Below are 113,698 nucleotides of genomic sequence, written 5' to 3'. Positions count from 1 at the left end.
TAGCGGCCCGCCACCGCGTCGAACAGGCCGACGATGTCCGCCTCGAGCGAGACATCGGCGCAAAACGCCTCGGCGTCCGCGCCCGCATGCCGCAACTCGGCCGCCACGGCCTCCGCTCCGGCCCGATCGCGGCGGTAATTGACGGCGACGCGCCAGCCCTCCGCCGCCGCCAGCCGCGCCGTCGCCGCGCCTATGCCGCGCGAAGCGCCGGTGATCAGCACCACCTTGCCCTCATTCATGGATCAAGCCTTGCGCATGAATTGCTGATGCCAGCGCGTGCGCGCGCCGCGCGCCGCGCCGAAACGCTCCGCCAGCCGCTCGCCGTCGCCGGCGTCCAGCATCTGGCGCAGTTGGTCCAGCCCGGCGCGGTAACGGTCCAGCTCCTGCAGCAACGCGTCGCGGTTGGCCAGGCTGATGTCGGTCCACATTTCCGGATGGCTGCCGGCGATGCGGGTGAAATCGCGAAAACCGGTGGCGGCGAAATCGAAGCAACGCTCGGCGTCGGCCTTGCCCGCCACCATGTCCACATAGGCGAAAGCCAGCAAGTGCGGCAGGTGGCTGACGGTGGCGAACACCGCGTCGTGCTCCTCCGCCGTCATGCTGTGGATGTCCGCGCCGCAGGCGCGCCATAGCGCCGCCACCCGCTCCGCGACGGAAGGCAGGGTCTCCGGCAGCGGCGTCAACACCACCTTGCGGTTTTCGTACAGCCCGTACTGCGCGGCGGCGGCGCCGGACAGATCGGAACCGGCGATGGGATGCGCCGGCACGCAATGCGCCAGTTGGCTCGGCAAATGCCGTCGGTACAACTCCACCACGTCGCCCTTGGTGCTGCCGGCATCGGTGACGATGGTCTCCGGCCGCAGCTTCGGCGCCATCGCCGCCATCAGCGCGCCCATCTGCCCCACCGGCGAGGCCAACAGCACCAGATCGGCGCGTTCGGCCACGGCGGCCAAGTCCTGGCTGATCTCGTCCACCACACCCAGTTCCAAGGCCCGCTCCAGGTTTTCCCGGGTGCGGCCGACGCCGATCACATGCCGCGCCATCCCGGCGCGCTTCAGCGACAAGGCGAAAGAGCCGCCGATCAAACCGACGCCCACCACCACCAGGGTATCCATCCCTTGCTGCACCGCTTCTCCTCTATCCATGGCGGAACCTAGAACGGCTATCATACCTGCCTAATGTCGGCTGACAACCACTCCGTTGCGACGCGATCCCGCGCGCCCTGCTTAGGACATACGATGCGCTACAGTTTTTATTGCTATTTCAAGGCCGATGCGGACAACGCGCCCCTGCTTGCGCAGCTGCGAACGCTGCAAGCCGGCGTCCTGGCCCGCGCCGGCGTCGCCGGCCGCCTGCTGCGCCGCCGCGACGACGCCGGCACCTGGATGGAAGTGTATGAAGGGATTCCCGACGCCGACGCTTTCCGCCGTCTCTGGCTGGATGTCAGCGCCGAATGCGGTCTGGCGGCGCTGAGCCGCCATGAGGAGTGGTTTCAGCCGCTGGATTAAGAACCGGCTTATGATCTGCCGCGCGTCGTGAGACCTTACACGGCGAGCAGCGCTTCGAAATGCTCATGCACCGCATGTACACTCCGCTTTCTCTGCCGTTTTCGCCTTAGCTCGCGAGCTCGTACACAGGTTCTAAGAAATTGGCCAGCTGAGGCTGTCCGTCGGCCGCGCCAAGTGAAAGCCCTGGACGAAATCGCAGCCGGCGGCGCGAGCGATGTCCAGCTGCATTTCGCTTTCAATGCCCTCGCCCACCACCTTGGCGCCGTGCAGCTTCAGGATGGCCACCAGCTCGGCCAGCTTGTCGCGCAGCGCCGGCCGCATCAGCGCGCGCCGCATCAGCACCTTGTCCAGCTTGACGTAATCCGGCTCCAGCAGCCACACCCGCTCCAGATTGGACGCGCCCTGGCCAAAGTCGTCCAGAGAGATCAAAAAACCCAGATCGCGGTAGCGCTGCACCGCGCCGTGCAGCCGCACCGGATCGCTGACCGCGTCCTCCACGATTTCCAGGCAGACATGGCGCGGTTCCACCCCCAGCAGTTGCAAGGCCTCGGCGAAGAATTGTCCGTGCGCCTCGCTGACGTTCACCAGATGCTGGGCATTGACGTTGAGCGACAGCACCAGGCCCGGCGGCGGCGATTGCAGCAGAAAATTGAGCAGGTGCAGGCAGCGCAGCTGCCGGTCCACGTACACGGTGCGGCGCGGCGTGGTTTCCGCGGCGAACAGCACGGTGGGAATCAGCTGGCCGCCAAAGCGGTCCGACACCCGCGCCAGCGCCTCCACCGACCACAGCTTGGGCTCCCCGTCCTGCAAGCGGTACACCGGCTGGAAGACGCTGCGGAAGCGCCAGTCCTCATGCCGGCCGCGCACGCGCTCTTCGCGCCAGGCCAGCGGCTCCGCCTCGAAGCCATGCCGCGCCAGCATCTGATTCAGACGCGGCAACGCCGCCCGCGCCTGCCGCGCGCCCAGGTCCAGAACCGCTACCTCACACTCCGCCATCGCCGACATTGCGCCTCCCGGCATGCGCCAAGAAAACAAACAAGAAAAAAGGCCGAACATCGTTCGGCCCAAACAGGATACGAGAGAAACCTGCATGCGGTTCTGTTGAACCGACAAACAGTAAGAGGCTGCCTTTGACGACAAAACCGCCAAAAGCCGCCAGCGCTCTACTGCGCCAGAAAGACCCGCTCAATATACATGGCTCTCTTTATCTCTAAAAATAATTAAATGCTCGTTGTATAGTTCACATAAATCTATGACTTGGATTTAGGCCTGCTGAGAAGCCGGCTTGCCTTCCGCTTCCGCCGGCCGGCCCATAATGCGATCCAGCCACAGCGCGATCACGCCGTCGCCGGTAACATTGCAGGCGGTGCCGAAGCTGTCCTGCGCCAGGTAGAGCGCGATCATCAAGGCCAGGCTGGCCTCGGGGAAGTGCAGCATGCTGGCCAGAATGCCCAGCGCCGACATCACCGCGCCGCCCGGCGCGCCCGGCGCCGCCACCATGGTCACGCCCAAGAGCAGGATGAAGGGGAACATCACGTCCCAGCTCGGCACGTCCAGGCCGGCCGTCATCAGCATCACCGCGGTGGCGCAGGTGACCAGGGTGATGGTGGAGCCGCACAGATGGATGGTGGCGCACAAGGGCATCACGAAATCCGCCACCGGGCCGGACACCTTCATCTGCTTGGCCGAGCGCAGCGCCACCGGAATCGTCGCCGCCGACGACATGGTGCCCAGCGCGGTCAGGTAGGCCGGCAACATATTGCGGATCAAGGACCAGGGATTGCGGCCGCTGGCGAGGCCAGTCACCGTGTACAGCAGGGTCAGCCAGATCCAGTGCATGGCGATGGCCAGCACCAGCACCACGCCGAAAGTCTTCAACGTGGAAAACACCGAACCGTCGGCCGCCATCTCGGCGAAGACGCAGGCGATATAGGCCGGCAGCAGCGGAATCAGCACCTTGGCCAAGACCAGCTCGACGATGTCCTTGCCCTGATCCACCACCTCCTTGAGGCGCAGCGCGCGAGTGACGGCGATGCCGAGGCCGAACACGAAGGCCAGCATCAGCGCGGTCATCACGTCGAACAGCGGCTTGATCTCCAGCGTGAACAAGGCCTTGATCGCCGCCGGCTTGTCGGTGGCGTGCACGCCCTGAGCGATCAAGGACGGCAAAACGCCGGAGGCGACGGCGAAAGCCGCCAGCCCGGACAGAATGGTGGAGCAGTAAGCCAGCCCCACGGTCCAGCCCAGCATCTTGCCGGAGTTGGACTCCAGCGCGGCGATGCCGCTCATGATGTAGAACACGATGATCAGCGGAATCATGAAGCCGATGAACTGCCCGAACAGGGCTTTGAAAGTCATCAGCAGGGCCAACGGGCCGTCCGGGGCCCATAGCCCCAGCGCCAGGCCAACCGCCATGCCGGCCAGTAGTTTAAGAATCAATTTCACGGCAACCTCTCTGAGCTTGGTCTTTGGTCTAATGTTGTTCGCGATCCGCGCGTGCGCTTGCCGCCATGCCCGGTCCGGACACGGCGCGCCAGTCGGAAGAATGGAGATCCGCCCGTCGAGGGCGGCATGAACAAGAGAACGGACGCGGTCCGGGCAGGCCTGTCTGCGGGCCGGGAACTGCCCTCCCGGCGCCTGGCCTCAGGCTTGAAGCGACAAGCTGTGTCGCAGGGCGCTCAATAGCGGATGAGGCGTCCAGCTACGCTCGCCCAGGCGGGTAATCTGCCAGATACCCATCAGGCTATTGGAGAGAAACACCGCATCGGCGTCAATCAAGCGCGGGGCGGAAAGTCGCGTTTCAGTAAAAAAGAGTCCGATATCCAAACAATGCGCGGTCAACCAATCCCGCACCGCGCCGTTCACGCCGCAACGGTCCAGCCTTGGCGTGACGATGGCCTCGCCTTCCAGCAGATAGACATTGCTCATCGTGCCCTCCGCCACCCAGCCTTCCATATCCAGCATCAGGCCTTCGGCGATGGCGGGGTCTCGCCATTCCGAGCGCGCCAGCACGTTCTCCAGCCGGTTCAGATGCTTGATGCCGGCCAGCGCCGGCTGCAAGGCCAAGCGGGTTTCGCACCAGCGCGCCGTCACGCCCTGTTCGGCGCGCTCCGGCGGATAGCCGTTCCAGGCCGCGGCGCTGACGATGCGGGTGCAAGACGGCGCCTCCGGCGTCGCGTAGCCGCGCGCGCCTTCGCCGCGGGTCAGCACGATCTTGGCCGCCGCGCGCGGCAGGCCGTCCGCCGCCGCGGCCAGTTCGGCCAGCAACAGCGCTTCTTCGGGCGGAGGCAGGCGCAGCCGGCGCGCGTCCTCGCACAGGCGCGCGTACTGCCAGGCCCACAAGCGCGGCCGGCCGTTCAGCAGCTCCAGCGTGCGGAACACGCCGTCGCCGTAGGCCAGGCCGCGGTCCGCCGCGGCGATCCGCTCGCCGGGCCCGCCGTTGATCAGCATCGCCATCAGGCCTGCTCCACGCCCAGCGCCCGCAGCAGGCCGCGCGCCTTGTGGCGGGTTTCCTGCAGTTCGCGTTCCGGATCGGAGTCGGCGACGATGCCGCCGCCGGCGCGGAAGCGCAGCGCGCTCCCCTCCTGCATAAAGGTGCGGATCAGGATGTTCAGGTCCATGCTGCCGTCGCGGTTGAGATAGCCCAGGCTGCCGGTATAGGCGCGGCGCGCGCTGTTTTCCAGTTCGCGGATGATTTGCATGGTGCGCACCTTGGGACAGCCGGTGATGGTGCCGCCGGGAAACAAGGCGCGCAGCGTTTCCGCCGGACCGACGCAGGGACGCAGGCGGCCGCGGACATTGGATTCGATATGGTGGACATAGGCGTAACTGGCCACCGCCATCAGTTCGTTGACCTCCACGCTGCCGGGCTGGCAGATGCGGCCCAGATCGTTGCGCTCCAGATCGATCAGCATCACATGCTCGGCCCGCTCCTTGACGCTGGAAATCAGCCGCTGCTTCAAGGCGGCGTCTTCCGCCGGGTCCGGCGAGCGCGGATGGGTGCCGGCGATGGGCCGCGTTTCCGCCCAGCCGTCGCGCACCCGCACCAGCCGCTCCGGCGAGGAGCTGACGATCTGCGCGCCGCCGAAATCCGCCAAGGCCGAGAACGGCGCCGGGTTGGTGCGGCGCAGCGCGGCGAAGAGATCGGCCGCGGCGACGCCGGCTTCCAGTTCGGCGCGCCAGCCGCGCGAAATATTCACCTGGAACACATCGCCTTCGTAGATGTAGCGCTTGAGGCGGACGACCGCGTCGGTGTACCACTGCGGCGGGTCTTCCTCCAAGCCCCGCAACGCCACCGGACAGGGCTCGAAGACCGGCGCCGCCTGGGCCAGGCTCAGCGCACGCTGCCACAGCTCCGCGCTTTCCGCCACGATCCAGCCGCAAGCTTCGCGGCGATCCACCAGCACCGCGGCCGGGGTGCGCGCCAGCGCCGCCAGCGGAAAGCTGTCCGGCAGCGCATCGGCCACGCTGGGCTCGAATTCGGACAGCAGATCGTAGCCCAGGTAAAGGAAATGCCCGCCGACGAAAGGCAGTTGATGACGGTTATCGACCGGCTGCGGCTTGAACTCGGCCAGGCGGCGCAGAAAATCGCCGCCCTCGCCGGCGTGAAACAGCTCACGGCCGTCTTCCAGCAGCAACAGATCCCAGCCGGCGTCGCCGGAGGACATCATCAAATACGGAAAGGTTTGCGGATCCGCCGCATGCATCGCCAGCAGGTCCGGCGCAAAATCCAGTTTCTGAGTGAACATCGAGAAGTCCCGGGCCGGCAGCCCGGCGCAGCTTGCCGCCCGCTTTGACCCGGACGGCGTGAAAACAAAGAAAAACCGCTGCGAGTGTAGCGCAGCGGTTCGGACTGTCAATCGACAAGACGACGATCAGACGCGCTTGAACACCAGCGTGCCGTTGGTGCCGCCAAAACCGAAGGAGTTGGAGATGCCGATGTCTATCTTCATCTCGCGCGCGGTATTGGCCACGTAATCCAGATCGCAGCCGGCCTCCACATCCTGATCGTTCAGGTTGATGGTGGGCGGCGAAACCTGGTTGTGCACCGCCAGAATGGTGTAGATCGCCTCCACGCCGCCCGCGCCGCCCAGCAAGTGGCCGGTCATCGACTTGGTGGAGTTGACCACCAGCTTCTTGGCGTGGTCGCCAAACGCCAGCTTGATCGCCGTGGTTTCATTGGCGTCGCCCAGGGGCGTGGACGTGCCGTGAGCGTTCACGTACTGCACCTGGTCGGCGTTGATGCCGGCGTCGCGCAGCGCGTTGCTCACGCCGCGCGCCGGGCCTTCCGCGCTCGGCGCCGTGATGTGGTGAGCGTCCGAGCTCATGCCGAAGCCGATCAGCTCGGCGTAGATCTTGGCGCCGCGTTTGACCGCGTGCTCATAGTCTTCCAGCACCAGCACGCCGGCGCCCTCGCCCATCACGAAGCCGTCGCGGCCCTTGTCCCAGGGACGGGAAGCCGTGGCCGGATCGTCGTTGCGCGTGGACAAGGCCTTCATCGCGGCGAAACCGCCGATGCCCAAGCGCGAAACCGCGCCTTCGGCGCCGCCGGCCACCATCACGTCGGCGTCGCCGTACTGGATCAGCCTAGCCGCGTCGCCGATGCAGTGCGCGCCGGTGGTGCAGGCGGACACGATGCCGTAGGACGGACCCTGATAGCCTTTCAGGATGGACACCTGGCCGGCGATCAGATTGATCAGCGAGCCCGGGATGAAGAAGGGGCCGATCTTGCGCGGACCGCCCTCCATCAAGGCCACGCCGGTTTCCTCGATCAGCGGCAGGCCGCCGATGCCGGAACCGATGTTGACGCCGACCCGGGTCTTGTCCAGGCCCGGCACGTCGTCCAGGCCCGCGTCCGCCACAGCTTGCAACGCCGCGGCGATGCCGTAGTGGATGAACAGGTCGTTGCGGCGGGCTTCCTTCGGCGAGATATAGTCGCTGATCTCAAAGCCCTTCACTTCGCCTGCGATCTGGCAAGCCATGTCGCTGGCGTCGAAACGGGTAATCTTGGCGATGCCGCTGTTGCCGGCCAGCAAATTGGCCCAGCCGGTGGCGACATCATTGCCGACCGGGGACACATGGCCCAGGCCGGTTACTACAACTCTGCGTTTTGACACGAAGAATCTCCGTGAGAGATGGGAGGGCAGTCTCCCCACGAGACCGTCCACGCATTGCGATGCCCTACGGTTTGGCAGGGATCAAACGCGCGTTTGGCATCCTCTTGGCAAAAGACCTCTGCGAAGAGACCAGAAGGCTCCGGGCAGAGGTCCTAATACCCCTCGAAAGGGAAGGAATTACTTGTTCAGGTGGGCAGTGACGTAGTCGACGGCTTGCTGAACGGTGGTGATCTTCTCGGCCTCTTCATCCGGAATTTCGCACTCGAACTCTTCTTCCAGAGCCATTACCAGCTCAACGGTGTCGAGGGAGTCGGCGCCCAGATCGTCCACGAACGAAGATTCGATTTTCACTTCGGCTTCGTTCACGCCCAGTTGTTCGGCAACGATCTTCTTAACGCGCGCTTCGATGTTTTCCATTTGTTTAAACCCTTGACCTTTCTGATTCGGGATAACAAAACCCCGGTATTCTACAAAAAAAAATTAGAGCAGCCTACCTAAATCTCCAGGCGGGCCGCAAGCTCGTTCACGGCATCAACATGCCGCCGTTGACATGCAGCGTCTGGCCGGTGATATAGCCAGCGCGATCCGACGCCAAAAAAGCGGTGGCGTCGGCGATATCCTTGGCGTCGCCCAGGCGGCCCAGGGCGATCTGCTCGACCAGCGCCGCGCGTTGCGCTTCCGGCAGCGCGCGGGTCATATCGGTGTCGATGAAGCCGGGGGCCACGCAGTTGACGGTGATGTTGCGGCTGCCCACCTCGCGCGCCATCGACTTGGTGAAGCCGATGATGCCGGCCTTGGCCGCCGAATAATTGGTCTGGCCCGGGTTGCCGGACACGCCCACCACCGAAGCGATATTGACGATGCGGCCGAAGCGCGCCTTCATCATGCCGCGCAACACGGCCTTGGACGCCTTGAACACCGATTTCAGATTGGTGTCCATGATGTCGTCCCAGTCCTCGTCCTTCATCCGCATCAGCAAGCCGTCGCGGGTGATGCCGGCATTATTGACCAGGATGGCGATCGCGCCGAATTCTTTTTCGATGGATTCGACCAGCGCGTCGATCGCGCCGGCCTCGGTCACATTCAACACCCGGCCGGCGCCGCCCTGTGCGGACAGGCGCTCGTGGATGCTCGCTGCGCCGGCCTCGCTGGTCGCGGTGCCGATCACTACGGCGCCTTCGGCCGCCAGCGCCGCGGCGATCGCCGCGCCGATGCCGCGCGATGCGCCGGTGACCAATGCCACTTTGCCTTGCAGGCTCATTGCAGTCTCCTTATCGTTATTCCGGCCCCGCCTTGACGCGGCCGCATTGCATTCAGTTCAGTTCGCCGCGAGCGGCTTCCAGCGCCGCCACATCGGTCAGCGCCAGGCATTTGATGTTGCCGTCGATGCGCTTGGCCAGGCCGGCCAGCACTCTGCCCGGCCCGCATTCCGCCATCTGCGTCACGCCGTCGGCGGCCAGCTTCTGGATGGTTTCGGTCCAGCGCACCGGCATGTAGAGCTGACGGGTCAGCGCGTCGCGGATCTGCGCCGGCTCGTTGTAGCTGGCGACGTCGGCGTTGTGCAGCACCGGAATGGCCGGCGCGCCGATATCCGCTTGCGCCAGCGCCGCGGCCAGTTGCTCCGCCGCGGGCCGCATCAACGCGCAATGCGAGGGCACCGATACCGGCAAAGGCAGCGCGCGCTTGGCGCCGCGGGCCTTGCACTGTTCCATGGCCCGCTCCACCGCGCCCTTATGGCCGGCGATCACCACCTGGCCCGGCGAATTGAAATTGACCGCTTCCACCACTTCGCCCTGAGCCGCTTCCGCGCAGGCGGCGCGGATGTCCTCATCGGACAGGTTCAGGATGGCGGCCATCGCGCCGACGCCCACCGGCACCGCGGACTGCATCGCCTCGGCGCGCAGGCGCACCAGTTTCACCGCTTCGGCGAAGGGCAAGGCCGCCGCCGCCACCAGGGCGGTGTATTCGCCCAGGCTGTGGCCTGCCACCAGCGTCGGCTGACGGCCGTTCAACTCCTGCCAGGCCAGATAAGTGGCGTAGCCGGCGGCCAGCATGATGGGCTGGGTATTGACGGTGGCGTTGATCTCGTCGGCCGAGTCCGCCTGCAGCATCGCCCACAGGTCGACGCTCAAGGCGTCCGATGCTTCGTCAAAAGTGTGTTTCACCACGGGGAGGTCGGCAAAGCCGTCCATCATTTTCAAGCTTTGCGAGCCTTGGCCCGGGAACAGAAAAGCAAACGCCATAGTCGACTCCAGAGAATTCGACGCAAGAATGACGCAAACCGGCGACGTCTGCCAAGCCTAACGATCAAATATCGCAGAGGCTAGTGACCTCACGGTCAGCCGTCGGCGGCTTGCGCGCCAATGTTTCGGGTCAGATCTTCAACAATACAGCGCCCCAGGCGAAACCGCCGCCTATGCCTTCCAGCAATACGGTCTGGCCTGGACGAATGCGGCCGTCGCGCACCGCGCAGTCCAAGGCCAGAGGAATCGATGCGGCGGAGGTATTGCCCTGTTGCGGCAATGTGACGATCACGCGTTCCATCGGCAAGCCCAGATGCTTGGCGGTGGATTCTATGATGCGCAGATTGGCCTGATGCGGCACCAGCCAGTCCACTTCGCTCTTGTCGACGCCGGCTTCCGCCAGCGTCTTGGCGGCGATGTCGGACAGGGCTTTGACCGCGAATTTGAACACCGCCGGGCCGTCCATGTGCAGATAGGGCATGCCCTGAATCTTGCCGCCGGAAATCTGGGCCGGAGTGTTGAGAATGTCCTTGTAGCGGCCGTCCGCCGCCAGCTTGGCGTGCAGGATGCCCGGCTCCTCGGAGTCGCCGAGAATCACCGCGCCGGCGCCGTCGCCGAACAGCACGCAGGTGCGGCGGTCGTCCCAGTCCAGCACCCGCGACATGATTTCCGCGCCCACCACCAGAGCGCGGCGGGCCATGCCGCTCTTGATGTAGTTGTTGGCGGTCACCAGCGCGAACATGAAGCCGGCGCACACCGCCTGCACGTCGAATGCCGCGCAGCCGGGAATGCCCAGCTTTTCCTGCAACAGACAGGCGGTGCTGGGGAAGACCATATCGGGAGTGGTGGTGGCCACGATGATCAGATCGATCTCGTGCTTGTCGATGCCCGCGCTCTGAATCGCGGCTTCCGCCGCCTTGAGCGCGAGATCGCTGGTTTTGTGTTCCTCTGCGGCAATATGGCGCGCGTGGATGCCGGTGCGAGAGACTATCCACTCGTCGCTGGTATCCACGCGTTCGGCCAACTGCGCATTGGTGAGCACCTGCTCGGGCAGAAAGCTGCCGGTGCCTAGAATGCGGGAATAGCCCATGGTTGTCAGTTCGCTTCCGCCTCGGACTGCTTGAGATTGTTTAATTGGTGCGCAATCCGGTCGGCGATGTGACCAATCACGTCGGAACCGGCTTCCTCGCAAGCCTGCTCCAGCGCGTAACGGAATCCTGTGACATCGGTCCCGCCGTGGCTTTTCACCACGATGCCGCGCAGCCCCAGCAAGCTGGCGCCGTTGTAGCGGCGGGGATCGATGCGCCTCTTGAACAGTTTGAGCACCGGCAGCGCGGCCAGAGCGCACAAACGCGTCCACCAGCTGCGGCCAAACTCTTCGCGCAGGAACACGGCAAACATGTGAGCCAGCCCCTCAGCTGTCTTCAAAGCCACATTGCCGGTAAAACCGTCGCAGACTACCACATCCACCGTGCCTTTACAGATGTCGTCGCCCTCCACGTTGCCGTGGAAATTGAGCTCGGACTGGCGCAGCAGTTCGGCGGTCTTCTTGATATTGTCGTTGCCCTTGATGTCTTCCGAACCGATGTTCAGCAGGCCGACGCTGGGGCTGGCGTTGCCGCTGAGGCACACCACCAGTTCGGATCCCATGATGCCGAACTGCAACAGTTGTTCTGGGGTGCAATCGACGTTGGCGCCCAAATCCAACACGCAAGACGAGCCCTTGACGGTGGGCAGCATTTTGGCGATGGCGGGACGGTCGATGCCGGGAATGGTCTTGAGTACGAAACGCGCGGTCGCCATCAGCGCGCCGGTGTTGCCGGCGGACACGGCGGCCTGAGCCTCGCCTTCTTTGACCAGATTAATGGCCACCCGCATCGACGAATCTTTCTTGTTCTTCAAGGCGAGCTGAGGCGCCTCATCCATGCCCACCACTTGGGTGGCGTGCTGGATGCGGATGCGTTCACGCGCGACGCCTTGATGCGCGGCCAGTTCAGCCTCTAGGGCTGCTTGGTCGCCAACAAGAATCAAACGGGTGTCGGGATGGTTCTGCAGGAATTGGATCGATGCAGGGACGGTAACCTTGAGGCCAACGTCACCGCCCATTGCATCAACCGCGACGGTGATAGTCATCAACGAGTGCGGTAATAGTGCTGCCTAATCAGTGGGGAAAGTAGGAAAACGGGGAGATTACTCGCCCTTGGTCTTCACAACTTTGCGGCCGCGGTAGAAACCGTTCGGGCTGATGTGGTGGCGCAGGTGCGCTTCGCCGGTGCTGGCTTCAACTGCCAGAGCCGGAGCGGTCAGAAAATCGTGTGCACGATGCATGCCGCGCTTGGACGGGGACTTTTTGTTCTGTTGAACAGCCATGGTCGACTCCTAAGAAATTCAAGTAGATTCGGTTCGAATCCGGGTTTTACTCGGACTTGGGTCTCTTAAGCGCCGCCAGCACCGCAAACGGATTGGGCTTGTCAGCCTTGGCGAGCGAGAGAGTTTCCCTGCCGCAGTCGTCGTGTTTCGGCGACAGCGGCAAGCCCATAATGATTTCGTCTTCGATCAACGCCGTCAGGTTCAGTTCCGGCTCGGCGATGATAGCGTCCAGCTCCTCGTCCTGCTCGCAAGCCTCTTCCAGCTTGTCCGGATCGGTAAACAAGGTGACCACCGAATCGGTGTCCAGGCTGTACGGCATGCTTTCCATGCAGCGCTGGCAGGTCACTTTGAGTTCCCCGGACAAATGAAGACGCAGCGACAAACGGTTCAAGCTGTCGCGAAAACCGTCCAGGGCGTATTCCACGTTCCCGGAGGTGTCGGACAGGTCGCTGTGCACGCGCTCATCCAGCTCGCCAACCGGCAGTTTGCCGGCCTGCGAACGCCCTTCCCGGGCGAACTTGAGCGGATCGATCAAAATCGGTTTAGACATAAACCTCGCATGGTACAATCCATTCCCCTGATTTGTCAAAAGAAACAAGGAGCCCTCCGCGCGCGCCGCCAGGCCGCCCCGGCTCCGCAACAAGCGACGTCCACATCATGCAGATCGTACTGGCCTCCACCTCCCGCTACCGCCAAGAAATCATCGCCCGCCTGGGCCTGCCCTTCCACGCCGAACCGCCGGTGTGCGACGAAACCCCGCTGCCGGGCGAAACCGCGCTGGAAACCGCGGTCCGGCTGGCCCGCACCAAGGCGCAATCGCTGGCGGACAAGCATCCGCAAGCGCTGATCATAGGCTCCGATCAAGTGGCTTTGCTTGACGGACAGCAGATCGGCAAGCCAGGATCGTTCGAAAACGGCGTCAAGATGCTGCAATGGATGAGCGGCCGGACCGTGGTGTTTCATTCGGCGCTGGCCTTGTACAACAGCGCCGAGCGCCGGCTGCAAGAAGCGGTGGGCATCACCCGCGTCACCCTGCGCGCGCTGAGCGAAGCGCAAATCCGCAACTATCTGGAACGCGAGCCGGACGCGCTGCACTGCGCCGGCAGCGCCAAGAGCGAGGGCCTCGGCGGCGCGCTGCTGGAGCGCGTGGAGTCCGACGATCCCAATGCGCTGATCGGCGTGCCTCTGTTCAAACTGATTACGATGCTGGCCGATGAAGGCGTGGAGATTTTGCGATGAGCGGCACCCTGTTCCTGATCCCCGCCCCCTTGGGCGACGAATCCATCGCCTGGCTGCCCGAAGCCGAGCGCGCCAAAGTGCTACACCTGACCCGTTTCGTGGTGGAAGCCGAAAAAACCGCGCGCAAACACCTGAAGGCGCTGGGCGTCAGCGCGCCCATCCGCGAACTCGCCATGAGCACGCTGAACGAACACACCCCGGCCGCCGACGTCGCCGCCTTGCTGCAACCGCTGCTGGATGGCCACGATCTGGGCCTGATCTCCGAAGCCGGCTGCCCGGCGGTGGCGGACCCCGGCGCGCAACTGGTGGCGCTGGCGCATGAGCGCGGCTTGCGGGTGGAGCCCTTGATCGGCCCGTCCTCCATCCTGCTGGCTCTGATGGCCAGCGGCGCCAACGGCCAGTGCTTCGCCTTCCACGGCTACCTGCCGGTGGACGCCACCGACAAGGCAAAAATCGTCAAGGAGCTGGAGCAGCGTTCGCGCCAGCGCAACGAGACCCAGGTCTTCATCGAAACGCCGTACCGCAACAACGCGCTGCTGCAGCAATTGCGCGACACGCTGTCCCCGGCCACCCGGCTGGCGGTGGCCTGCGATCTGACCTTGCCGAGCCAGACCATCGTCAGCCGACGGGTCAAGGACTGGCCCAAGGACGCGCCGGACCTGCACAAGCGCCCGGCCATTTTCATCATTCACGCCGCCTGAGCCCGCCATGGCCAAGATTCCGCCGCTGATCCATTCTCTGCTGGACACCGACCTTTACAAGTTCACCATGCTGCAAGTGGTGCTGCACCAGTTCCCGGCCTCGCACGGCGAGTACGAGTTCAAGTGCCGCAACCGCCCGGACATGCCCTTGACCCAGCTGAAGAAAGAGCTGGAAGCGCAATTGGACTGGCTGTGCCAGCTGCACTTCACCCAGGAAGAGCTGGCCTATCTGCGCACCCTGCGCTTCATCAAAAGCGATTTCGTCGATTACCTGGAATTGTTCCACCTGCAGCGGCGCTTCATCACCGTATCCTGCGAGGACGGGGAACTGGCGATCCGCATCAAGGGACCGCTGGTGCAGGCGATGTTTTTTGAAATCTTCGTGCTCGCCATCGTCAACGAATTGTATTTCCGCCGCCTGGACTCGGCTGAGGTCCGCTCCGAGGGCCTGCGCCGGCTGGAAGCGAAAATCGCCGTGCTGGAACGCTTCCGCGACAGCGAGGCCGCGCAGCAGCGCTTTCCCTTGCTGATCGCCGATTTCGGCACCCGCCGCCGTTTCAGCCGGGACTGGCAGCAGCATGTGGTGGAGCGCCTGAACACCGCCTTGCCGGACATTTTCCGCGGCACCAGCAATGTTTACCTGGCCTGGAAGCTGGGCATCACTCCGATAGGCACCATGGCCCACGAGTTCTTCCAGGCCTTCCAGGCGCTGGGCGTGCGGCTGCGCGACTTCCAGAAAGCGGCGCTGGAATCCTGGGTGCAGGAATACCGCGGCGACCTCGGCATCGCGCTGACCGACGTGGTGGGCATGGACGCCTTCCTGGCGGACTTCGACCTCTACTTCGCCAAGCTGTTCGACGGTCTGCGCCACGACAGCGGCGATCCCTATCAATGGGGCGAAAAGGCGATCGCGCATTACCGCAAGCTGCGCATCGATCCCGCCACCAAGATGCTGACCTTCAGCGACGGTCTGAGCGTGGACAGCGCGCTGGACCTGCACCGCCATTTCAGCCCGCAGATCCAGGTCAGCTTCGGCATCGGCACTCATTTCACCAACGACATGGGACTGGAACCGCTGCAAATCGTGCTCAAGCTGGTCAGCTGCAACGGCCAGCCGGTGGCCAAGCTGTCCGACAGCCCCGGCAAGACCATGTGCAGCGACGAAACCTTCCTCGCCTATCTGCGCCAGGTGTTCAAGGTGGCGCTAGCTGCCTGAGCCCTCCGCGGGCGCCAGCGCGCTCAGCACTTGCCGGCGCGCCTGCTCGGACAGGCGCTCGCCGGCCAGCGCCACCGTCTGCCGGCCCAAGGCCTGGTAGGCGGCGCGCAAATCGGCATCGTCCATCGCCTGCAAATGCAGGGCCACCGTCGAGGCGTCGCCGCGCGCGATGGGCCCGGTCAAAGCCGCCTGCGGCCCCAGCGCCAAGGCATTGTCCAGCGTTTGCCGCATCAGACCGCCCAGCAAGGGCGTCAGCAGCGCCTCGGGCACCCCGCCCTGGCCGGCCAGCCGCCGCGCGATGGCAGTCAGCGTCACCAGATAATTGGACGCCACCGACAAGGCCGCGTGATAGGCCGGCTTGCCGCCCTCGGCCAATTGAAACGGCCGCCCGCCTATGGCCTGCGCCAATTCCCTTAAGACAAGGCACGCTTCGGCGTCGCCCTCCAGCGCGCACAGCACGTCGGAAAACCCCTCAAGCGCGATGGCCGGATCGGCGAAGGAAAAGGCCGGATGCAGGCTGCCGACGTGCGCGCCGCGCGCCGCCGCCGGCCGCAACAGCTCGGCTCCGCTGACGCCGCTGGCGTGAAACACCACCGCGCCGGCCGGCACCTCCGTCTCCGCCAGCCGCAAAGCGCAGTCGGCGATCGCCGCGTCCGGCACCGCCAGCAGGTACAGGTCGGCGGCGGCCAACTCCGCCCATGCGGTCACCGGACGCCCCGCGCCGATGAAGGCGCAGGCGGCGACGGCGGAATCCGCGCCGCGCGTCATCACGTCCTGCACCCGGTAGCGGCCGGAACGCCGCGCCAGCGCCGCCAAGGTCTTGCCCAGACGCCCCGCGCCTATGATGTTGATCCGAATCACGCTTCCTCCCGAAAACCTCAAGCCGCCCGCGCGTGCGCGAATCCGGGCGCAGACAAAAAAACAGCCTTGCACGATAATGCCGACATGGACGCCGCGCATCGGCGACGCCTGTCCCGGAGAGACCCCATCATGAAGCTCGCCGTTTTCCTCGGCCTCATCACCGTCGTCCTCGTCTACTTGATCACGCTATACAACGCGCTGATCAATTTGAAGCACCAGCTAACGCAAAGCTGGGCCAATATCGACGTCATCCTCAAACAACGCCACGACGAATTGCCCAAGCTGGTCGAAGTATGCCGGCAATACGCCCAGTTCGAACAAGAAACCCTGACGCAAGTGATGGCCGCCCGCGGCGCGGTGGCCGACTCCGCCCGAGCGCGGGATCCGGAGGCCCTCGGCGCGGCCGAAGGACGCTTGCACGGCCTGATCGGCCAGCTATACGCGGTGGCCGAGGCGTATCCTGCGCTGCAGGCCGACCAGCAGTTCGCGCAATTGAGCGCGCGCATCACCCAGTTGGAGGAGGCGCTGGCCGATCGCCGCGAACTGTACAACGAGGCGGTCAAACTCCACAACGCCCGCATCGAGCAGTTCCCCGACGTGCTGCTGGCCCGCCTGTTTCATTTCCCGCCGGCCCGGCCGCTGCGCTTCGCCGCCGCGGAAACCCGCGACGTGGACATGAAAGCGCTGTTCGCGCGCAACTGACATGCCGGCGCTCGCCTCCCTGCTGCCGGGCCTGGGCTTGGCCCTGTACCTGCTTGCCGCCGCCTCATGGCTGCTTGGCGGCGAGGCCCGCCATGGCCTGCTGATCGCGGCGGTAGTCGGGCTGATAGGCTGGCGTCTGAATTACCGCCATTACCGCCAGGTGGCGGACACTCCGACATCTAAACTGGCCAGCGCGGCCTTGGGCCAAGTCGAATTATGCGGCCAGGCCCGCTGCCATCCGAACGCGCCCAATTACAGCCCCTTGAGCGGCCGACGCTGCGCCTGGTACCGCTGCTGGCGCATAGACGAGCGCGGCAAACTGGACTGGGAGGACTGGCTGACCTGGGCCATGCAACGCTCCAACCGGCTGGCGACCCGCGCCAACCCGCCGGAAGTCAGCAGCGACGACAGCTTTCTCCTGGTGGACGGCGACGCGGAAGCCACCATTCTCCCCGGCGGCGCCCAAGTGGTCGCTCGCCGCCGGCGTCGCTGGCATGAGGACGGCATGTTGCTGATAGAGGAATGGATAGACGAAGGCGAGGCCATCTATGTGCGCGGCCGGCTGCGACGGTTGGACGCGCGCGCCAGCGCGCTGGACCTTCGCCTGGATATCGGCGCCAAACTGGCCGAATGGAAAAACGACAGACAAGCCCTGCTGCGCCGCTTCGATCTGGACGGAGACGGGCAGCTCAGCGAGCAAGAATGGTCGCTAGCGCGCGCGGCGGCGCAGCGCGAAGTCGTCGCCCTGCAGCAGGAGTTGGCGCGGCAGCCGGCGTCCTTATTGCTGCAGGGAGACGATCAAGACGCGCCCTTGATCCTCACCACCCTGTCTCCGCGGCAAAGCGCCCGGCTGTTCCGCCGCCGCGCCTGGCTTCACGCCGCCGTGGCGCTGGCCTGCCTATTGGGCTGGCTCAAGCTGGCTCGATTCTAAAGCGCTATACTGAAGCGAAAGCACTCGCCACACGGCAGGAGCGCAGATGATCCGCCTGATCTACAGCAGCGCAGCCCATCACCCGGTTTCCGCCGAAGCCATGCAGAACCGCATTCGCCGTTTCCGCGACTACAACCGGAGCCAGGACATCGTCAGCGTGCTGCTGATGCTGAACGACGACTTCCTGCAAATCCTGGAAGGCCCGGAAGACGCCATCGACGCGCTCTATCAACGCATCGCGCACGACCCGCAGCACCATCAGCTGACCCTGTTATCTCGCGAGGAGATCGACCACCCCATGCTGGCCAATCACCCGCTGGAATACCTTGCCCCGGCGCCGCAGGCCGACGGCAAGCCTCTGTCCGCCTCAGCCATCGCCCGAGACGCCGGCTGGACCTTACACGGCAAGGTCCAGCATGTGATCCAAAGCTTTCTCGACGGCAAATGGCATCATCACCTGCCCAACGGCATGAATCCGCAAGTGCTGCGCCGCGGCTGAGCTTATCTATATATGAGTGCGCTTCCTCGTCGGCGAGCCTGACCCGCTCAAGGTTCCGCCGCGGCCAGCGCCTGGTCGATATCGGCCAGGATGTCGTCGATATGCTCGATGCCTATCGACAAACGCACCATTTCCGGGCGCACGCCGGCGCGCAGTTGCTCATCGGCCGACAGTTGGCGGTGGGTGGTGGTGGCCGGGTGGCAGGCCAGCGATTTGGCGTCACCGATATTCACCAGCCGGGTCACCAGTTGCAAAGCGTCGATGAAGCGCCCGCCGGCCGCCGCGCCGCCGCGGATACCAAAGGACAGCACGCCGGAAGCCCGGCCGCCGAAGTATCGTCGCGCCAGAGCATGGTCCGGGTGATCCTCCAGGCCGGCGTACTCGACCCACTCCACCGCCGGGTGCGCACGCAGATGCTGGGCCACGCGCAGCGCGTTGGCGCAGATGCGGTCCATGCGCAGCGCCAACGTCTCGATGCCCTGCAAAATAAGAAAGGCGTTGAACGGCGCCAGCGCCGCGCCCATATTGCGCAAGGGCACCACTCGCGCCCGCGCGATATAAGCCGCCGCGCCCAATGCTTCCACATAGTTGACGCCGTGGTAGCTGACGTCGGGCGTGTTCAAGCGCGCGAAGCGCTCGGCGTGCTCGGCCCAGGGAAAGCGCCCGCTGTCGACAATGGCGCCGCCTATGCTGTTGCCGTGGCCGCCCAGATACTTGGTCAGACTATGCACCACGATATCGGCGCCGTGCTCGAAGGGCCGGCATAGATAAGGAGACGGCACCGTGTTGTCGACGATCAGCGGCAAACCGTGACGATGAGCGTGATCGGCGAAGGCGGCGAAGTCGACCACATTGCCCAACGGATTGCCGATGGATTCGCAAAACACCGCCTTGGTGCGCGCGTCCGCCATGTCGCCGATCCGCTCCGGATGGCGATGGCTGACGAAACGCACCTCGATGCCCAGCTGCGGCAGCGTGTGGGCGAACAGATTGTACGTGCCGCCATACAAGGTGCTGGTGGCGATGATGTTGTCGCCGGCCTCGGCGATGGTTTGTATCGCGTACGTGATCGCCGCCATGCCGGAAGCCACCGCCAGCGCGCCTATCCCGCCTTCCAAAGCCGCCACCCGCTTCTCCAGCACATCGGTGGTCGGGTTCATGATGCGGGTGTAGATATTGCCCTGCACCTTGAGGTCGAACAGATCCGCTCCATGCTGGGTGCTGTCGAAAGCGTAGCTGGTGGTTTGGTACAAGGGCACCGCCACCGCCTTGGTCGTCGGATCCGGCGCATAGCCGGCATGCACCGCCAGGGTTTCCAGTTTCATCTCGTCAGTCCTTCCTTCTATATAAGGCGAGTCGCGCAGCGCTCCTCTATGCCACTCGCCTACCTTAACCGGGAAGCGAAGCCAGCGAAAGAAGCTAAATCTAAAACCGGAAAACCAAACAATCTATGCGGACGCACGCCCAGACCGTAAACCTTGCATAGGTTCAAAACAGACAAAACAAAACAAAATATATTTTACAAACAACAAGTTAACACTCACACCCATTAGCGCAACCTCAAGCGAATAGCCTCGCTTCAGCCTATTTACATAGACATCGCTTTCTATTATGATTCGATTGTGAATTCATTCTGGTGTGCGTCTTGCGGCATCATGAATTCTCTTCAAGTCACGTTGATTTTTGAGCCCGCCCTCCGCGGGCTTATTTTTTTTGCATCGCCCTGAATCACCCTCCCCCTTCCCCTTCCCGCTCTTATCCTTATGGCATCAGGCTTTCGGCCAACAAGTGCATTTTTACAACACCCGCACGCAATGAGTCGATTTCATGATTTACCCCTTTATTTCATTGGCTTAGCCAGACATTCCCATGTAAAACCACACACACAAAGCAACAATTGGTTGTTGATTTGCAACACCGCATTTACCGAAAAGTTGCATTTACACAACTTAGCCAATAGCATTTGCTCACATTCCTAAACCCATATAAAAGGATGACTTGACCATGAAAAAGAGTCTGATCGCCCTGCTGGTAGCTACTCTGCCGGCTGCAGCTTTCGCTGACGTGACCATCTACGGCAAAATCAAAGGCGGCGTTGAATACGTTGACAATGGTTCCACCAAGCAAACCAACATCGACGACCTGGGTTCCCGTATCGGCTTCAAAGGCAAGGAAGACCTGGGCAATGGTCTGAAGGCTATCTGGCAAGTTGAAACTGGTTTTGGCATCGACGGCCAAACCCGTAGCGGCTCCGGTAGCGGTACTTTTGCTAACCGTAACTCCTTCATCGGCCTGCAAAGCGACCTGGGCACTCTGCGCCTGGGCAACGTGTCCAACTTCATGGACAGCGACATGGGCATCGTCGACAGCTGGGAATACCGCAACGACGCGCTGGGTCTGGGCATCTTCACCCGCGACGGCAACCGTCTGAAGAACTCCGTGCGTTACGATCTGCCTAGCATCGCTGGCTTCAGCGCCGCTCTGCAATACGGCACCAAAGAGAACAAAGCCGGTACTGCTGACGCAATCACTGGCAAAGTTCAATCCGACCGCGAAGTTTACAATCTGGGTCTGGGCTACGAAAACAGCGGCTTCTTCGGTAAGTACAGCTTCCAACGCGAAGGCACCGCTATTATCGACAGCGTCAGCTCCCGTCGTAACGACAAGCATCGCCTGGAAGTTGGCTACAACGCCAACAACCTGCTGGTTGCTTTCGGTTACCAACAAGAAAAAGGCGGCCTGGACGTAGTTAAAGGCTCCACTTGGTACGATCTGGTTAGCAAAGGCCTGAATCTGACCAACGTTGACCTGACTCAAAACGTTAAGACCCGCGAATACGCTCTGACCGCGGCCTACACTCTGGGTGCCTTTACCCCGAAATTCACCTACGCCCGTGGCGACAAGGTTGAAATCGGCGGTGCTAAGCTGAATGACAGCGGCTACAACCAGTACGTTCTGGGTGTTGACTACGCGATCTCCAAGCGCACCACCTTCGGCGCGCAATACGGTCAGATCGACGTTAAAGGCGGCGTGAACAACGCCAACAAGGATCTGAAGGCCTTCGGCCTGAACATGATCCACGCATTCTAATTTGTCGGTTCGACGCAAGAACCTACGAACATGAATGAGAAAAAGGCCCGCGCAAGCGGGCCTTTTTCATTGCTTAGACGTTCTATTCACCATCAGATTAAACAATAGCGGCCAAAGGCACACAGTCTAGAAACGCCACACCAAACCGAACCGGGACCACATACTCCGTCCCCTAATCTCGGCTCTGCTCAACAATAGGTGAAGCTCCCTTAGCCCAGGTTTCAACCGTTCTCCCGCCTCCCAAACAAGCGGCCATGAAAAAGGGCAAGCCAAGCTTGCCCCCGACCGAACAAGCACACAGAACCTCTCAGGCCGAAGCGGCCTCGAACGCCCAGGTGTCCTCCAGCCCGAACTCCGCCCAGCACTCGCCGTTAGACCTAGCCTGCTGCCCAAAGGCGCGCAAGCGCAGGTCGCCGTGCTGCAACAGGTATTCCCAGCGATCCCCCAGATACATCGATGCGATCAGCCGCGCCGGCAAGCTGTTGCCGCCGGGCTCGTCTTGCACCCTCAGCCGCTCCAAGCGGATCACCGCCTCGGCCTGCTGCCCCACCTCCAGTGCCTGCCTCGCGGTGGCGCGCAGCTGCCAGCCCTCGCCCTGCAAGGTCACGCTGTCGCCGTTTCTGGCCGCCACCTTGGCCCGCAAGGTATTGTTGGCGCCCATGAATTGCGCGGTATAAAGGGAAGCCGGCGCGGAATACAAGTCGGTAGGACTGCCGGCCTGTTCGATACGGCCGTTCTTCAGCAACAAAATCTGATCCGACATCGCCATCGCCTCGCCCTGGTCATGGGTGACGCACAAGGCGGACAGGTTCATCGACACGATCAGTTCGCGCAACCAGGCGCGCGCCTCTTCGCGCAGCTTGGCGTCCAGATTGGACAAGGGCTCGTCCAGCAGGATTACCGGCGGGTTGTAGACCAGCGCGCGGGCGATGGCCACACGCTGCTGCTGACCGCCGGACAATTGATGCGGATAGCGCTCGGCCAAATGCCCCAGCCCCAGCTTGTCCAGAATCTGCCTCACCCTCGCGGCGATCTCCGCCGTCGGGGTCTGGCGCAGCTTCAAGCCATAGCCGACGTTCTGCGCCACGGTGCGGTGCGGCCACAGGGCGTAAGACTGGAACACCAGGCCCAGAGAACGCTGCTCCACCGCCAGATTGCAGCCGGCGGACGCATCGTACAAGGGACGGCCGTCCAGCAGGATTTGACCGGCCGACGGCTGTTCCAGCCCGGCGATGGCGCGCAGCAAAGTGGTTTTGCCGCTGCCGGAAGCGCCAAGCAAGGACACCACCTGACCGGCGGCCAGATCAAAGGAAACACCCTTCAAAATAGGATTCTGCTCATAATTCAGATGCAGATCGCGCACGCTCAGCTTAGTCATGCAGTTTCACTCCCAGACGCAAGGCCAGCGCCAAGCCGGCGCCCACCATCAGAATATTGATCACCGACAAGGCCGCCACCTGGTCCACCGCGCCGGTGGCCCACAAGGACACCAGCAAGGAACCGATCACCTCGGTGCCCGGCGACAGCAAATACACCGCGGTCGAATACTCCCGCTCGAAAATCATGAAGATCAGCAACCAGCTGGACAGCAGGCCGAAACGGATCAAGGGCAAGGTCACGTCCAGACTGGTCCGCCGCTGGCTGGCCCCGGCGGTGCGGGCGGCCTCTTCCAGCTCCGGCCCCACTTGCAACAGGGCGCTCTGCACCAGACGCATGCCATAGGCCAGCCAGACCACGGTGTAAGCCAGCCAGATCGACAGCATGCTGTTCTTGGCGCCCTGCAGGCCGGGCACGAACAGGAACACCCACAGGAAGGCCAGGCCTGCCAGGATACCCGGCACCGCGCGCGGCAACAGCACCAGATAGTCCAACAGACGAGCGCCCCAATCATTGCGGCGATGTCCGGCGAAACCGACCAGGGTATAAAAGCCCACCGCCAGCGCGCCGCCGATGATGCCGACGCCCAGGGTGTTGACGATGGCGCGGACGATGTTGTCCTCCTCGAACACCAAGGCGTAATGATCCAGCGTCAAAGTCTCCAGCAAGGACACGCCCTCGCCCCAATGGCTGACCACCGAGCGCAGCGCGATGCCGGAAATCGGCACCACCACGGTGAGGAACAGCCATAACAGCACGATGGCCAGCGCCAGATAGCGCCACGGCCCCAGCGACAGCGGATGCTGACGGCCGGCCTTGCCCTTGAGCGCGACGAAACGCTGAGCGCTGCGCAATAAGCGGCGCTGCAACAGGACCAGCGGGAAGGTGATGGCGATCAGGCACACCGCCACCGCCGCCATCAGGTGATAGGACGGCACGCCGAGTTTATTGGTCAGCTTGTACAGATAAGTGGCCAACACCAGATGGCCCTCCGGGTCGCCCAACACCAGTGGCAAGCCGAAGACTTCAAACCCCAGAAAGACCACCAGCACGCCGGCGAACAGCATGGAGGGCATCACCATCGGCAGGCTGACGTCGCGCGCCACGCGAAAAGGACCGGCCCCGGCCACCCGCGCGGCCTCTTCCACGTCCGAGCCCAGATTGCGCAGCGCCGCCGACGCGTACAGATACACATGCGGCACATGGGTCAGCCCCGCCACCACCGCAATGCTGAGCAGGGAATAAATATTCCACGGCACCTCTTCCACACCGAACCACTGCTTGAACCACAGGGAGTAAAACCCCACCGGTCCGGCCGCCACCACGTAGCCGAAGGCCAATACCATCGGCGACACGAACACCGGCGTCAGCAATAAGGGCTCCAGCCAGCGCCGGCCGGGCAAATCGGTGCGCGCCATCAAGAAGGCCAGCACCCCGCCCAGCGGAATGGCGATCAGCGCCATGCCGGCGGCGATCACCAGCGAGTTGCCCAGCGCGGACCAGAAATCGGGATCGGCGAACACAAAGCGGTAGGCGGCCAGCCCCACATTCTTGTCCGCCATGAAGAAGGGTTGATCCAGCAGGCTTTGATAGACCACCAGCGATAGCGGGGCCAGCACCAGCAAGGCCAGCGTGCCCAAGACCAGCCAGCGGCTGGCGGCGCTCCAGCGCGGCCAGCCGCCGCGCGCGCGGGGCTGGGCGGCCGCGCCGGGGGCGGTCGGATTAATCGAGGAATTCATGCTTGCTCCCAGGCCTGCGCGCAGGCCTCTGCGCCGTCCGCGCGCGGCGGACGGCTGATTGAGTCATTGGAAACGTCGGCCGCGACGGCCGGAAGGGGACGCTATTTCTTCAGCGCCTGCTGCCACTGACGCATGAAATCCAGCCGCTTGGCCTGGTCCAGATAGACCAGCAGGCCAGTGCCCACCTGGATGGGCTTGGCGCTGCCGCCCAATTGCTGGTTCAAGGCGGCGATGGAAGCCGCGCCGCTCACGTCGCTGCGCAGCGAGAACAGCTCGGACTGGTTGGCCAGCACGCTCTGGCCGCGCTTGGACAGCAAATAGTCCAGCCACAGCCGCGCCGCGCCGGGATTGCGCGCCTTCTTGGAGATGATGGCCAGCCGGCTGACCACCTGGGTGTAATCCTTGGGATAGACATAGCCGATGGCCGGGTCCTTCTTCGCCTTGGCGTAAGCGTAGGAACCGAGGATGTTGTAGCCGATCAGGTTTTCGCCCGAGGAAATCCGCTCCATCATCGCGCCGGTGGAGGTTTGCAGTTTGACGCCGCTGGCGCCGAGCGCACGCGCCAGTTCCCAGGCGCCGTTGGCGTTATGGCGGACGTCCTGGGTCAGGAAGTTGAAGCCGACGCCGGACTTCTCCACATCGTACGTGGTGACCTTGCCCTTGAAGCGAGCCGGATTCGCCTTGAGGATGCGCACCAGATCGGCGCGGGTCTGCGGGATGTCCTCCGGCTTCAGCAAGCGCTTGTTGTAGACGATGGCCACCGGCTCGTAAGTGGTGCCGTAGGCCTGCTGCTGATAATGCGCCCAGGACGGCAGATTGGCCGCCTCCGGCGAAGCGTAGCTGGCGGCGTAGCCGTCATTGACGAACTTCACCTGCAGATCCATCGCCGAGCTCCACACCACGTCGGCGCTGGCGCTGCTGGCGGCGTTCTCGCTGATGAAGCGATTGTAGATCTCGGTGCTGTTCATATCGTGGTATTCCACCTTGACGCCGGGGTACAAGGCCTGGAAATCCTTGATCAGGGGCCGCGCCGCGGCGCTGTCGGTGGCCGAATACACCACCACCTTGCCCTCCTTGACGGCGGCGTCCACCAGATTCTGATAACTGGCGGGATAGCCGGCGGGCACGGCCGCCCAGGCGGCGGCGGAACCCAGCGCGCAGCACAGCGCGGACAAGCTTCTGACTCTATTCATGGTGTTGCTCCTAGGTAGATGAAGATGTTCGCGACATCTTTCGAATCGCGCAGCTCTATTGGCTTCGCTTCCCCAGCCATGATATTAGAGTAAAGCTTTCAATCCGCTTTCAGTGACCCAACCATGCGCCTGCTCTTGGTGGAAGACAATCCGGCCCTGTCCGAATCACTGGCCCAGGCCTTGCGCCAGGCCGGTTTCGCCGTGGACTGCATGCTCAACGGCAGCGACGCCGATCATGTGCTGCGCACCCAGGATTACGCGCTGGCCATCCTGGACTTGGACCTGCCCAAGCTCAACGGCTGGGAGGTGCTGCGCCGGCTGCGCGCCCGCAAGCAAACGCTGCCGGTGCTGATCCTGACCGCGCACGGCTCGGTGGAAGAACGAGTGCGCGGGCTGGACCTGGGCGCCGACGACTATCTGGCCAAGCCCTTCGACCTCAACGAACTGGAAGCGCGGGTGCGCGCGCTGATCCGCCGCAGCCACGGCCGCGAAAGCCCGCTGCTGGAATTAGGCCCCCTCAGCTACGACAGCGTCGGCCGCCAGTTTCAGCTGAGCGGCGACGCGCTGCACCTGACGCCGCGCGAGCACGCGGTGCTGGAAGTGCTGATGCTGCAAGGCGGCAAGGCCATAGGCAAAAGCCAGCTGTCGGAAAAGATTTTCGGCCTGGACGAAAGCGGCAGCGCCGAAGCCATCGAAATCTATGTGCACCGCTTGCGCAAGAAGCTGGCCGGCCAGCCGGTTTCCATCGTCACCTTGCGCGGGCTGGGCTATCTATTGACCACACCGTAAATGCGACTCGCCCTCTCCCGTCTCAAACCCGCCAGCTTGCGCAAGCAATTGCTGCTCGGCCTGTCCGTTCCGCTGCTGCTGATGTTGGCGCTGGACGGCTGGATGACTTACGACCGCGCCTTGCAGGCGGCCAACACCGCCTTCGACCGCATGCTGCTCAGCTCCGGCCGCGCCATCGCCGACGGCGTCGCCGCCCACGACGGCGCCGTCAGCGTGGACATACCCTATTTCGCCTTGCAAATGTTCGAGTCCAACGCCTCCGGCAAGGTGTTCTACCGCGTCAGCCGCTCGGACGGCGCGCTGCTCACCGGTTACGACGACCTGCCGCTGCCGCCTCCGCGCCGGCGCGAGAGCATCCGCTACCAGCCCGATTACATGGACATTTCCTACCACGGCGAAACGCTGCGCTTGCTGACCTTGAGGCTGTCGGTGCGCGACATGAGCACGCTGCGCAGCCAGGACGTGTGGATACAGGTGGCGGAAACCCCGGAGTCCAGGGAGCAGCTGGCGCGCACCCTGCTCATCGGCTCCCTGGCGCAGGAGGCGCTGCTCGGCGTCATCATGCTCGCCATCGTGCTGCTGGCGGTCGGCCATAGCCTGCGGCCCTTGCGCCGCTTGTCGCGCAATGTGGTGGCGCGCAAGGAAACCGATCTCAGCCCCCTGCCCAGCCGCGAGCTGCCCACCGAGTTGACGCCCTTGGTGGACGCGCTGAATCAGCAGGGCGTGCGCTGGCATAAATTGCAGGCGGCGCGCCGCCGCTTCATCGACGACGCCGCCCATCAGTTGAAGACGCCGCTGGCGGTGATGCGGACGCAGGCGGAGCTGGTGCGACGCCAGACGCTGGAAGCCTCATTGCGCCAGCAGCTGGACAAATTGCTCGCCTCGCTGGACAGCGCCAGCCACGGCGTGCACCAGCTATTGCAACTGGCGCGGGTGGAGCCGGACAACGGCCAGGCCATCGAACTGGACGATATGGACCTGGCCGCCTGGATCAGGGAATGGGCGCTGGAACAAGCGCCCTGGGCTCATGGCCAGGGCGCGGATCTGGGTTACGAGGGGGAGGAAACGGTATGGGTGCGCGGCAACGCCGGTCTGCTGCGGGAATTGCTGGGCAATCTGCTGGACAACGCCATCCGCTATCATCCCGGCAACGGCGATGCGCGGATCACGATCGCGGCCGGGGCGCTGCCGGCGCCGTGGCTGCGCGTCGACGATAACGGCCTCGGCATCGCCGAGGCGGAACAAGACAAGGTATGGCTGCGTTTTTACCGCATCGCCGGCGCCGCCAGCAGCGGCAGCGGCCTGGGCCTGGCCATCGTCAGGGAGATCGCCCACCGGCATGGGGCGACCGTGGAGTTGAGCCGCAACGCCGGCGGCGGCCTCAGCGTCAAGCTTCAGTTTCCGCCGGCCGGCAGGGGATAGGCTTGAAGCCCGTTCACGGGCTCGCGAGCGGAGACGAAAACCGCCGAGCAAGCGCTATGCGCATACCGCGCATCTGCGTTTCGAAACGGCGCTCGCCGCGTCGCGTCTCGCAGCCTGCGGCGGACTTTGAACAGGCTCTTAGAACGGTAGTTGGTATAAAGGATTGCGGCTGTCCGCGCCTTCGGCGCGAATGCGTTCCAGCTCGCTGCGCAGAGCGGTCTGCAACCACTGTTCCCGCATTTTGTCGCCTTCGGGATGCTCGTTCAGCATCCGGTACAAGGCCATGCCATGGAAGGTGGTCATCATGGTCAGCAAGGTGGCGAAGAAGCCGGTGGAAATGGCGTAACGCGGAAACAGCGAGGCCATCATGGCGACGAAGCGATCGCGGAAGTAGTTGCTGGAACTGGCCAGGAAGATTTCCCGCAGATCGGCGGTGGTGCGAGCCGCCATCAGCAGTTCCATCAGCACGATGTGACGCGGCGACAGCACCAGCGCCTTCATCAGCGCGACGATCCGTTCCTCCTCCGGCATCGTGCTGGACATTTCCGCCGCCAGCTTGAGGCCGGCCTCGAAAATATCGTCGACTACCTTGCGCCCTACCGGCAACATCAGTTCGTTCTTGGTGGCGAAATGGCGGAATAGGGCCCCCTGGGAGACGCCGGCCCGGCTGCAGATCAGCTGCACGCTGGTACCGTGATAGCCAAACTCCAGCAGACACTCGATGGCCGCTTCCACCAGTTTCCCAATGGTGGACTCCCTACGACTTTGTTGTGTTCGTCTAGTTTGCATTATATTCTTATGTCATGTTTATCCCAACCAAGGTCTGATGATACGCGAAACTTTTGCCATAAGCGAGGGCGAGCGCACGCTAAATAGGCCAGTGAGTAGTTTCAACTAGGGATAGCCGGAAAAATGCTGTTCTTTTTAAAGTTATTTCCCAATAACTCTTAAAAAGAGGTCGCAAATATTAAAATTACTATTATTAAATTGCGTAGTTTTGATGATTTGGAACATTTTGCGCGGCTTACTGTCTTGCCAGGCGCCCCCAGCATGGACTCGCCGCCGGCGTGGCGTCCGCGCAACGCGCGAAATTAGCGGCAAGATCGCCGCGGATGTGAACAAAAACGCGCCATAGCAATGACGATGCTCGGCGACCGTCATCGACATCCTCACGCCCTCCCCGCCGGTCTTCTCTGCTTGACGATCCGCCTCAAGATAACAAGCAGACACTCAAGCAATGTCGCCCTTAGAAAGCAGCTAGTTTCTAATCGAAAAAATAAATACGCTAAAACAACATTTCAACAAAAATACGATGTTGAATTACTTAAAGCGGGGAAATATGCACAGGCAAGTTCGCATTCGAACATTAACCGGCATTTCCTCGCTTATGCTGACAAAGCCTGACGGGCCGGCCGTCGACAACCGGCCCGCCGGGCTCAATTCAACTGCGCTCGTCCAAAGTCCACCCGCCCGAACGGACTGACGGCGTAAGCGCTCAAATCCTTGCTCGCCAAGGCGTACGCCGTGGGGTGGGCCAAGGGCAGCCACAAGGCCTGCTCCTGGATCAACTTCTGCGCCGCCAGATACAACTTGGCGCGCTGGGCGAAATCGCTGCTCTTCTTGCCGTCGCTGATCAGCTTGTCCAGCTTGGCGTCGCAGAAGCGCGCGAAATTGGTGCCGGACTGCACCGCCGAGCAGGAAAACTGCGGGGTCAGGAAGTTGTCGGGGTCGCCGTTGTCGCCGGCCCAGCCCATGAACAATAGCTCATGTTCGCCGGCCTTGGCGCGCTTGATCAGCTCTCCCCACTCAATCACCTTGATCTGCACCTTGACGCCGATCTTGGCCAGGTCGGACTGCAGCAGCTCCGCGCCCGCCTTGGGATTGGGGTTTAGCGTGCTGCCGCTGGGCCGCACCCACACCGTGGTTTCGAAACCGTCGGGATAGCCGGCTTGGGCCAGCAGTTTCTTGGCGCGCGCCGGATCGTAAGGATAGGACTTGGCCCCCTTGTTATAGCTCCAGGTATTCGGCGGATAAGGCAGGTCCGCCGCGGTGGCGGTATTGTCGAACACCGTTTTCAGATAAGAGCTCTTGTCGAAAGCCAGGTTGAGCGCTTGCCGCACCAAGGGGTTGTTCAACGGTTTTTTCTGGCTGTTGAAGGCGACGAAGGCGGTCATGAAGGCCGGCGTTTGCAGAACCCGCAGCTTGGGATCCGCCTTGGCCGCCAGCACGTCCTGCGGCTTGGGCGACAGGGCCAGCTGGCATTCGCCGGCTCTCAGCTTCTGCGCGCGCACAGCCGAATCCGGCGTGATCGCGTAAATCAGCGCGCCGACCTTGGGCTTGGCTCCCCAATAAGCCGGATTAGGCGCGTAGCGCACCACGGCGTCCTTCTGGAAGCTGCGGAAGACGAAGGGCCCGGTGCCGATTGGCTTGGCGTTCAAGTCCGCCTGCCGGCCGGCAGCCTGCAACTGCCCGGCGTACTCGGCCGAATAGATGGACGCGAAGCCCATGGTCAGGCTGGACAGGAAAGTAGCTTCCGGATAGTTGAGCTCGAAACGCACAGTATTGGCGTCCACCTTCTGCACCGCCTTGATGAGCTTGGGAAACTGCATGGATTGCGCGTGCGGATAGCCGTTCGGCGCGCTCTTGTACCAAGGATGGGCCGGATTGAGCATGCGTTCGAAAGTGAACACCACGTCGTCGGCCGTCAGCTTGCGACCAGGCTTGAAGTAATCGGTGGAGTGAAAGGCCACATTGGGCCGCAGCTTGAAGGTGTAGCCGAGGCCGTCGTCGCTGACCTGCCAAGACGCGGCCAGGCCCGGCACCACTTTGCGGGCGGCCGGATCGTATTCGACCAGGCGGTTCATCAGCACGTCCGCCGACGCGTTGGTGGTGACCAGGGAGTTGTACTGCACCACGTCGAAACCTTCCGGATTGGCGTCGGTGCACACCGTCAACGGGCGCGCGGCCAGCGCCAGGGTAGGCGCCAGGGCCAGGGCCAACAGCGTCAATTGCTTGTTCATCGGCATTTCCTCATCAAACTGCATGGCATCTTCGGTATCAGAAACGAAGGTTAAGCGAATAAGCGAAAAAAACAAACCATCGATTATGCATATTCATATTCGCGACGCGGCCAAGGATGGAGTTTGAGCCCGGCGCAAATTGCCGCTACAGTCAAAGCGGACAGCCAGAATACAAAGCGCCATCGACATGAACCGCCGCCACTGCCTGCTTGCCCTGTTTTTGACCAGCTTTGCCGCCGCGCCGCTGCGCGCGGCGCCGGGCCCTGCGCTGGACATCCTGACCGAGGATGACCCACCGCTGACTTTCGAGCAAGACGGCAAGGCCGCCGGCCTGGTGGTGGAAGTGGTGCAAGGGATACAACGCCGCGTCGGCAACCACGACCCCATTGCCGTGGTGCCTTGGGCGCGCGGCTATCGCCAAGCGCAACAGCAGCCGAACACCGTGCTGTTCAACACCAACCGCACCCCGGAACGGGAGCGCATGTTCAAGTGGGTGGGCCCGGTCACCGAAACCCTGGGCTGCCTGTTTGTGCGGCGCGACAGCCCGATCAAACTGCAAACGCTGGACGACGCCCGCAAACTGCCGCAAATCATGGTGGTGAGAGACTGGTATCTGCAACAGTTGCTGAGCGCGCAGAACTTTTCCAACCTAGCCACCGTGGCCACGCCGGACCAGTTGCTGACCATGTTGATGCGCAAGCGCGCCGACGTCATCGTCAGCGAAAACACCACCTTGCCGCATCAATTGCGCCAGCAGGGCTTCGACCCGGCCCAAGTGCGCAAGGCGCTGACCTTTTCCCACACCTACGGCTACATCGCCTTTTCCCGTCAGACCCCGGACGCGGTGATCAAGGCCTGGCAACAGGCGCTGGACGAGATGAAGCGCGACGGCAGTTTCGCCGCGCTGTACCGGCGCTGGCTGCCCGGCGAAACCGCGCCGGGCATCAATCCGCCCGCCCCGTGAAACACTCGAAACGGCCGCGCCACCAGGACACCAGCTCCTCGGGCGGCAAGGAGCGCGAATATAGATAGCCCTGGCCGCTATGGCAGCCGCGCGCCAGCAGCAAGGCGTGCTGGGATTCGGTTTCCACGCCCTCGGCCAGCACTTGCAGGCTCAGGCTTTCCGCCATGGACACGATGGCCGCCACCATGGCCAGATCGCGCTCGTCGCTGTCCAGCCGCATGATGAAGCTGCGATCTATCTTCAGTTCATCGATGGGCAGCCGCTTGAGATAGGACAGCGAGGAAAAACCGGTGCCGAAGTCGTCCACGCTGATGTGAAAGCCCATCCGCTTGAGCGTCGGCAAGGCCTTCATCGCGCTGTCCGCGTCCATCAGCGTGCCCTCGGTGATTTCCAGGCACAGTTGCTCCGGCGGCGCGCCGCTTTCCTCGGCGATCGCGCGCAAACGCGCGACGGCGTCCGGCAAGCCGAAGAAGCGCGCCGACAGATTGACGCTGACGCGCCAGGGCGGCAGACCCTGCCCTCTCCAGGCCATCACCTGGCTGCAGACATTGCGAAACACATACTCGTCGATATCGATGATCAGGCCGGTTTTTTCGGCGATGGCGATAAACTCCGCCGGCGACTGCTTGCGCCCGTCCAGCTCCCAGCGCAACAGCGCCTCCATCCCCAGCATGTCCTGGCTGCGCAGCGTCATCTGCGGCTGGTACTCCAGCCGCAGTTCCCGTCGCTGCAAGGCCTGGCGCAAGCCGGTCTCCACTTGCAGGCGCTGGCGCACGCCGTCCGCCATATCCTCGGAGAAGAAGCAATAACCGTTCTTGCCCGCGTACTTGGCGCGGTACATCGCCATATCCGCATCGCGCATCAGCCCTTCCGGCGTGTCCGCGTCGCAGGGATAGCAGCTGATGCCGATGCTGGCGGACAGGAAATAGCGGTGGTCTCCGTCCTGGTACGGAGCCGCCAGCGCCGCCAGCACCTGCTCGGCCAGGCTGTCGGCCGCGCCATCGGCGGCGTTCTCGGCCAAGGCGACGAATTCGTCGCCGCCGATGCGGAACAAAAGATCGTGGCCGCTCACGCAGGCGCGCAAGCGTTCAGCCACGATGCGCAACAGGCGGTCCCCCACCTCATGCCCAAGGTTGTCGTTGATGAAGCGGAAATCGTCCAGGTCCACCAAAAGCAGATACAGGCTCCGCCCTGAGCGACGATGATTCCTCAAGCTCCATTGCAGCCGCTCGTTCAACTGCACGCGGTTGGGCAGTTGAGTCAGGCTGTCGTGCTTGGCGAGAAACTCGATATTGAGCTGCGAACGCTTCAGCGTGGACACGTCGCGGGCAAAGCCCATCGCGCGCCGCGGCCGCCCCTGTTCGTCCCGCCACAAGCTGGCGCTCACCTGCATCCAGACCTGCCCCGCCTCCGGCAGGGCGACGCGAAACTGACACTCGTGCAGGCTTTCTCCGGCCTCGGCCGGCAAGGCCTGCCAACGCCGGCGCAACTCGTCCAGGTCCTCCGGATGGATTTGCGCCAGCAAGGCGTCCAGACTGTCGTGACGATAATCCTCTGCCCGCCCGAAAATCCGCCCCACCGGCCCCTCTTCGTGCAAGACCCCGTCGCCCAGGTCCAGCTCCCAGGCGATTTGTTCCGCCGCGTACAGCGCCTGCTTCAAGCGCATCGCCGAGCGTCGGCGCTCGCCGATCAAGCGCCCCACCCGCGCCAGCAGCTCCGCCACCGAAAACGGCTTGAACAAGAACTCCTGCACGCTGTTCTGCAGCATACGCAGCCGCAGCGAATCGTCGGCGCGCGCCGACAGCATCACCACCGGGATGTCCTCGGTCTGGCGGTTGCCGCGCAAAGCCGACACAAACTCTTCTCCGCCCATTCCCGGCATCATCAGATCGCTGATGATCAGGTCCGGCTGCTCGCTCTGCGCCAAACGCAGGCCGCGGCCGCCCTCCGGCGCCGTCATCACCCGATAATGCTTGCCCAGCGCGCCGGCGATGAAGGCGCTCATATCGATGTTGTCCTCCACCAGCAGCACCAACGCCTGGGCGCCCTTGTCCGGCGCGGCTCCCCCCTCGGCCTGCGGCGACGCGGGCGCGGGCACCGCGCCGCCGGCCAGCAAATCGTCCAGACGCAAGTCTTCCGACTCTATCGGCGCACCCGCCGGCGCCAACAGAGGCAGGCTGAGACGGAACAAGGCGCCGCCGCCCTCTGCGGCGAACAAGCTCACATTGCCATGGTGCAGCTCGATGAATTCTTTGACGATGGCGAGGCCAAGCCCGGTGCCGCCGTGCCGGCCGTAATCGCCGTCCTCCACTTGCACGAAGCGCTCGAACACCTTGTCGCGCATCTCGGCCGGCACGCCGGGCCCGTTATCCTGCACCCGGATGCCGGCCTGGCTTCCTCTCAGCTCCAGCGCAATCTGAATGCGGCCGCCGTCCGGCGTGAACTTGAAGGCGTTGGACAGCAGGTTCAGCAATACGCGCTGCAATTTGATCGCGTCCACCTGCGCCGACGCCGTTTTCGGCGCCGCCACTTGATAGTCGATATGCCGGTCGCTGGCCAGCGAAGTAAAATATGAGGCCACGTGACGCACCAGCTCGGCCAGGTCCAGCTGCGCGTAGCGCAGCTTCAGTTCCCCCGCGTCCAGCTTGGCCACGTCCAGCAAATCGTTGACCTGCTGCAGCAACATGCGCGCCTGCCGCTGGATCATCAGCAGATTGGGGCTCTCCTCCGGCTCGGCCTGGCCTGTCAGGAAGCGTTCTACCTGACCCAGAATCAGGGTCAGCGGCGTGCGCAACTCATGGCTGACATTGGCGAAGAAGCGGGTCTTCATCTGATCCAGCTCGCGCATCTGCTGATTCAAGCGGGCCAGCTCGTTATTGGATTCCTTCAGATCGGTGTTGGCCCGGGCGATTTGCGCATGCTGGTTCACCATTTCCGCTTCTAGCGCCGCCGCGTCCATTGCCCGCCATTCCGCCGGCTGACTCTGCTGCGGCTGGATCCGTTTCAGGCGCACGAACTCGCTGACGTCCTGCGCGCTGTGAATGATGCAGGCCACGCTGCCGTCTGCGCGCTTCACCGGCCAGTTGGTCGGACTCCAATAGCGCTCTTCGAAACTGCCGTCCGGCCGCGGGATATCGTATTTCTGCATCGCCATGCTGTCCTCGACCCCGGTGGCCAGCACGCGCTGCAAAGAAATGCGCAGATTGCGCGAGCCCTCGCCTTCCGGCTCGGCGGGATTGACCGGAAAGATGTCGAACAGATTGCGCCCCAGGATGGACTCGCGCCGGGTCAAGGTCGTCTGCAGGTAAATATCGCTGGCGGCGATGACGTTGAAATCGGTATCCAGCACTAAATACAGGCCGGGGGCCCGTTCGAACAGCAGCTGGAAATCCGGTGCGGCAATCGCAACCTGCGCGTTCAACGCCAACGCAGCCTCCTATCGGTGGGGTTCGCGGATCAAGGGCGGCAAGACTGCCGTCATATTCCTCATTAAATATGATAGTCGTATATCCACTCAACTCCAGTGCCGTATCGACGCGTCGACGCGTAAAAAAACCCCGGCCAGGGCCGGGGTGGTTTGGCGTCCGCCTGCGCGGATCAGACGTAGCTGTCGGTGGACGGGCAGCTGCACACCAGATTGCGGTCGCCGTATACGTCGTCGATGCGGTTGACGCTGGGCCAGAACTTGTTTTCCAGCACATAGTCCAGCGGGAAAAGACCGGTTTCGCGGCTGTACGGACGCTGCCAGTCGCCGGCGATGTCGGCCTTGCTGTGCGGCGCGTTGCACAAGGGATTGTTGTCCGCCGGCCACACGCCGTTCTGCACCTGGTCGATTTCCCGACGGATAGCCGCCATCGCCGCGATGAAACGGTCCAGCTCGACCTTGGGCTCGGACTCGGTCGGCTCAATCATCAGCGTGCCCGGCACCGGGAAGCTCATGGTCGGCGCGTGGAAACCGTAATCCATCAGCCGCTTGGCCACGTCCACTTCGGTCACGCCGCTGGAGGCCTTGAGCGGACGCAGATCGATGATGCACTCATGAGCCACCCGGCCGTTGGCGCCGGTGTACAGCACCGGGAAATGCTCGGCCAGCCGCGTCGCCACGTAGTTGGCGGACAGCAAGGCGTTCTCCGTGGCCTGCTTCATGCCTTCCGCGCCCATCATCGCGATATACATATAGGAGATGGGCAGGATGGAGGCGGAGCCGAACGGCGCCGCCGACACCGCCGTCTGGCCCGGCTGGGCGGTGGGCACCGAGGCCACCACGTGGTTGGCGATGAAGGGCGCCAGATGCGCTTTCAGGCCAATGGGGCCCATGCCCGGGCCGCCGCCGCCGTGCGGGATGCAGAAGGTCTTGTGCAGGTTCATGTGCGACACGTCGGCGCCGATGTCGGCCGGACGGCACAAGCCCACCTGGGCGTTGAGGTTGGCGCCGTCCATATACACTTGGCCGCCGTGCTGATGGATGATCGCGCAGATTTCGCGGATAGGCTGCTCGAACACGCCGTGGGTGGACGGATAGGTGATCATCAGCGCCGCCAGCTGAGCCGAATGCTGCTCGGCCTTGGCTTTCAGATCCGCGACGTCGACGTTGCCGGCCTCGTCGCAATCCACCACCACCACCTGCATATTCATCATCTGCGCGGTGGCCGGATTGGTGCCGTGGGCGGAGCGCGGAATCAGGCAGATATTGCGTTGGCCGTCGCCGCGCGACTCATGGTAACGGCTGATCGCCAGCAGGCCGGCGTACTCGCCCTGGGCCCCGGAATTGGGCTGCATCGAAATGATGTCGAAACCGGTGATCGCGCGCAGCTGCGTTTCCAGGCCGGCGATCATTTCCAGATAGCCCACCGTCTGTTCGCGCGGGGCGAACGGATGCATATTGGCGAACTCCGGCCAGGTGATCGGGATCATTTCGCTGGTGGCGTTGAGCTTCATGGTGCAGCTGCCCAGCGAGATCATCGAATGATTCATCGCCAGATCGCGGCTTTCCAGCTTCTTCATATAGCGCAGCATCTCGTGCTCGCTATGATGGGTGTTGAACACCGGGTGGCTCATGAAGGCGGATTCGCGCTTCAGTCCGGCCGGAATCGCGTCGGCGGCCGCGGCGTCCAGCGCGGCGATGTCGGCGCTCTTGCCGGTGAAGATTTCGATCAGACGAGCCAGATCGGCCTCGCTGGCCGCCTCGTGGAAGGCGACGCCCAGCACATTGCCGCCGGCGCGGCGCAGATTGTAGCCGGCGGCCAGCGCCGCCTGATACACCGCCTCGGCCTTGGGCGCCTCAACCTGCACCGTGTCGAAGAAGCGGTCGAACACCAGCTTGCCGCCGGCGGCCTTGACCGCGTGGGCGAAAATGGCCGCCAAGCGGTGAATGCGGGCGGCTATGCGCTTGACGCCTTCCGGACCGTGATACACCGCGTACATGCCGGCGATATTGGCCAGCAGCACCTGGCTGGTGCAGATATTAGAGTTGGCCTTTTCGCGGCGAATATGCTGCTCGCGAGTCTGCAGCGCCATGCGCAGCGCGGTCTTGCCCTTGGCGTCCACCGACACGCCGATGATGCGGCCCGGCGCAGAGCGCTTCATCTCGTCCTTGAAGGCGAAGTAAGCGGCGTGCGGGCCGCCGAAGCCCATGGGCACGCCGAAGCGCTGGGTATTGCCGATGGCCACGTCCGCGCCCATCTCGCCCGGCGATTTCAACGCCACCAAGGCCATGATGTCGGCGGCCACCACCGCCACCGCGCCCTTGGCCTTGACCGCGGCGATGTGCGGGGTCAGGTCGATCAGGTCGCCGGCTTCGCCCGGATATTGGAACAGGGCGCCGAAGTATTCGCCCTTGCCCGCCTCTTCCGGATGGCCCTGCACCAGCTCGAAGCCGAAGTACTTGGCGCGGGTCCGCATCACATCCAGGGTTTGCGGCAGCACGCGGCTGTCTACGAAGAACTGGCCGGACTTGGCCTTGGACACGCGGCGCGCCATCGCCATCGCCTCGGCGGCGGCGGTGGCCTCGTCCAGCAAGGAGGCGTTGGCCAGTTCCAGACCGGTCAGGTCTATCACCATTTGCTGGAAGTTCAGCAAGGCTTCGAGACGGCCCTGGGCGATCTCGGCCTGATACGGAGTGTAAGCGGTGTACCAGCCCGGGTTTTCCAGCAGATTGCGCAGGATCACCGTCGGGGTCAGCACCGGGTAATAGCCCTGGCCGATGAAGGATTTATTGACCACGTTCTTGGCGGCGACGGCCTTCAGCGCGGCCAGCGCCTCGGCTTCCGGCATCGGATCCGGCAGCTCCAGCTTGCGGTTCAGGTGAATGTCGGCCGGCAGCGTCTGCGCCACCAGTTCATCGATGGAGGCCACGCCGATGGCGGCCAGCATTTGCTCGCGCTCGGCGTCGGACGGGCCGATGTGGCGGGAGATGAATTCTTTGCGGTTGAAAAGTTCGGAGAGAGACATGAGTACGGGACCTTCTGTGCTTGCCGTCCGCGCCGCGGCTTGCGCGGCCAATCGGGTGTTGCTGGATAACCGGGCGAAAAAAACGCCTCGCGGCCGATTAGGACTGCGAGGCGGTTTTCACCATCAGGCGCCAATTTCCTTGGCGTAGGCGGCGGCGTCCATCAGGGCGTCCAGGTCCGCCGGATCCGCCGGCTTGATCTTGAAGAACCAGCCGGCGCCGTAGGGCTCGCCGTTGGCCAGTTCCGGTTCGGCTTCCAGTTCCTCGTTGATGGCCAGCACTTCGCCGGCAATCGGACAGTAGATGTCGGAAGCGGCTTTCACCGACTCCACCACGCCGGCCTGCTCTTCCTTGGCGAGCTTGGCGCCCACTTTCGGCAATTCGACGAAAACGATGTCGCCCAGCAGTTCCTGTGCGTGCTCGGTAATGCCCACGGTCACGGAGCCGTCGGCTTCCAGGCGCAGCCATTCGTGGCTTTCAACGTATTTGAGTTCGGCGGGGATGTTGCTCATGAGTGTCTCCAGTCAAATCCAGGTCTTAAACGATATTCCCGGCCGCGTCGCGCGGCCTGCCCAAGCACGCCGCTCAGGCGAAAACTTTTTTGCCGTTGCGCACGAACGGCATTTTGACCACGCGCACCTCGGTCAAGGTTCCGCGCAGATCCACCAGCGCCGTATCGCCGGTGCCGGCCGGCACGCGCGCGATCGCGATGGAGTGTTTGAGGGTGGGCGAGAAGGTGCCGCTGGTGATCACGCCCTCGCCTACGCCTTCCACCACCACTTTCAGGCCTTCGCGCAGCACGCCGCGGCCTTCCAGCACCAGGCCCACTTGCCTGGTTTTCAGGCCGGCGGCTTTCTGCGCCTCCAGCGCCTTGCGGCCGATGAAATCGCGCTCCGCCGGTTCCCAGGCGATGGTCCAGCCCATGCCGGCCTCCAGCGGGGAAACGGTTTCATCCATATCGTGGCCGTAGAGATTCATGCCGGCTTCCAGGCGCAGGGTGTCGCGCGCGCCCAGACCGATCGGCGCCACGCCGGCGGCCTGCAGTTGCTGGAAAAAGGCCGCGGCCTCGACGCCGGGCAGCATCACTTCCAGGCCGTCTTCGCCGGTGTAGCCGGTGCGGGCGTAGAACCAATCGCCGGCGGGCTGGCCTTGGAAGGGCTTCAAGGCCTGGATGACGTCGGCGAGCTCGGGCTTGACCGCGCAGACCTTGGCGATGGCCTGCGGGCCCTGCACCGCCAGGATGGACAGATCGCGGCGCACCTTGATGTCCACGTCGAAATCCGCCTTGCGCCCTTCCATCCAGGCCAGGTCCTTGTCGGTGGTGCCGGCGTTGATCACCATGCGGTAGCCGTAGGAGGTCAGATAGACGATCAGATCGTCCACCACGGTGCCGTCGGGGGTGAGCATGCCGGAATACAGCGCCTTGCCTTCGAAGCCGAGCTTGGCCACGTCGTTGGCGATCAAGCGCTGCAGCCAGACTTTGGCGTCCGGGCCGCTGATGTCCAGCACCGTCATATGGGAAACGTCGAACATGCCGGCGTCGCTGCGCACGATCTCATGTTCCTTGAGTTGGGAGCCGTAATGGATGGGCATTTCCCAGCCGGCGAAATCGACCATCTTGGCGCCGGCGGCGATATGGGATTCAAACAGGGGGGTGCGTTTCGGGGCCGTCATCGGTGCGTCCTTAGCAAAAGCGTGTAGTGTTGCTCTATTCCCTACACCCCTCTGTCCCTGCACCTGAGATTTTCCGGCCTTGCGGCCGTTAGCCCCTTCGGTGGGCATCCGCGGATGCCGCTCTCCAGATTCGGCGAACTGGCTGCGGCCAGTCCGATGATGCAGTCCTTTTGCCTGAGCGATTGCGGGTGCGCTTGCGCCTTCGGCGGTGGCGCGGACGGCCACTCTCTCCTGCATGACGAGCCAGATTATGGTTGCTGGGCCGGGGCTTGGCAAGCCGTGTTTATCTTCAACTTAAACAATGACTTAAAATATTCGAAACCGCAAAACATTGAACCGGCATTGCTTCGTTTAAGATCGATTACGAACATATTTCATTTCCTTATCGATCAAAAAATAGATGACCACCCCATTGCGCCGGCGCTGATCGTAAGATGACATCCATCTTGACCAAGCACGATCTCTATCCGATCTGGAAAGGAAACCGCGATGCGAAAACTGATCAACGATCCGCGCCATGTGGCGCGGGAGATGCTGGAAGGCCTGGCCGACACCCTGCCCGGCCTGGCGCTGCTCGAGGAAGAAAACGTCTTGCTGCGGGCGGACCTTCCCGCCGGCGGCCTGCGCGACAAGGTGGCGCTGATTTCCGGCGGCGGCAGCGGCCACGAACCGGCCCACGCCGGCTACATCGGCCACGGCATGCTGGACGCCGCCGCGGTGGGCGACGTGTTCACCTCGCCCAGCGTAGACACCGTGCTGGCGGCGATCCGCGCCGTCGCCGGCCCCAAGGGCGTGCTGCTCATCGTCAAGAACTACACCGGCGACCGGCTCAACTTCGGCCTGGCGGCGGAACTGGCCCGCGCCGAGGGCATCGCCGTCGACAGCGTGGTGGTGGCCGACGACGTGGCGCTTCGCGACACCGTGGAGCCGGCGCGCAGGCGCGGCATCGCCGGCACGGTGCTGGTGCACAAGATCGCCGGCGCGGCGGCCGCCTCCGGCGCCGGCCTGGCCGAGGTCGCCGCCGCGGCGCGGCAGGCTGCGGAACAGGTGGCCACCATGGGCGTGGGCCTGGGCGCCTGCACGGTGCCGGCCACCGGCCGCCCGGGCTTTCAACTGGACAGCGGGGAGGCGGAACTGGGCCTGGGCATACACGGCGAAGCCGGCGTGCGCCGCGTGGCGACGCCATCGGCCGCCGATTTGTGCGCGACGCTGCTGGACGCCATCTTGCAAGACCGCGGCTGGCGTTCGGGACACAGGGTGGCGCTGCTGGTCAACGGCCTGGGCGGCACGCCGCCGATGGAGCTGGCCATCGTCGCCCGCGCCGCGCTGGCGCATCTGCGCCTGCGCGGCCTACAGGTGGAACGCGCCTGGAGCGGCAACTTCATGACCGCGCTGGAAATGCCCGGCTGCTCCTTGTCCCTGATGGCGCTGGACGATCAGCGCCTCAACTGGCTGGATCAAACCACCCTGGCGCCGGCCTGGCCCGGCTCAGGCCGTCTGCCGGCGCAACGCCAGCTGCGCGCCGCGCCGCCCCGCGACGCTTTCACGCCCTCGGCCGCCGCGGCCGATCCCCGTTTGCGCGCCGCGGCCTGGGCCGCGGCCGACGCGCTGGACGCCGCCGAGCCGCTGTTGACCGAACTGGACGGCGCGGCCGGGGACGGCGATCTGGGCGTCAGCATGCAGCGCGGCGCGGCCGCGATCCGGGCCTTGCCCGACAGCGCATGGAGCGACCCCGCCACGGCGCTGCGCGCGGTCGGCCAGGCCTTGCGCCAGGCCATCGCCGGCAGCTCCGGGCCTTTCTACTCCACCGCCCTGCTGCGCGCGGCGCGGCGGCTGGACACGACGACCCCGCCCACCCCGAAGGACTGGGCGGCCGCCTTTCTGGACGGCGTCGCCGCCGTCGCGGAACTGGGCGGTGCGCAAGTGGGCGACCGCACCATGCTGGACGCCTTGTCCCCCGCCGCCGACGCTTTCGCCTCCGCCCTGGACGCCGGACAGGCTCCGGAGACGGCCTGGCGTTCGGCGCTGACAGCGGCGGAGCGCGGCTGCGCGGCAACCGCCGCCATGCGGCCGCGCCTGGGCCGGGCCAGCTATCTGGGCGAACGGGCGCTGGGCGTGCCGGACGCGGGCGCCAGCGCCGCGCTGGTCTGGTTGAAGGCGCTGACCGGCTAGCGCCAGGCCATGGGCCGCCGCGCCCGCGCGGCGGCCCTGGCGATCAGGCCGGTCTCTCCGGCTCGGCCTCCATCGACGGATAGATCCAATCCACGCCCAGCGCCTGCCCCCACAGGCAGTCGCCCAGATCGTAATGCCACCATTCCTCGGCATAATTGCTGAAACCGGCCTGCTTCATCAGATTGAACAAGACGCGGCGATTGTGACGCACCGTCAGCCAGCGCTCAGAGGAAAAACCCAGGGCCGGATCATGCGGCGCTTCGAAGAAATCGGTGCGCGACGCCGGCTCCGCCGCATCGAAGGCCGTGCCGAAATCGCAGATCTCGCCCGTGTCCATCCGGCAGATCGCCAGGTCCACGGCACCGCCGGAATTGTGCGGCAACACCGCGAAACGGGCGGTGTCGTCCGGGTGGGCGGCGAACAATCGCGCCTGCCGCTCCACCGCCGCCGCGTCCCAGTCCGGGTGCGCGGCGCGCACATCGTCCAGCACCATCTGAAACAGATCCGCCTGGGTTTCGCGGCTGCGGTAGGCGTCGAACAGCAGCAAACCGTACTCCGGCGCCAGCCGCGCCGCCGTCTCGCGCAAGCGGCGCGAGACAAAGGAGCGCGCCGACATGCCTTCGGCGCAGCCTTTGCGGCCGGCGCGGTAATAGCTGTTTTCCGGAAACAGGCCGTCCGCGCGCTCAAGCGCGCAGGGCGCGTTCTCCGCCCGCATCCGCGCCAGCGTCTGCGCGTCCGGCAGCGGATAGGTGAAATCGATGGCGACGAGCGCGTGATCGGCGGCGCTTATCCTCATGGCAACTCCCGGTCTGAAAGCAAAGCGCCCTAGTAGGCCATCAGCCGGCGGCATAGGCAAGCCCGTTGACTCATGACGATAGGCTTGCGCAAAAAGAAAACGCGGCTTGAGCCGCGTTTGGGATCCGACATCGCCTCTCCTTCATGAAGGATCGGCGTAACGCTCCTTCACCTGCCAGACATAGACCGGCAAGCCCAGCAGCAGCAGAATCATGCCCCACATCACGATGTCGGCGCCGGAGCCGTACAAGGCCCAGACCGAATAGGCGAAACCCACGCCGGCGAAGCACAGCGGCGCCAGGAAGTCCTTGCGCTGGAACTGCTGAGGGCGCATCAGCATGATGGCGAGCAAGGCCATCGAGCAAAAAGCGTAGGGCAGCAAAGTGGTGGCGGTGGCCAGCAGAATGATGAACTCGAAAATCTTGACGCCGCCGTCGCCGCCGGCGTACTTCATCGCCATCAGCACCGTCACCAGCCCGCTGGACAGCAGCAGGCCGAAAATGGGCACGCCCTCGCGGTTCATCTGGGCGAAACGACGGGGAAACAGGCCGTCGTGCGCGGCCGCGGCCGGCACGTGCGCCTGCATCAGGCTCCAGCCGTTGAGCGCGCCGAAGCAGGACACGATGGCGCCGAAACCCACCAGGTAATAGCCCCAATCGCCCCACATCAGCCGGGCGGCGTCGGCAAAGGGCGCCTGGGAGGCGGCCAGCATCGCCGGCGGCATCAAGCCCATCAAGGCCACCGTGGACAGGATGTAGAGCACGGTGGCGATCAGAGTGCCCAGCACCGTGGCGCGCGGAATGTTTTTTTCCGGCTCGATCACGTCGCCTGCCGGCACCGACGCCGATTCCAGCCCCAGGAAGGCCCACAAGGTCAGCGCCATGGTGGCGGACACCGAACTGAGCAGCGGCTTGTCGTGAGGGTTGAACACGATATTGTCCGGCTGCATGTGGAAAAAGCCGATGAAGGTGACGGCGGCCAGCGGCAACAGCTTGAGCAAGGTGGTCGTCACCGCCACCAGGCCGGAACTGCGCGCGCCGCGGCTGTTGATCCAGGTGACGATCCAGATCAGGCTGATGGCGAACACGCCGGCCAACACATTATTGTGGCCCAGCGCCGGAACGAATACCTGCATATAGCTGGTGGCGGCCACCGCCAGGGCCGCATTGCCGGCCCACAGCGCAATCCAGTAGCCCCAGGCGATCCAGAAGCCGGCGAAACCGCCGAAGGCTTCGTGAATATAGGCGTACGGCCCGCCTTCCTTGGGCAGGATGGCCGCCAGCCGGGCGAACACCAAGGCCAGGCAGATCGCGCCGGCGGCGGTGAGCAGCCAGCCTATCATCGACACGCCGCCGAACGGCGCCAGCGACGCGGGCAGCAGGAACACGCCGGAGCCGATCATATTGCCCACCACCAAGGCGGTGCACATCCATACGCCCAGCGCCCGGGTCTTGGTCTTGCTGTCTAAATTGGTATTGCTCAAGGCTTGGTCTCCATCGGGCCTGCCGATTGACGGGCGCGCCGCGCGCGCATGTTTACGTTCATGCGATGGCGCCGGCGGAATTGGCCTGGCCAGTTCCGTTCGCATTCAGACTGATACGGCTGAAAAAGCGCCCATGATAGAGGGCCTCGCCCGCAAGCTGGGCATGCTTTCTTCAAACCGCTTGACCGGAGTCAACTGAAGCGGGACTTTGCGCCAGTGCGCGCGCATGAAAAAAAGGCGGCATTAGAACACAAATTCGACATAAAAACATGTCGCATTTTCCGCATATCAAGGAGAAGACGATGGCGACCCGCTTGCCGCGGCCGATGATGCGCAACAAGCGCGTGCGCAGATGCCAATATAGGCCAGCCGGGATGGAAAAAAAGACGTCAAACGCATAATTTTGGCATAAAACGGCGCAATTCAGCCGGCAAGCACCGGTCCGACCGGCACGCGCGCCAGCGACCAATGCGCTCGCGCCCACTGCCACAACTCGGCCAGGCCGCCGCACTCCTCCGGCGGAACATGCCCCAGGCGGCTTAAGGCCAGGCGCAAGGCCGCTGCGGCGTCCTCGGCCGCCACCGCCGGCGCCAGCGTCTGCTTGGACAGCTTCTCCCCCGCGGCGTTGACCAGCACCGGCAGATGACAATAACCCGGCGTCGCCACGCCCAGCGCCTGCTGCACCGCCACTTGACGCGGCGTGGACACCAGCAGGTCGGCGCCGCGCACCACATCGTTCACCCCTTGCTCCGCGTCGTCCACCACCACGGCCAATTGATAGGCCCAAAAGCCGTCCGCGCGCAGCAAGACGAAATCGCCGATGTCGGCCGTCAGATTCTGACGGTAGGGCCCTTGCAGGCGGTCCGCCACCACGGTGTCGCCGGGCGCCGCCCGCAAGCGCCAGGCGCGGCCGCCCTCTTCCGGACGCCGCCGCCGGCAATGGCCGGGATAGACGTAGCCGTCCAGGCCGCGCCGCGCGGTCTTGGCGATCTCCTTGCGCGTGCAATTGCACGGATAGGCGTGGCCGGAGGCGATCAACTGCTCCAGCGCCTGACGGTACAGCTCGTGGCGACGGCTTTGATACACCACTTCGCCGTCCCATTCGAAGCCATAGGCGTCCAGCGTGCGCAGGATGGCGTCGGCGGCCCCGGCCACCTCGCGCGGCGGGTCCAGATCCTCCATCCGCAGCAGCCACTCGCCGCCGCGCGCGCGCGCCTCCAGATAACTGCCGACGGCGGTGCACAAGGAGCCGGCGTGCAGCAAGCCGGTGGGACTGGGGGCAAAACGCCCGCGATAGCGAGAAGAGTTCATGACGGATAGGAAATTTACGGCGGCAATGCGTTGTGAAGGGAATTTCTGGCTAATAATGTTGACTGATACGCTCGAATCATCGCCCCGCCGCCGCGCCAAACGGCGCCGGCCGGCTTTCGACGACCAAGGAGCTGAACATGGCCTACGTTGTAACCGATGCCTGCATCAAATGCAAATACACCGATTGCGTCGATGTCTGCCCGGTGGACTGCTTTCACGAAGGCCCCAATTTTCTGGCGATCGACCCCGAGGAATGCATCGATTGCACGCTATGCGTGGCGGAATGCCCGGTGAACGCGATCTACGCGGAAGACGACGTTCCGCCGGGACAAGAGGGTTTCGTCGCGCTCAACGCCGAATTGTCCAGGCTCTGGCCCACCATCACGGAGAAGAAGGACCCGCTGCCGGACCATGAGGACTGGGCGGAGGTCGAAGGCAAGCTGCAACACCTGGAGCGCTGAGAAGCTCGCCCGGTCTCGCGAAACGCGAGACCGGGCGAAACGCTAGGAAACGAGGAAGGTAAGCGCATTGCGTCTCACGACGCGCGGCGGACGTTGAGCCGCATCAGATAAACAGCTCGATATCGCCGGACTTGCCGGCCACCTCCGGCTGCATCACCTGCTGACGATAGCGGGTCTCCTCGCTGATCAGGCTGCGGCTGCGCTTGAGCTTCTTGACCAGCACCTTGCCGCTGTCGGTGAAGAAATACACTTTGCGCGCGCAGTCGCCCAACAGGTCCTCGGCCAGAATGGGAATCCTTTCCGCATCCAGGTAGCCGTGGATGAAGCGGCGATTGCGCTCGCCCACGTTCATCACCGACATGCCCTCCAGCACATTGCCGCCGCCGAAGACCTTGGCTTCCATCCGATGGCGCATCGCGCCCAGTTTCTGCATTTCGGTAATCATCAACTCCATCGCGTGCACGCCGAAACGGGCGGCGGACGCGCCCTCGCCCACCTCGATGCTGCCCTCGGGCAACAGGAAATGGTTCATGCCGGCCACATTGGCTGTCCGGTCCAGCATGCATACGGCCACGCAGGAGCCCAGCAAGGTCACCAGCAGCTGCGGCTGGCCGGTGACGTAGAAGCCGCCGGGAAACACCTTCACCGCCTGGCTTTGAAAATGCTTGTCGAAATACGAATGGCTGCTGAAATGCACCGCGCCGTTCTTCATAACATCGCCTTTTCCGCCTTGCCGTACAGGCAGGCCATGATTTTGGAGGGCAGCGCGTCCAGCGGCCACTCCTGTTGCACGCCGCCGGCCTTCATCGCTTCCCGCGGCATGCCGTACACCACGCAACTGGCCTCGTTCTGACCGAAGGTGACCGCGCCGGCGTCGCGCATCCTGCGCAGGCCGTCCGCGCCGTCCCGCCCCATGCCGGTCAGGATCACGCCGATGGCGCGCTTGCCCAGGCAGCGCGCGGCGGAGTCGAACAGCGCGTCCACCGACGGCCGGTGCCGGTTCACCTTGTCGCTCTGATCCAATTCGATGCGAAAACCGTCCGCGGCGGCCTGCACCCGCATATGCCAATCGCCCGGCGCGATATAGGCCACGCCCTGCCGCACCGGCTCGCCCGCCTCCGCCTCCTTCACCCGCATCGGACAGCTGGCGTTCAAGCGCGCGGCGAAGCTGGCGGTGAAATGCTCGGGCATATGTTGAACTACCAAGATGGGCGGGCATGTCGCGGGCAGGCCGCTCAGCAGCGCGCGGATCGCCTCGGTGCCGCCGGTGGAGGCGCCGATGAACAACATCGCCTGCTGCGCGCCGGCGCCCAAGAGCGGCGCCGGCGGCGGAACATCAGCCGGGCGGTGAAAACGATGCGGCGCCCGGACCCTGGCCGCGGCCGCGGCCCGTATCTTGTCCCGGATCTCATCGGCGTAATCGCCCATGCGCCTGGCGATATCGTGCGCCGGCTTGGACAGAAAGTCGATGGCGCCCAGCTCCAGCGCCGTCAGCGTCGCCTCCGAACCCTGCTGCGTCAGCGAGGAGATCATCAGCACCGGCGTCGGCCGCAGCCGCATCAGCCGGCGCAGGAACTCCAGGCCGTCCATCCGCGGCATTTCAACGTCCAGCGTGATTACGTCCGGATCCAGCGCGCGGATGCGCTCGCGCGCGATCAGCGGATCGGAGGCGGTGGCCACCACTTCCATGTCCGGCGCTTCGTCGATGATGGAGGTCAGCAGATTGCGGATCAGGGCCGAGTCGTCCACCACGATTACCCGAATTTTTTTTTCCAGCGCCATCCACGCTCCCGGATCGATAAACAAGGCTCATAAACTCGCGCCGCAGCGCGACGGCCGGACGCACGGAACGCCTGATCAGGCCAGCCGGTAGCTGGTCTTGCCGCAGGGGACGAAGGCGTCGCTCAGGTGCAGGATGTTTTCCGAATGCCCCAGCAGCAGCAGCCCGTCCGGAGCCAGATGCCGCGCCATATGATTGAGTATGGCCGCCTGCGTCGGCTTATCAAAATAGATCAGCACATTGCGACAGAAAATGACGTCGAACTCCCCCAGCGGCGGCCATTCCTCCGCCACCAGATTCATCTGGAAAAACGTCATCGCCTCGCGCACGCGTTTCTTCAGGCGCACCTTGCCCTCATTGGCGCCTACGCCCTTGTCGAAAAAACGGCGCAACTGCGGCTCCGGCAACTGGCTGACGCGCTCGCGCAGATACACGCCGCGCATCGCCTGTTGCAGCACATGGGTATCGATGTCGGACGCCAGCAACTCGCAGGGGAAGGGCCGCAAGCTCTCCGTCAACTCCGCCATGGTGATGGCGATGGAGTAAGGCTCCTCGCCGGTCGAGGACGCCGCGCTCCAGACCCGGTACGGCCGGCCGCGCTTGCGCCAGCGCTCGGCGTGGGCGCGCAGCATGTCGAAATGATGCGGCTCCCGAAAAAACGAGGTCAGATTGGTGGTCAGCGCGTTGATGAAATTCTGCCATTCCTCCGACAAGGCGTCCTGATCCAAGCGGTCCAGATACTCGGCGAAGCTTTTCAGGCTCAAAGCCCGCACCCGCTTGGCCAAGCGCGCGTAGGCCATATGCGTCTTGCTGTCGTTGAGGGCGATGCCGACCCGCTGGTACACCATGTCGCGGATGCGGCGAAAATCCTCGGGCGTGAACGTGATGTCCAATTCCAAGCCCGCCAACACGGCCCCTCCGGACCTGTGCCTCAAAACTCCTCCCACTCGCCGTCGCTCAGGTCCACCTGCGGATGCAGCCGCGCCGGCACCACGATCTTGCCCGCCGGCTTAGCCGGCGCCGGATTGACGCCGCCGGCATGGGCGGCCGGCTCCGCCGCCGACGCGACGCGCGCTGGCGCTTGCCGCAGACGCGGGCCATGTTCTCCCAACTTGAACACCTGCACCGCGTCGTCCAGATAGCGCGCCTGCTCTTCCAGCGACTCCGCCGCCGCCGCGGCCTGTTCCACCAGCGCGGCGTTCTTCTGCGTGTTCTCGTCCATCTGCGTCACCGCCAGATTGACCTGTTCAATGCCCGAGCTCTGCTCGATCGACGCGGCGGAGATATCGCTCATGATGTCGGCGACGCGGCGGATGGAGATCACGATCTCGTCCATGGTGCTGCCGGCCTCGTCCACCAGCTTGGAGCCGGACTCGACCTTGGCCACCGAGTTGCCGATCAAGCCCTTGATCTCCTTGGCGGCGGCGGCGGAGCGCTGCGCCAGATTGCGCACCTCGCTGGCCACCACGGCGAAGCCGCGCCCTTGCTCGCCGGCCCGCGCCGCCTCCACCGCGGCGTTGAGCGCAAGGATATTGGTCTGAAAGGCGATGCCGTCTATCACGCTGATGATGTCGACGATCTTGCGCGCGCTGTCGTTGATCTCGTTCATGGTGGCCACCACGTCGCCCACCACCTTGCCGCCGCGCGCGGCGATGTCGGAGGCGCCGGTGGCCAGCGTATTGGCCTTCTTGGCGTTCTCCGCGTTCTGCCGTACCGTGCTGGTGATTTCCTCCATGCTGGAAGCGGTTTCCTCCAGGCTGGCGGCTTGCTGCTCAGTGCGGCTGGACAGATTGGCGTTGCCGGAGGCGATCTCGCGCGCGGCGGTGTTGATCGCGTCGGTGGACTCCTTGATGTTGGACACGATTTCCTTCAGCCGCATCACCGTGGTATTGGTATCGTTCTGCAACTGGCTGAACAAGCCCTGGTAATCGCCCTTGATCGCATGGGTGAGATCGCCCTTGGCCAGAGCCGCCAGCACGGTGGCGATATCGCCCAGGCCCTGGCTGGTCACCGCCAGCAATTGGTTGACGCTTTCGCCCAGCTGGCGGAAAAAGCCGTCCTTGCCTTCCAGATTGATGCGCCGGTCGAAATCGCCGGCCGCGGCGGCGGAGATGATGCTGGCCACCTCTTTCTCTATCTCCACCTCCCCGGTGCGGTCCTTCCATTCCACCACCGTGCCCAAACGGGAACCGTCGGTGCCGAACACCGGATTGGCCACCAGGCCGAAAATGCGCGTGCCTATATTGATCTGCGCGCGATAAGTGGCGCTCAGATTGGCCAACAGATCGCGCTGATGCGCCGGATTGCTGTGGAAAACATCCATATTGGCGCCCAGCATCGCGCGCGCGTCGAAATTGGGCAAGGCCTGGCGCAGATCGGCCTCGGCGCGACGCATCATCTCCAGCACGCTGTGATTGGTGTAGATGATGTTGCGCTCGTTGTCGGCGATCATCACATTGGTGGAGGCGTTGTCCAGCGCGTTGCGCACCCGGATGTTCTCGATCGCCTTCTCGGCCAGCAAACTCATCGACGCGAACAGGCTGTGCTGGTCGCCCGGTTTGACCTTGATTTCGGAGCGCACCTGGCCTTCGGTCAACTCCCGCATCACTTTGACCAGTTCCGCCGGCTCCCCGCCCAGTTGGCGCATCAGCGAGCGGATGATGAAGACGCCGAAGCCGACGCCGATGAGCAGGGCCAGCAGCGTAAAGGCGAACAGCAGTTTGTAGGCCTGCCGGGAGTTGTCGCTGGCATCCTGTCCCGCCTTGCGCATCAGGTTCTCTTCAAACGCGATGTAGCGGTCGATCGAAGCCATGTATTTGAGCTGGGTGTCGCGCAGGGTGACGAACAGATAATCGCGGGCCTGCACATCGCGCCCCTGCGCCTGCATGCGCCGGAACACGTTCAGCTCGGAGCGGAAACTGGCCTCGTCGGAGCGCATCGCCTCGAAAAGCGGCCGCCCGGCGCTGCCGACATTCGGCTCCAAAGCCGTCATCCGCTGCGTCAGATTGGCCAGGCTCTCGTCGATCTGCTGATTGAACTCCTTGATCAGTTGGGCATCCTTGCTCAGCAGCAGATTACGCACGTCCCGAGACGCCAGGTCGACATTGGCGGCGATCTTGTGCGCGGCGCTGACCTGCGGGATATGCACGCCGGAAATATTGACCAGATCATCGGCCAGTCCCTGCAGCTGTCTGACCGCCAGCGTCATCGCCACCGCCAGCAACAGGATCAGCAGACCGAAGCCCAGGATCAGTCTATGGATCACTTTCATATTGTTCATGCTTCGCCCCCTAATTCGCTTGCACTCGAGCCGCGGCGTCAGTCAACGCCATTTCCTCGCTGCCCATCAGCCTCTCGATATCGACCACGATGATCATGCGCTCGTCCAGCGTGCCCAGTCCTTCGATATAGGCGGTGTCCACCGCCGCGCCAAACTCCGGCGCGGCGCGCAGCGCATCGCTCTCCAGCTGAATCACGTCCGACACGCCGTCCACCACCGCGCCGATGACCCGCCCGCACACATTCAGCACGATCACCACGGTGAACGCGTTGTACACCGGTTCGCCTATGCCGAACTTCAGGCGCAAATCCACGATGGGCACGATATGGCCGCGTAGATTGACCACGCCCTTGATAAAGTCCGGCGCGTTGGCGATGCGGGTCACCGCGTCGTAACCGCGGATCTCCTGCACCTTCAAAATATCGATGCCGTATTCTTCCGTCCCCAGCGTGAACACCAGCAGCTCATTGCCCGAGCGTCTCTGCGCCAGGCCCGGACCATCCCGTTCCGCCACCATTTTTTTATCCTTGTTGTTTCATGCGTCCAGCGCCATACGCTGGTTGTGCCGCGCAATCGCGGCGATGTCCAAGATCATGGCCACCTGACCGTCGCCAAGGATCGTGGCGCCGGAAATGCCGTCCACCTTGCGGTAATTCGTTTCCAGATTCTTCACCACGAACTGCTGCTGGCCGATCAAGTCGTCCACCAGCAGCGCCAGCCGGCTATTGCCGGCCTCCACGATCACCAGGATGGCCTCGCTCGGCGTCCGCCTCGCGTCCGGAATGGAGAAAAACCGGCCCAGTGGCACAATCGGCAGGTACTCGCCGCGGATGGCCACCACCTGGCCGCGAGCGGCCACTGTCTTGATTTCGCTCGGCGCCGGCTGCAAGGACTCCAATACCGCGCCCAAGGGCATCACATAGGTTTCCGCGCCGATGCGCACTGACATGCCGTCCATGATCGCCAGCGTCAGCGGCAGATGAATGCTGATGGTGGTGCCGATGCCGGCCATGGAGTCGATCTCCACCCGGCCGCCCATGCTCTGAATGTTGCGCTTGACCACGTCCATGCCCACGCCGCGGCCGGACACTTCGGTCACCTCGGCGGCGGTGGAGAAGCCGGCTTCGAAAATCAGATTCCACACCTCGGCGTCGCAAAGCGAGGCCGGCGCCGCCAAACCGCCTTGCCGCGCCTTGGCCAGAATCCGCTCCCGGTTCAGCCCGGCGCCATCATCGCTGACTTCGATGACGATATTGCTGCCCTGATGGAAGGCGCGCAGCGTCAGCCGTCCCATCGGGTCCTTGCCGGCCGCCAGCCGCGCTTCCGGGGCCTCGATGCCGTGGTCCAGGCTGTTGCGCACCAGATGAGTCAGCGGATCGGACAGCTTCTCGATGAAGCCCTTGTCCAGCTCGGTGCCCTCGCCCATCATCGTGAGCTCCACCTTCTTGCCCAGACGGCCGGCCAGATCGCGCACCACGCGCGGGAAGCGGTTGAACACGAAGGCGATCGGCGTCATCCGGATGGACATCACCGCCTCCTGCAGTTCCCGCGCGTTGCGCTGCAAGGCGCCGATGCCGCCTAGCAGGCGCTCGTGCGCCACCGGGTCCAGACCCGCGCCGGACTGCGTCAGCATGGACTGGGTGATCACCAGCTCTCCCACCAGGTTGAGCAGCAAATCCACCTTGTCGATATTGACCCGGATCGAATTCTCGCCCACCGCGCCGCCGCGCGCCGCCGGCTTGGCCGCGTCGGGGTCTAAGGCCGGCGCCTCGTCCTGCGGCGCCGTCTCGGCTGGCGGCGGCTCGAACAGGCCAAAGCCGTCGCCCTCCAGCCAGACCGAAGCGTCCGGCTCCGGCGCCGCCTCGAGAAACAGCCCGAAGCTGCCCTCCTCCTCCACCCCATGATCGACGTTGATGCGGAAGCTGTCCTGCGGCAAGGCGAAGGCCAGCGACTCCGCCACCTCGGCAGCGTCCAGCGGCGAGGTGAACACCGCCACCCAGGGCAGCTTGTCGGCGTCCTCGCCGTGCTGCACCACGCTCAAGTCCCCGTGCTCGGCCAGCGACTCCAGCAAGGCGTCGATATCGACGCCGTCCACCACGTCGATTTCCAGGTACAACGTCCAGTGCCGCGTCTCCTCCGGCGTCGCCCGCCGCGTCGCGGCCTCCGCCGGCGCGGCGGCCAGCGCCTCCAGCTGCGCCTTGAGTTCGCCGGCCAGCGCCGCGTCGGCCTCGCCCTTGCCCTTGTGCGCCGCCAGCATCCCGTACAGCACGTCCTTGGCCCGCAGCACCAAATCCACCAGATCCGAACTCAAGGCGCGCGCGCCGCGCCTCACCTCGTCCAGCAAACCTTCGAGCACATGGGTCAGATCCGCCATATCGGCGAAACCGAAGGTGGCGGCGCCGCCCTTGATCGAATGCGCGGCGCGGAACACCGCATGCAAATCCTCCTGCTGCGGACAGGACTGGTCCATGCCCAGCAGCAGGCTCTCCATGCTGGACAAGTGTTCATCCGCCTCATCAAAAAACACTTGATGAAACTGCGACATGTCGATTGCCAAAAGCTCGCTCCTCGCCGTGCCCAAGATCAGCCGATTCAGCCGATCACGCGCTTGACCACATCCAGCAGCTTCTGCGGATCAAAAGGCTTGACCAGCCAGCCGGTGGCGCCGGCCGCGCGGCCAAGCGCCTTCATCTGATCGCTGGACTCCGTGGTCAGCATCAGGATAGGCGTCGTCGTATACGCCGGCAGCTTGCGCAAGGAGCGGATCAAGGTCAGCCCGTCCATGCCCGGCATGTTCTGGTCGGTCAGCACCAGATTGAACTGCCCACCCTGCGCCTTGGCCAGGCCGGCGTTGCCGTCTCCGGCCTCCACCACCTCGTAGCCGGCGCTTTTCAAGGTGAACGACACCATCTGTCGAATCGAAGCGGAATCGTCAACCGTCAGTATTTTTTTGTGCATAACATCCCCGTTTCAGGAAACCGCCCGCCGCTCGTCCGACGCAGTCCGCGCCGGGTCCGTTTCCCATTCTTTACCTTGCTCGCTCGTCGTCTCGCGCCGCGGCGGCGAGACGACCGATTCGCCCAAGCGCTGAAATTCGCGCAGATATTAATGATTGATCAACTAAAAAGCCCGCGGATTCAAGCCAGAATCCGCGCGGAACCGGCGCACGCCGCCAATGGACATTCTTCAAGCCGGCCGCGGCGGCGCCGACGACGGCACGGCGAAAGCCAGCGACGACATGTCGTCATTGTATGGGCTGCTGAAGCCTAGCGGAATTGACGGCAAGGGGCCATAGCCGAAACCGTCGGTCGAGGAAATGCTGGACAAGCGCAGCAAACGCGACAGCAGATACGGCAGATCCGACTCCTCCATGCCGTCGCTGTGCGCCAGGAAGTGCTGGCCTTCCGCCCAGGGCAGCGCCAGCGGCTCCAGCGGTTCGATGTCGGCTCGCAGGCCCAGCGGACTGCACATGGAAGAAAAGCGCTGTTCCAGCCTGGTGGACAGGAACAACAGAATGTCCGGCATGCCGGCGTTGACCAGCCTCACCATGCGTGCGGCCCAATCGATCTCCAGCAAAGCGCTGCCGACGTAGCGTCCATCGGCCACATGGCTATGCATGAAGACGTTGAGCTCCCGCAGGGCGGACAAGGACAGAGGCTGCTCCAGCAGCACCCGCGACGCGCCCAGCGCCAACAGCGCGGCGTCCAGCGCCGAACCCTGGCCGTGGCCGGACGCGTCGCCCAGGATCAGCAAAGTCCGCTCCGGCAAATCCGCGCGCAGCACCACGTCGCCGCCCACCGCGTCCACCGGCTTGACCGACACTTCCAGGGGAAACACGCGGCCCGACGCCTGTCCCGACGGACGGTACAGGGACATGGCGCCGTTGATGATGTCGAACGCCGCCGCGCCGAACAAGCGCGGGCAGAGCGCATGTTGCTGCCAATGCCAGGCCAGCAGGCGGCTGCGCAGCAAATCCGCGTCGAAGTCGCCGCGCAGAAAATGAATACTGGGCGTAGCCAGCCAGGGCGCCGCGCGCCCCGAGGAAAACACCCACAAGGGCTTGTCGCCCTCCCACTGCTCGAACAGCTCGGCCGGAGCGTCCGCCAGATTCGTCAGCCAAAGATCCTGCTTGCCGCCCACCGCGAAGTCGGCGCCACCGCAAAACCACCAATCCAGCGCCGACAACCAAGGATCGCCACGAACCCGTGCCTCGGCATCAGCGGACAACCAGGCCCGGATGCGCACAGACGCTCCAATGCTTGAACTTACTTAATGGTGAACATCTTGTTGAAGCAGGCGATTTCGAACACCTGCATCACCGCCTCGCGGCAATTGATCAAGGTCATGCTCTTCTTCTGCCCCGCCGCGCGCTCCTTCAGCAACAACAGCATGCCCAGCGCGGAACTGTCCAGGAAGGGCACCTGATCGAAATCGATCTCGATCTCCTGCACCTCCGGATTGTCCAGCAACTCCTGGCTGGCCTGCCGGAATTCCCGATGCAAGTTGAAGTCGAATTGCCCGATCAGGATCATCTTTCCAACTCTGCCCTCGACTTTGACAATGGGTCTCATGCGGCGTCCTCTGCTTTCTTCTGAATAAACGGCACATCCATCACGATTGCATCATCGGAAGGCTGAGCTCGAAACAGGCCCCGCCCTCCCCCTTGTTGAAACAACGCACTTGCCCGCCCAGTTCGTCCACCACTTTCTTGACGATGGCCAAGCCCAGGCCGGTGCCGCCGGGGCGGGTGGTGAAAAAGGGCTCGAACATCTTCTCCAGCTCCTCCGGGTTGAATCCGGGACCCGAGTCCTCCACCCGAAACAGCAAGGCCGTCTCGCCTTCCTCCACCGATAGCCGCACCACATCGCCGCTTCCTGAAAAGTGCCAGGCATTCTCCAAGAGATTCACCAAGGCCCCCTGCAACGCTTTGCGGTCCACCAAAACCTTTATGGCAGATGACACCACCACATTGCAATCAAAAAGCACGCCTTTTTCATGACATTGTGGTTGCATGACGGCGCGCAAATCCTCCAGCAGACCCTCCAGATCCAAAGGCTCCAACGTCGTCACCTGGCCGCGGACAAAACTCAGCATGTTCTGGATCAAGCTCTCCAGCGCCCGCATCCGGGCCAGGCTCTTGTCGACGAAGCGCGCGCGATCCTCCGCCCGCGGGATATCCTGCTTCAGATTGGCCGTATACAGCATCGCCGTGGCCAGCGGCGTGCGCAGCTGGTGCGCCAATGCCGCCGCCATGCCGCCCATGGACGCCAACTTCTGCTGACGCGCCAATTCTCCGGTCAATTGATGCAAACGCGATACATCGTGAATAAGCACAATCTGTCCTCCGACAGACGGCAGATCCTGGCATTGCATGGTCAACACCAGACCCGGCTCGCCATGCCGATGGCAATAGGTGTCGTCCAGTTCCGAACGCTGCAGCCCCGCCAGCATGTCCCGCCATAAAGCGCCGACAGAACAGCCATTTAGCATCCGGCTGGCGGCCGGATTCACCGCCGTGACCGCGCCTTCGGCCGAGACTTGCACCACGCCCGCGGGCAGCGCCTCCAGCAGCAAACCCAGGCGCTCGGCCAGCATTGCGTTCTCATCGCGCTGTTTGCGCAGCTGATTATTGGCTTCGTCCAGCTGCGCGTTGAGAACTGTCACCTGGCTCTCAAGTTGTCTATACGCATCAATGAGTTGGCCGGACACCGCATTGAATTGCTCGAAAGCGGCTTCCAGTTGCTGCTGATCTTTGAGGCTTGAAACCATATGCCGAATCGCTTGCGAGTTATTTGTAAAAACCACTTAAACAGTATGATAATGAATGGGTATCGCTGAGCCAAGCTGTTATCTGGCATGCAGCTCAGCAAAAAAAACCGGGCAAAACCGATATCTGGCGTATAAAGGGTAGTAGTACGCCACTTCAAAAGAATGCAGCGGAGGTTTCTGTGTCAGAGCTTCTCAAAAAAATCGACGCCAGGACGAAACTGGCCGGCACCAACAAGCTGGAAATCCTGCTGTTCTCGTTGGGCCAGGATCAGCGCACGGGGCGCAAGGAAATCTTCGGGATCAACGTGTTCAAGGTGCGCGAGGTCATGCGCACGCCGGAAATCACTTCCGCGCCTGAAATGCCCTCCTCGGTGGAAGGCATGGTCAGCCTGCGCGGCGCGCTGGTGCCGGTCATCGACCTGGCCAAATACACCGGCGTGGTGACCAGCAACAAGCCGGAAATCATGATCGTCACCGAGTACAACGCCCACACCCAGGGCTTCCTGGTGGAGGCGGTGGACACCATCCTGCGTCTGGACTGGTCCGCGATGCGCGTGCCGCCGGAAATGATCACCAACCGCATGGCCGGGCTGGTGACGGCCGTGACCGAGCTGGACAACGGCACGCTGGTGATGATGATGGACGTGGAAAAAGTGCTGGCGGAAACCACCATCGTCGACGACGGCCACACCTTCCTCGGCATCGAGCCGGTCAAGGAACCGCGCCGGATTTTCTTCGCCGACGACTCCGCCGTGGCGCGCAAGCAGATCGAACGCACGCTGGAAGTGATGAACATCCAGTACACCTCCGCCATCAACGGCATGCGCGGATGGGAAGAATTGCAGAAAATGGCCAATCAGGCCGATCTGGCCGGCAAGAAGCTGTCGGATTCGCTGCACTTGGTGCTGACCGACGTGGAAATGCCGGAAATGGACGGCTATATGCTGACCAAGATGATCAAGAGCGATCCGCGTTTCAACGGCATTCCGGTGTTGATGCACTCCTCCCTTTCCGGTTCCTCGAATCAGAAGCTGGGCGAATCGGTCGGCGTGGATTCCTACGTCGCCAAATTCGAACCGCAGAAGCTGTCGATGAAACTGCGCCAGATGCTGAATCTGGAACCCAAAGACTAAAGATCAAGTAAGCAAAAGCATTAAGGGAGAGGGACAGATATGGCAGCCACAGACGCCTCCTTGCTTGCAACCGTTGACGCCAGGACCAAACTGGCGGGTTCCAACAAAATGGAGATTCTGCTGTTTTCGCTTGGAACGCGGGAAACCTTCGGCATTAACGTTTTCAAAGTGCGCGAGGTGTCGCAGACCCCCGCCATCACCAAAACCCCGAACATGCCGTTTGGCGTGGAAGGCGTGCTGTCGCTACGCGGCAATATCATCCCGGTCATCTCGCTTGGCAAGTTCATCGGCGCCGATCAAACCCGCAGCTACGAAACCATGATCGTCACCGAGTTCAACAAGAGCACCCAGGCCTTCCTGGTCGACTCTGTAGACCGCATCATCCGCGTGGACTGGGACAAGGTGCGCGCGCCGGAAAACATGATGGCGGCGAGCGGCACCAACCAGAACCTGATCACCGCGATCACCGAACTGGAAAACGGCAAGCTGGTATCCATCCTGGACGTGGAGCAGATCCTGGCCAGCGTGGTCGGCGAGCCGCGCCTGCCGGACGTGCCCACCGCCCAGCTGGAAAACGACCAATACCTCTTCTTCGTCGACGACTCGGTCGTCGCCCGCAAGGAAATCACCGGCGTGCTGGAGAAGATGGGCATCAAATTTCAGCAAGCCACCAACGGCCGCGAAGCCTGGGATCGGCTGCAGACCCTGGCCGGCCGCAATTTCGGCGAGGACGAGTGCCTGCACGACCACCTGAAAATCATCCTCGTGGACGCCGAAATGCCGGAAATGGACGGCTATGTGCTGACCAAGCTGATCAAGTCCGATCAGCGTTTCCGCGGCATTCCGGTCGTGATGCACTCCTCGCTGTCCTCCAACGCCAACCGCGCGATGGGCTCCAGCGTGGGCGTGGACGCCTATGTCGCCAAGTTCGACCCTGGCGTGCTGGCCGAAACTTTGATTCCATTCCTGCAGAGGTAGTCGCTACAATATGCGGCTCGATGAATTTCAGATAAATCAGGACACACCTCAATGGCAGACAAGAATATTCGCTTCCTAGTCGTAGACGATTTCTCCACCATGCGGAGAATCGTGCGCAACCTTTTGAAAGAGCTAGGATTCACCAACGTCGACGAAGCCGAAGACGGCATGGTTGCGCTGCATAAGCTGAAAACCCAGCACTTCGACTTCATCGTTTCCGACTGGAACATGCCCAATATGACCGGCATCGAGCTGCTCAAGGCAGTCCGCGCCGACGCCCAGCTCAAGCACTTGCCCTTCATGATGATCACCGCGGAAGCCAAACGGGAAAACATCATCGAAGCGGCCATGGCCGGAGCCAGCGGTTACATCGTGAAACCCTTCACTGCCGCCACCATGGAAGAAAAAATGAACAAGATCTTCCAAAACCTGAATAAACCAGCCTGAGTGCCGAAAAAAAACGGTCTGCGTCAGTATTGAGGAGGATTTATCGTGTCCAATCACATCCTGGAGAGCGGGGACAACCCGGATCTTGAAGCTCTGTTCGACAGCATTGCGACGCAGCAAAGCGAGGCCGCGCCGCCTGAAGCCGCCGCGCCCGAAGCCGTCGCAGCGTCCCAGCCCGCCGGAGCCGCCGGCAGCCCTACCTCGATGTATGAACAAATTGGTCAGTTAACCCGCAAAATGCATGATGCGCTACGCGATCTAGGCTATGACAAATCCCTGGGAAAAATGGCGGACGCGATTCCGGACGCCAAGGACAGGCTGACTTACATCGCCACCCTGACGGAAAATTCGGCCGAACGCGTGCTCAACGCCACGGATCTGGCCAAGCCGTATCAGGACCAGCTGGAAAGCAAGGCGCTGGAGCTGTCCTCGCGCTGGGAACGGCTGTACGCCAATCTGTTGAGCGTGGAAGAGTTCCAACAACTTGCGGCCGACACGCGCGGCTACTTAAATGAAGTGCCGGCCCAGACCCAGGCGACCAGCACCCAGTTGCTGGAAATCGTCATGGCCCAGGACTTTCAGGATCTGACCGGCCAGGTCATCAAGAAGATGATGGGCATGGTCCAACTGCTGGAAAGCGAGCTGGTCAACTTCCTGATCGAATTTTCGCCGGAGGCGAAAAAAGAAGAATTGGGCATGGGCACCAATCTGCTGAATGGCCCGGTCATCAATCCGGAAGGCCGCACCGACGTGGTCAGCAGCCAGCAACAGGTCGACGACCTGCTGGAAAGCCTGGGCTTCTAACGAACAACACGCAGAACAGAGCACGCGAGCAAGGCGTGGCGGGAGTGGAAAATGAGCGAATTCGCCGGCATGGAAGAGCTGCTGCAAGACTTCTTGATGGAGTCTACGGACCTCCTTTCCGATGTAGACAATAAACTGGTCGAACTGGAAAAGCGCCCGGAAGACAAAGCGCTGCTGAACGACATTTTCAGAGGCTTCCACACCATCAAGGGCGGCGCGGGCTTTCTCAATGTCGGCCCGATGATCAATCTATGCCATCGCACCGAAAACCTGTTCGACAAACTCCGCAACGGCCAGCTGCACATCACCGCCGGCATCATGGACGTGATTCTTGACGCCACCGGCATCGTGCGCGATATGTTCGGCACCATGGGCCAGGGCCTGATGCCCAGCGAAGCCGACCCGCGCATCCTGGCGGCCTTGGACGCCGCGCTGGCGGGCGAGGCACTGTCCGAAGAGCCCGCGGCGGCCGAACCGGCCCCAGCGGCAGCTCCCGCTCCGGTTGCAACGCCGGCGCCCGCCGCTGCGGCCGCGCCGCAGCCCGCAAGCAATGGTCAAGGCCCGGACTGGAATCAGCTCTATCAAGCCGTCACCCCCGGCGGCGCGCCCGCCGCCCCTGCGGCGGCGCCCGCGCCCCAAGCGGCAGCGGCGCCTCCGGCCCCGGCCCCGGTTGCCGCTGCGCCTGCGCCCAAACCGGCGGCCAAGCCGGCTCCGAGCAAACCGGCGGCCAGCGCACCCAGCAGCAGCGGCCCTCAGGAAAACACCATCCGCATCGACACCGTGCGTCTCGACATGGTGCTCAACCTGTCCGGCGAAATCGGCCTGACCAAGAACCGTCTAACCACGCTGCGCACGGAAATCCTGCAAGGCAACCGCGACACCAATACCCTGCGCTCGCTGGACGAGGCGATCAGCCAGCTGGACCTGCTGGTCGGCGACCTGCAGAACGCGGTGATGAAAACCCGCATGCAGCCGATCGGCCGCCTGTTCCAGAAATACCCGCGCTTGGCTCGCGACCTCGCCCGCCAATTGGGCAAGGAAGTCGAACTGGTGCTGTCCGGCGAAGAGACCGAGCTGGACAAGACCATGATCGAGGACTTGAACGATCCGCTGGTCCACTTGGTGCGCAACGCCGTCGACCACGGCATCGAACAGCCTGAAGAGCGCATCGCCGCCGGCAAGAAGCCGCAGGCGCTGGTGCAGCTGACCGCCGAACAGGTGGGCGACCACATCCTGATCGAGATCACCGACGACGGCAAAGGCATGAACGCCGACGCGCTGCGTCGCAAGGCCATCGAAAAAGGCCTGATCGACCAGGAAAGCGCCAACACGCTGGATGAGAAGCAATGCCTGCAGCTGATTTTCCTGCCCGGCTTCTCCACCAAGGATCAAATTTCCAGCGTGTCCGGCCGCGGCGTGGGCATGGACGTGGTGCGCACCAATATCCAGAAACTGAACGGCCGCATCGACATCAACTCGGTGCAGGGCGAAGGCACCCGCATCAGCATCTCGCTGCCGCTGACCCTCGCCATCCTGCCGGTGCTGGTGGTGCGCGCCTGCAACCAGCCGTTCGCCGTGCCGCTGGCGATGGTGCGCGAAATCATCACCATCGACCCGAGCGCGATCCAGGAAGTCTCCGGCAAGCCCACCATCGTGGTGCGCGACGAAATCCTGCCGCTGAAAACCCTGGCCGGCCTGCTGGGCTGGGAGCCGACGCAAAAGCCTTACTTCGGCGTGCTGATGCAGTCCGCGGAAAAATCCTTCATCTTGGCGATCGACTCCTTCGTCGGCCGCGACGACGTGGTGATCAAGCCGCTGCAGAACATCCGCCCGAAAGGCGTGGCCGGCGCCACCCTGTCCGGCGACGGTTCCGTCGTGCTGGTGCTGGACATGGAAGACCTGCTCACCTCCAGCGAGGCCAGCAACACCGTCACCCGATCCGCGGACCTGATCGCCACCTGAGCAAAGGCATACCGGGACAATGACCTCGACAAGCGCCTTCATAGGCAGGCAGGCCGTTCTCAACCGCAACCAGCAGCTCATTGGCTATGAGCTGCTTTTTCGTCCCAGCGGCGAGGCCTCCGGCGTCGGCAAGCATACCGAACTGCAAGCCGATACCCAGGTGCTGGTCAACACGCTCAACAATATGGGCACCAGCTGGCTGATCGGCAGCAAGCTGGCCTTCATCAATATCGGCGAAGCCATGCTCAGCAGCGAGTTCCTTGAACTGCTGCCGCCGCGCCGCGTCATTCTCGACATCTCGCCCCGCATCGTACCCTCCAACGAACTGCTGTCGCGCGCGCGGCACCTGCGTTCGCTGGGCTTCGGCATTTCTCTGGACGACTTCAGCTTCGAATCGCCGGCGGCGGCCTTTCTGGAGCTGGCCAACTACGTCAAGCTGGACATCCAGCATCAGGACACCAACCGCTTCCAGATGCTGGCGTCGCGGCTGCGCAGCTATCCGGTGATCCGCATCGCCGAACGCGTGGAAACCCACGCTCAGTTCCATCTGTGCAAAGAGCTGGGCATGGACGGCTTCCAGGGCTTTTACTTCGCCCAGCCGGAAACCCTGTCCGCCAAGGTCATCCACCCCTCCTTCCGCAACACCCTGGAGCTCTTGAACCTGCTGCGCCTGGACGCCGACATCCGCGACGTCGAGCAGGTGCTCAAACGCGACCTGGCCTTGTCCTACAAGCTGCTGCGCTACGTCAACTCCGCCGCGGCCGGCCTGAACACCAGCATCAGTTCCTTCTCCCACGCCGTCACCGTGCTGGGCTATCAAAAGCTCTACCGCTGGCTGACCCTGCTGCTGGTCACCGCCTCCGACGAAGGGCACGCGCCGCCGGCGCTGCAAAAAACCGCGGTCACCCGCGGCCGCTTCATGGAACTGCTGGGCAAGGCTCACGGCGAGCGCCACGACACCTGCGACAATCTGTTCATCATCGGCATGTTCAGCCTGCTGGACGTGCTGTTCGACATGCCGATGGCCAACATCATCGAGCATCTGCAGCTGCCCGAAGCCATCACCGAGGCCCTGCTGCACGAGAAAGGCACGATGAGCCGCTTCCTCAAGCTGGTCAAAGCCTGCGAAGACGGACAACTGACCGGCGTGCCGGAACTCTGCGCCCAACTGAACCTCAGCAGCGAGCAGTTCAACCAGGCTCATGTCTCCGCGCTCGCCTGGGTGGAAGAACTCGGCTTATAATTCGCAGTCTTGCAGCACGCTCTTAGCTTGAGACCGAATTCCCCGATGAAATTGCTTGCCATTGATTGCTCCACCTCGTTTCTATCCCTAGCCGTTGACAACGGTTCGCGCATTTTCTCCTTCCACGAGAAAGTCGAGCAGAAGCACGCCGAACGCGCGCTGCCGGAACTGGCTCGCCTGCTGGAACAGGCGGAACTGCGTCTGGAGCAACTCGACGCCATCGCCTTCGGCCAGGGCCCCGGCTCCTTCACCGGCTTGCGCATCGCTTGCGGTCTGGCCCAGGGCCTGGCCTTCTCCGCCGGCATTCCGGTCATCGCCATATCCACGCTGGACAATATCGCGCAGCAAGCCGGCGCCGGCACCGTGCTGGTCTGTCTCGACGCCAGAATGCAGCAGGTCTACAGCGCCGGCTACCGCGTCGCCGACAACGGCGAACCGGAACGCCTCGGCCCGATCAGCGTCGGCGCGCCGGAAGCCGTCCAATGGCCGGAACGCGCCGTCATCGGCGCCGGCGACGGCTTCGAACGCTACCCCGTCCTGCAAGAAAGCGCCGGCGACGCCGTTGTGCGCGCGGATCTGCAACCCAACGCCCTCGCCTACTTCCCGCTGGCGCGCAGCGGCCGCTATCCGAAAACCCATCCGCGCGAAGCGGAGCTGCTGTATGTGCGCAATAAAGTCGCCCTGACCGCGCAGGAACAGCAGCAGGCGCGCCAAAAATGAGCTCCGTCTATCGCGCCTTCCTGCCCGACGACGCCGCTCAACTCGCCGAGCTGGAGAGCCGTGCCTGCGCTCACGGCTGGTCCGCAGCTCAATACCAAGACTCCGTGCGCTGCGGCCACCAATTCCACGGCCTGTTCGCCGCCGGGCGCCTGCAAGGCTTCGCCGTCACCCAGAGCGTGCTGGACGAGGCGGAACTGCTCAATATCGTGATGGATCCGCAATGGCAGGGCCAGGGCTTGGGCAAGCGGCTGCTGCGGGAACTGATCGCCGCTCTGGCTGCCGCCGGCGCGCGACGCCTGTTTCTGGAAGTGCGGGCCGGCAACGCCGTCGCCCGCGCCCTGTACTCAAGCCAGGGCTTTATTGAAAACGGCCGACGCAAGAACTACTACCCCTGTGCCGACGGCCGCGAAGACGCCATCCTGATGGAGACCGATCTATGAGCCGCGCCGCGCTGATTCAAAGCGTCATCGGACTGGGCCCCGCCTGGGAAGCGCGCCCCGGCTGGTTCGAACAACACCCGGCGGCGCTGAGCCGCCAAGCGGAAGCGCCGGCCGACGTCGACTTGGCGCCCGTGGAGCCCCCGGCTCCGCCGCGGACGGACATTGTCTCGCAGCCCGAACCGACGACGCTCGTCGCCGCGCCGCCCTCCGCCAAGCTCCCTCCGCTCTCCACCGAGCCCCCTCCGATCGCCTCCCCCGCGCCCGAAGCCCTGCCTCTGCTGGAATGGGACGCGCTGGAACGCGCGGTGCGCGACTGCCGCGACTGCCGGCTGTGCCAAACCCGCACCCAAACCGTTTTCGGCCGCGGCAACAAACAGGCGCGCTGGCTATTGATCGGCGAAGCGCCGGGCGAGCAGGAGGACAGACAGGGCCAGCCTTTCGTCGGTCGAGCCGGCCAGCTGCTGGACAATATGCTGACCGCCACCGGACTGGATCGCGACCGCGACGTGTATATCGCCAACGTGCTCAAATGCCGTCCGCCCGGCAACCGCAACCCCGGCGGCGACGAAATCGCCGCCTGCCAGAGCTATCTGATCCAGCAGATCCGCCATATCCAGCCCACGCTGATCCTGGCGCTCGGCCGCTTCGCCGCCCAGACCCTGCTGCAAACGGAAAAGGGCATCGGCCAATTGCGCGGCAAACTGCACAGCTATCAGGACATTCCCCTGATCGTCAGCTACCACCCGGCCTACCTGCTGCGCAACCAGCCGGACAAACTCAAGGCCTGGCAAGATCTGGTGTTCGCCAAAAAAACCTTTGGCCGTCTCAGCGCCGATTAAACGCAAAAACCCCGCCAAGCATGCTTGGCGGGGTTTTTTAGTGCCGAACCATAAAGAAAAAAACCCTTCTCCGTGCACCAGAGAAGGGCTCTTTGCTTTCGCGTTCCCGCGGAAACCGGCTTATTTCAGCTTGGTTTCTTTGTACAGAACGTGTTTGCGAGCAACGGGATCAAATTTTTTGATCTCCATTTTTTCCGGCATCGTACGCTTGTTCTTCGTAGTCGTGTAGAAGTGGCCGGTGCCAGCAGTGGACTCAAGCTTGATTTTATCGCGCATGTGTTATTACCTCAGTAGCTTTCTGGTTGACCGCAATCAGATCTCGCCGCGAGCGCGCAGATCAGCCAGCACTACATCGATGCCAACTTTGTCGATGGTACGCAGTGCCGCGTTGGATACGCGCAGACGCACCCAGCGGTTTTCGCTCTCAACCCAGAACTTGCGATATTGCAGGTTAGGCAGAAAACGACGTTTAGTCTTATTGTTGGCGTGGGAAACATTGTTCCCGGTCATCGGACGCTTGCCGGTGACTTTGCAAACACGCGCCATGTTGAACACTCCCAAAACCGGTAAAAGCTGGCTTTATATCATAGACAAAGCCAGACACTCAAGCAGAAAACGCACCCTTTTGCAGCATGGGCGCGATCGTGTATGAAACAGTCGGCGGCAATTGTACCGTATTCGCCACAGAGATGCGAGCACTTCTTTGCCAAGCGGCGAAACGCGTCTGGCCGGCCGCGCTCGGGGACGGCGGCGCGACTTGCAACAACATGGTTCGAAGCGATTCAAATCGCAACGATTTCAGGGTAGAATCCCGGATTCCCATAGAGCCGTAATCTCATGACCAAGTACATCTTCGTAACCGGCGGTGTGGTGTCCTCCCTGGGTAAGGGCATTGCCGCTGCGTCCATCGCCGCCATCCTCGAGTCTCGCGGGCTGAAAGTCACCATGCTGAAGCTCGATCCCTACATCAACGTTGATCCGGGCACCATGAGCCCGTTCCAGCACGGCGAGGTGTTCGTCACCGAAGACGGCGCGGAAACTGACCTCGATCTGGGCCACTACGAGCGCTTCATCCACGCGAAGATGAAGAAAAGCAACAACTTCACCACCGGCCAGGTGTACGAGTCCGTGATCACCAAGGAGCGCCGCGGCGACTACCTGGGCGGCACCGTGCAAGTGATCCCGCACATCACCGACGAAATCAAGCTGAAGATGCATGAAGGCGCGGCCGACGCCGACGTCGCCATCGTCGAGATCGGCGGCACCGTGGGCGACATCGAATCGCTGCCCTTCCTGGAAGCCATCCGCCAGATGCGCTCCAACCTGGGCCGCAAGAACACCCTGTACGTACACCTGTCCTACGTGCCCTACATCGCCACCGCCGGCGAGATCAAGACCAAGCCGACCCAGCACTCGGTGAAAGAACTGCGCGAGATCGGCATTCAGCCGGACGTGCTGCTGTGCCGGATGGACCGCGAACTGCCGGAAGACGAAAAGCGCAAGATCGCGCTGTTCTGCAATGTGGAAGAAAACGCCGTCATCGGCTGTTACGACTCCGACTCCATCTACAAAGTGCCGGCCATGCTCCACAACCAGGGCATCGACGACATCATCGCCGAGCAACTGCAACTGGACCTGCCCAAGGCGGATCTGTCGGTGTGGGGCCGCATCATCGACGCGATCGAGCACCCGGACCACAGCATCAACATCGCCATGGTCGGCAAATACGTCGATCTGACCGAGTCCTACAAGTCGCTGACCGAAGCGCTGAAACACGCCGGCATCCATACCCGCACCAACGTCAACATCATCTACGTGGACTCCGAGGAAATCGAGCGCGACGGCGCCGACTCCCTGAAGGACATGGACGCCATCCTGGTGCCGGGCGGCTTCGGCAAGCGCGGCGTGGAAGGCAAGATCAAGGCGGTCAAGTTCGCTCGCGAGAACGACATCCCCTATATGGGCATCTGCCTGGGCATGCAGATCGCGCTGATCGAATACGCTCGCGACGTGGCCGGCATGGCCGGCGCCAACTCCACCGAATTCGACCTCGACACCAACTTCCCGGTGGTAGCCTTGATCGACGAGTGGGTCAACCACGACGGCAAGGTGGAAAAGCGCGACGAAAACTCCAATCTGGGCGGCACCATGCGCCTGGGCGGCCAGCAGTGCGATCTGGAGCCGGGCTCTCTGGCGGCGAAAATCTACGGCGCCGGCGAGATCGTAGAGCGTCATCGCCACCGCTACGAAGTCAACAACTACTACATTCCGCGCCTGGAACAGGCCGGCCTGGCCATCAGCGGCCGCTCCGCCGGTCATGAGAAGCTGGTCGAAACCATAGAGCTGGCCAATCACCGCTGGTTCTTCGCCTGCCAGTTCCACCCGGAATTCACCTCGACTCCGCGCGACGGCCATCCGCTGTTCATCTCCTACGTGAAAGCGGCGCTGCAATACCAAGCGGACAAGCAAGGACCCAAGGCATGAAACTGTGCGGATTCGAAGTCGGCCTCAACCAGCCGCTGTTCCTGATCGCAGGCCCCTGCGTGATCGAGAGCGAACAGATGGCGCTGGACACCGCCGGCCAGCTCAAGGAGATCACCGCCGAGCTGGGCATCAACTTCATCTACAAATCGAGCTACGACAAGGCCAACCGCTCCTCCGGTTCCTCCTTCCGCGGCTTCGGCATCGATGAAGGCCTGCGCATCCTCTCGGAAGTGAAACGCCAGATCGGCGTGCCGGTGCTGACCGACGTGCACAGCGAGAACGAAATCGTGCAAGTGGCCAGCGTGGTCGACGTGCTGCAAACGCCGGCCTTCCTGTGCCGCCAGACCGACTTCATCCGCGCCGTCGCCCAATGCGGCAAGCCGGTGAACATCAAGAAGGGCCAGTTCCTGGCCCCGGGCGACATGAAGAACGTCATCGACAAGGCCCGCGCCGCCGCGCAGGAAGCCAACCTCGAGCCGGACAGCTTCATGGCCTGCGAACGCGGCGTCTCCTTCGGCTACAACAACCTTGTGTCCGACATGCGTTCGCTGATGATCATGCGCGACACCCAGTGCCCGGTGGTCTACGACGCCACTCACTCGGTGCAGCTGCCCGGCGGCCAAGGCACCTCCTCCGGCGGCCAGCGCGAATTCGTGCCGGTGCTGGCGCGCGCCGCGGTGGCCTCCGGCATCGCCGGCATCTTCATGGAAACCCATCCGAACCCGGCCTGCGCAATGTCAGACGGCCCCAACGCCTGGCCTTTGCCGCGCATGAAGGAACTGCTGACCACGCTCAAGGCGCTGGACGACTTGGTCAAGCACAATCCCTGGCCGGAACACACCCTGTAAACCGGCAGGCGCAGATCGCAACCGGCTCCGGCCGGTTGCTTGCCCTCCGCCCGAACACAACCAGCCTTTGAAGGAAATGTAAATGAGTTCGATCATCGATGTGGTAGCTCGTGAGATTCTGGATTCGCGCGGCAATCCGACCGTGGAAGCAGACGTATTGCTGGAGTCCGGCGTCATGGGCCGCGCCGCGGTGCCCAGCGGCGCCTCCACCGGCGAAAAAGAAGCGCTGGAACTGCGCGACGGCGATAAAAGCCGCTATCTGGGCAAGGGCGTGTTGAAGGCGGTGGAAAACATCAACACCGAAATCTGCGAAGCCATCATCGGCCTCGACGCCAGCGACCAGGCCTTCATCGACAAGACCCTGATCGAGCTGGACGGCACCGAAACCAAATCCCGCCTCGGCGCCAACGCGCTCTTGGCCGTGTCCATGGCCGTGGCCCGCGCCGCCGCCGAAGACGCCGGCCTGCCGCTGTACCGCTACCTGGGCGGCGCCGGCCCGATGGCCCTGCCGGTGCCGATGATGAACGTGATCAACGGCGGCGCGCACGCCAACAACACCCTGGACATCCAGGAGTTCATGATCATGCCGGTGGGCGCGCAAACCTTCCGCGAAGCGCTGCGCTGCGGCGCGGAAATCTTCCACAGCCTGAAGAAGATCTGCGACCAGAAAGGCTACGCCACCACCGTGGGCGACGAAGGCGGCTTCGCGCCCAATCTGAACAGCCACGAAGACGCGATCAAGCTGATTCTGGAAGCCATCGACGCCGCCGGCTACGTGGCCGGCCAGGACGTGATGCTGGCGCTGGACTGCGCCTCCTCCGAGTTCTACAAGGACGGCAAATACCATCTGACCGCCGAAGGCCTGCAGCTCACTTCCGAACAGTTCACCGACTATCTGGAAACCCTGGTCAACCACTACCCCATCCTCTCCATCGAGGACGGCATGAGCGAGCACGACTGGGACGGCTGGAAACTGCTGACCGAACGCCTGGGCGCCCGCGTGCAGATCGTCGGCGACGATCTGTTCGTCACCAACCCCAAGATCCTGGCCAAGGGCATCGAAGGCGGCCTCGCCAACTCGCTGCTGGTCAAGGTCAATCAGATCGGCACGCTGTCGGAAACGCTGAAAGCGGTTGATCTCGCCAAGCGTTCCCGCTATACCAGCGTTATGAGTCATCGCTCCGGCGAAACCGAAGACAGCACCATCGCGGATCTGGCCGTTGCCACCAACTGCATGCAGATCAAGACCGGCTCGCTGTCCCGCTCCGACCGCATGGCTAAATACAATCAGTTGCTGCGCATCGAAGAAGAGCTGGGCGACGCTGCCTACTATCCGGGCAAAGCTGCCTTTTACCACCTGAAGTAATCGTATGCGCTGGCTGACCCTGACTCTGGTGACAGTAATACTGGCCCTGCAATGGCCGTTGTGGTTTGGCAAAGGTAGCTGGCTCAGAGTCTGGCAGCTGGACAAGCAACTACAGGAACAGCGGGCGACCACCCAAAAGCTGGTGGCCCGCAACGCCGCGCTGGACGCGGAAGTGCGAGATTTGAAACAGGGGACGGACGCCATTGAGGAGAGAGCCCGCAATGAACTTGGCATGATTCGGAATGGTGAAGTATTTTTCCAATTGCTGGATCCGGTGAAGCCAACGCCTCGCTAAATATCCGCCCGGACCGCACTGTAGAGCTGAACAGACAACAAGAATGACGTCCGGTCTAAAAAAGTCCAAGGTTTGGGCAATGACAACACAAAACCCCATCGAAGTCGCACGAGAAACGCTCAAACAGCTGACGGTGCGCAAGCTGTTGCCGACACCGGAAAACTTTGAGCGGGTTTATCACGAGCTGACGCAAACGCCGGTCGACCGCGACAACAAGCTTGCGGTGCTGTTGCTGCGCGCATTGGAAACGCTGCCTCAAGAAAGCGTGCAGGCCAAAGTCACGCTCACCCGCCTGAAACAAGTCTGCGACGAAAACCGCTGGGAACAAGCCCCGCAACTGATCATAGACTTTCTGCGCGCCTCGCTCAGCGCCAGCCAACAGCAGCACAGCTGGGGCACGCTGATCCAGAACCTGATCCGCAATTGGGACCTGCGCCTGCCCAATATGCCTCAGCACCACAAGCAATCCACGCTGGAACGGGTGCTGATCAATTACGGCAACCAGCCCGACGAATTGAACCAGAAGCTGGCCACGCTGATCCAGAATTGGACCCAGTCCGCGCCGTCGTCCAACGGCAACGGCGCCGCCCTCCCCGATGCCTCCGCTCCCGCAAACAGCCCCGACGACGACGACGCCGACGTCCCCAGCGACAGCTGGCTGGCCTGGCAGCGCACGCTGAGCTTCGCGCTCAAGCACGGCCTGGAGCCGCGGCTGATCAACTATCCGGAATTGGTGGACGCGCTGGAAGCGCTGCTGGGCGAACTGAATCAAGTGGCCGACGACGCCGCGCTCAACGCCTACATGCCCAAGCTGCGGGCGTTCATGATCAAGCTGGAACTGCAATCGCAGCAGGACGACCGCCTGGTGTCGGCGATGACCAATCTGCTGCGCCTGCTGCTGGAAAACATCGCCGAGCTCAATCACTCGGACACCTATCTGGTGGGCCAGGTGCACTCGCTGCAGGACATCCTCAGCCACGAGCCGCTGTCCATGCAGCAGGTCTATCAGATGGAGTCCAGCCTCAAGGACGTGATCCGCAAGCAAGGCCAATTGAAAACCTCGCTGGACGAGGCGGCCAGCTCGCTGCGCTCCTTGCTGGACCGCTTCATCTCGCGTCTGGCGATGATGACGGACAGCACCGACGACTTCCAGAACAAGATCAAGGACCACAGCACCCGCATCAAACAGTCGCAGAACGTAGAGGAACTGGGCAGCATCATCGGCTCCCTGATGGAAGACACCTCGCTGATGCAACTGGACCTGACCCGCTCCCGCGACGAACTGCTGTCCGCCAAGGAACAGGTGGAAGCCGCCGAACAAAGAATCGCCGAACTGGAAGGCGCGCTGGAGGCCGCCAGCGCCAAGGTGCGCGAAGACCAGTTGACCGGTGCCTTCAACCGCCGCGGCCTGGCCGAACATTTCCAGCGCGAAATCAGTCGCGCCGAGCGCACCGGCGCGCCGCTGTCCGTCGCCCTGCTCGACGTGGACAACTTCAAGCAGCTGAACGATAAATACGGCCACCTGGCCGGCGACGACGCGCTGAAATACCTGGTGGACACCATCAAGCACAGCCTGCGTCCGGCCGACATCGTCGCCCGCTTCGGCGGCGAGGAGTTCGTGATCCTGATGCCGGACACGCCGGAAGACGAGGCCGTCTCCACCGTGCAGCGGCTGCAGCGCGAACTGACCAAAACCTTCTTCCTGGCCAACAACGACCGCCTGCTGATCACCTTCAGCGCCGGCGTGGCCAAATGGCATTTGGGCGAGCAAGAGGCCGACGTGCTGGAGCGCGCCGACCAAGCCATGTACCAAGCCAAGCTCAACGGCAAGAACCGCGTGCACTCGGCGGAGGAGCAGCCGCCGTCGCTGATGGCGCCGCAGCTATAAACCGCGTTGAGAACGTGTTTACGATCTCGCGAGCTAAGGCGAGACAAGGCGAAAACCGCTGAGAAAGCGGAGTGTACACACGATACATGAGCATTTCGACGTTGTACTCGCCGTGCCACGCCTCACGACGCGTAGCAAATCGTAAACAGGTTCTTAGACATCCTCTCGGCGGCGGCTAGTGCCCGCCGCCTTTTTTCATCTGTTTCCCCGCTTCGGCGCGTTGTCGCCTCACCATCTTGGGGTCCGCGATCAAGGGCCGGTAAATCTCCACCCTATCGTGCTCGCGCAACGGCGCGTCGTCCTTGACCGCCTTGCCGAAGACGCCCAGCTTCAGACTCTCCGTCTCCAGTTGCGGGAAGCGCGCCAGCAAGCCCGACAACTCCGCCGCCTGGCGCGCGGTCGTTCCCGCCGCCACCTGCAAGACCACCAGCTCCTGACGCTCGGGCAAGGCCAACACCACTTCCACCTGCATCAGCTCAGTCATCGCCGTACACCTTGTCGGCTTCCTTGATGAAGGCGTCCACCAGGGTGCCGGAAATATGGCCGAACACCGGCCCGATGATCATCTCCAGAATCTTGCTGGAAAACTGGTAGCTGAGACGGAACTCCACTTTGCAGCCAATCTCGCCCAAGGGCTTGAAGTGCCAGCGCCCTTCCAAATGCTCGAACGGCCCGTCCACCAGTTCCATCAGGATGGCCTCGTCCGCTTGATTGGTGTTGCGGGTGGTGAAGTGCTGCTTCACCTTCAGGTAATCGATGTGCAGGCTGGCCACCACCTGATCGCCCTCGCGCGACAACACCTCGGCCTTGCCGCACCAGGGCAGGAACCGGCTGTAATGCTCGATATCGTCCACCAGCGCAAACATCTGCGCCGGCGTATGCGCCACCAACACGCTTTTTTCAACCACCTGCATCCATTGCTCGCTTATCGTCACCGCTGTCCCGTCTTTGCCACGGGAATCGTCAGCATCGGTAAAAACCTCAAGTTTAACAAAATCCGGCGCGCCCCACCCTGCCTCCCGTCAAAGCGCTGTATTTTCATGGCTTTGGCAAGCCGCCGGCTTCTGGTACAATGGAGGATTCATTCCACAGATTACTCCGATAGCCGACATGAGCATCATCCAGAACCGCAAGGCCTTCCACGACTACTTCATCGAGGAAAAGCTCGAAGCCGGGCTCGTGCTGGAAGGTTGGGAAGTCAAGGCCATCCGCGCCGGCCGCGTCCAGTTGAAGGAAAGCTACGTGGACTGGAAAAACGGCGCCTTCTGGCTGATCGGCTGCCACATCACGCCGCTGCAATCCGCTTCCACCCACGTCAAGGCCGACCCGGTGCGCCCGCGCAAACTGCTGCTGTCGCAAGAGCAGATCAACCGCTTCATCGGCAAGGTGGAACGCGCCGGCTACACCATGATGGCGCTGGACCTGCACTACACCCGCGGCAACATCAAGGTCGAAGTGGGGCTGGCCAAGGGCAAGAAGCTGCACGACAAGCGCGACACCGAAAAAGACCGCGAATGGCAGCGCGAAAAACAGCGCTTCATGAAAAACCAGCGTGGAGCCGCCTGATGAACCGCAGCGCAGCCTTGCCCATCGTGCTCATTTGCCTGGGATCGGTCTGGTTCCTGAAAAGCACCTCGCTGCTGCCCAACACCGCCACCTTGCTCTCTCTGTTGCTGGCCGCCGCGGGCGTTTTGCTCTTCGTCGTGGACGGCTTCAACAAATCCACCCTGGTCACCAGCCCGCTGCTGATCTACGCCGGCGGCGCCATCTACCTCTACGACGCGGTAGGCCTGCGCCCCAGCCATCTGCTGTCCTTCGGCATGATCCTCACCGGACTGCTGATGCTGCTGGCCCGCAGCGAACACGTGCCGGAGCGCAGCCGCAGATTCCGGCTGCCGTCTCGGGACGGCGAACAATGAAAGCAGGCCCGCGCCGCCACGCGCCCAGCCGCCTGCGACACTATCTCAATCATCACGGCCGCACGGCCCACAACATTTCCTGAAGGATAGGCATGGACAAAGTCCTCATTCTCGATTTCGGCTCTCAGGTCACCCAACTGATTGCCCGCCGCGTACGCGAAGCTCACGTTTACTGTGAGCTTCATTCGTTTGACATGCCGCTGGAAGAAATCCGCGCCTTCGCGCCCAAAGCCATCATCCTCTCCGGCGGCCCCAACTCGGTGTACGAATCCGACTACCAGGCCGATCCGGCGCTGTTCGAACTCGGCGTTCCGGTGCTGGGCATCTGCTACGGCATGCAGTTCATGGCTCAGACCTTCGGCGGCAAAGTGGAAGCCGGCGACAAGCGCGAGTTCGGCTACGCCCAGATCAAGGCCCGCCATCACTCCAAACTGCTGGAAGGCCTGCAAGACCAGGTGGACGACGCCGGCAACGGCTTCCTCGACGTATGGATGAGCCATGGCGACAAGGTCACCGGCCTGCCGCCGGGCTTCAACGTCATCGCCGAAACCCCGTCCTGCCCGATCGCGGCCATGGCCGACGAGAGCCGCGGCCTCTACGGCGTGCAGTTCCATCCGGAAGTGACTCACACCAAGCGCGGCACGGAAATGATCCATCGCTTCGTGCTGCACGTGGCCGGCTGCAAACCCAGCTGGACCATGCCCAACTACATCGACGAAGCGGTGAAGAAGATCCGCGAGCAAGTGGGCGACGAAGAAGTCATCCTCGGCCTGTCCGGCGGCGTGGACTCCTCGGTGGCCGCCGCGCTGATCCACCGCGCCATCGGCCCGCAACTGACCTGCGTCTTCGTCGATCACGGCCTGCTGCGCCTGAACGAAGGCAAGATGGTGATGGAAATGTTCGCGCAGAACCTGGGCGTGAAAGTGGTTCACGTGCAGGCGGAAGCCGACTTCATGAGCAAGCTCGCCGGCGAGAGCGACCCGGAGAAGAAGCGCAAGATCATCGGCGCGGAATTCATCGAGGTGTTCGACCGCGAATCCGGCAAGCTCAGCAACGCCAAATGGCTGGCCCAGGGCACCATCTACCCGGACGTGATCGAATCCGCCGGCGCCAAGACCAAGAAGGCCCACACCATCAAGAGCCACCACAATGTGGGCGGCCTGCCGGAAGACATGAACCTCAAGCTGCTGGAGCCGCTGCGCGAGCTGTTCAAGGATGAAGTGCGCCAATTGGGCGTCGCGCTCGGCCTGCCGCACGACATGGTCTACCGCCACCCCTTCCCGGGCCCGGGCCTGGGCGTGCGCATCCTGGGCGAAGTGAAGAAAGAGTACGCCGATCTGCTGCGCCAGGCCGACGCCATCTTCATCGAAGAACTGCGCAACACCGTGGACGAGAAGAGCGGCAAGAACTGGTACGAACTGACCAGCCAGGCCTTCGCCGTGTTCCTGCCGGTGAAATCGGTGGGCGTGATGGGCGACGGCCGCACTTACGACTACGTCGTCGCGCTGCGCGCCGTGGTCACCAGCGACTTCATGACCGCCCACTGGGCGGAACTGCCGTACAGCCTGCTGGGCCGCGCGTCCAACCGCATCATCAACGAGGTCAAGGGCATCAACCGCGTGGTGTACGACGTGTCCGGCAAGCCGCCGGCCACCATCGAGTGGGAATAAGCGCCCTCCTCTCAACCCCGGCAGACGCCGGGGTTTTTTCTTGTCCGCGCCCGGCGCAATTTATGCCGTTAAAATGCAACTGACTATCGCAACATTTCCCGACACGCGCTAAACTGGCGGCATGTTTGCCATACCGCCATATTCGCATTGCCTTAAGCAGATTCCAGCCCTGCGTCCAGCCCTTGCCGGCGCGCATTGAATCCGACTCCAGCCCCTCCTTCGCGCCACCGTCACCCAAACCGTCATGAACGCCATCGCCACGCCCGCCGCCGCACTTTCACGCTCCGACTACCGCACCCTGGGACTGGCCGCGCTGGGCGGCGCGCTCGAAATCTACGACTTCATCGTCTTCGCCTTCTTCGCCGCCACGCTCAGCCAATTGTTCTTCCCGCCGCAGATGCCGGAATGGCTGCGCCTGCTGCAAACCTTCGGCATCTTCGCCACCGGCTACCTGGCGCGCCCGCTGGGCGGCATCCTGATGGCCCACTTCGCCGACCGCCTGGGCCGCAAGCGCATGTTCAGCCTCAGCATGCTGATGATGGCCGGCCCCTGTCTGCTGATCGGCCTGCTGCCCACTTACGCCCAGATCGGCTATCTGGCGCCGCTGCTGCTGCTGTGCCTGCGGCTGCTGCAAGGCGCGGCGGTGGGCGGCGAGGTGCCCAGCGCCTGGACCTTTGTCGCCGAACACGCGCCGGCGCGCCATCGCGGCTACGCGCTGGGCCTGTTGCAAGCCGGCCTGACCATGGGCTATCTGCTGGGCGCGCTGACCGCCACCCTGCTGGCCGAAGTCTTCAGCCCTCAGCAAATGCAGGACTACGCCTGGCGGATTCCGTTCCTGCTCGGCGGCCCGCTCGGCCTGTTCGGCGTCTGGCTGCGCCGCTGGCTGAATGAAACGCCGGTATTCCTGTCCCTGCGCTCTCAGCGGCAGGAGCGCGCCTACCCGCTGCTGGAAGTGCTGCGCGCGCACCGGAGCACCCTGCTGCCGGCGGCGCTGCTGACCTGCGTGCTGACTTCGGCCGTGGTGATTCCGGTGGTGGTCACCCCCACCTTGCTGCAGCAGCACTTCGCCTGGCCGGCCAAGGACGCCTTCGCGCTGGGCAGCCTCGGCATCGTCTTCCTCAACATAGGCTGCGTGATCGCCGGCCGCGTCACCGACCGCGTCGGCCCGTTGCGCAGCCTGATCCTCTACAGCCTGTTGTTGCCCGTGGGCGTGGGCCTGCTCTACGCCAGCCTGATCGGCGGCTGGCGCTGGCCCGGCCTCGCCTACGCCGTCGCCGGCCTGTGCTGCGGCATCGTCGGCGTGGTGCCCTCGGCGATGATCAGTCTGTTTCCCGCCGACATCCGCGTCTCCGGCATCGCCGTCACCTACAACATCGCTTATTCGCTGTGGGCCAGCGCCGCGCCGCTGCTGCTGATCGCCGCCACGCCCTGGAGCCCCTGGATCTCGGCCCTGTTCAGCCTGGCCATGGGCGGCGTGGGCTTGTACGCGGCCAGCCGTTTCCGCGCGCCACGGCTTCCGCAGTGGGAAAACGTCGCCTACGGCCGGATTTGACGCAGGCGAAAGCGGTCAAATCCAGTGTTTGACGTCATTGGCCCAGCCTGATAGGTTCATGGTAGCCAGCTTGATTGCTGCACCGCGAGAGTCCTGCCTTCGCGGAATTCCCATTCATTTTCACCAGGAGATCTTTATGTCCAATGCCGCTGCAATCGCCAAGGAAAAAGAACAATTACTGGATGACGTGCGCCAGGTTCTGGTCAGCACCGAAGAGCTGATCGACGCCTCGCTGGACGACGGCAGCCAGAAAAGCAAGGAAATCCGCCAGCGCGTCAACGAAAAGCTGAAGCTCGCCAAGGCCAAGCTGCTGGACGCCGAGCAAGTGGTGGTCGGCAAGGCCAAGGTCGCCGCCAAAGCGACCGATCAATACGTGCATGAAAACCCGTGGAAATCCATCGGCATCGCCGCCGGCGTCGCCTTCCTGCTGGGCATGCTGGTTTCCCGCCGCTAAGGCATGCCGCAACGCCAATCTCCGCCCCGCCCCGGCAGCCTGCGCTCCTTCGCCGGCGGGGTGGCCTCCTTGCTGCTGACCCGGGCGGAACTGCTGTCGCTTGAAGCTCAGGAACTGAAAGACGACATCATCGGCAGCCTGTTCACCGGCATGCTGGCGCTGATCCTGATCGCCGTGGGCCTGATGGCGGGCCTGCTGCTGGTCTGGGCGCTGACTCCGCCGACTCTGCGCGCCTGGGCGCTTGCCGCCTGCGCGCTGCTGTTCTGCGGCGCGGGCGCCTGGCTGGCCTTCCGTCTGCGTCGACGGCTGCGCGAGCAAGGACCGGCCTTCGCCACCACATTGGAAGAAGTGCGCAAGGACTGGGCGGCCTTGGGCGGCGGAGACGCGCCGTGAACCCGAGAGACCGCGCCATCAAGAAACAATTGCTGGTGATGAAGGGCGAAGCGCTCAGGGTCAAGCTGCGCCTGGAGCTGGACACCCTGCGCCGCCATCCTCTCGGCGCCGCTGGAGAAGGCCTGAAAGCCTGGGGCCGGCACCGCGGGCTCGGCAAGATTCTGGCCGTGCTCGGCAGCCTGCTGCCGCCGGGCGGAAGGTTGCAATCCTGGCTGGGCACCGGCGCGCGGCTTTGGGCGCTGTGGCAGCTGGGACGCCGCTGGCTGCGCCGCTGATCAAGCCTGGACGTTCACGCCCCCGCCGGCTTCCGCCTCAAGGTGGACCTGGACGTCCATCTCTCCGTTCTCCGACACTTCCCCGGTCGCCAACATCTTCTCGATGCCGGCCATGTCCTTGTCCATCTCCTTCATCATTTTCCTGAGCTCTTGATCGGCCTGCAGTTGACGCGTCTGCTGCTTGAGCCAGTTTTGCAGCTGCTTCAACTTCATCATGATGTCCTGGATCACCCGGTCGCCCGCCACCGGATTGCCGCCGGCCAGCGGATTGCCCCCGCCGGCGCGCGGCGTTGCGCCGTCGTCGCGCGCGGTCGCTCCCGCGCTTTTGTCGCCATTGGCCGCGGCCGCGTCGCCACGCGCGCCGGCGGCCGACGCATTGCCTTCCCCATCCTTTGTCTGCCGCGTTTCGTCCTCGGCGGTTTGCGCCTTGGCTTCAATCTGCGCCTGGGCGGCGGCGCCGGAAACGTCTCCGCCGCCGCTGGGCGACTCCGGCGCGGCCTCGCTCGAAGCCGCCGCGCTTGCCGCCGCCGCCGCGTCGCTGCCTACGCTGATCGGCATCATCGAATCGGCGGCGTTCTGCGTCATGCTGGCCACCAGCTGCTTAAGCTCCTTGACCGCGCGCGCCAGCTCCGCCGCCAGCGCTTTCAGGCTGGCCTTGTCCCGGCCCGCCATCTGCGCCATCTGCAGCAACATATCCACCTTCTTTTTCAGCATCTCCTTCTGCATGCCGTCCACTTCGGGCGAACGCTTGGGCAAGGGCCGCAAGGTCACCTTCAATTGCTGCATGAACTTGCCCAAGCTTTGCTGCAAGGAGGATTGCAACTGCTGACGCGCTTGTTGCGCCGGACCGGACTGCAAGGAAGCCGTTGGAGCGGCGGTCTGGGCCGTTGCGGACTCGGCGGACGCAGCTGAAGCCGCTGGCGCGGCGCGACCGGCCGGCGGCTTGGATTGGGACAGCGCATAGGAGGCGGAATAGGGCTTTATCACGGGCATATAAGAAAAAACCTATGGTTATGACATTCTATCGGCCGTGCAGGGGATTTCTTTACGCTAAAATCGACATCATGCAAGACAAATCCGTCCCACCCGCTGAAACCATGGCGAGCCGCGCTCAACTGGCCTCGCCCCCCTTGCCGCCCGCGGCCATCGCCTGGCTCGCCGAAATCGGCATTGTAGACGCCGACGCCCTGAGGCAACGCGGCCCGGTCCTGGCTTTCTTGCAATTGAAAAGCCGCGGACGCACCGCCACCCGAAAGCTGTTGTTCGCGCTGGAGGCCGCCTGCCGCGGCATTCATTGGAACCAACTCGGCGACGAAGCCAAAGACGCCTTGCTGCGGCAATTGGCCGCGCATCCGCCCGTGGCCGCCCCGCCGCCCGAGGCCGAGATCGCCCGTCATCTGGCGCTGGCTCTGGAGCTGGCCGCCCAGGCCGGTTCGGAGGGAGAGATTCCGGTGGGCGCCGTCGTCGTCCGGCAAGGCGAAGTGATAGGACGCGGCTACAATCAACCTATAGGCCGACGCGACCCCAGCGCCCACGCCGAGATCATGGCCCTGCGCGACGCCGCCGGCCTGCTGGGCAATTACCGCCTGGACGGCTGCGATCTGTACGTGACACTGGAACCCTGTCTGATGTGCAGCGGCGCCATCATGCACGCCCGCATCGCCCGCGTGATTTACGGCGCGCCCGACGCCAAGACCGGGGCCGCCGGCAGCGTGCTGGACGTTTTTGCCGACAGCCGCCTCAATCACCACGCCGCGGTGTTCGGCCAGCAACAGGCGGACGCCTGCGCGCAACCGTTGACGGCGTTTTTCCAAACCCGTCGGAAAGGCTGATGCCATGCTGCGACTGATGCTCGCCCTGTCCTTGAGCGCGTCCGCCTTCGCCGGCGACGCGGAAGACGACGCCGCGCTGGCGATGGACCCATTGGCGGCGGCGGCTTTCGCGGTTCAGCAGCAGGCCGCCGCGCCCTTGCTGGACACCTCCCCCAATCCGCGCCATTACGGCGCGCCCTGGATTCTGGTCGGCGTGCGCAGCCAGACCCTGCGCCGCTACGACGGCTGGGGGCTGTTGCAACGCGAATATCAGGTGTCCACCGCGCGCAAGGGCGTGGGAGAAGTCAGCGGCAGCTACCAGACCCCGCGCGGCTGGCACCGGGTCTGCGAACGCATCGGCGCCGGCGTGGAAGCCAACACCATTATTTTCCGCCGCAAAGTGACGCCCTGGAAGTACACGCCGGAACTGCACATCCAGTACCCGAACAAGGACTGGATCCTCACCCGCATTCTGTGGCTGTGCGGCGAAGAGCCCGGAAAGAACCAAGGCGGCGAAGTAGACAGTTATAATCGAGCCATTTACATCCACGGTGCCGGGGACCACGTGCCCTGGGGCACCCCCACCTCCCTCGGCTGCGTCCGCATGAAGAACCCGGACGTAATCGAACTATTCGACGCCACCGACAACGGCATTGATGTCCTGATTGATGAGAACGCCTGATGCACTCCGCGCTGACCCTGACCACGCCCGCCCTGCTGTTTCCCGCCATTTCCCTGCTGTTGCTGGCCTATACCAACCGTTTTCTCGGCCTGGCCGGCATCATTCGCAATCTGTACGAGGAGTACCGCGATAGCCAGGACCCCAAGATCCTGCGCCAGATCGGCAATCTGCGCACCCGCATCACCTTGATCAAATGGATGCAATGCCTGGGCATCGCCAGCCTGTTTCTATGCACGGTGGCGATGTTCCAGGTTTATACCGGCTGGCAGGCTTGGGGGGAGCTGACTTTCGGCATCAGCCTGCTGTGCATGATTTGCTCGCTGGCGGTGTCGCTGATCGAACTGCTGCGTTCGTCCGACGCGCTCAACATCCTGCTGTCCGATCTGCAAGCGGAATACGACAAGCGGCGCTGAAAGCCGGCCCGCCGCCGGCTACGCGCGGCGGGCGGTGCTGGATTGCTTGCGCCGGCAGATGGCGCGGAATCGGTTGTAGAACCCGTTACGCCGGGCGCCGCGCCACCAGCAGGCTCAGCGGCATGCTGACCCGGCACACCTGATCGCCATCGCCCCAGGCGCGGGCGATGCGGCTGGAGGCATCGTCCAGCACATGCTCGCCCAGAGTCTGTTTGCATAGCTTGCTGGCGGACAGCGTGTTGAGAAAGCCCAGGTATTGCTCCAGCGTCCAATCGCAATCAATCGCCAGATCCGGCGTTTCCAGCACGGGCAGCGGGCAGCCCGCGGTGCTGTAGCCGTCCCACAGTATCTGGCAGCGGCTGGACCAGAACGGTTCGATGATGGACGTCAAAATCGCCGCGGCGCGGTCCACTTCGGGGGACACCCTGCATAGATGATAACCCCAGGCGGCGAACACGCCGCCCGGCTTGAGCACCCGTCCCACCTCCGGCCAGAACGACGGGAAATGAAACCAATGCAAAGCCTGCGACACCGTGATCAGATCAAAGGCGGCGTCGTCGAACGGCGTGACCTCGGCCGGACACTCGCGGTAATACACCTGATTATGCGCCTCGGCCTGACCCAGCTGCGCGGAGCTGATGTCCGTGGCGTCCACGCGCGCGAAACTGTCCCCCAACCTCACCGCGGTCTGACCGTTGCCGGTGGCGCAATCCCAGGCTCGCCCATATTCGGCGCACTGCGGCAATAGCCACTGATACAAGGCCTCCGGATACGCCGGACGAAACCGGGCGTATAAATCCGAATACAGGCTGAAAGTAGCAACGGAATTGGATAGCATGTTCGCTCTCTACAATTGCTGTAGCTTTCCATTAGATGACAGCCTAGACCGTCATGTCCATTCGTCATAACAGACGTTCACAATATATTTCAGCCCAGGCGCATTCTCAAGCCGCCCGCAATGCGGGCGGACTTCTGTCCATCGTGCCCGGCCACAAAAATGCTTATATCATAATCTGTCGGCAATCGCCAGCCGTCGCGACGGCGTCCGGCTCCGGATTTTCAAAGCGAGGCCAGGGGAATCAAATAGGCGGGAAGGGGGAAAACCGGCAAGAGGCGCGCCGGAAACGCAAAAAAGCCCGCATGGCGGGCTGATTGCTGTTCTAAAGCGGGATTGTGGTGCCGGTAAGAGGAGTCGAACCCCCGACCTTCGCATTACGAATGCGCTGCTCTACCAACTGAGCTATACCGGCACATCACTCCGCCCTGAAGCAGAGCGCGTAATAATAAACAGTTTCCTGCGATTTGAAAAGGGGCGTCGGCCATTTCCAAATAACCGGCTTGATTCTTTAAGCCCCCAATGCAAAAACCCTGAATTCAAATACTTGAATTCAGGGTTTTGAATCTGGTCGGAGTGAGAGGATTCGAACCTCCGGCCTCTACGTCCCGAACGTAGCGCTCTACCAGGCTAAGCTACACTCCGTTTTACTGCCTTCAGCGCCAAGCGCCGAGGAGCAGAAATTTACTACATCCGATGCTTTCTGACAAGCTTTTTCTAATTGACTGGTCGGAGTGAGAGGATTCGAACCTCCGGCCTCTACGTCCCGAACGTAGCGCTCTACCAGGCTAAGCTACACTCCGACGACCATCTTCAAGCTTGTCCGAAAACCACCCCGCTGCTGTCTTGGCTGCGGTACAATCTGTGGCATCAGAGGACGCGCATTATGGAACAAATATGTGGTTTAGGCAACTATCTTTTTACCGTTTGAATCAAGACGACGCCCCTAACAACGAACAGCTTTCCGCCGCGCTGGAAAAGCGTCCATTCCAGCATTGCATGGGACTGGACTGGTTCAGCGAGGGCTGGGTGCCCGCCGCCGGCCACCTGGAGGCGCCGGTCTACGCCGTGCGCGGCTGCCAGATGGTGTCTTTGCGCCGCGAGGACAAAGTGCTGCCCTCCTCGGTGATCCGCGACTTCGTCGATTTGAAAGTCGCCGAGATCGAAGACAAGGAGTTGCGCAAGGTGGGCCGCAAGGAAAAGCTGGCCCTGAAAGAGCAGATCACCGACGACCTGCTCCCGCGCGCCTTCGTGCGCAGCAGCCGGATGAGCGCCTATCTGGACACCCGCCGCGGTTGGCTGATGGTGGACTCGGCAGCCGCCAGCAAGGCGGAAGCGCTGGTCTCCAAGCTGCGCGAAGCGCTGCCGCCCTTCCCCGCCGCGCTGCCGCGCACCAAGATCGCCCCGCACACCGCGATGACGGACTGGCTGGCGGCAGGCGAGGCGCCAGCCGGCTTTGAGCTGGATTCCGATTGCGAGCTCAAGGACAGCGGCGAAAACGGCGCGGTGGTACGCTGCGCGCGCATCGACCTGACCGCGGACGAGATCCGCCAGCACATCGCCACCGGCAAGCAAGTGACCCGGGTTGGCCTGATCTGGCAGGAAAAGATCCGCTTCCAGCTGACCGATATGCTGCAGCTGAAGCGGCTGCAGTTCCTGGACCTGCTGCAAGACGAAGCCAGCCAGGCCGGCGATGACCGTGAAAGCCTGTTCGAAGCCACTTTCACCTTGATGAGCGAAGAACTGGGCGAACTGGTGGACGCGCTGGTCGCCGCGCTGGGCGGCCTGGAAGAAGCGCCCAGCCCGGCGGCTGTCGCCCCGGCGCAGGACAAGCAGCCCGCCGTCGTCGACGAAAACTCGGCGGAAGTGCCCTGGGACTAAGAGAGGGTTCGATGCTCGCCGCGCGCGCCGAGGCGAAGCACGGCGAGTGCGACATGCTCGCATGCAGCGTGCTCCGCCCAACTCTTTGACCGCAAGGCCTTGTCTCGCTCTGACGAGCGAGACTTGGACCGGCTCGCCGAGCCTTCCCGCCCCCGCAAGCGCTTCACGCTTGCGGGGGCGGCTCTTCATCGCTCCGTTCGCAAGCATCATAGCAATTAGCTAAGCATCAAGCAAAAACAATCAATTTAACAAATACAAAGCTTTGAGCGATACTCCACATACCTTAGCAAGGGAGATCGCAATGAAAACATTCGACTGGCAAGCGCTCTGGCTGGAAGTATGGGCCGGCTTCGCCTGGCTGCAATAAGAGCGGCCAACAAAGCCCTGATACCGCCTTACGGAGCGAAGGATTCCGCCTTTCCCCTCCGCTCCGGCCCACGGCTTCAACGCCCCCGTTTCAAGCCTTCCGCCACAGCGGCCGCTCCTGCGCGAGCGTTTATTTTGACATTCAAACAATAATGATTATCATTCAAATATAGGAGCGTCAAATGACCATGTATCGACAACAGCTGAGAAGGTTGAAACGGCAGCCATTGAGCGACAGGCAGAGCAAGCGCAACTGGCGGCGCATCATGGGCGTCCTCATCTTCATTGCCGGCTGTGCCATCCTGCTTGGCGGATTGAGTTAAAACCGGAGTAGGCCGTCCCTTTGCAAGACGAGCCGCCGCATCGCCAAATTGTTTCCAACAAGTAAACAATAAAGCCAATAAACTGCGGTTTATCAGAGAATCGCCGTGGCTTAAGCTGAAGCCATCTCTTGAATGAAAGCTTCAGCCATGACTGCTCGCCTACCTGCGCTGTTCATCTCGCACGGCGCCCCCACCCTGGTGCTGGAAGACAGCCCAAGCCGCCATTTCATCGCCCAGCTGGGAACGGAGTTGCCGCGCCCGCGCGCCATCGTCATCGTTTCCGCGCACTGGGAAACCCGCGGACTGGTGGTCAACCACAAGCCAAATCCGGAAACCATCCACGACTTCTACGGCTTTCCCGAGGCCCTGTACCAGTTGAATTACCCGGCCCGCACCGATGCGCAGCTCTGCGCGCGCCTGCACGAATTGTTCGCCGCCGCCGGACTGCCGGCGCAGAGCACCGAACAACGCGGACTGGATCACGGTGCCTGGACGCCGCTGATGCTGATGTACCCGCAGGCGGACATCCCCATCGTCAATCTGTCGCTGCCGCATCAGGCGCCGGCCGCTGAACTGATGCGCATAGGCGAGGCGCTGCGCCCGCTGCGCGACGAAGGCGTCCTGATCATCGCCTCCGGCAGCTACACCCATAATCTGCGCGCGCTGGCCCCGGAAGGCTCGGCGCCGGCGCCGTGGGCGCTGGCCTTCCGCGATTGGCTGGACCAGCAGTTGCTGAACGACGCCCGGGACACGCTGGCCGACTGGCTGCAGCAAGCGCCCTATCCGCGCCACAACCATCCCAGCGACGAACACATCGCCCCGCTGTGGGTGGCGCTGGGCGCCGGCACGCCGGGCGCGCCCGCGCTCAAGCTGCACGACGACTGGCGCATGGGCAATCTGTCCATGGCCAGTTGGCGCTTCGACTAGCCGCCCGCCGCCGGCGGCGCCTTATCGTCGTCTTCCTCGTCTTCATCGTCCCAGCCCAAGGGCTTGACCCCGGGCGGCAGATCCGGCGGCGGCTCGCGCCGGGACAGCCGGATCAGGATGCCCAGCGCCGTCGCCGCCGGCGCGGCGGCGATGAGAATCCAGAACAGGGTGGAATGCATCAAATCCATGTCCGCTCCCATGCAAAACGCCCCGGCCTGAGCCGGGGCGCGATGGCTTGTCCGCCTGCGCTCAGCGTTGGCGCAGCAAACGCGCCGCGTCCAGCGCGAAATAGGTCAGGATGCCGTCCGCTCCGGCGCGCTTGAACGCGATCAGGCTTTCCAGCATGCACTTTTCCTCGTTCAGCCAGCCGTTCTGGAAGGCCGCCTTCAACATCGCGTACTCGCCGGACACCTGATAGGCGAAGGTCGGCACCCGGAACGTGTCTTTCACTCGACGGATCACGTCCAGATAGGGCATGCCCGGCTTGATCATCACCGCGTCGGCGCCCTCTTCCAGATCCTGCGCCACTTCCTGGATCGCTTCGTCCAGATTGGCCGGATCCATCTGGTAGTTGTTCTTGTCGGCCTTGCCCAGATTGCCGGACGAACCCAAAGCGTCGCGGAAGGGGCCGTAGAAGCCGGACGCGTACTTGGCCGAATACGCCAGAATCTTGGTGTGGATGAAGCCCTCCTCCTCGAAAGCCTCGCGGATCGCGCCGATGCGTCCGTCCATCATGTCGGACGGGCCGAACATGTCCACGCCGGCCTCCGCGTGACAGAGGCCTTGCTTGATCAGGATTTCGGTGGTTTCGTCGTTGAGCACATAGCCGCTCTCGTCCATCACCCCGTCCTGGCCGTGAATGGTGTACGGGTCCAGCGCGCCGTCGGTCATCACGCCCAGCTCGGGGAAGCGTTTCTTCAATTCGCGAACCACGGTCGGCACCAGGCCTTCGGGGTTGTAGGCCTCTTGCGCGCTATTGTCCTTGCCCGATTCGATCACCGGGAACAGCGACAGCATCGGGATGCCCAGTTCCAACGCCTGTTCGGCGGTGTATAGCAGCTTGTCCAGCGTTTGGCGCGGCGCGCCCGGCATCGACGGCACTTCCACCACCCGGTTCTGCCCTTCCATCACGAATACCGGATAGATCAGATCGTTGGCGGTCAGCACGTTTTCACGCATCAGGCGGCGGGAGAATTCATCCTTGCGCATGCGGCGCATGCGGGTGGCGGGAAAATAGCGATTGGCGAAAATCATGACAATTCCATTAGAAGGATTAGCCCGGCCATTGTACGCCTGTTGCCGCCGACCCGCAGCGGATGCCGGCCGGCAAAACAGAGTGTTCTGGATTTTGCACGCCGGCTTTGCGGACAGCGCCGGAAACCGGCCGCCGTCCGCGCCCTCCTGAGCTCAGCGCTTGCGCGGCGCCAGCTCGCCTTCCTCCGCGGCCTTGCCGGCCTGCGCCGCCAATTCCGCGGCCAGATTGTCCTCCGCGCGCCGTCCTTCCCAGTAGGCGGCGTTGACGATGCCCAGCGCTTCCGGATGGAACACCGGGTCCAGGCCGCGCGCTTTCTGCACCTCATAGTCCCGCAGGCAGGCCAGCGCCGGTTTTTGCATCAAGACGATGGCGATGATGTTGAGCCAGGCCATCAGGCCGACGCCGATATCGCCCAGACCCCAGGCCAGATCCGCGGTCTTGACCGTGCCGTACACCGTTGCCGCCATCAAGGCGATCTTCAACACAAAGCTCAGCCAGGGCAGCTGAATCTTGCGGTTGATGTAGGCGATATTGGTTTCGGCGATGTAGTAGTAGGCGACGATGGTGGTGAAGGCGAAAAAGAACAGCGCCAGCGCCACGAAGATGGAACCGAAGCCCGGCATGATGCTTTCCATCGCGATCTGCACATAACCCGGCCCCGCCGCCACGCCGGCGATGCCGGTGTACATGGCCTGGCCTTCCGGACCCTGCACATTGTATTGGCCGGTGATCAGCAGCATGAAGGCGGTGGCGGAGCAAACGAACAAGGTGTCGATATAGACCGAAAAGGCCTGCACCAGGCCCTGTTTGGCCGGATGCGACACCGCCGCGGCGCTGGAGGCGTGCGGGCCGGTGCCCTGGCCGGCTTCATTGGAATACACGCCGCGCTTCACCCCCCACTGGATGGCCAGGCCGAGAATGGCGCCGAAACCGGCCTCCATGCCAAACGCGCTTTTCAGCACCAGCGCCATCACGCCAGGCAGCTGCTCGATGTTCAAGGCGATGATCACGCAGGCCACGATGATGTAGCCCAAGGCCATGAAGGGCACCACCGCGCCGGCGAACAGCGCGATGCGCTTGACCCCGCCGAAGATGATAAAGCCCAGAATGATGGCCAGCACCGCCGCGGTGACGGTGGGCGCGATGCCGAAGGCGGTGTTCAGCGAGGCGGCGATGGAATTGGCCTGCACACCCGGCAACAATACGCCGGTGGCGACGATGGTGGTGATGGCGAACAGCCAGGCGTACCACTTCAAGCCCAGACCCTTCTCGATGTAGAAAGCCGGGCCGCCGCGATACTGGCCGTCGATCTTTTCCTTGTAGACCTGGCCCAGCGTCGATTCGACGAAGGCCGAACTGGCGCCGAGGAAGGCCACCATCCACATCCAGAAGATAGCGCCCGGGCCGCCGAAAGTGATCGCGGTGGCGACGCCGGCGATATTGCCGGTGCCGACGCGGCCGGCCAGCGTCATCGCCAGCGCCTGGAACGAGGACACGCCGCTGGCGCTGCTCTCGGTATTGAACATCAGGCGCAGCATTTCCCGGAAGTGGCGCAATTGCAGGAAACGCGTGCGCACGGACAAGTAAAGACCCACGCCCAGACACAGGTAAATCAGCGCCGGGCTCCAGATGACGCCGTTGACGGCGTTGACCAAATCTTCCATGACATTCTCCTTTGAGCGAAGCCAAGCTCACCGCGCTGATGCAGGGTGGCCCGGATAATTTTTATGTTTTCGCTCCGGAGCGGGGTTCCGGAGCCCCACCAAGATAAGGCCGGATACCGGAACCCTCCAGATAATTCATTTTAAAAAATCGCTCATTACAACAAGTTACTCAAAAATAGTTGACCACCAAAAATATTTATGTTCCAACAAAAAAACGGCAAGCGCGCGCTTGCCGTTTTGTCGTCACGCGACCGCGAGGGCCGCTGAGAGACGTCTTAACCGAAGAAATCCTTCAACTTGTCCATGAAGGACTTGGAGCGCGGATTGTGAGTGGCCACGTCGCCCTGGCTGATGGCGTCGAATTCGCGCAGCAGCTCTTTCTGACGTTCGGTCAGCTTGACCGGAGTTTCCACCACCACATGGCAATGCAGATCGCCGTAATCGGTGCCGCGCACCGCTTTCACGCCCTTGCCGCGCAAGCGGTAGACGCGTCCGCTCTGGGTTTCCCCCGCGATCTTGACCTTGGCCATGCCGTCCAGCGTCGGGATTTCCACTTCGCCGCCCAGCGCCGCGGTGGAGAAGGAGATCGGCATCTCGCAATGCAGGTCCATGCCGTCGCGCTGGAACACCGCGTGCGGCTTGATGTGGGTGACCACGTAAAGGTCGCCGGACGGTCCGCCGTTCTGGCCCGGCTCGCCTTCGCCGGACAGACGGATGCGGTCGCCCTCGTCCACGCCGGGCGGAATCTTCACGTTCAGCGTTTTGTTGGTCTTTTTCTGGCCCGCGCCGTGGCAGCTGGTGCAGGGATCGGTAATCTGCTTGCCGGTGCCGTGGCAGGTGGGGCAAGTCTGCTGAATGGAGAAGAAGCCCTGGCTCATCCTCACCTGGCCGTGGCCGCCGCAGGTGGAGCAGGTCTTGGGCTGGGTGCCGGGCTTGGCGCCGCTGCCGTGGCAGACTTCGCATTCTTCGTGCGAAGGGATGCGGATCTGCTTCTCGCAGCCGCGGGCCGCCTCTTCCAGCGAGATTTCCATGTTGTAGCGCAGGTCCGCGCCGCGATAGACGTTGGAACGCCCGCCTCCGCCGCCGCCGGAGCGGCCGCCGCCGAAGATATCACTGAAAATGTCAGCGAAGTCGCCGAAACCGCCAAAGCCCGCGCCGCCGCCGGCGCCAGCCTGCGGATCCACGCCGGCATGGCCGAACTGGTCGTAAGCGCCTCGCTTCTGGCTGTCGGACAGAATCTCGTAGGCTTCCTTGACCTCTTTGAACTTCTCTTCCGCTTCCTTGCTGTCCGGATTACGGTCCGGGTGATACTTCATCGCCAGCTTGCGGTAAGCCTTTTTGATGTCGTCGTCGGAGGCGTCGCGGTTGACGCCCAACACATCGTAGTAATCTTTCTTGGACATGTTCCTGTCTCTCTCAAATTCAGTCGGCTCGGGAAGCAAGCCCCCTAGCGCGGCCGGCCACCATACGCCAATGACCGGTCCGGGCCGCGGAACACTCCGGCGGGCCCGGCCCGGTCATCAGGCGTCAAGACATCGGCTGGCGATTAAGCCTTGTCTTTCTTCACTTCTTCGAACTCGGCGTCGACGACGTTGCCGTCTTCCTGCTTGCCGGCCTGAGCGTCCGCGCCGCCCTGCTGGGCGCCGGCTTCAGCCTGCTGAGCCTGGGCGTACATGATTTCGCCCAGTTTCTGGCTGGCCTTGGCCAGTTCTTCGGTCTTGGCTTCGATCTCGGCCTTGTCTTCGCTCTTGGCCACTTCCTCGGCCGCCTTCACCGCGTCTTCGATCTTGGCCTTCTCGGCGGCGTCGATCTTGTCGCCGTGCTCGGCCAGCGATTTCTTCACGCTGTGGATCAGGCCTTCCGCCTGGTTGCGGGCGGTCACCAGCTCGTGCAGCTTCTTGTCTTCCTCGGCGTTGGCCTCGGCGTCCTTCACCATTTGCTGGATCTCGGCTTCGGACAAGCCCGAGGAAGCCTGGATGGTGATGTTGGCCTGCTTGCCGGAAGCCTTGTCCTTGGCCGACACGTGCAGAATGCCGTTGGCGTCGATGTTGAATTCCACTTCGATCTGCGGAATGCCGCGCGGCGCCGGCGGAATGTCGCCCAGATTGAACTGGCCCAGGCTCTTGTTGGCGGAAGCCTTCTCGCGCTCGCCCTGCAGCACGTGGATGGTCACCGCGGTCTGGTTGTCGTCGGCGGTGGAGAACACCTGCGACGCCTTGGTCGGGATGGTGGTGTTCTTCTGGATCAGCTTGGTCATCACGCCGCCCAGGGTTTCAATGCCCAGCGACAGCGGGGTCACGTCCAAGAGCAGCACGTCCTTGCGGTCGCCGGACAGCACCGAACCCTGGATCGCGGCGCCCACGGCCACGGCTTCGTCCGGGTTCACGTCCTTGCGCGGCTCCTTGCCGAAGAACTCCTTAACTTTTTCCTGCACCTTGGGCATGCGGGTCTGGCCGCCGACCAGAATCACGTCGGAGATTTCGTTGACCGACAGGCCGGCATCCTTCAGCGCCACGCGGCACGGCTCGATGGAGCGCTCGACCAGGTCTTCCACCAGGCTTTCGAACTTGGCGCGGGTGATCTTCATCGCCAAGTGTTTCGGGCCGGTGGCGTCCATAGTGATGTAGGGCAGGTTCACTTCGGTCTGAGTCGCGCTGGACAGCTCGATCTTGGCTTTTTCCGCCGCTTCCTTCAGACGCTGCAGCGCCATCACGTCGTTCTTCAGGTCCACGCCCTGTTCGCGCTTGAACTCGGTCACGATGTAGTCGATCACGCGCTGGTCGAAGTCTTCGCCGCCCAGGAAGGTGTCGCCGTTGGTCGACAGCACTTCGAACTGGTGCTCGCCGTCCACGTCGGCGATTTCAATGATGGACACGTCGAAAGTGCCGCCGCCCAGGTCGTACACCGCGATCTTGCGGTCGCCTTCCTGCTTGGACAGGCCGAAAGCCAGCGCCGCGGCGGTCGGTTCGTTGATGATGCGCTTCACTTCCAGACCGGCGATGCGGCCGGCGTCCTTGGTGGCCTGACGCTGGCTGTCGTTGAAGTAGGCCGGCACGGTGATCACCGCCTCGGTCACTTCCTCGCCCAGATAGTCTTCCGCGGCCTTCTTCATCTTGCGCAGCACTTCGGCGGAGAGTTGCGGCGGAGCCAGTTCCTGGTCGCGCACTTTGACCCAGGCGTCGCCATTCTTGGCTTTCAGGATTTCGAAAGGCATCAGGTCGATGTCTTTCTGCACTTCCTTGTCTTCGAAGCGGCGGCCGATCAGGCGCTTGGCGGCGTAAATGGTGTTGCGCGGGTTGGTCACCGCCTGGCGTTTGGCCGGCGCGCCGACCAGGATTTCGCCATCGTCCATGTAGGCAATGATGGACGGAGTGGTGCGAGCGCCTTCGGCGTTCTCGATCACTTTGGGCGCGCCGCCCTCCACGACAGATACGCAGGAGTTGGTGGTGCCCAAGTCGATGCCAATGATTTTACCCATGTCGAAGTTCCTTTATCTCAATTCGTTTCAGCGGCCATTTGTTCGATAGCGACCGCCTGTTGTCTCAATAGGTATTGGCTATGCCCATTATTTCAAGAGGAGCACGCCGCCCTTTTTTATGCTTTTGCCTTGGCGACCACGACCATGGCCGGACGCAGTACGCGATCGGAGATCTGGTAGCCTTTTTGCATCACGCGCACGATGGTGTTGGGTTCGGCGTCGGCCTCTTCCGCGCTCATCGCCTGGTGCTGATGCGGGTCCAGCTTGTCGCCGGCCTGGGGAGCGATGTCCTTGATCTGCGCCTTGTCGAAGGCGGACACCAATTGCTTCAGCGTCATGTCCACGCCCATCTTCAGGGTGTCGATCTGGCCGCTCTGGTCCAGCAGCGCCATTTCCAGATAGTCCTTCACCGACACCAGCTCGCCGGCGAACTTGGAGATTGCGTATTTGTGCGCGGCGGCCACGTCTTCCTGCCCGCGGCGGCGCTGGTTTTCCAGATCGGCGCGGGCGCGCAGCAGCGCGTCCTTCAGTTCGGCCACTTCCGCGTCCAGCGCGGCGATGCGTTGCTCCGCGCTCAGCTCTTGCTCTACGGCCTGCTCCGCCACCGTCGCGTCGATATTGTCATTGTCCACGGCGTCTGCCGCGATGTTTTGCTTGTCCTGCATGGCGATTCCTCGGATTTGGATTCAGCGGTACGAATAGTCCCGACTCAAGGTAGGGGCTTCGTCGCGGAATTCAAGCCCTGAGAACGACTGAACGGCTTCAGACCGTCATCCTAGGCGTCCCAAACCCCGATGTGCGTTTGCGGACTTTTATTTTCTAAAAGCAAACGCTTGAGCGAGTCGCAATATTCGTTTTAGGAAAGTTGCTGTTAGCTTTTGAAAATCAAACATTTTCTTTGTGCTGCACTGCACACAAGCGTTTTTATTTGTGCTAATAATTGAGCCACACCCGCAAGTGCTCCGCCCGAACTGCCGCTATCCGCAAGGCTGACACGGCGGACATGCCGAGCCGGCCCCATGAGGGCCGACCGCAAGAAAATCCGGAAAACCGGATAGCCAGATCGCTTAATGAGGACGCCGGCGTCTGCCGGCGCGCACAGAAACGTATCGAGAAGGGTTTTAGCATGACGACTCGCGAACAACGCATTGCAGCCATCCAGAAAGACTGGAACGAGAATCCCCGCTGGAAAGGCATCAAGCGCGGCTACAGCACCGCCGATGTGGAGCGCCTGCGCGGCTCGTTGCAGATTGAGTACTCCTTGGCGCGCAACGGCGCGGACAAGCTGTGGGGCCTGCTCCACAGCGAGCCGTACATCAACTGTCTGGGCGCGCTGACCGGCGGTCAGGCCATGCAGCAGGTCAAGGCCGGCGTCAAGGCCATCTATCTGTCCGGCTGGCAAGTGGCCGCAGACAACAATGAATACTCCGCGATGTATCCGGACCAGTCGCTGTATCCGGTTGACTCGGTGCCCAAGGTGGTGGAACGCATCAACAACGCCTTCACCCGCGCCGATGAAATCCAGCATTCCAAGGGCGTGGCCCAGGGCGACGCCGGCTTCATCGACTACTTCGCCCCCATCGTGGCGGACGCCGAAGCCGGTTTCGGCGGCGTGCTGAACGCCTACGAGCTGATGAAGGCGATGATACGCGCCGGCGCCGGCGGCGTGCACTTCGAGGACCAGCTGGCCTCGGTGAAGAAGTGCGGCCACATGGGCGGCAAGGTGCTGGTGCCGACCCAGGAAGCGGTGCAGAAGCTGATCGCCGCGCGCCTGGCCGCCGACGTCTACGGCGTGCCCACCCTGGTGATCGCCCGCACCGACGCCGAAGCCGCCGATCTCTTGACCAGTGATTGCGACGAGCGCGACCGCCCCTTCCTGACCGGCGAGCGCACAGCCGAAGGCTTCTACAAGACCAAGAAGGGTCTGGAGCAGGCGATCAGCCGCGCCATCGCCTACGCCGACTACGCCGATCTGGTCTGGTGCGAGACCGGCACTCCGGATCTGGAGTTCGCGCGCAAGTTCGCCGAAGCGGTGCACGCCAAGCATCCGGGCAAGCTGCTGGCCTACAACTGCTCGCCGTCCTTCAACTGGAAGAAGAATCTGGACGACGCCACCATCGCCAAATTCCAGCGCGAGCTGGGCGCGATGGGCTATAAATACCAGTTCATCACTTTGGCCGGCATCCACAATATGTGGTACAACATGTACGACCTGGCGCAAGATTACGTTGCCCGCGGCATGTCCGCCTATGTCGAGAAAGTGCAGGAGCCGGAGTTCGCCGCTCGCGAACGCGGCTACACCTTCGTGTCCCATCAGCAGGAAGTGGGCACCGGCTACTTCGACGACGTCACCACCGTGATCCAGGGCGGCCAGTCCAGCGTCACCGCGCTGACCGGTTCCACCGAGGAAGAGCAGTTCCACTAAACCGCCGCCGTTCACGCCGGGAAAACGCCCACGACCGTGGGCGTTTTTATGTGTTCTGCGCGGTAAAACACCGCTATTCGGACGCAGGGCCCGCAACGCCGCAAGCCGATGGGATTGTTTAATTCAGCTAAATAATTAATTCATCCGGCGGCGCTTTTTCAATTCTTCATCATCGCCAATACTGGGCAAAGGCCTGCCGCGCGGCAGGCCTTTCTTCATTCACGGCAATATGAAAGGCCCCTCATGGCAAAAGTCGTCGTCGTTTATCACTCCGGTTACGGTCACACCCAGCAAGTGGCCCAGCATGTCGCCGCCGGCGCCAGTGCGCAGTTGCTGGCCATCGACGCCGAGGGCAATCTGCCCGCCGGCGCCTGGGATCTGCTGAACAGCGCCGACGCCATCATCTTCGGCTCGCCCACCTATATGGGCAGCCCGAGCTGGCAGTTCAAGAAATTCGCCGACGCCAGTTCCAAGGTCTGGTTCACCCGCGGCTGGCAGGACAAGGTGTTCGGGGGCTTCACCAATAGCGCCAGCCTGAACGGCGACAAGCAGGTTTCGCTGATCTATCTGCAAACCCTGGCGTCCCAGCACGGCGGTCTGTGGGTCAGCCTGGGCCTGCTGCCCAGCAACGCCAAGAACGCCAGCCGCGAGGACATCAACAATCTGGGCGGCTCGGTGGGCCTGCTGGTGCAATCCCCGTCCGACGCCAGCGTCGACGAAATCCCGCAAGGCGACCTGGACACCGCCAAGGCCTATGGCCAGCGCGTGGCCGGCATTGCCGCCAAGCTGCGCGGCTAAACGCTCGTTCAGACAAGACAAAGGGGGCCAAGCGGCCCCCTTTTTTCTTGCCCGCGCCCCGCGCTCAGCTGCGCGCGGCCAGTTGCTCCAGCAGCTTCTGGTGAATGCCGCCGAAACCGCCGTTGCTCATCACCAGCACATGGTCGCCGGGGCGGGCCGCGGCGGCCACCGCTTGCAGCAGCGCGTCGAAATCGTTGAAGGTCTGCGCGCGCTCGCCCAGCTCGGCCAAGGCCTCGCCGGGATTCCAGCCCAGATTGGCGGCGGAGCAGAACACCAGATCGGCGTCGGCCAGAGAGGCCGGCAGCGCCGCCTTCATCGTGCCCAGCTTCATGGTGTTGGAGCGCGGCTCCAGCACCGCCAAGATGCGCTCGCCGCCCACCTTGTGACGCAAGCCGGCCAGGGTGGTGGCGATGGCGGTGGGATGATGGGCGAAGTCGTCGTACACCGTGACGCCGGCCGCCACGCCGCGCACTTCCATACGCCGCTTGACGTTCTGGAAGCGCGACAGCGCATCGATGGCGCTGTTCACCGCCACGCCGACATGGCGGGCGGCGGCGATCGCCGCCAGCGCGTTCAGACGATTGTGTTCGCCCATCAGATCCCAGCGCACCCGGCCCTGAAGCCGGCCGTCGAGCAGCACGTCGAAGTGGCCGTTGGCCTCCGCCGCGCCCAGCTGCCAGCCGGCGTCCGCGCCGAAGCGCTCCACCGGCGTCCAGCAGCCGCGTTCCAGCACCCGATCCAGGCTGGCCTCGCGGCCGTTGCTGACGATCAGGCCCTGGCCCGGCACCGTGCGCACCAGGTGGTGGAATTGGGTTTCTATCGCCGCCAGGTCGGCGAAGATGTCGGCGTGGTCGAACTCCAGATTGTTCAGCACCGCGGTGCGCGGCCGGTAATGAACGAATTTGGAGCGCTTGTCGAAGAAGGCAGTATCGTATTCGTCGGCCTCGATCACAAAGAAGGGGCTGACGCTGGCCGCGTCCTGGCGCGGCGCGCCGGGTAGGCGCGCCGACACGCCGAAGTTCTGCGGAATGCCGCCGATCAGGAAGCCCGGCGCCAGGCCGGCGTCCTCCAGTATCCAGGCCAGCATCGAGCTGGTGGTGGTCTTGCCGTGAGTGCCGGCCACCGCCAGCACCCACAAATCCTTGAGCACGTTTTCCGCCAGCCACTGCGGGCCGGAAATATACGGCAGCCCGCGGTTGAGGATTTCCTCCATCAGCGGCTTGCCGCGCGTCACCACATTGCCCACCACGAAGATGTCCGCGCCGATGTCGGCCTGCTCCGCGCCGAAGCCCTGAATCAGCTCGATGCCCATGGCTTCCAGCTGGGTGCTCATCGGCGGGTAAACATTGGCGTCGCAGCCGGTGACCTTGTGACCGGCCTGTTTGGCGATAGCGGCGATGCCCCCCATGAAGGTGCCGCAAATGCCCAGGATATGGATGTGCATAGTTCGGTTCAGCGTATTGAAACGGCAAAACGGCAAGCATACCGGAAAGCGGCCGCCGCCGACATCCGGGCTCGCAAGCCGGGGCGCGGCCGGCCGCGCCTGTCCTTCGGATCAGGCCCGTCCGACAAAACATGACATTCAGCTTAAACGGCGTCGATCTGGAACTAGGCTGAATTGGCCGCCCTGCAACTGTTCATGGGCAAACACGCCAATTCGGAGACCAAGATGAATATGCTCAAAGCTCGCTTCGCTCCCTTTCCGCTGGGCCTCGCCGCGCTGCTGCTCGCGGCGCCCGGCCACGGCGAAGACCTCCCGCAGATAGACAACCCGCCGCGGCTGCTGGCTATCCCGACCGCTCAGCCCGCCGGCGCGCTCAATACCGCCGCCCTGCTCCGCGCGCCGCTGGAGCTTGACCAGCCGCAGGCCGCCCCGCGCGAAGTCGCCTACGATCTGGATATCCGCTATCGCTACGGCTGGATTCGCAATCCTTCGCTGGAACGTCCCGGGCAGATCCATTACGACAAGGTCGCGCTGCGCAGCTACCTGCCCGGCGCGCTCAGCCCGGTCGCGACGCCGGCATCCTCTCAGCCCAGCGCCACGCCCTTCATCGCCCCGCTGATCGAGGTCTACCCCGGACAAACCGTGCGCATCGGCCTGAACAACAAGCTGAATCGCGACGCCGACGGCAAACCCATCCGCGACCCCAGCTGTACCGACCAGGGCGGCAGCGGCAACCAGCCCCATTGTTTCAACGGCACCAATCTGCATACCCACGGGCTCTGGATCAATCCGGCGGGCAATAGCGACAATGTGCTGATCTCCATCAATCCCGGCGTCAGCTTCCAGTACGAGTACAACATTCCGCCCGATCACCCGGCCGGCACCTTCTGGTATCACACCCATCGCCACGGCTCCACCGCGCTGCAAGTGTCCAGCGGCATGGCCGGCGCGCTGATCGTACGCGGCACGCGGCAACCCACCCAGCAACAGAACGGCGACATCGACACCCTGCTGCGGCCCTATGCCGGGGTCAACTTCCGCGAACGGGTGCTGGTGTTTCAGCAGATCCAGTACGCCTGCCGCTTCAAGACCGGACAATACAAGGGCATGATCAAGACCTACGGCAACACCGCCACCCCGCCCAATGAGGAGGACCAACGCTATCGCTGCGACGGCGACGACGTGGGCGGCATAGAAGGCTACGACCAGTTCGGCCCCAAGACCTGGCAAGAGTCCGGCCGCTACACCAGCATCAACGGCGTGGTCTTGGGCAAGATGGCCCAGGCGCGGGCCGGCGACGTGGAACGCTGGAGAATGGTGCACGCCGGCGTGCGCGACACCATCAACCTGAAACTGCGCCGCCTCAGCGACAATGCGCCGCCGCTGGCCGGCCTGTTCGCCAGGCAGATGGACGATTACGTCGCCCGCTATTGCAGCAGCGGCACGGAGCTGGACCTGCCCTTGATCGCCGCAGACGGCCTGACCATGGGCAAGGTGCAAACCCGCAAGAGCGTGGTGTTCCAGCCCGGCTATCGCTGGGACGCTCTGGTGTCCTTCCCCAACGCCGGCAAATACTGCCTGATCAACGACGTCAAGGTCAGCAGCACCATAGACCGCTCGGCGCCGTCGGCCCGCTTGCTGGGCGTGGTGGACGTTGCGCCCGGCCAGGCTTCGCGTCCGCTACAGGAGGTGTTGATCGGCGCCGCCCGCGCCCACTTTCCGTCCGCCGTCGCCACCAAGGTCAGCGCGGAACTGCGCAACGGGATGAAGCTGAGCAGCTTTGTGCCACATCCGGACATAAGCCCCCAGGAAGTGACGGGAACCCAGACGCTGACGTTCAACATCGATGTGTCCCAACCTGGCGCCGCCTTCTTCCAGGTGGACGGCAAACCCTATGCCGGCGAACGCATAGACCGCACCCTGAAGCTGGGCGGCGTGGACGAGTGGACGCTGCGCTCCGACTTCGTCAGCCACCCCTACCATATCCACGTCAACCCGTTCCAGATCGTCAAGATAGTAGACCCCAAGGGCAAGGACATTAGCGCGGAAGGCGCGCCGGATTCGATGGACCCGGGCGATACGCAATACAGCGGCCTGAGAAACGTCTGGAAAGACACTCTGTGGGTGAAAAACATCGAAGCCAGCAATGACCCGAAAATTGCCGCGGCCGGCCGCTACACGATCACCATCCGCACCCGCTATCAGCGCTATATCGGCGACTTCGTGCTGCATTGCCATATCCTGGATCACGAGGACCAGGGCATGATGCAGAATATTCGCATCGCGCTGCCGGACGGCAGGGGCGGCACCGCCCTCGGCCATCATTGACCGGCCCGCCATGAAAAAAGCCCGCGACAGCGGGCTTTTTTACCGAAGGACGGCCGACTCAGAAGAAAATCAGCGTCATCAGCACGAACAGCGGCAGCAAGATGACGCAGGACCAACCCAGATAGCCGAAGAAGCTCGGCATCTTCACATGGCGGTGCTCGGCGATGGCCTTGACCATGAAGTTGGGCGCATTGCCGATATAGGTGTTGGCGCCCATAAACACCGCGCCCATGGAGATCGCCAGCAGGGTGTCCGCCATCGGACCCATCAGCACTTGGGCGTCGCCGTGGGCCAGGTTGAAGAACACCAGATAGGTGGGCGCATTGTCCAGGAAGCTGGACAGGATGCCGGTCATCCAGAAATACATCGCGTTGACCGGCTGGCCGTTGGCGTCGGACACCATGTGCACCAGGCCGGCCAGGTGGCCGTCGGCGCCGGCGCGCAGGATGGCGATCACCGGGCCGATGGTGATGAAGATGCCGGCGAACAGCTTGCCCACTTCCAGGATGGGATCCCAGTTGAATTCATTGCCGGCGCGCACCTGCTTGGGCGTGATCCACAGCGAGGCGAAGGCCAGGCCGATCAGCGCCAGATCGCGGACGATGTTCTGCAACTCCACAGGGGTGCCCATGATGTCGAACACCACGCCCGGCTTCCAGACGCCGGACATCAGCACCGCGCCGACGATGCCGGCCAGCAGGAAGAGATTGCGCTTGCCGTGCAGCTTGATCGGCTTGTCCTTGGAACGGTCGATTTCCGGCAGCGCGCCCGCCTGCGCTTCCTTCTTGAAGAAATAGCTGTCCAGCGCGTAGAAAATGGCCAGCAGCGCCAGCGACAACACCAGCACCGGCAGCGCCATATGCTGCACCGTCCAGCCGAAGCTGACGCCTTTGAGGAAGCCCAGGAACAGCGGCGGGTCGCCCAGCGGGGTCAGACCGCCGCCGATATTGGCCACCAGGAAGATGAAGAACACCACCACGTGCACATTGTGCTTGCGCTTCTCGTTGGCGCGCAGCAGGGGGCGGATCAGCAGCATCGCCGCGCCGGTGGTGCCCATGATGGAGGCCAGCGCCGTGCCTATCGCCAGAATGGCGGTGTTGAGTTTGGGCGAACCGTGCAAGGAGCCCCACACCAGGATGCCGCCGGACACGGTGTACAGCGAGAACAGCAGCACGATGAAGGGTATGTATTCGCCGAACAGCGCGTGGACGATCAGCGCCGTCGAAGTGCCCAGGCCGTAAGACACGGCGAAGGGCGCCAGGAACAGCACGGTCCACACCGCGGTGATCTTGCCGAAGTGATGGTGCCAGATGCCCGGCGCGAATATGGGGAACAGCGCGATGGACAGCAGAATGCCGGCGAACGGCAGCCCCCAGGCCAGGCTCAGCGTGGCGCCGTCCAGTTCCGCGGCTTGCGCCAGCGCCGGCAGCAGGGCCAGCGCGGCGGCGCTCAAGAGTGTTTTGGTCATTTATCTTCCCGAGGGCATGACGCCCATTGATAAAAGCGCCATCGCCTGCTTCAAGACGAGCTTGGACAGGCTATGCAAAGTATGGATTCCGGCGATATTGTTGAAGCGCAAGAGCAGCCGGATGCCCTTGCGCTGACGCTTCCCAGTCAGGCCGGCATGCATCCGCGCGGCGCGCTTGATTTAGGCCCAAACGGTTACAAAGCGTTACATCGTCCCATAACTCGGGCAGTCCGGACAAGGAAAACCGGTATCGGAAGCAAGTGTTTTTGCGCGATTGCCACGCTAATTAAGCATTTGATGAAACAAGGCCGGCGGCGCTACGCCGTCGGCCTTGTCTGCGGAGACGAACGCCTCAGCGCTGGATGAATTCGATCTTGTAGCCGTCCGGGTCTTCGACGAAGGCGATCACCGTGGTGCCGTGCTTCATCGGACCGGCTTCGCGCGTCACCTTGCCGCCCTTGGCGCGCACCATGTCACAGGCGGCGTAAGCGTCCGGCACTTCGATGGCGATGTGGCCGTAAGCGTTGCCCAACTCGTAGGAGTCGGTGTCCCAGTTGTGGGTCAGCTCCAACACCGTCTGCTCTTCTTCCGCGCCGTAGCCGACAAAGGCCAGGGTGAAGCGGCCGTCCGGATAATCCTGGCGGCGCAGCAATTTCATATCGAGCACTTCCTGGTAAAACGCCAGCGAGCGCTCCAGATTGCCCACTCGCAGCATGGTGTGCAGTAAACGCATCATCACTCTCCTTAATTCATCAATCAAAATGGAACAGCCCGGCGCCGTGCAGCTTCAACCAGCGCCGCGCCGCCTGCCAGTCCGGATACAGGCGCGCGGTCTCCGCCCAGAACGCCGGTGAATGGTTCATGTGTTCCAGATGGGCCAGCTCATGGGCGATCACGTAATCCAGCACCGCCGGCGGCGCCTGCAGCAAGCGCCAGTTCAGCCGGATCACCCCGGCCGCGGTGCAGCTGCCCCAGCGCGTGCGCGCCGACGACAGCTGCAGGCCGCTGGGCCGGCGCCGGCAGGCGCGCGCCAGTGCCTCCATCCGCGCCGGAAAACGCAAGGCCGCCTCACGTTTGAAGAAACGGCATACCGCCTGCTTCAAAGCGGCCGCGTCGCCCTCGACGATACCGGTAACAATCAAGCCCTCCGCCGACAGCCTGGCCGTGCGCCGCACGCCGGCCGCCAGCACGATGGGCAGAGCCTGACCCTGCCAACTCAGTTGGCTGAGATCCTCGGCTTGCCGCCGCGCCTGCCTTTGCCGCGCCACATGGCCGGCGATCCAGTCGCGGCGCTCCAACAGCACTTCACGCAGACGGGCGGCGCTGACCGCCGGATGCGCGACCAGCTCCACCCTGCCCGCGCTGACCCGTATGCCCACGCTTTTGCGCGGGCGCCGGGTCAGCACCACGTCCACCTCGCCGTCAGGCAGCGGCAGACGCAGCCAGACGTTTGCGCTTTTCATCCGCGTCCGCGAACGGGCCGACGCCGCCGATCTCGCGCTGGCGCGCCTCGATCCACTGCTCGGCTTCCTTCATCATCGCCTCGGGCCCCAGCTCTTCGCTCGGCACAATGGGCTTGCCCACCACCACGGTGATCTCGCCGGGGTATTTCAGGAAGGCGTTGCGCGGCCAGAATTCGCCGGCGTTGTGCGCCACCGGCACCAGCGGCATGTCGAACTGCTTGGCCATGCGCGCCGCGCCCAGCTTGTATTTGCCCGCCACGCCCGGCTTGGTGCGGGTGCCTTCCGGGAACACCGTGATCCAGAAGCGGTGGCGTTTGCGCTCCAGCCCCTGCTCCAGCAGGCGCTGGTTGGCGTTGGCGCGGTCGGAGCGGTTGATGATGATGGGGTTCATCAGCACCAGGCCCCAGCCGAACACCGGAATCCAGGTCAGCTCGCGCTTGGCCACGTACACCTGCCACGGAAAGATCTTCTGCAAGGCCAGCGTTTCCCAGCCGGACTGGTGCTTGGAACAGATCACCGACGGCTGCTCAGGCAGGTTTTCCGCGCCCAGCACCTTGTATTTCAGGCCGATCACGTGCTCCAGCATCCACAGCAGGCTCAAGGCCCAGCTGACGCCGAACACATGGCGCGCGCGGCGCGGCAGCGGCGCGGACAGCAGCAGCAGGAAGAAGAAGAGCGGCGTGACGATCATCAGCACCAGCCAGTACAGCAGGTTACGAAGCCATAAACTCAGCATGCTTGGAACACTATCCTTTTCTGAAATCAACGTTCGCGGGAATCGATCAGATATTCCGCGGCGTCGTACAAATCGTCGAACACCAGGGTGCCGGCCGGCAGTTCGCCGTCGGCCAGCGTCTTGGCGCCCTTGCCGGTCTTGACCAGGATGGGCAGGCCGCCCACCGCCGCCACCGACTCCAGATCGCGCCGGCTGTCGCCGATCAGCGGCAAACCGTCCAGCTTCACATTGAAGCGCTCCGCGATCTCCAGCACCATGCCCGGCAGCGGCTTGCGACAGTCGCAGCCGGCGCTGGGGCCGTGCGGACAGAACAGCACCGCGTCGATGCGGCCGCCGGCCTGGCCCACCAGCCTATGCATCTTCTCGTGCATGGCGTTGAGCGCCTGCATGTCGAACAGGCCGCGGCCGATGCCGGATTGATTGGTGGCCACCACCACGCGCCAACCGGACTGGGTCAGATTGGCGATCGCCTCCAGGCTGTGCTCGATCGGCACCCATTCCGCCGGCGATTTGACGAAATCGTCGCGGTCTTCGTTGATCACGCCGTCGCGGTCGAGTATCACTAGTTTCACGGTTTTCCCCGTCCAGAGCGCCGGGGCGGCCGCGGCCGCCCCATCGGATTACTCCGCCAGCAGCGAGATGTCCGCCACGCGGTTGAACAAGCCGGCCAGACGCGCCAGCAAGGCGATGCGGTTGTTGCGCACCGCGGCGTCGTCCGCCATCACCATCACGCCGTCGAAGAAGGCGTCCACCGGCGCGCGCAGCGAGGCCAGCTGAGTCAGCGCGGCGGCGAAGTCGCGGGCGGCGAACTTATCGTCCACCTGCGGCGCCAACTGCTCGACGGCGGCGAACAACGCCTGCTCGGCCGCTTCGCCCAGCAGCGCCGGATTCACCGCGCCCACTTCGCCTTCGGCCTTCTTCAGGATGTTCTTCACCCGTTTGTTGGCAGCGGCCAGCGCGGCCGCTTCCGGCAGCGCCTTGAAGGCGGCCACGGCGGACAAGACCGCGCGCACTTCCGCCAGCCGGCTGGGCGAGAGCGCCAGCACCGCGTCGATCTCGTCGCCCTTGTAATCGGCGGCGAGGAAGTTCTTCAGGCGGTCCATCATGAAGCCGAACACCTCGTCGGCCACGGTGGCGGACAGCTTGCCGGCCGGGAAGGCCGCAGCGACGATGTTCAGCAGCGCCTTCAGGTCCAGATCCGCGTCCAGCGCCATGCGCACCACGCCCAGAGCGGCGCGGCGCAGGGCGAACGGATCCTTGTCGCCGGTGGGGATCAGGCCTATGCCCCAGATGCCGACGATGGTTTCCAGCTTGTCCGCCAACGCCACCGCGGTGGCGATCTTGCCTTCCGGCAGCGTGTCGCCGGCGAAACGCGGGTGGTAATGGCCTTCGATGGCGGCGGCCACTTCGGCGTGCTCGCCGTCGAACTGGGCGTAATACATGCCCATCACGCCCTGCAGCTCGGGGAATTCGCCCACCATGCCGGACACCAGGTCGGCCTTGGCCAGATAGGCGGCGCGAGCGGCCAGCGCGGCGTCGGCGCCCAGCTCATGGGCGATGGCGCCGGCGATGCTCTGCAAGCGCTCCACGCGCTCCAGCTGCGAACCGATCTTATTGTGGTAGACCACATTGGCCAGACGCGGCAGCCGGCTGTCCAGCCGCGCCTTCTGGTCCTGTTCGAAGAAGAACTTGGCGTCGGACAGGCGCGCGCGCAGCACGCGCTCGTTGCCGCCGACGATGAAGGACGGGTCCGCGGTTTCCAGGTTGGACACCAGCAGGAAGCGGTTCATCAGCTTGCCGGACGCGTCCAGCAGCGGGAAGTATTTCTGGTTCTGCTGCATGGTCAGGATCAGGCATTCCTGCGGCACGCGCAGGAATTCGGCCTCGAAGCCGGCTTCCAGCACCACCGGCCATTCCACCAGGCCGGTCACCTCGTCGAACAAGGCCTCCGGCGCGGCGATGGTGGCGTTCAGGCGGGCGGCGGCCTCGGCCAGCTTGTGGCGGATCAGTTCGCGGCGCGCGTCGAAGCTGGCCACCACCTTGCCGGACTCATGCAGGGTGCGGGCGTAAGCGTCGGCGTTGGCCACGGTCACTTCGCCCTCGGACAGGAAGCGATGGCCGCGGGTGCGTTGGCCGCTGTGCAGGCCCAGCACCTCGCCCGGCACCACCGCGTCGCCGTGCAGCATGATCAGGCCGTGCACCGGACGCACGAACTGCACGTCCAGGCTGCCCCAGCGCATCAGCTTGGGCGCCGGCAGCTTTTTCAGCGCCAAGGCCACCACGTCGGCCAGCACCGCGGCCAGCGGCTGGCCCTGCTTGACGCTCTCGTAGACGTACACGTCCTGCTTGCCGTCGCTCATCGTGGACAGCGCGGACACGTCCACGCCGCAGGAGCGGGCGAAACCGGCCAGCGCCGGCGTGGGCTGGCCGTCTTTCATCCCGGCGGCCACGGCCGGGCCCTTGCGGCTAATCTTCTGGTCCGGCTGCAAGGCGGCCACATCGGCCAACTGCACCGCCAGGCGGCGCGGCGAGGCGTAGACCGTCGCTTCGGCGTCGGCCGGCGCGAACTGCATCTTTTTCAGTTCGTCGCCTATGGTCTGGGCAAAGCTGGCGGCCAGCTTTTCCAACGCTTTGGGCGGCAGCTCCTCGGTGAGCAGCTCAATCAGCAATGTCTGGTTCATATTCACTCTAAAACTTAACGCTTGGCGGCCCCGGCGGCTTCGCAGATCACCTTCATCATGGCGTCGGCGACCGATCCGTTATACACGGGCTGCCATTTCCAGGCGTGACGCGGCACTGGAAACAGGGTTGAGAACAGGTGCTTGTTGTTGCGATCGAAATAATCGGAACTGACAAACACGTACTGGTACTTGCCGCAGTCGGCGTAGCCTACGCTGCGGCGGATATTGAATTTCAGCTTGTAGCTTTTCTCGTACTGGATCTTGTCGAACCGTTCCTGGTTGACGAAGTGCACCAGCCCGTCCTGCCCCAGCCACAGCGAATTGCCGTCTATCGCCAATTGCAGCGCCTTGCCGTCCTGATACGCCACCCAGTCGGCGGCGGGCTCGGCCTGCGCCGGCAGCGCCAGCGCGGCGCACAGACATGCGAAAAAGGCCTTCATGCGCATTCCCTCTGTCAAGAAACGGCCGGGGCGGCAAGCCAAGCTCAGGCCTGCCGGCACATCGGGAAACCCAGCGCTTCGCGGGCGTCGTAATACGCCTGCGCCACGCCGCGGGACAGGGTGCGGATGCGGCCGATATAGGTGGCGCGTTCGGTCACCGAGATCGCGCCGCGCGCGTCCAGCAGGTTGAAGGTGTGCCCGGCCTTGAGAATCATCTCGTAGGCCGGCAGCGGCAGGCTGGCCTCCAGCAGCGACTTGGCCTCGGCCTCGTAGTCGTTGAATTGGCGGAACAGCAGCTCGACGTTGCTGTGTTCGAACGCGTACTTGGACTGCTCCACTTCGTTCTGGAAGAACACATTGCCGTACGTGACCGGCTGGCCGTCCGGCAGATGGGTCCAGATCAGGTCGTAGACGTTCTCCACGCCCTGCAGATACATGGCCAGACGCTCCAGACCGTAGGTGATCTCGCCCAGCACCGGCTTGCAGTCCAGGCCGCCCACTTGCTGGAAATAGGTGAACTGGGTCACTTCCATGCCGTTCAGCCACACTTCCCAGCCCAGGCCCCAGGCGCCCAGGGTCGGGTTTTCCCAGTCGTCCTCGACGAAGCGGATATCCTGCACCGTCGGATCCAAGCCCAACTCCTTCAAGGAACCCAGATACAGTTCCTGGATATTGGACGGAGCCGGCTTCAGCACCACCTGGAATTGATGATGCTGGAACAGGCGGTTGGGGTTCTCGCCGTAACGACCGTCCGCGGGTCGACGCGACGGCTGCACATAGGCCGCGTTCCACGGCTCCGGCCCCAGCGCCCGCAGAAAGGTGGCGGTGTGGGAAGTCCCCGCGCCCACTTCGGTGTCGTAAGGCTGCAGCAAGGCGCAGCCCTGGCGGTTCCAATAGTGCTGGAGCGTGAGGATGATTTCCTGGAAGGTAAGCATAGAGGTGGCAAGCAAAGTGAAAAGTCAAAGGCAGATTCTACCGCCTAGCGCCCCCCGCGCAAAGCCAAGCCGTTGGCGGCAAATCAAAAAGGCCGGCGAAACGCCCCCGCGCCGGCCCGCCTCGCGCAGCGGCGCCTTCATTTGTCCGCCGCCGGCACCATATCCCGGAACTTGCGCTGGGTGTATTTGGCGTAGATGCGCTCCACGCTGCCGTCGCGGATCAGATCGCCTATCGTCGCGTCCAGCCTGGCCGCCAGCGCCGCCTGCCGGGCGCTGAAATTGGGCGACAGATCGGTGCGGTCTATCACCGGCTGCAAGATCTCCACGTTCGGCCGCAGGGAGGCGCCCCACACATCGCACAAGACGAACCGACGATGGCCACCGGTCAGCATCGCGTACAGCTGATCCTCGTCGTTGCTCGGCTCCAGCTTCCAGTTGGGATAGTTCAGAATCTTCGGCGTATAGGTGTAACCGCGCACCATGCCCACCGCCTGGCCTTGCACCAGCTTCCAGTCGAAGGATTTGACCGGCGAGCCGCGCTTGACGCACAAGGCCACCGGATAGCTGGAATAGACGTTCTTGAAGCGCGGCGTCTGAGCGGCCACTTCATTGTCTATCACCGCGTCGTAGTCGCCGGTCTTGACCCCGCGCAGGCAACGCTCCCAAGGCGCGGCCTCCATCGTCACCGGCACCTTCATCCGGCGGAAGGCCTCTTGCAGCACGTCGTGGCTGATGCCGGAATCCACCTTGCCGTTCTTCACATAGCTGAACGGCTGCCACTCCACCCCGCACAGTTTGACCGGGGCCTGCGCCGCCGCGCCCGCCGCCAGCAGACAGGCCCCGGCAGCCGTCATCCCTAGACTCGCCCGCATCGGCCTCTCCTTTCGTCCCGCTGTCCGCGACGATTTGTTATATGCCGGATCCGCGGCAATGCAAAGCCTGCGCCGCCAGCCGATCTGCCAGCGCCCGCCCCTTGGCCAGACAGTCCGGCAGCGACACCCCGTCCAGCCAGTTGGCGCAGACATGCAGGCCGCGCTCGCTCGCGGCCGCCGCCAGCGGCCGCAAGGCCGCCATCACCGCCGTGCCCTGCGGCAGCGCCTGCGGCCAACGCACGATGCGCTGGCTCAAGGGTTCGCCCTCCAGGCCGAACAGGCGCGCCAGCTCCAGGTTCAAGCGCCGCAACAAGGCCTGATCCGGCAAAGCGGCCAACTCCGGCTGGCGACGGCCGCCGATGAAGCTGGTCAACAAGCGCGAACCGGGCGCCGCCGTATGCGGATAGATCCGGCTGGACATCAAATGCCCCAAGGCCAAAGCCTGCTCGCTGGCCGGGTGCAAGCCGCCGAAACCCTCCAGCGGCCGGAGCAGCGTCCGCTCCGCCGCCACGGTGGCCACCACGGTCAGCGGCGCATAGGGCAGCGCCGCGCAGGCCCGCGCCCATTCCGGCTCGCAGGGTTCCAGCAGCCGCGCCGCCTGCGGCGCCGGCAAAGCCAGCACCACCGCGCTGGCCGGCTGCGGCCCCTGCGGCGTCCACAAGCGCCAGCCCTCGCCCGCGCGTTCCAGCGCCAGCGCCGGACAGCCCAGCCTCACGTCCAGATCTCTCGCCAGCCGCTCCGCCAGGCTGGACAGCCCGCCCGCCAGCGTGCACATCCGCTTGCGCCGGATCTCGCCGCGCCGCCAGCGCCGCCACATGCCCAGGGCCAGCGATCCCGCCTCCCGCTCCGCCGCCGCCAATGCGGGCAGGCATTCCCTCATCAGCAATTCTTCCGGATCGCCGGCGAACACGCCGCCGATGAACGGGTCCACCAGGGTGGCCAGCACCTCCTCGCCCAAGCGGCGCCGAAAAAAGGCCGCCACCGTTTCCGACGCGTCCGGCTCGGCGGGGCGGCGCCAAGGCTCGCTCAACAGCCGCCATTTGGCGCCCGGGCTGAAATAGCCGCCGGCCAACAGGGAGGCGGGGCCGTCGGGCAAGGCGCGGTAATGGCCGTGCCGCAGCACGAAGCGCCGCTGCGGCCCCGCCGCCGGCGCCAAGGGCGTCAGTCCCAGCTCCAGCAGCCATTGCCACAAGGCCTCATCCGCCAGCAAAGTATTGGGCCCCGCCTCCATCAAGCCCGGCGCCAGGTCCAGACTCAGCACCTTGCCGCCCACCCGGTCGGACGCCTCGTACACCACCGCGTCCACGCCGCGCCGGCGCAACTGCCAGGCGCAGGCCAGGCCGGACATTCCCGCGCCGATCACCGCAATCATTTCCCGTCCCCCTCAAAGCCAAAAGGCCGCCCAGCGGCGGCCCTCGATGGAAGACAGTATGCGGCAAGACGCCGGCCGGCCAATTGATCCGCCGCAAGCCGGCGCGCCGGCCTAGCGTTCCGGCGGGAACACGCCGCGTTGCTCGGCCTGCTCCAAGGCCTGCTCCAGCCATCCGGCCGCGGCGCGGCAGCCCTGCCTGACCCCCGGCATCACGCGCTCCAGCACCTGGGACTTGCGCACCTGCTGCTCCTTCCAGCCCTTGCCGTCGGAGTGCAGGTTCAACAAGGCCGGCGCCAGCCGGTCTATCGCATTGGCGAAACGCGCCTCCGCGGTAAAGCCTTGTTCGAACTCGTCCCACAAGGCCAACATTTCCTCCGCCTGCGCCTGCGGCAGCAGGTTGAACACCTGAGCCGCGCCGGCGCGTTCGGCCTCTTTCTCCTCAGGGCCTTCTCCTCGGTCGAATACGCTGACGTCGCCGGCGACGATTTCGCCGACATCATGCACCAGCAAGAGCCTGACCACTCGGTCCAGCGCCACCGGCTCGTTGGCGTGCGGCTGCAAGGCCATGGCGAGCATCGCCACCTGCCAGCTATGCTCGGCGGAGTTTTCCCGCCTCTGCTGCGAAGCGATCCAGTTTTTGCGGATCACTTCTTTCAATTTATCCAGTTCAAGGAAAAACTGGATGCTCTGGCTTAAGGCGGCATTACTCGTCATCACGGCTCCTGTGGATGCGGCGGCTCGCGTTCCGGCTCAGCGCCAGGGTCGGCCCGACAATGCCAAAACGATCAAAACCATTTCAATTCTACTCTACTTTCATAAACATCCATCAGGAACCGCTGACGCTCGAAGCCAGGGCCGCCTTGCCCGCCACCGGGTTGCCGTCGTCGCCCACCAGCAAAAAACGGACTTCCGCCTGCTCGACGGCGCAGGGCGGGGACGAATCCAAGGCCAGCGTCTCCGCCGTTAAGGGCGCCACCATCTCCGCCGCCAATGGCTGCGCCGGCCCCCTGGCGCAGGCCAGTTCCAGCGCGCGGAAGGTGGCGTAATAAGGGCTGGCGTTGTCGATGCGCAAACGCGGACCGTCCGTCCGCTGCTCCAGGGTGAAACGCAGTTGCTCCGGCAAGTCCTCAACCGAGACGGGCAGCTTGGCCGGCCGCATCAAGACCTTCATCTGAGTCCGCAGCGTGACGGTCAACGTCTGCGCGTCCGCCGGCAAGTCCGTCCGCGTCGGAGGGATTTCGTACAGGTTCAACCAGAACAACGATTCGCGATCCACGGGCAAGGGCACGCCGGTGGCGAGCAGGCGCAGACTGATCTGTCCCTTCGGGTTCAAGCGGAAGATAGGCGGAATGGGCATCACCGCCGCGCCCGCCGCTCCGGCCGCGTCCGGGCCGGACTCCAAATGACCGTCGTCGACCCAGGCCTGCACCACCACCGGATAGGGGTTGAGATTGACCAGTTGCAGCGACTGCTCGGCGCCGCCGGCCTCGAACACCACCCGCGTGGACTCCGCCATCAGGCCGGCCCAACTGCTGCCGCACAACAGGCACAACAGACCGCCCGCGCTCCAGCGCGCCCATGCGCTACTGGACACGGACCACCACTTGCGCGGTCGCGTTCAAGGAACCCGGCTTGACCTTCTTGCCCGGCAGGCGGATCAGCGTCGCGCGCATCCGGGCACGGTAATGGGTCAGACCGCTCTGGTTACCCGTCGCTTCCGCGTCCTGCAACACCGGATACCAGCCGGCTAGGGCTCCGCCGCCGGTGATCAGCTCATTGCTCAACAGGTTCAAGCGCTGGCCGCCCAGCCGGCTCAAGGCCACGCCCACGCCGGTGGCCACGGCGGGGTTGACCCCGTAACCGTCGGACAGCAGATGTGTGACCCCGCCGCCGCCGGTGCCCAAGCCCTCTTTCAAGGCCGCCTGGTAATTGGCGGCTTGCACCAGCACCCCCATCGCCGTCTGTCCCGCTCCGGTTCCGCTTTGAAAACCAGACAGGCCGATATTGGCCGGCGAGCCCGTCTGGCATTGCAGGTTGATCTCGATCGGCAGCGTACGCTGCCCGCCTTTCTCCATCTCAACCGCGCTGATGGGCGGAAAAGCCACTACCGGCGTCACCGTTACCACCCGGCAGCTGGCGGTTCTGCGGATCTTGACAGTGTTATACGGGTTGATGGAGCCGGGCCAGGCGTTGTAGAAGCCGGACCACTGCGTCGCATGATCCACGCCTTCGCCCAATAAGGGCGACAGGCCGCCGCCTTGAAACGCACTATAGGCGATGGGCTGTGTATACACCCAGTTCTGGCCAGCCACGCTGTCCTGCCAGCCGATATCTCCCGAGCCCTTGGACTGGCTGTACTTGAAGAACTCCACCTTGTAGTTGCTGAAATGCCGGGCCTTGATCAGATACCAGCCACGCGAATCCCGGTCGCGCGCCATGTCCAGTTTCAGCGGGCGTCGTTTCCAATAACGCGACGCGAACTCACCGGTATTCAAATTGGTCACCCGCGCCATCAAACCGCGCTGCACGGTGCGGTAAGCTTGCGGCAGGCCGATGGCGCTGCCCTCCTCGTCCTTGCCTGCCCAAAGGTTATCGCCATTGGTCGAATAATATTCGTAAAAAGTGCTCGGCCTTTCCTCCGGCGAGCAACGGAACAGCACTTGCTCCGGCGTATAACTGCCGATATTGTCGGAACCCAAATCGTAAATGCTCAGTATCTTGCTGCCCAGCAAAGTGCCATCCGGCTGGAAGACCTCATTGTTGATGTTGATGGTCATCGCCATCGCGCCCTGCCCGGCGGTATCCGTCGAACCCAACCAGGACCGCACTTCTCCCTTGCCCGGTTCAACATAATCCACATCGTTGGGATTGGTCGACGGCGCGGCGCGCGACACGCGATAGCACGCGGCCTCCGCCTGCGCGCTCCACAGCCCTCCCAGCAGCACGGCCAATAAGGCCGCCGCGCCATGCCTCCGCGCCGCGGCGTCAGTTTGAAATTTCATCTTGGTCCTCATTGTTTGAGCTGCGGCGCGCACTCCGCCTCCAGGCGGATAATCGGCCGGCTTGGCGCGTCGTCGGCCAGTTCATACGGCAGCGCGCACTGCCTGTCCGCCTCTTTGCCCCACTTCACCAGCAGGCGCGCCTTGCGGGAGGCCACCCGCGCATAGGCCTGCCCGCCCTGGCCCACCATGCCGATATTGGAGCCGTCTTCCGCGTACACCATCGCGCCCATGGGCAGGGCCTGGCCGTTTGCCAGCCGCCCCTTGATCAACAGCGCCTGGCCGCGGCGGGTGGCGAACTTCAGCCTGACCGCCGCGCCGGCGTAAGGCGCGGTGCGCAATTGGTCGCCTTGCAGCTCCACGCCATCGGCCAGGCCCTTGCTGTCCAGCGACACGTCGTTGTAACGGTAAGGGGTCAGCGACGGGATCAGCGCGTAACCGGCGCGGTCCACCTTGGCGCCCATGCCGTAGCGCACTTCCGCGCCTTTGGCGCCCGGCGCTTCCACCAGGCCGAAGGTTTCGCTCAGATAGGGGCCGAAGGTCACGCCGCCGCGGTGCACCGCCACCGCGCCGCGCGCGCTGGCGCCGGTTTGGGTGAAATTGCGTCCGCGCGAATAACTGCCGCCCACGGTGACCAGCGGGAAGCGCTTTTGCACATTGCCGCCCAATGCGGTGGCGCTGTTTTGCGAGGTCTGCGACACGTTGACGCCGTAGCTGACCGTCTGCGCCTCGTCCGCGGTGCCGCTCAAGGACAGTTGCAGATTGTTTTCACCGTCGCTGCGGCTGGTCGAGGCCGCCAACATCGGCGCGCGCCGGACCTTCCCCAAGGGCATGGATAGATTGAACATCACCGTATTGCGCACCCGTCCGCTGTCCAGCGGCTGAAATCTGGAGCCGCCGTCTTGCGGCTGCCCCATGCGCTGGCGCGCCACCGATACTCCGTAACTGATGGAACGGAACTGGTTCTGATAGCTGAGTTGCAGCTGGGTGTCCCGCTCCTTGCCGTTGTAGTAATCGCTGATCGCGGCGGACAGCCCCAGGCTGCCGTAATCGCCCAGCCGCTGGTTGACGCTGACGGTGAACTGGTTGCGCTGCTGGAAGCTGCCGGAGTTCCAGGTCCGGCCCTGCTTATAGGCCTCGCGCGCGCCCAGCGCGTCGACCAGATCGCGGTAGCCGCGAGTGGAGTAGCGATAGCCCGCCAAAGTAATGGACGTGGCGGTGGGCTGGATGGTGTGGCTG

109 protein-coding genes, 3 tRNA genes and 2 riboswitches (2 of these 114 running past the window's edge) are annotated in these 113,698 nt (G+C 63.6%); of the genes, 44 read left to right on the top strand and 68 right to left on the bottom strand.

All coding sequences use genetic code 11. The annotated features are described in order from the left end of the window. Both JC616_RS06005 and JC616_RS06000 read right to left on the bottom strand, forming a co-directional pair. Nucleotides 1-239: the beginning of an SDR family oxidoreductase gene (locus tag JC616_RS06005; protein WP_227107232.1), read on the bottom strand. It extends 514 nt beyond the left edge of the window; the window shows 239 of its 753 coding nt (coding positions 1-239); its start codon is at nt 237-239; the stop codon falls past the left edge of the window. Between the two features lie 3 nt (nt 240-242). After that, nucleotides 243-1,145: a prephenate dehydrogenase gene (locus JC616_RS06000; protein ID WP_227107230.1), complete on the bottom strand. Its 903-nt coding sequence runs from the start codon at nt 1,143-1,145 to the stop codon at nt 243-245. Between the two features lie 93 nt (nt 1,146-1,238). Here JC616_RS06000 and JC616_RS05995 point away from each other — a divergent pair, with 93 nt between their 5' ends. After that, nucleotides 1,239-1,508, top strand: a complete 270-nt coding sequence (locus JC616_RS05995; RefSeq protein WP_227107228.1) for a DUF4936 family protein — start codon at nt 1,239-1,241, stop codon at nt 1,506-1,508. 132 nt (nt 1,509-1,640) lie between these two features. On the opposite strand, the gene JC616_RS05990 is transcribed toward JC616_RS05995, so the two are convergent. The 12 genes from JC616_RS05990 to JC616_RS05935 form a co-directional block, all read right to left on the bottom strand. After that, nucleotides 1,641-2,513: an EAL domain-containing protein gene (locus JC616_RS05990; RefSeq protein WP_107798374.1), complete on the bottom strand. Its 873-nt coding sequence runs from the start codon at nt 2,511-2,513 to the stop codon at nt 1,641-1,643. A gap of 258 nt (nt 2,514-2,771) precedes the next feature. Next, a complete protein-coding gene (locus JC616_RS05985; protein ID WP_107798373.1) occupies nt 2,772-3,953 on the bottom strand; it encodes a dicarboxylate/amino acid:cation symporter in 1,182 nt (393 codons plus the stop codon). Nucleotides 3,954-4,151: 198 nt separating this feature from the next. After that, complete coding sequence (gene pabC, locus JC616_RS05980) at nt 4,152-4,964, bottom strand: aminodeoxychorismate lyase (RefSeq protein WP_227107226.1); 813 nt, start codon at nt 4,962-4,964, stop codon at nt 4,152-4,154. Continuing rightward, the gene (locus tag JC616_RS05975; protein ID WP_227107224.1) at nt 4,964-6,256 is read right to left on the bottom strand and encodes an aminodeoxychorismate synthase component I; all 1,293 of its coding nucleotides are present in this window, start codon (nt 6,254-6,256) and stop codon (nt 4,964-4,966) included. The genes pabC and JC616_RS05975 overlap by 1 nt, the downstream gene beginning before the upstream one ends. 126 nt (nt 6,257-6,382) lie before the next feature. Then, nucleotides 6,383-7,624 (bottom strand): beta-ketoacyl-ACP synthase II, encoded by a 1,242-nt coding sequence (gene fabF / locus JC616_RS05970; RefSeq protein ID WP_107798370.1) that lies wholly within the window; start codon nt 7,622-7,624, stop codon nt 6,383-6,385. Nucleotides 7,625-7,801: 177 nt separating this feature from the next. Next, nucleotides 7,802-8,041: an acyl carrier protein gene (acpP, locus tag JC616_RS05965; protein WP_019103041.1), complete on the bottom strand. Its 240-nt coding sequence runs from the start codon at nt 8,039-8,041 to the stop codon at nt 7,802-7,804. A gap of 106 nt (nt 8,042-8,147) precedes the next feature. After that, complete coding sequence (gene fabG, locus JC616_RS05960; protein ID WP_107798369.1) at nt 8,148-8,885, bottom strand: 3-oxoacyl-ACP reductase FabG; 738 nt, start codon at nt 8,883-8,885, stop codon at nt 8,148-8,150. A gap of 52 nt (nt 8,886-8,937) precedes the next feature. Beyond that, nucleotides 8,938-9,867 carry an ACP S-malonyltransferase gene (gene fabD, locus JC616_RS05955; protein WP_107798368.1) on the bottom strand — a complete coding sequence of 310 codons (930 nt, stop codon included), beginning with the start codon at nt 9,865-9,867 and terminating at the stop codon, nt 8,938-8,940. Between the two features lie 130 nt (nt 9,868-9,997). After that, entirely contained in the window at nt 9,998-10,957 is a 960-nt protein-coding gene (locus JC616_RS05950) for a beta-ketoacyl-ACP synthase III (RefSeq protein WP_107798367.1), read from the bottom strand. Between the two features lie 5 nt (nt 10,958-10,962). Beyond that, nucleotides 10,963-12,000, bottom strand: coding sequence for a phosphate acyltransferase PlsX (gene plsX, locus JC616_RS05945; protein ID WP_107798366.1), 1,038 nt, complete (start codon nt 11,998-12,000; stop codon nt 10,963-10,965). 57 nt (nt 12,001-12,057) lie between these two features. After that, nucleotides 12,058-12,237: a 50S ribosomal protein L32 gene (rpmF, locus tag JC616_RS05940; protein ID WP_011136965.1), complete on the bottom strand. Its 180-nt coding sequence runs from the start codon at nt 12,235-12,237 to the stop codon at nt 12,058-12,060. A gap of 46 nt (nt 12,238-12,283) precedes the next feature. After that, entirely contained in the window at nt 12,284-12,787 is a 504-nt protein-coding gene (locus JC616_RS05935) for a YceD family protein (RefSeq protein WP_107798365.1), read from the bottom strand. Nucleotides 12,788-12,894: 107 nt separating this feature from the next. Between JC616_RS05935 and JC616_RS05930 the strand changes: the two genes are divergently transcribed. The 3 genes from JC616_RS05930 to pncB are packed head-to-tail and all read left to right on the top strand — an operon-like array spanning nt 12,895 to nt 15,393. Then, entirely contained in the window at nt 12,895-13,476 is a 582-nt protein-coding gene (locus tag JC616_RS05930; RefSeq protein WP_227107222.1) for a Maf family protein, read from the top strand. Continuing rightward, on the top strand, nt 13,473-14,177 hold the full coding sequence (locus JC616_RS05925) for an SAM-dependent methyltransferase (protein ID WP_227107220.1): 705 nt from the start codon (nt 13,473-13,475) through the stop codon (nt 14,175-14,177). Before JC616_RS05930 ends, JC616_RS05925 begins: the two co-directional genes overlap by 4 nt. A 16-nt stretch (nt 14,178-14,193) precedes the next feature. Further along, on the top strand, nt 14,194-15,393 hold the full coding sequence (pncB, locus tag JC616_RS05920; RefSeq protein ID WP_227108553.1) for a nicotinate phosphoribosyltransferase: 1,200 nt from the start codon (nt 14,194-14,196) through the stop codon (nt 15,391-15,393). Here pncB and JC616_RS05915 read toward each other — a convergent pair. Next, nucleotides 15,382-16,254, bottom strand: coding sequence for a Rossmann-like and DUF2520 domain-containing protein (locus JC616_RS05915; RefSeq protein WP_227107211.1), 873 nt, complete (start codon nt 16,252-16,254; stop codon nt 15,382-15,384). The genes pncB and JC616_RS05915 overlap by 12 nt on opposite strands. A 129-nt stretch (nt 16,255-16,383) precedes the next feature. Between JC616_RS05915 and JC616_RS05910 the strand changes: the two genes are divergently transcribed. The 3 genes from JC616_RS05910 to JC616_RS05900 are packed head-to-tail and all read left to right on the top strand — an operon-like array spanning nt 16,384 to nt 18,386. After that, a complete protein-coding gene (locus tag JC616_RS05910) occupies nt 16,384-16,956 on the top strand; it encodes a LemA family protein (protein WP_227107210.1) in 573 nt (190 codons plus the stop codon). Between the two features lies 1 nt (nt 16,957). Further along, on the top strand, nt 16,958-17,887 hold the full coding sequence (locus JC616_RS05905) for a hypothetical protein (protein ID WP_227107208.1): 930 nt from the start codon (nt 16,958-16,960) through the stop codon (nt 17,885-17,887). Between the two features lie 46 nt (nt 17,888-17,933). Next, nucleotides 17,934-18,386, top strand: a complete 453-nt coding sequence (locus JC616_RS05900) for a BLUF domain-containing protein (RefSeq protein ID WP_227107205.1) — start codon at nt 17,934-17,936, stop codon at nt 18,384-18,386. 47 nt (nt 18,387-18,433) lie between these two features. Here JC616_RS05900 and JC616_RS05895 read toward each other — a convergent pair whose 3' ends face one another. Continuing rightward, a complete protein-coding gene (locus JC616_RS05895) occupies nt 18,434-19,711 on the bottom strand; it encodes a bifunctional O-acetylhomoserine aminocarboxypropyltransferase/cysteine synthase (RefSeq protein ID WP_227107203.1) in 1,278 nt (425 codons plus the stop codon). Between the two features lie 679 nt (nt 19,712-20,390). On the opposite strand from JC616_RS05895, the gene JC616_RS05890 reads away from it, so the two are divergent. Continuing rightward, nucleotides 20,391-21,476, top strand: a complete 1,086-nt coding sequence (locus tag JC616_RS05890; RefSeq protein ID WP_227107201.1) for a porin — start codon at nt 20,391-20,393, stop codon at nt 21,474-21,476. A 307-nt stretch (nt 21,477-21,783) separates the two neighbouring features. On the opposite strand, the gene JC616_RS05885 is transcribed toward JC616_RS05890, so the two are convergent. The 3 genes from JC616_RS05885 to JC616_RS05875 all read right to left on the bottom strand — a co-directional run bounded on the left by JC616_RS05885 (nt 21,784) and on the right by JC616_RS05875 (nt 25,785). After that, entirely contained in the window at nt 21,784-22,854 is a 1,071-nt protein-coding gene (locus tag JC616_RS05885) for an ABC transporter ATP-binding protein (RefSeq protein WP_227107199.1), read from the bottom strand. After that, a complete protein-coding gene (locus tag JC616_RS05880) occupies nt 22,847-24,592 on the bottom strand; it encodes an ABC transporter permease (RefSeq protein WP_227107197.1) in 1,746 nt (581 codons plus the stop codon). Before JC616_RS05880 ends, JC616_RS05885 begins: the two co-directional genes overlap by 8 nt. A gap of 101 nt (nt 24,593-24,693) precedes the next feature. After that, nucleotides 24,694-25,785, bottom strand: coding sequence for an ABC transporter substrate-binding protein (locus JC616_RS05875; RefSeq protein ID WP_107798355.1), 1,092 nt, complete (start codon nt 25,783-25,785; stop codon nt 24,694-24,696). A 123-nt stretch (nt 25,786-25,908) separates the two neighbouring features. Here JC616_RS05875 and JC616_RS05870 point away from each other — a divergent pair, with 123 nt between their 5' ends. Next, entirely contained in the window at nt 25,909-26,574 is a 666-nt protein-coding gene (locus JC616_RS05870) for a response regulator (RefSeq protein ID WP_227107195.1), read from the top strand. Then, entirely contained in the window at nt 26,575-27,996 is a 1,422-nt protein-coding gene (locus JC616_RS05865; RefSeq protein WP_227107193.1) for a sensor histidine kinase, read from the top strand. A 138-nt stretch (nt 27,997-28,134) separates the two neighbouring features. Here JC616_RS05865 and JC616_RS05860 read toward each other — a convergent pair whose 3' ends face one another. Next, nucleotides 28,135-28,785 (bottom strand): TetR/AcrR family transcriptional regulator, encoded by a 651-nt coding sequence (locus JC616_RS05860; protein WP_107798352.1) that lies wholly within the window; start codon nt 28,783-28,785, stop codon nt 28,135-28,137. Nucleotides 28,786-29,432: 647 nt separating this feature from the next. Beyond that, nucleotides 29,433-31,016 carry an ABC transporter substrate-binding protein gene (locus JC616_RS05855; RefSeq protein WP_227107191.1) on the bottom strand — a complete coding sequence of 528 codons (1,584 nt, stop codon included), beginning with the start codon at nt 31,014-31,016 and terminating at the stop codon, nt 29,433-29,435. A gap of 187 nt (nt 31,017-31,203) precedes the next feature. On the opposite strand from JC616_RS05855, the gene JC616_RS05850 reads away from it, so the two are divergent. Beyond that, nucleotides 31,204-31,980 (top strand): substrate-binding periplasmic protein, encoded by a 777-nt coding sequence (locus tag JC616_RS05850; protein ID WP_227107189.1) that lies wholly within the window; start codon nt 31,204-31,206, stop codon nt 31,978-31,980. On the opposite strand, the gene JC616_RS05845 is transcribed toward JC616_RS05850, so the two are convergent. The 4 genes from JC616_RS05845 to gcvT all read right to left on the bottom strand — a co-directional run bounded on the left by JC616_RS05845 (nt 31,961) and on the right by gcvT (nt 40,102). Then, a complete protein-coding gene (locus JC616_RS05845; RefSeq protein ID WP_227107186.1) occupies nt 31,961-35,401 on the bottom strand; it encodes an EAL domain-containing protein in 3,441 nt (1,146 codons plus the stop codon). The two genes, JC616_RS05850 and JC616_RS05845, sit on opposite strands and share 20 nt — an antisense overlap. Nucleotides 35,402-35,577: 176 nt before the next feature. Further along, the gene (gene gcvP, locus JC616_RS05840; RefSeq protein WP_227107185.1) at nt 35,578-38,430 is read right to left on the bottom strand and encodes an aminomethyl-transferring glycine dehydrogenase; all 2,853 of its coding nucleotides are present in this window, start codon (nt 38,428-38,430) and stop codon (nt 35,578-35,580) included. 123 nt (nt 38,431-38,553) lie between these two features. Further along, nucleotides 38,554-38,940, bottom strand: coding sequence for a glycine cleavage system protein GcvH (gene gcvH, locus JC616_RS05835; protein WP_107798347.1), 387 nt, complete (start codon nt 38,938-38,940; stop codon nt 38,554-38,556). Nucleotides 38,941-39,013: 73 nt separating this feature from the next. Further along, the gene (gene gcvT, locus JC616_RS05830; protein WP_227107183.1) at nt 39,014-40,102 is read right to left on the bottom strand and encodes a glycine cleavage system aminomethyltransferase GcvT; all 1,089 of its coding nucleotides are present in this window, start codon (nt 40,100-40,102) and stop codon (nt 39,014-39,016) included. 41 nt (nt 40,103-40,143) lie between these two features. Beyond that, nucleotides 40,144-40,240, bottom strand: a riboswitch (glycine riboswitch). A 14-nt stretch (nt 40,241-40,254) separates the two neighbouring features. Then, nucleotides 40,255-40,346: riboswitch (glycine riboswitch) on the bottom strand. A 245-nt stretch (nt 40,347-40,591) separates the two neighbouring features. On the opposite strand from gcvT, the gene JC616_RS05825 reads away from it, so the two are divergent. Beyond that, nucleotides 40,592-42,274 (top strand): dihydroxyacetone kinase family protein, encoded by a 1,683-nt coding sequence (locus JC616_RS05825; RefSeq protein WP_227107181.1) that lies wholly within the window; start codon nt 40,592-40,594, stop codon nt 42,272-42,274. Nucleotides 42,275-42,317: 43 nt separating this feature from the next. On the opposite strand, the gene JC616_RS05820 is transcribed toward JC616_RS05825, so the two are convergent. The 3 genes from JC616_RS05820 to gluQRS form a co-directional block, all read right to left on the bottom strand. Continuing rightward, nucleotides 42,318-43,070, bottom strand: a complete 753-nt coding sequence (locus tag JC616_RS05820) for a M15 family metallopeptidase (RefSeq protein WP_227107179.1) — start codon at nt 43,068-43,070, stop codon at nt 42,318-42,320. Nucleotides 43,071-43,211: 141 nt separating this feature from the next. Continuing rightward, on the bottom strand, nt 43,212-44,552 hold the full coding sequence (locus JC616_RS05815; protein WP_227107177.1) for an amino acid permease: 1,341 nt from the start codon (nt 44,550-44,552) through the stop codon (nt 43,212-43,214). Between the two features lie 423 nt (nt 44,553-44,975). Next, a complete protein-coding gene (gene gluQRS / locus JC616_RS05810) occupies nt 44,976-45,863 on the bottom strand; it encodes a tRNA glutamyl-Q(34) synthetase GluQRS (protein ID WP_227107175.1) in 888 nt (295 codons plus the stop codon). Between the two features lie 137 nt (nt 45,864-46,000). Between gluQRS and fdxA the strand changes: the two genes are divergently transcribed. Beyond that, nucleotides 46,001-46,324 (top strand): ferredoxin FdxA, encoded by a 324-nt coding sequence (gene fdxA / locus JC616_RS05805; protein WP_107798342.1) that lies wholly within the window; start codon nt 46,001-46,003, stop codon nt 46,322-46,324. A 103-nt stretch (nt 46,325-46,427) separates the two neighbouring features. On the opposite strand, the gene cheD is transcribed toward fdxA, so the two are convergent. From cheD to JC616_RS05750, 10 genes are all read right to left on the bottom strand, one after another. Next, a complete protein-coding gene (gene cheD, locus JC616_RS05800; protein WP_107798341.1) occupies nt 46,428-47,036 on the bottom strand; it encodes a chemoreceptor glutamine deamidase CheD in 609 nt (202 codons plus the stop codon). Next, nucleotides 47,033-48,106, bottom strand: a complete 1,074-nt coding sequence (locus JC616_RS05795) for a protein-glutamate methylesterase/protein-glutamine glutaminase (RefSeq protein ID WP_227107173.1) — start codon at nt 48,104-48,106, stop codon at nt 47,033-47,035. The genes cheD and JC616_RS05795 overlap by 4 nt, the downstream gene beginning before the upstream one ends. Nucleotides 48,107-48,181: 75 nt before the next feature. Continuing rightward, nucleotides 48,182-49,015 (bottom strand): CheR family methyltransferase, encoded by an 834-nt coding sequence (locus JC616_RS05790; protein ID WP_227107171.1) that lies wholly within the window; start codon nt 49,013-49,015, stop codon nt 48,182-48,184. Between the two features lie 20 nt (nt 49,016-49,035). Continuing rightward, nucleotides 49,036-51,384: a methyl-accepting chemotaxis protein gene (locus JC616_RS24595; protein WP_404990262.1), complete on the bottom strand. Its 2,349-nt coding sequence runs from the start codon at nt 51,382-51,384 to the stop codon at nt 49,036-49,038. 10 nt (nt 51,385-51,394) lie between these two features. Beyond that, nucleotides 51,395-51,901 (bottom strand): chemotaxis protein CheW, encoded by a 507-nt coding sequence (locus tag JC616_RS05775; protein WP_227107169.1) that lies wholly within the window; start codon nt 51,899-51,901, stop codon nt 51,395-51,397. A gap of 18 nt (nt 51,902-51,919) precedes the next feature. Then, complete coding sequence (locus tag JC616_RS05770; protein ID WP_227107167.1) at nt 51,920-53,929, bottom strand: chemotaxis protein CheW; 2,010 nt, start codon at nt 53,927-53,929, stop codon at nt 51,920-51,922. 47 nt (nt 53,930-53,976) lie between these two features. Then, nucleotides 53,977-54,342: a response regulator gene (locus tag JC616_RS05765; protein ID WP_043635932.1), complete on the bottom strand. Its 366-nt coding sequence runs from the start codon at nt 54,340-54,342 to the stop codon at nt 53,977-53,979. A 228-nt stretch (nt 54,343-54,570) separates the two neighbouring features. Continuing rightward, on the bottom strand, nt 54,571-55,569 hold the full coding sequence (locus JC616_RS05760; RefSeq protein ID WP_227107166.1) for a SpoIIE family protein phosphatase: 999 nt from the start codon (nt 55,567-55,569) through the stop codon (nt 54,571-54,573). 80 nt (nt 55,570-55,649) lie between these two features. Continuing rightward, nucleotides 55,650-55,955 carry an STAS domain-containing protein gene (locus JC616_RS05755; RefSeq protein ID WP_039754785.1) on the bottom strand — a complete coding sequence of 102 codons (306 nt, stop codon included), beginning with the start codon at nt 55,953-55,955 and terminating at the stop codon, nt 55,650-55,652. Nucleotides 55,956-55,995: 40 nt separating this feature from the next. After that, complete coding sequence (locus JC616_RS05750; RefSeq protein ID WP_227107165.1) at nt 55,996-57,189, bottom strand: sensor histidine kinase; 1,194 nt, start codon at nt 57,187-57,189, stop codon at nt 55,996-55,998. A gap of 143 nt (nt 57,190-57,332) precedes the next feature. On the opposite strand from JC616_RS05750, the gene JC616_RS05745 reads away from it, so the two are divergent. Genes JC616_RS05745 through JC616_RS05705 form a run of 9 tightly spaced genes read left to right on the top strand, consistent with a single transcriptional unit; the run spans nt 57,333 to nt 65,719 of the window. Then, on the top strand, nt 57,333-58,286 hold the full coding sequence (locus JC616_RS05745) for a chemotaxis protein (protein WP_081546080.1): 954 nt from the start codon (nt 57,333-57,335) through the stop codon (nt 58,284-58,286). A gap of 39 nt (nt 58,287-58,325) precedes the next feature. Further along, nucleotides 58,326-59,264, top strand: coding sequence for a chemotaxis protein (locus JC616_RS05740; protein ID WP_107798334.1), 939 nt, complete (start codon nt 58,326-58,328; stop codon nt 59,262-59,264). A 51-nt stretch (nt 59,265-59,315) separates the two neighbouring features. Beyond that, nucleotides 59,316-59,711 carry a chemotaxis response regulator CheY gene (cheY, locus tag JC616_RS05735; RefSeq protein ID WP_048410525.1) on the top strand — a complete coding sequence of 132 codons (396 nt, stop codon included), beginning with the start codon at nt 59,316-59,318 and terminating at the stop codon, nt 59,709-59,711. A gap of 45 nt (nt 59,712-59,756) precedes the next feature. Then, nucleotides 59,757-60,515: a protein phosphatase CheZ gene (gene cheZ, locus JC616_RS05730; RefSeq protein WP_107798333.1), complete on the top strand. Its 759-nt coding sequence runs from the start codon at nt 59,757-59,759 to the stop codon at nt 60,513-60,515. A gap of 51 nt (nt 60,516-60,566) precedes the next feature. After that, entirely contained in the window at nt 60,567-62,477 is a 1,911-nt protein-coding gene (locus JC616_RS05725) for a chemotaxis protein CheA (RefSeq protein ID WP_227107164.1), read from the top strand. A gap of 19 nt (nt 62,478-62,496) precedes the next feature. Continuing rightward, the gene (locus JC616_RS05720; protein WP_048415010.1) at nt 62,497-63,720 is read left to right on the top strand and encodes an EAL and HDOD domain-containing protein; all 1,224 of its coding nucleotides are present in this window, start codon (nt 62,497-62,499) and stop codon (nt 63,718-63,720) included. 45 nt (nt 63,721-63,765) lie between these two features. Then, nucleotides 63,766-64,440 carry a tRNA (adenosine(37)-N6)-threonylcarbamoyltransferase complex dimerization subunit type 1 TsaB gene (gene tsaB / locus JC616_RS05715; protein ID WP_227107163.1) on the top strand — a complete coding sequence of 225 codons (675 nt, stop codon included), beginning with the start codon at nt 63,766-63,768 and terminating at the stop codon, nt 64,438-64,440. Beyond that, on the top strand, nt 64,437-64,880 hold the full coding sequence (rimI, locus tag JC616_RS05710) for a ribosomal protein S18-alanine N-acetyltransferase (protein ID WP_227107162.1): 444 nt from the start codon (nt 64,437-64,439) through the stop codon (nt 64,878-64,880). Before tsaB ends, rimI begins: the two co-directional genes overlap by 4 nt. Beyond that, the gene (locus tag JC616_RS05705) at nt 64,877-65,719 is read left to right on the top strand and encodes a uracil-DNA glycosylase (RefSeq protein WP_227107161.1); all 843 of its coding nucleotides are present in this window, start codon (nt 64,877-64,879) and stop codon (nt 65,717-65,719) included. Before rimI ends, JC616_RS05705 begins: the two co-directional genes overlap by 4 nt. Before the next feature lie 120 nt (nt 65,720-65,839). On the opposite strand, the gene rpmG is transcribed toward JC616_RS05705, so the two are convergent. Next, nucleotides 65,840-65,995: a 50S ribosomal protein L33 gene (gene rpmG, locus JC616_RS05700; protein ID WP_017506994.1), complete on the bottom strand. Its 156-nt coding sequence runs from the start codon at nt 65,993-65,995 to the stop codon at nt 65,840-65,842. Nucleotides 65,996-66,031: 36 nt separating this feature from the next. Continuing rightward, complete coding sequence (rpmB, locus tag JC616_RS05695) at nt 66,032-66,265, bottom strand: 50S ribosomal protein L28 (protein WP_011137003.1); 234 nt, start codon at nt 66,263-66,265, stop codon at nt 66,032-66,034. Between the two features lie 291 nt (nt 66,266-66,556). On the opposite strand from rpmB, the gene JC616_RS05690 reads away from it, so the two are divergent. From JC616_RS05690 to JC616_RS05670, 5 genes are all read left to right on the top strand, one after another. Next, nucleotides 66,557-68,203, top strand: a complete 1,647-nt coding sequence (locus JC616_RS05690; RefSeq protein ID WP_107798328.1) for a CTP synthase — start codon at nt 66,557-66,559, stop codon at nt 68,201-68,203. Continuing rightward, nucleotides 68,200-69,051: a 3-deoxy-8-phosphooctulonate synthase gene (gene kdsA, locus JC616_RS05685; RefSeq protein ID WP_107798327.1), complete on the top strand. Its 852-nt coding sequence runs from the start codon at nt 68,200-68,202 to the stop codon at nt 69,049-69,051. Before JC616_RS05690 ends, kdsA begins: the two co-directional genes overlap by 4 nt. 82 nt (nt 69,052-69,133) lie before the next feature. Further along, nucleotides 69,134-70,417, top strand: coding sequence for a phosphopyruvate hydratase (gene eno / locus JC616_RS05680; protein ID WP_107798326.1), 1,284 nt, complete (start codon nt 69,134-69,136; stop codon nt 70,415-70,417). 4 nt (nt 70,418-70,421) lie between these two features. Then, nucleotides 70,422-70,712, top strand: a complete 291-nt coding sequence (ftsB, locus tag JC616_RS05675) for a cell division protein FtsB (RefSeq protein WP_019103546.1) — start codon at nt 70,422-70,424, stop codon at nt 70,710-70,712. A 79-nt stretch (nt 70,713-70,791) separates the two neighbouring features. After that, the gene (locus JC616_RS05670; protein ID WP_227107159.1) at nt 70,792-72,600 is read left to right on the top strand and encodes a GGDEF domain-containing protein; all 1,809 of its coding nucleotides are present in this window, start codon (nt 70,792-70,794) and stop codon (nt 72,598-72,600) included. Nucleotides 72,601-72,775: 175 nt separating this feature from the next. Here the strand turns inward: JC616_RS05670 and JC616_RS05665 are convergent, their stop codons facing one another. Both JC616_RS05665 and JC616_RS05660 read right to left on the bottom strand, forming a co-directional pair. Then, nucleotides 72,776-73,075 (bottom strand): RnfH family protein, encoded by a 300-nt coding sequence (locus JC616_RS05665; protein WP_227108549.1) that lies wholly within the window; start codon nt 73,073-73,075, stop codon nt 72,776-72,778. Between the two features lies 1 nt (nt 73,076). Further along, nucleotides 73,077-73,514 (bottom strand): type II toxin-antitoxin system RatA family toxin, encoded by a 438-nt coding sequence (locus JC616_RS05660; RefSeq protein WP_107798323.1) that lies wholly within the window; start codon nt 73,512-73,514, stop codon nt 73,077-73,079. A gap of 196 nt (nt 73,515-73,710) precedes the next feature. On the opposite strand from JC616_RS05660, the gene smpB reads away from it, so the two are divergent. The 7 genes from smpB (at nt 73,711) to JC616_RS05625 (ending at nt 78,863) form a co-directional block, all read left to right on the top strand. Next, nucleotides 73,711-74,166, top strand: a complete 456-nt coding sequence (gene smpB / locus JC616_RS05655; RefSeq protein WP_081546054.1) for an SsrA-binding protein SmpB — start codon at nt 73,711-73,713, stop codon at nt 74,164-74,166. Continuing rightward, the gene (locus tag JC616_RS05650) at nt 74,166-74,519 is read left to right on the top strand and encodes a hypothetical protein (protein ID WP_227107157.1); all 354 of its coding nucleotides are present in this window, start codon (nt 74,166-74,168) and stop codon (nt 74,517-74,519) included. The genes smpB and JC616_RS05650 overlap by 1 nt, the downstream gene beginning before the upstream one ends. 86 nt (nt 74,520-74,605) lie before the next feature. Further along, entirely contained in the window at nt 74,606-76,189 is a 1,584-nt protein-coding gene (gene guaA, locus JC616_RS05645; RefSeq protein WP_107798321.1) for a glutamine-hydrolyzing GMP synthase, read from the top strand. 244 nt (nt 76,190-76,433) lie between these two features. Next, entirely contained in the window at nt 76,434-77,741 is a 1,308-nt protein-coding gene (locus JC616_RS05640) for an MFS transporter (RefSeq protein WP_107798320.1), read from the top strand. Nucleotides 77,742-77,877: 136 nt separating this feature from the next. Next, entirely contained in the window at nt 77,878-78,195 is a 318-nt protein-coding gene (locus JC616_RS05635) for a DUF883 family protein (RefSeq protein ID WP_048415023.1), read from the top strand. 3 nt (nt 78,196-78,198) lie between these two features. Next, nucleotides 78,199-78,588, top strand: a complete 390-nt coding sequence (locus tag JC616_RS05630; protein WP_227107155.1) for a phage holin family protein — start codon at nt 78,199-78,201, stop codon at nt 78,586-78,588. Then, nucleotides 78,585-78,863 carry a hypothetical protein gene (locus JC616_RS05625; RefSeq protein WP_107798318.1) on the top strand — a complete coding sequence of 93 codons (279 nt, stop codon included), beginning with the start codon at nt 78,585-78,587 and terminating at the stop codon, nt 78,861-78,863. The genes JC616_RS05630 and JC616_RS05625 overlap by 4 nt, the downstream gene beginning before the upstream one ends. Here JC616_RS05625 and JC616_RS05620 read toward each other — a convergent pair whose 3' ends face one another. Continuing rightward, complete coding sequence (locus tag JC616_RS05620) at nt 78,864-79,856, bottom strand: hypothetical protein (protein ID WP_227107153.1); 993 nt, start codon at nt 79,854-79,856, stop codon at nt 78,864-78,866. Nucleotides 79,857-79,960: 104 nt separating this feature from the next. Between JC616_RS05620 and tadA the strand changes: the two genes are divergently transcribed. From tadA to JC616_RS05605, 3 genes are read left to right on the top strand one after another with little or no spacing between them, the layout of a single operon-like run. Further along, the gene (tadA, locus tag JC616_RS05615; protein WP_227107151.1) at nt 79,961-80,695 is read left to right on the top strand and encodes a tRNA adenosine(34) deaminase TadA; all 735 of its coding nucleotides are present in this window, start codon (nt 79,961-79,963) and stop codon (nt 80,693-80,695) included. Between the two features lie 4 nt (nt 80,696-80,699). Beyond that, nucleotides 80,700-81,356 (top strand): L,D-transpeptidase, encoded by a 657-nt coding sequence (locus JC616_RS05610; RefSeq protein WP_227107149.1) that lies wholly within the window; start codon nt 80,700-80,702, stop codon nt 81,354-81,356. Continuing rightward, nucleotides 81,356-81,769 (top strand): DUF2721 domain-containing protein, encoded by a 414-nt coding sequence (locus tag JC616_RS05605; RefSeq protein ID WP_019104308.1) that lies wholly within the window; start codon nt 81,356-81,358, stop codon nt 81,767-81,769. Before JC616_RS05610 ends, JC616_RS05605 begins: the two co-directional genes overlap by 1 nt. An 85-nt stretch (nt 81,770-81,854) precedes the next feature. Here JC616_RS05605 and JC616_RS05600 read toward each other — a convergent pair whose 3' ends face one another. The 4 genes from JC616_RS05600 to JC616_RS05585 form a co-directional block, all read right to left on the bottom strand. Beyond that, on the bottom strand, nt 81,855-82,607 hold the full coding sequence (locus tag JC616_RS05600; RefSeq protein WP_227107147.1) for a class I SAM-dependent methyltransferase: 753 nt from the start codon (nt 82,605-82,607) through the stop codon (nt 81,855-81,857). Between the two features lie 336 nt (nt 82,608-82,943). Further along, nucleotides 82,944-83,019: transfer RNA gene (locus JC616_RS05595), tRNA-Thr, on the bottom strand. Between the two features lie 153 nt (nt 83,020-83,172). Further along, nucleotides 83,173-83,249 (bottom strand) — tRNA-Pro (locus tag JC616_RS05590). 81 nt (nt 83,250-83,330) lie between these two features. After that, nucleotides 83,331-83,407 (bottom strand) — tRNA-Pro (locus JC616_RS05585). A gap of 94 nt (nt 83,408-83,501) precedes the next feature. On the opposite strand from JC616_RS05585, the gene JC616_RS05580 reads away from it, so the two are divergent. The 3 genes from JC616_RS05580 to JC616_RS05570 all read left to right on the top strand — a co-directional run bounded on the left by JC616_RS05580 (nt 83,502) and on the right by JC616_RS05570 (nt 86,101). Further along, a complete protein-coding gene (locus JC616_RS05580; RefSeq protein WP_227107145.1) occupies nt 83,502-84,485 on the top strand; it encodes a recombination-associated protein RdgC in 984 nt (327 codons plus the stop codon). 548 nt (nt 84,486-85,033) lie between these two features. Continuing rightward, nucleotides 85,034-85,174 carry a hypothetical protein gene (locus JC616_RS05575; RefSeq protein WP_158274229.1) on the top strand — a complete coding sequence of 47 codons (141 nt, stop codon included), beginning with the start codon at nt 85,034-85,036 and terminating at the stop codon, nt 85,172-85,174. A gap of 147 nt (nt 85,175-85,321) precedes the next feature. Then, entirely contained in the window at nt 85,322-86,101 is a 780-nt protein-coding gene (locus JC616_RS05570) for a DODA-type extradiol aromatic ring-opening family dioxygenase (RefSeq protein ID WP_227107143.1), read from the top strand. On the opposite strand, the gene JC616_RS05565 is transcribed toward JC616_RS05570, so the two are convergent. The 6 genes from JC616_RS05565 to grpE all read right to left on the bottom strand — a co-directional run bounded on the left by JC616_RS05565 (nt 86,098) and on the right by grpE (nt 93,163). Then, the gene (locus tag JC616_RS05565) at nt 86,098-86,289 is read right to left on the bottom strand and encodes a hypothetical protein (RefSeq protein WP_107798312.1); all 192 of its coding nucleotides are present in this window, start codon (nt 86,287-86,289) and stop codon (nt 86,098-86,100) included. The genes JC616_RS05570 and JC616_RS05565 overlap by 4 nt on opposite strands. Nucleotides 86,290-86,350: 61 nt before the next feature. Further along, nucleotides 86,351-87,355, bottom strand: a complete 1,005-nt coding sequence (hemB, locus tag JC616_RS05560) for a porphobilinogen synthase (protein ID WP_107798311.1) — start codon at nt 87,353-87,355, stop codon at nt 86,351-86,353. Between the two features lie 153 nt (nt 87,356-87,508). After that, nucleotides 87,509-89,020: an alanine/glycine:cation symporter family protein gene (locus JC616_RS05555; RefSeq protein WP_227107141.1), complete on the bottom strand. Its 1,512-nt coding sequence runs from the start codon at nt 89,018-89,020 to the stop codon at nt 87,509-87,511. A gap of 275 nt (nt 89,021-89,295) precedes the next feature. After that, nucleotides 89,296-90,423 (bottom strand): molecular chaperone DnaJ, encoded by a 1,128-nt coding sequence (dnaJ, locus tag JC616_RS05550; protein ID WP_107798309.1) that lies wholly within the window; start codon nt 90,421-90,423, stop codon nt 89,296-89,298. Between the two features lie 143 nt (nt 90,424-90,566). Continuing rightward, nucleotides 90,567-92,498 carry a molecular chaperone DnaK gene (gene dnaK, locus JC616_RS05545; RefSeq protein WP_107798308.1) on the bottom strand — a complete coding sequence of 644 codons (1,932 nt, stop codon included), beginning with the start codon at nt 92,496-92,498 and terminating at the stop codon, nt 90,567-90,569. Nucleotides 92,499-92,614: 116 nt separating this feature from the next. Then, a complete protein-coding gene (gene grpE / locus JC616_RS05540; RefSeq protein WP_107798307.1) occupies nt 92,615-93,163 on the bottom strand; it encodes a nucleotide exchange factor GrpE in 549 nt (182 codons plus the stop codon). Nucleotides 93,164-93,624: 461 nt separating this feature from the next. On the opposite strand from grpE, the gene aceA reads away from it, so the two are divergent. Together aceA and JC616_RS05530 are read left to right on the top strand one after the other, a co-directional pair. Beyond that, nucleotides 93,625-94,923 (top strand): isocitrate lyase, encoded by a 1,299-nt coding sequence (gene aceA / locus JC616_RS05535; protein ID WP_227107139.1) that lies wholly within the window; start codon nt 93,625-93,627, stop codon nt 94,921-94,923. A 243-nt stretch (nt 94,924-95,166) separates the two neighbouring features. Continuing rightward, entirely contained in the window at nt 95,167-95,721 is a 555-nt protein-coding gene (locus JC616_RS05530) for a flavodoxin family protein (protein ID WP_107798306.1), read from the top strand. A 64-nt stretch (nt 95,722-95,785) separates the two neighbouring features. On the opposite strand, the gene mpl is transcribed toward JC616_RS05530, so the two are convergent. Beyond that, nucleotides 95,786-97,165 carry a UDP-N-acetylmuramate:L-alanyl-gamma-D-glutamyl-meso-diaminopimelate ligase gene (mpl, locus tag JC616_RS05525; protein WP_227107137.1) on the bottom strand — a complete coding sequence of 460 codons (1,380 nt, stop codon included), beginning with the start codon at nt 97,163-97,165 and terminating at the stop codon, nt 95,786-95,788. A gap of 225 nt (nt 97,166-97,390) precedes the next feature. Here mpl and JC616_RS05520 point away from each other — a divergent pair, with 225 nt between their 5' ends. Further along, nucleotides 97,391-99,493 carry a multicopper oxidase family protein gene (locus JC616_RS05520; protein WP_227107135.1) on the top strand — a complete coding sequence of 701 codons (2,103 nt, stop codon included), beginning with the start codon at nt 97,391-97,393 and terminating at the stop codon, nt 99,491-99,493. A gap of 58 nt (nt 99,494-99,551) precedes the next feature. On the opposite strand, the gene JC616_RS05515 is transcribed toward JC616_RS05520, so the two are convergent. Further along, the gene (locus tag JC616_RS05515) at nt 99,552-100,961 is read right to left on the bottom strand and encodes a sodium:proton antiporter (RefSeq protein ID WP_107798304.1); all 1,410 of its coding nucleotides are present in this window, start codon (nt 100,959-100,961) and stop codon (nt 99,552-99,554) included. 72 nt (nt 100,962-101,033) lie between these two features. On the opposite strand from JC616_RS05515, the gene JC616_RS05510 reads away from it, so the two are divergent. Then, entirely contained in the window at nt 101,034-101,327 is a 294-nt protein-coding gene (locus tag JC616_RS05510) for a hypothetical protein (RefSeq protein ID WP_227107133.1), read from the top strand. Here the strand turns inward: JC616_RS05510 and gloA are convergent. The 13 genes from gloA to JC616_RS05445 all read right to left on the bottom strand — a co-directional run. After that, complete coding sequence (gene gloA, locus JC616_RS05505; protein ID WP_227108547.1) at nt 101,314-101,694, bottom strand: lactoylglutathione lyase; 381 nt, start codon at nt 101,692-101,694, stop codon at nt 101,314-101,316. The genes JC616_RS05510 and gloA overlap by 14 nt on opposite strands. A gap of 19 nt (nt 101,695-101,713) precedes the next feature. Further along, nucleotides 101,714-102,424 (bottom strand): M48 family metallopeptidase, encoded by a 711-nt coding sequence (locus JC616_RS05500; RefSeq protein WP_227107131.1) that lies wholly within the window; start codon nt 102,422-102,424, stop codon nt 101,714-101,716. After that, entirely contained in the window at nt 102,384-103,160 is a 777-nt protein-coding gene (locus tag JC616_RS05495; RefSeq protein ID WP_107798303.1) for a lysophospholipid acyltransferase family protein, read from the bottom strand. Before JC616_RS05495 ends, JC616_RS05500 begins: the two co-directional genes overlap by 41 nt. A 26-nt stretch (nt 103,161-103,186) precedes the next feature. Continuing rightward, complete coding sequence (gene gmhB, locus JC616_RS05490) at nt 103,187-103,732, bottom strand: D-glycero-beta-D-manno-heptose 1,7-bisphosphate 7-phosphatase (RefSeq protein WP_019103520.1); 546 nt, start codon at nt 103,730-103,732, stop codon at nt 103,187-103,189. A gap of 48 nt (nt 103,733-103,780) precedes the next feature. Further along, on the bottom strand, nt 103,781-105,841 hold the full coding sequence (gene glyS, locus JC616_RS05485) for a glycine--tRNA ligase subunit beta (RefSeq protein WP_227107129.1): 2,061 nt from the start codon (nt 105,839-105,841) through the stop codon (nt 103,781-103,783). A 14-nt stretch (nt 105,842-105,855) separates the two neighbouring features. Beyond that, on the bottom strand, nt 105,856-106,281 hold the full coding sequence (locus JC616_RS05480) for a surface-adhesin E family protein (RefSeq protein ID WP_227107127.1): 426 nt from the start codon (nt 106,279-106,281) through the stop codon (nt 105,856-105,858). 44 nt (nt 106,282-106,325) lie between these two features. Continuing rightward, nucleotides 106,326-107,216 (bottom strand): glycine--tRNA ligase subunit alpha, encoded by an 891-nt coding sequence (glyQ, locus tag JC616_RS05475; protein ID WP_107798300.1) that lies wholly within the window; start codon nt 107,214-107,216, stop codon nt 106,326-106,328. A 137-nt stretch (nt 107,217-107,353) separates the two neighbouring features. Next, nucleotides 107,354-108,088, bottom strand: coding sequence for a substrate-binding periplasmic protein (locus JC616_RS05470; RefSeq protein ID WP_227107125.1), 735 nt, complete (start codon nt 108,086-108,088; stop codon nt 107,354-107,356). Between the two features lie 37 nt (nt 108,089-108,125). Further along, nucleotides 108,126-109,460: a protoporphyrinogen oxidase gene (hemG, locus tag JC616_RS05465; RefSeq protein ID WP_319792921.1), complete on the bottom strand. Its 1,335-nt coding sequence runs from the start codon at nt 109,458-109,460 to the stop codon at nt 108,126-108,128. Between the two features lie 111 nt (nt 109,461-109,571). After that, entirely contained in the window at nt 109,572-110,174 is a 603-nt protein-coding gene (locus JC616_RS05460) for an HD domain-containing protein (protein ID WP_227107123.1), read from the bottom strand. A gap of 112 nt (nt 110,175-110,286) precedes the next feature. Beyond that, nucleotides 110,287-111,054, bottom strand: coding sequence for a fimbrial biogenesis chaperone (locus JC616_RS05455; RefSeq protein ID WP_227107121.1), 768 nt, complete (start codon nt 111,052-111,054; stop codon nt 110,287-110,289). Beyond that, nucleotides 111,044-112,462, bottom strand: coding sequence for a fimbrial protein (locus JC616_RS05450; RefSeq protein WP_227107120.1), 1,419 nt, complete (start codon nt 112,460-112,462; stop codon nt 111,044-111,046). Before JC616_RS05450 ends, JC616_RS05455 begins: the two co-directional genes overlap by 11 nt. 8 nt (nt 112,463-112,470) lie before the next feature. Beyond that, nucleotides 112,471-113,698 carry the final stretch of a fimbria/pilus outer membrane usher protein gene (locus JC616_RS05445; RefSeq protein ID WP_227107119.1) on the bottom strand. Its footprint extends 1,349 nt past the window's final position, so the window shows 1,228 of its 2,577 coding nt (coding positions 1,350-2,577); its start codon lies beyond the right edge, outside the window; the stop codon is at nt 112,471-112,473.

Origin of the sequence: Chromobacterium rhizoryzae (assembly GCF_020544465.1) — a bacterium.
Classification (GTDB): Bacteria; Pseudomonadota; Gammaproteobacteria; order Burkholderiales; family Chromobacteriaceae; genus Chromobacterium.
This window is presented reverse-complemented; position numbering and strand designations above follow the sequence as displayed.

Coding starts and splice junctions, on each gene's coding strand:
- rpmB (WP_011137003.1), bottom strand. CDS start 66,265: ATGGCGCGTGTTTGCAAAGTCACCGGCAAGCGTCCGATGACCGGGAAC.
- gcvP (WP_227107185.1), bottom strand. CDS start 38,430: ATGTCTCTCTCCGAACTTTTCAACCGCAAAGAATTCATCTCCCGCCAC.
- JC616_RS05825 (WP_227107181.1), top strand. CDS start 40,592: ATGCGAAAACTGATCAACGATCCGCGCCATGTGGCGCGGGAGATGCTG.
- hemB (WP_107798311.1), bottom strand. CDS start 87,355: ATGATTTTCGCCAATCGCTATTTTCCCGCCACCCGCATGCGCCGCATG.
- JC616_RS05820 (WP_227107179.1), bottom strand. CDS start 43,070: ATGAGGATAAGCGCCGCCGATCACGCGCTCGTCGCCATCGATTTCACC.
- JC616_RS05755 (WP_039754785.1), bottom strand. CDS start 55,955: ATGAGACCCATTGTCAAAGTCGAGGGCAGAGTTGGAAAGATGATCCTG.
- JC616_RS05775 (WP_227107169.1), bottom strand. CDS start 51,901: ATGGTGGCGGAACGGGATGGTCCGGGCCTGGCGCAGAGACGCTCGGGC.
- JC616_RS05450 (WP_227107120.1), bottom strand. CDS start 112,462: ATGAAATTTCAAACTGACGCCGCGGCGCGGAGGCATGGCGCGGCGGCC.
- JC616_RS05635 (WP_048415023.1), top strand. CDS start 77,878: ATGTCCAATGCCGCTGCAATCGCCAAGGAAAAAGAACAATTACTGGAT.
- JC616_RS05975 (WP_227107224.1), bottom strand. CDS start 6,256: ATGTTCACTCAGAAACTGGATTTTGCGCCGGACCTGCTGGCGATGCAT.
- grpE (WP_107798307.1), bottom strand. CDS start 93,163: ATGCAGGACAAGCAAAACATCGCGGCAGACGCCGTGGACAATGACAAT.
- JC616_RS05570 (WP_227107143.1), top strand. CDS start 85,322: ATGACTGCTCGCCTACCTGCGCTGTTCATCTCGCACGGCGCCCCCACC.
- mpl (WP_227107137.1), bottom strand. CDS start 97,165: ATGCACATCCATATCCTGGGCATTTGCGGCACCTTCATGGGGGGCATC.
- plsX (WP_107798366.1), bottom strand. CDS start 12,000: ATGACTATCACCGTCGCGGTTGATGCAATGGGCGGTGACGTTGGCCTC.
- JC616_RS05650 (WP_227107157.1), top strand. CDS start 74,166: ATGAACCGCAGCGCAGCCTTGCCCATCGTGCTCATTTGCCTGGGATCG.
- tadA (WP_227107151.1), top strand. CDS start 79,961: ATGGCGAGCCGCGCTCAACTGGCCTCGCCCCCCTTGCCGCCCGCGGCC.
- JC616_RS05795 (WP_227107173.1), bottom strand. CDS start 48,106: ATGGCGCTGGAAAAAAAAATTCGGGTAATCGTGGTGGACGACTCGGCC.
- tsaB (WP_227107163.1), top strand. CDS start 63,766: ATGAAATTGCTTGCCATTGATTGCTCCACCTCGTTTCTATCCCTAGCC.
- dnaJ (WP_107798309.1), bottom strand. CDS start 90,423: ATGTCCAAGAAAGATTACTACGATGTGTTGGGCGTCAACCGCGACGCC.
- gluQRS (WP_227107175.1), bottom strand. CDS start 45,863: ATGAACTCTTCTCGCTATCGCGGGCGTTTTGCCCCCAGTCCCACCGGC.
- JC616_RS05555 (WP_227107141.1), bottom strand. CDS start 89,020: ATGGAAGATTTGGTCAACGCCGTCAACGGCGTCATCTGGAGCCCGGCG.
- JC616_RS06000 (WP_227107230.1), bottom strand. CDS start 1,145: ATGGATAGAGGAGAAGCGGTGCAGCAAGGGATGGATACCCTGGTGGTG.
- JC616_RS05565 (WP_107798312.1), bottom strand. CDS start 86,289: ATGGATTTGATGCATTCCACCCTGTTCTGGATTCTCATCGCCGCCGCG.
- JC616_RS05870 (WP_227107195.1), top strand. CDS start 25,909: ATGCGCCTGCTCTTGGTGGAAGACAATCCGGCCCTGTCCGAATCACTG.
- JC616_RS05705 (WP_227107161.1), top strand. CDS start 64,877: ATGAGCCGCGCCGCGCTGATTCAAAGCGTCATCGGACTGGGCCCCGCC.
- fabG (WP_107798369.1), bottom strand. CDS start 8,885: ATGAGCCTGCAAGGCAAAGTGGCATTGGTCACCGGCGCATCGCGCGGC.
- gloA (WP_227108547.1), bottom strand. CDS start 101,694: ATGCGTTTACTGCACACCATGCTGCGAGTGGGCAATCTGGAGCGCTCG.
- JC616_RS05950 (WP_107798367.1), bottom strand. CDS start 10,957: ATGGGCTATTCCCGCATTCTAGGCACCGGCAGCTTTCTGCCCGAGCAG.
- JC616_RS05690 (WP_107798328.1), top strand. CDS start 66,557: ATGACCAAGTACATCTTCGTAACCGGCGGTGTGGTGTCCTCCCTGGGT.
- acpP (WP_019103041.1), bottom strand. CDS start 8,041: ATGGAAAACATCGAAGCGCGCGTTAAGAAGATCGTTGCCGAACAACTG.
- JC616_RS05630 (WP_227107155.1), top strand. CDS start 78,199: ATGCCGCAACGCCAATCTCCGCCCCGCCCCGGCAGCCTGCGCTCCTTC.
- JC616_RS05720 (WP_048415010.1), top strand. CDS start 62,497: ATGACCTCGACAAGCGCCTTCATAGGCAGGCAGGCCGTTCTCAACCGC.
- hemG (WP_319792921.1), bottom strand. CDS start 109,460: ATGATTGCGGTGATCGGCGCGGGAATGTCCGGCCTGGCCTGCGCCTGG.
- aceA (WP_227107139.1), top strand. CDS start 93,625: ATGACGACTCGCGAACAACGCATTGCAGCCATCCAGAAAGACTGGAAC.
- JC616_RS05740 (WP_107798334.1), top strand. CDS start 58,326: ATGGCAGCCACAGACGCCTCCTTGCTTGCAACCGTTGACGCCAGGACC.
- JC616_RS05660 (WP_107798323.1), bottom strand. CDS start 73,514: ATGCAGGTGGTTGAAAAAAGCGTGTTGGTGGCGCATACGCCGGCGCAG.
- JC616_RS05620 (WP_227107153.1), bottom strand. CDS start 79,856: ATGCCCGTGATAAAGCCCTATTCCGCCTCCTATGCGCTGTCCCAATCC.
- JC616_RS05855 (WP_227107191.1), bottom strand. CDS start 31,016: ATGAACAAGCAATTGACGCTGTTGGCCCTGGCCCTGGCGCCTACCCTG.
- gcvT (WP_227107183.1), bottom strand. CDS start 40,102: ATGACGGCCCCGAAACGCACCCCCCTGTTTGAATCCCATATCGCCGCC.
- JC616_RS05610 (WP_227107149.1), top strand. CDS start 80,700: ATGCTGCGACTGATGCTCGCCCTGTCCTTGAGCGCGTCCGCCTTCGCC.
- JC616_RS05580 (WP_227107145.1), top strand. CDS start 83,502: ATGTGGTTTAGGCAACTATCTTTTTACCGTTTGAATCAAGACGACGCC.
- JC616_RS05500 (WP_227107131.1), bottom strand. CDS start 102,424: ATGAAAAGCGCAAACGTCTGGCTGCGTCTGCCGCTGCCTGACGGCGAG.
- rpmG (WP_017506994.1), bottom strand. CDS start 65,995: ATGCGCGATAAAATCAAGCTTGAGTCCACTGCTGGCACCGGCCACTTC.
- JC616_RS05765 (WP_043635932.1), bottom strand. CDS start 54,342: ATGCACAAAAAAATACTGACGGTTGACGATTCCGCTTCGATTCGACAG.
- JC616_RS05995 (WP_227107228.1), top strand. CDS start 1,239: ATGCGCTACAGTTTTTATTGCTATTTCAAGGCCGATGCGGACAACGCG.
- gcvH (WP_107798347.1), bottom strand. CDS start 38,940: ATGAGCAACATCCCCGCCGAACTCAAATACGTTGAAAGCCACGAATGG.
- JC616_RS05640 (WP_107798320.1), top strand. CDS start 76,434: ATGAACGCCATCGCCACGCCCGCCGCCGCACTTTCACGCTCCGACTAC.
- JC616_RS24595 (WP_404990262.1), bottom strand. CDS start 51,384: ATGAACAATATGAAAGTGATCCATAGACTGATCCTGGGCTTCGGTCTG.
- JC616_RS05880 (WP_227107197.1), bottom strand. CDS start 24,592: ATGAATTCCTCGATTAATCCGACCGCCCCCGGCGCGGCCGCCCAGCCC.
- JC616_RS05875 (WP_107798355.1), bottom strand. CDS start 25,785: ATGAATAGAGTCAGAAGCTTGTCCGCGCTGTGCTGCGCGCTGGGTTCC.
- smpB (WP_081546054.1), top strand. CDS start 73,711: ATGAGCATCATCCAGAACCGCAAGGCCTTCCACGACTACTTCATCGAG.
- JC616_RS05460 (WP_227107123.1), bottom strand. CDS start 110,174: ATGACGAGTAATGCCGCCTTAAGCCAGAGCATCCAGTTTTTCCTTGAA.
- JC616_RS05905 (WP_227107208.1), top strand. CDS start 16,958: ATGCCGGCGCTCGCCTCCCTGCTGCCGGGCCTGGGCTTGGCCCTGTAC.
- JC616_RS05885 (WP_227107199.1), bottom strand. CDS start 22,854: ATGACTAAGCTGAGCGTGCGCGATCTGCATCTGAATTATGAGCAGAAT.
- glyQ (WP_107798300.1), bottom strand. CDS start 107,216: ATGCTTACCTTCCAGGAAATCATCCTCACGCTCCAGCACTATTGGAAC.
- JC616_RS05865 (WP_227107193.1), top strand. CDS start 26,575: ATGCGACTCGCCCTCTCCCGTCTCAAACCCGCCAGCTTGCGCAAGCAA.
- JC616_RS05510 (WP_227107133.1), top strand. CDS start 101,034: ATGCAAAGTATGGATTCCGGCGATATTGTTGAAGCGCAAGAGCAGCCG.
- JC616_RS05670 (WP_227107159.1), top strand. CDS start 70,792: ATGACAACACAAAACCCCATCGAAGTCGCACGAGAAACGCTCAAACAG.
- JC616_RS05990 (WP_107798374.1), bottom strand. CDS start 2,513: ATGTCGGCGATGGCGGAGTGTGAGGTAGCGGTTCTGGACCTGGGCGCG.
- JC616_RS05480 (WP_227107127.1), bottom strand. CDS start 106,281: ATGAAGGCCTTTTTCGCATGTCTGTGCGCCGCGCTGGCGCTGCCGGCG.
- JC616_RS05520 (WP_227107135.1), top strand. CDS start 97,391: ATGAATATGCTCAAAGCTCGCTTCGCTCCCTTTCCGCTGGGCCTCGCC.
- glyS (WP_227107129.1), bottom strand. CDS start 105,841: ATGAACCAGACATTGCTGATTGAGCTGCTCACCGAGGAGCTGCCGCCC.
- cheY (WP_048410525.1), top strand. CDS start 59,316: ATGGCAGACAAGAATATTCGCTTCCTAGTCGTAGACGATTTCTCCACC.
- JC616_RS05925 (WP_227107220.1), top strand. CDS start 13,473: ATGAGCGGCACCCTGTTCCTGATCCCCGCCCCCTTGGGCGACGAATCC.
- eno (WP_107798326.1), top strand. CDS start 69,134: ATGAGTTCGATCATCGATGTGGTAGCTCGTGAGATTCTGGATTCGCGC.
- JC616_RS05530 (WP_107798306.1), top strand. CDS start 95,167: ATGGCAAAAGTCGTCGTCGTTTATCACTCCGGTTACGGTCACACCCAG.
- pabC (WP_227107226.1), bottom strand. CDS start 4,964: ATGGCGATGCTGATCAACGGCGGGCCCGGCGAGCGGATCGCCGCGGCG.
- JC616_RS05935 (WP_107798365.1), bottom strand. CDS start 12,787: ATGTCTAAACCGATTTTGATCGATCCGCTCAAGTTCGCCCGGGAAGGG.
- rpmF (WP_011136965.1), bottom strand. CDS start 12,237: ATGGCTGTTCAACAGAACAAAAAGTCCCCGTCCAAGCGCGGCATGCAT.
- JC616_RS05600 (WP_227107147.1), bottom strand. CDS start 82,607: ATGCTATCCAATTCCGTTGCTACTTTCAGCCTGTATTCGGATTTATAC.
- JC616_RS05930 (WP_227107222.1), top strand. CDS start 12,895: ATGCAGATCGTACTGGCCTCCACCTCCCGCTACCGCCAAGAAATCATC.
- JC616_RS05515 (WP_107798304.1), bottom strand. CDS start 100,961: ATGACCAAAACACTCTTGAGCGCCGCCGCGCTGGCCCTGCTGCCGGCG.
- fabD (WP_107798368.1), bottom strand. CDS start 9,867: ATGGCGTTTGCTTTTCTGTTCCCGGGCCAAGGCTCGCAAAGCTTGAAA.
- JC616_RS05575 (WP_158274229.1), top strand. CDS start 85,034: ATGACCATGTATCGACAACAGCTGAGAAGGTTGAAACGGCAGCCATTG.
- JC616_RS05910 (WP_227107210.1), top strand. CDS start 16,384: ATGAAGCTCGCCGTTTTCCTCGGCCTCATCACCGTCGTCCTCGTCTAC.
- JC616_RS05890 (WP_227107201.1), top strand. CDS start 20,391: ATGAAAAAGAGTCTGATCGCCCTGCTGGTAGCTACTCTGCCGGCTGCA.
- rimI (WP_227107162.1), top strand. CDS start 64,437: ATGAGCTCCGTCTATCGCGCCTTCCTGCCCGACGACGCCGCTCAACTC.
- fdxA (WP_107798342.1), top strand. CDS start 46,001: ATGGCCTACGTTGTAACCGATGCCTGCATCAAATGCAAATACACCGAT.
- ftsB (WP_019103546.1), top strand. CDS start 70,422: ATGCGCTGGCTGACCCTGACTCTGGTGACAGTAATACTGGCCCTGCAA.
- JC616_RS05895 (WP_227107203.1), bottom strand. CDS start 19,711: ATGAAACTGGAAACCCTGGCGGTGCATGCCGGCTATGCGCCGGATCCG.
- kdsA (WP_107798327.1), top strand. CDS start 68,200: ATGAAACTGTGCGGATTCGAAGTCGGCCTCAACCAGCCGCTGTTCCTG.
- JC616_RS05495 (WP_107798303.1), bottom strand. CDS start 103,160: ATGCTGAGTTTATGGCTTCGTAACCTGCTGTACTGGCTGGTGCTGATG.
- JC616_RS05900 (WP_227107205.1), top strand. CDS start 17,934: ATGATCCGCCTGATCTACAGCAGCGCAGCCCATCACCCGGTTTCCGCC.
- JC616_RS05725 (WP_227107164.1), top strand. CDS start 60,567: ATGAGCGAATTCGCCGGCATGGAAGAGCTGCTGCAAGACTTCTTGATG.
- dnaK (WP_107798308.1), bottom strand. CDS start 92,498: ATGGGTAAAATCATTGGCATCGACTTGGGCACCACCAACTCCTGCGTA.
- JC616_RS05860 (WP_107798352.1), bottom strand. CDS start 28,785: ATGCAAACTAGACGAACACAACAAAGTCGTAGGGAGTCCACCATTGGG.
- JC616_RS05850 (WP_227107189.1), top strand. CDS start 31,204: ATGAACCGCCGCCACTGCCTGCTTGCCCTGTTTTTGACCAGCTTTGCC.
- JC616_RS05470 (WP_227107125.1), bottom strand. CDS start 108,088: ATGCGGGCGAGTCTAGGGATGACGGCTGCCGGGGCCTGTCTGCTGGCG.
- JC616_RS05770 (WP_227107167.1), bottom strand. CDS start 53,929: ATGTCGCAGTTTCATCAAGTGTTTTTTGATGAGGCGGATGAACACTTG.
- JC616_RS05605 (WP_019104308.1), top strand. CDS start 81,356: ATGCACTCCGCGCTGACCCTGACCACGCCCGCCCTGCTGTTTCCCGCC.
- cheD (WP_107798341.1), bottom strand. CDS start 47,036: ATGAAGAACGGCGCGGTGCATTTCAGCAGCCATTCGTATTTCGACAAG.